We start from the raw sequence: 113,185 nt of genomic DNA, 5'->3' as shown, positions 1-113,185 counted from the left end.
AGCTCGCCGATCCCCTTCACCTGGAGCGGATTGGCCCAGTCGTCCCGCTCATCGAGGAGCGCGACCTCGACCTGGGGCACGTCCGCGTTCACCGGGATGTGGTACTCGGCGAAATCGTGGTTGACGACGTGCCCGTCCCGGCTGTCGTGGCAGAGCTCCTCGGTCAGCGCCATGCCGATGCCCCAGATCATGCCGCCGAGGCACTGCGAGCGCGCCGTCTTCACGTTGAGGATGCGGCCCGCGGAGAAGACGCCCAGCATTCGCCGCACGCGCGCCTCCCCGGTGACCGCGTTGACGCCGACCTCGGCGAAATAGGCGCCGAAGGTCGCCTGCCGGCGCGCGCGCTCGGCATCGCCGGGGCTCACATGGCCGGTCGCCTCGATCGCCGCGCCGGCGAGGATCTCGGCGAGCGGCACCTTGCGGTTCGCCACCACCGCGTGCGCGTCCATCAGCGTGAGGTCGCTCTCCGCGACGCCGATGCGCTTCGCGATCCGCTCCCGGATCGCCTCGCAGGCAAGGAAGACCGCCGTGCCGTTGGAGGCCGCGCCCCACGAGCCGCCCGAGCCCGCGCTCGGCGGGTAGGCGGTGTCGCCGAGCTTGGTCTCGACCCGCTCCGGCGGCAGGCCCAGCATCTCGGCCGCGACCTGGGTGAGGATCGCGTAGGTGCCGGTGCCGATGTCGGTCATGTCGGTCTCGACGGTCGCCCGGCCGTCGGCCGAGAGGCGAACGCGCGCCTCCGATTCCATCAGCATGTTGACCCGGACGGCCGAGGCCATCCCCATGCCGACGAGCCATTCACCGTCACGCACCGCGCCGGGTGCCGCCTGCCTCTGGTCCCAGCCGAACCGCTCAGCGCCGATCTGGAGCGCCTCCCCGAGAGGGTTCGAGGAGAAGGGCTTGCCCGATGTCGGGTCGCGCTCGGGAATGTTGCGAAGGCGCAGTTCCAGCGGGTCCATGCCGATCGCCTCGGCAAGCTCGTCCATCGCGTTTTCGAGGACGGTGACCCCCACCGACTCGCCCGGCGCACGCACCGAGCCCGCCAGCATCCGGTGGACGCGCGCCACGTCCTGCACCACCTCGCGATGCTCGCCCGCATAGAGGAAGGGCGTCGCCTGCGCGACGGGCTCGGCATAGTCCTCGCCCGGAAGGTTCGAGACCAGGAACTCGTGCCCGATCCCGATCAGCCGGCCGTCCTCGCCCGCCGCGAGGCGGACGCGCTGGCGCGTTTCGGACCGGCGGATCGTCGCCTCGAACACCTGCTGGCGCGACAGGACGACAGAGACCGGCCGGCCGAGCTCGCGCGCCGCGATCGCCGCCGATACCGCCTCGTGCGAGATGCCGAGCTTGGAGCCGAAGCCGCCGCCCACGAAGGGGGCGACGATGCGCACGTCGGCCGGATCGATGCCGAGCGCGTCGGCGAGCTCGTTCCGGTTATATTTCAGCATCTGGTAGGCGCCGTAGAGGGTCAGCGTCTCGTCCTGCCAGACCGCGATCGCCGCGTGCGGCTCCATCGCGGCGCTGTTGTGGCCGGGCGTGCGGTAGACGACGTCGACCGTGTGGGGCGCCGCGGCCATCGCCTGGCCGAGATCGCCCTTGCCGCGGCGGCGCGGCGCGTCGCGCGGCGTGCCCGGCGCCTCCGGGTCGACCGGCCCGCCCGACATGCGCTCGATGTCGAGCGCGAGGCGGATCGCCCCGTGGCGCGCGGCCTCGAAGGTCTCGCCGACGACGAGGGCGACCGGCTGGCCATAATATTGGATGTCGCTCGCCCCTTGCGCGGGCGCGGCGTCGGCGGTCCCCTGCGCCGGCACGCGCAGGAAGCGCGGCCCGGTGAAGATGCCGATCACCCCCTCCATCGCCTGCACCGGGGCGACGTCGAAGCCGCGCATCGTCCCCCACGTCACCGGCGCGCGCACGAGGACGCCGTGGGCGAGACCCTCGATCGGCCATTCGGCGGCGTAGGTCGCCTTGCCGCAGACCTTCAGCGGGCCGTCGGGGCGGTCGAGGGCCTTGCCGACGATCCCCTGGGCCATGTCGTCGAGACGGTGGCGCCCGTCGGGCGCGTCGAACTTCAGATGGATGTTCATCGGCCCGCGCCTCCGGTCGCTTCGGTGAGCACGGCGGCGAGCGTGCGCCGCGCGAGTGGGATCTTGAAATCGTTGCCGCCGACGCCGGCCGCCTCCGCGAGCAGCACGTCCGCCGCCTTCGCGAAGAGCGCGTCCGACGGCGCCTCGCCGACGAGGACGGCCTCGGCCGCCGGGTCGCGCCACGGCTTCGGGGCGAGGCCGCCAAAGGCGAGCGCGGCCTCCTTGATCACCCCGCCCTCGACGCGCACCACCGCCGCGACGGAGACGAGCGCGAACGCGTAGGACGCCCGGTCGCGGACCTTGCGATAGACCTGCCCGCCGCCGCGCGGGGCCGGCAGAAGGATCGCGGTGATCACGTCGCCGGGCTCGAGCACCGTCTCGATGTGGGGGGTGTCGCCCGGCAGGCGGTAGAAGGCGTCGAGCGGGATCTGGCGCATCCCGTCCCGCCCCGCGATCTCCACCGCCGCACCCAGCGCGAGGAGGGCGACCGCCATGTCGCTCGGGTGCGTCGCGATGCAGTGCGCGCTCGCGCCGAGGACCGCGTGCATCCGGTTCACGCCACCGAGCGCGCTGCACCCGGTCCCCGGCGCGCGCTTGTTGCAGGCCTGGGCGAGGTCGTAAAAATACGGGCAGCGCGTGCGCTGGAGGAGATTGCCGCCGGTTGTCGCCTTGTTGCGGAGCTGCCCGCTCGCGCCCGCGAGCAGCGCCTTCGCGAGTACCGGATAATCCTGCCGCACGCTCTCGTGCGCCGCGAGGTCGCTGTTGGTGACGAGCGCGCCGACGCGCAGCCCCGCCCCAGCCGCCTCGATCATCTTGAGGTCGAGCCGCGTGATGTCGACGAGGCGGTCGGGCGCCATCACCTCGAGCTTCATGAGGTCGAGGAGGTTCGTGCCGCCGGCGATGATCACCGCGCCGGCCGCCGCCGCAGCGTTCGCCTCGCCGACCGAGGGGGCGCGGATATAGTCGAACGGCTTCATGACGCGGCCTCGTCGGCCGAGAGGATCGCATCGACGATGTTCGGATAGGCGGCGCACCGGCACAGATTGCCGCTCATGCGCTCGGAGACCTCCTCCACCGTGAGCTTGGGCTTGGCCATCAGGTCGGCGCTGACATGGCTCGGCCACCCCGCCTTCACCTCCTCCAGCATCGCCGTCGCCGAGCAGATCTGGCCCGGCGTGCAGTAGCCGCACTGGAAGCCGTCATGGGCGACGAAGGCGTCCTGCAGAATCGTGAGGGCATCGGGCGCGCCGATCCCCTCGATCGTGGTGATCGCATCCCCGTCGTGCATGCAGGCGAGGGTGAGGCAGGAATTGATGCGCCGCCCGTTCACGAGGATCGTGCACGCCCCGCATTGGCCGTGGTCGCACCCCTTCTTCGTGCCGGTGAGGTGAAGGTGATGGCGCAGCGCGTCGAGGAGACTCGTGCGCACGTCCGCGTCGAGCGTGTGGTGCTCGCCGTTGATGGTCAGTTCGGTTTTCATCGCGTGTCCTTCGCGTTCCAGGGGCGGCCGATCGGAACGGCGTTGCGCGCGGGTCCTGGCGGGCCTGACGGGGCTCAGTGCATATTCGGCCACTGCACCGCCTCCCCCTCCGCGCTCCACATGAACGCCCCGCACTCGCGGTTCGTTCGCGGCCCGCAGATTTTCATTGTTCGCCTTCGCGGGGCGTGCCGAACGGCCCGCTTCCCTCCGCGCCGCGGTGTCGGTTAGGTGATGGGTGAATGGTGCGACGGGATCCCTGGTGACGATCGAGCAAACGGCGCTGCTGGCGCTCCTCGCGGGTCTGATGCTCGCCTTCGCGTTTGACCGCTGGCGCGTCGAGGTCGTCGCGGTCGCGGGCCTGTCGCTGGCCGTCCTCCTCGGCCTCATCCCGGCCGGCTCGGTCTTCTCCGGCTTCGCCGACCCCGCCGTCATCACGGTCGTCGAGCTTCTCGTGATCGCGCAGGCGCTCGGCCGCTCGCCGCTCGCCAACATCACCGCCCGCCGGATCGCCGCCTTCCAGGCGGGCGAGTCGGGGACGATCGCGCTCCTGTGCGCCGCCGCCGCCCTCGCCTCGGCCTTCATCAACAATGTCGGCGCGCTCGCCCTGATGCTGCCGGTGGTGGCGACGGTGTGCGATTCGCGCGGCATCCCGCCGCGACGGGTGCTGATGCCGGTGTCCTTCGCGACACTCCTCGGCGGGCTCTGCTCGCTGATCGGGACGCCGGCGAACCTCGTCGTGAGCCGCGCCCTCGCGGAGGCCGAGGGGACCGGGCTCGGCTTCTTCACCCTCGCGATCGTCGGCGTGCCGCTTTCGATCCTCGGCATCCTGTGGCTCGCGGGCGTCGGGCACCGCCTCCTCGCGCCGGTGGGGCGCCGCCCGCTCGAGGGCGAGGACTATCCGATCGACCGCTTCCTCACCGAGGTGCGCCTGCCGCCCTCCTCCGCGCTGATCGGGAAGGCGGTGACGGAAGTGGAGGGGGCGAACCGCCTCGCGATCCACGGTGTCTTCCGGGGCCCCGCCCGCCTCTTCGGCCGCAAGGAGCAGCAGATCCTCGCGGCGGGCGACATCCTCCTCATCTCAAGCCGCGTCGCCGAGATCCGCGCCTTCCTCACCCAGCACGCGCTGATGCCGGCCGTCGCGGACGCCGCCCAGCCGCTGCCCGCCGACCGGGTGTGGCGCGAGGTGGTGGTGATGCCGCAGAGCGCGATCATCGGCAGCGCGCTCGGCGCGATCGCGGCCTTCGCGGAGCGCGACGTGCAGGTGGTCGGCATCTCGCCCCAGCGGGACCGGATCGAGGGGCGGCTCGGCGACGTCGCGCCCGCGATCGGCGACATCCTCCTGATCCGCGGCCGGGCCGAGGACATCGCCGCCGCCATCGCCGACACCGACTGCGCCCCCCTCGCCGCGCGCCCCCTCCTCTTCGCCTCGGCCGAGACGCTGATGCCGCTCGGCGCGTTCGTCGGCGCGGTCGGGCTCGCGAGCAGCGGCGTCGCCCCGCCCGAGCTCGCATTCGGCCTCGCGATCGCCTTCCTCCTCGTCACCCGCGCGCTCGATCTCGGCGCAGCGCTGCGCGCGATCAACTGGCCCGTCATCGTGATGCTTGCGGCGATGCTGCCGATCGGGCAGGCGCTCCAGACGACGGGGACCGCCGACCTCCTCGCCCGCAACGCGCTCCTCGCGGTGGGGGATCAGCCGATGGTGATCGTGCTGGCCGCAACGCTCCTCGTCGCGATCGTGGTGACGCCCTTCCTCAACAACGTGACGACGGCGATCATCCTCGCCCCGATCGCGATCAGCGTCGGCGCGCAGGCGGGCGTGCCTTTGGACCTCATGCTCGTCGCGGTCGCCGTCGGCGCGTCGACCGACTTCATGACGCCCTTCGGGCACCACAACAACACGCTGGTGATGAGCCTCGGCGGCTACTCGTTCAGCGATTTCCCGAAGGTGGGGGCAGCGCTCACCTTGATCGTGCTGGTGGCCGCGCCGATCATCCTCGCCGCCATGGGCTGAGCCCGCTCGCACGGCTCGCGCCGGGCGGCGTCGGCAAGGGTGGTGACGTCGAGCACGCCGCGCGTCGCGTCGGCGACGCGCGCGAAGACGTGGCGGATCTCGCACTCGGCCTCGCTGCGGCAATCCTCGCAGCGGCGATAGGCCGTCTTCGACAGGCACGGGAGCGGCGCGATCGGCCCGTCGACGACGCGCAGGATCTGGCCGATCGTGATGTCCCCGGCGTCGCGCAGAAGCTGGTAGCCGCCGAACTTGCCGCGCCGGCTCGCGACGAAGCCGTGATGCTTCAGGTCGAGCAGGATCTGCTCCAGGAATTTGCGCGGGATCGACTGCGCCTCGGCAATGTCGCTGATCTGGATCGACTGGCCGCGCGGCGCCTGGGCGAGCGCCACGAGTGCTCTCAACGCATACTTCGCCTTATGAGAAATCATGTGGGGTCCGATCGGCCATGCCTCGCTGTCGATACCCCATCGGATTAATCATGTATAGATTGCCAACGTCGGAATCGCGCGGACCTCGCACACGGGGCGCGTCGGATGGGCGCGGACCTCTAATTCTATAATTCCTATTTACTTAGTATAGTATTGCGAGCAGAATGCGGATATTCGCGGTGTTGCGGTCGCGGCGCCGGATCGGCGCAACGACCGCCGCGTTGAATGATCCCTCGGCCGCCCCGATGCGCCAGGGCACGGCCAGTGGAGGATTGGGATGCACATTGCCATCGTCGGCGGCGGCTTCACCGGAACCGCGCTCGCCATCGAACTTCTGAGCCAGGCCGAGCCGGGTGTCGTGATCACCCTCGTCGAGCGGAGCGGCACGCCGGGCCGCGGCCTCGCCTATTCGACCGAGGAGCCCGCCCACCTCCTCAACGTCGCGGCGGGGCGGATGAGCGTGCGCGTCGGCCAGCCGCACCATCTCGTGGAGTGGCTCTTCCGCCGCCGCTTCCATATCGGGGCGACCTACGGGCCGGAGAGCTTTATCCCGCGCCAGATCTACGGCCAGTATCTCACCGAGTCGCTGCGCGCGGCAGAGGCGTCCTCGCTCGCCCGGCTCCATGTGCTGAAGGGCGAGGTCGCGTCGATCACGGCGACGAGCGGCGGCCACATGCTGCACCTCGCCGACGGCGGCAAGCTCACCGCCGACCGCGTCGCCCTCGCGACCGGCCACCCCCGCCCGGCGGCGCGCCCCTCAAGCTCCGTGCTCGACGGCTGGTCCCCCACGGCCACCGCGCGGGTCGAGCGGCGCGAGCGCATCCTCCTCATCGGGACGGGCCTCACCATGGTCGACCAGGTGCTGAGCCTCGACGCGGCGGGCCATGAGGGGCCGATCACCGCGATCTCCCGGCGCGGCCGGGTGAGCGAGCCGCACCGCATCCCCCGCACCGAGCCGAAGCCCATCGACGGCCTCGACCCGAGGGCGGGCCTCCGCGCCGTGACGCGCGAGGTCCGTGCCGCCATACGCGCGGCGCGCTGTGCGGGCGAGGACTGGCGGCCGGTCATCGACGGGCTGCGCCCGCACGTCCAGACGATCTGGGCAACGTTCGACGATGCCGAGCGCGCGCGGGCGCTGCGGCACTTGCGCCCCTACTGGGACACCCACCGCCACCGGATGGCCCCGACCGTCGCGCAGACCATCGTGACGCTGCGCGAGACGGGCCGCCTCACGATCCTCGCCGGCACCATCGAACAGGTCACGAAGTCGGCGGCGGACCTCACCGTCACCTACCGCCCGCGCGGGTCGGCGGAGCGGATCAGCGCGCCGTTCGACCGCGTGATCGGCTGCACCGGGAGCGAGGGCGACCTCCGGGTGAGCCCGATGCTCGCCGCACTGGAGGCGGCGGGGACGATCCGCCCGGCCCCGCTCGGCCTCGGCATCGACGTCGCGGCGGACATGACCTGCCTCGCGCAGGACGGTTCGCGCAGCGAGGGGCTCTTCGCGCTGGGGCCGCCGACGCGCGGCGCGCTCTGGGAGATCACCGCCGTCGGCGAGATCCGCGTCCAGTGCGAGAGCGTCGCCCGCACGATCCTCGCCCACCGCCGGCGCGAACCGGCCGTCATGATCGGCGCGCCGGCCCGGACAGAGGCGCGGATCTAGCGCGGTCTCAGCCGGGCACGCACACGCGCGGGGCACGGCTGCTCGCCCGCACGCAGAGTTCGTTGTCGATCACGATGCGCTTGGCGGGCGCCGCCGGCTCGGCGATGCGGCGCAGGAGGAGCGAGGCGGCGCCCTGGCCGAGAAGCTCGCGCGAGAAGCCCACCGTGGTGAGCTTCGGGTTCCACATCGTCGCCTCGGCGATATCGTCGAACCCGGTCACGGACACATCGGTCCCCGGCTCGATCCCGCGCCGGCGCAGGCCCAGCATCACCCCGAAGGCGATGACGTCGTTGAAGGCGCACACGGCGGAAATCTCGCGACCGCTATCGAGCAGGCGCTCGATCCCCTCCATCCCGAAGACGCGCGTCGCCGGCCCCCTCAGCATCAGGTCGGGGTCGGGCTCGATGCCCGCCTCGCGCAGCGCCTCCTCGAAGCCGGCGCGGCGGTCCCGCCCGGTCGCGATCCGCTCGTTGAGGCCGATCATCGCGATCTCGCGGTGGCCGAGCCCGACGAGATGGCTCGCGATGGTGCGCATCCCCTCCCGGTTCGCGCCGCCCACATAGTCGACCTCGACCTCCGGCACGTCGCGGGAGAAGAGGACGATCGGCAGCCCGCCATCGCGCACCGCCTGGATGTCCTGCGGGTCGGTGCCGGAGGCGGGGCACAGGATGATCCCGTCGACATTGTACTCGCGGAAGGTGTCGATGAACTCGCGCTGCCGCTCCGGCGATTCCTGCGTGTTGCCGAAGAGGACGACGCGCCCGCACGTCGTCATCTCGTCCTGGATGGCGGCGACGATCTCGGCGAAATACGGGTTGGTCACGTCATGGACGATAATGCCCACGGTGTGCGTGGAGGCCGTGCGCAGGCTCGCCGCGCCGCGATTGTAGACGTAGCCGAGCTTGCGCGCGGCCTCGATGATGCGCTGCCGCGTCACGACCGGGATCGACGGATGATGGCGCAGCGCGAGCGAGGCCGCGGCGCGCGACACGCCCGCCTCCTCCGCCACCTCCAGGAGCCGCACCCGCTGCCGGATGGGCTTTCCCTCAGGAATGTCCGCCATCGGTGCTAGGCTCCGGACCCAATCAGGACAGGGCCTGCGCGCCACCTCGGCTTGCCGTGGCAAGGCGCGTGGCCGCAGGAAACCTGGCCGGTTTTCAAGGCCGCGCAACGCTGCGACGGCAAGCCGAGGGGGCGCCCGAAGGGTTGGCCAGAACCGGTCGATCTGCGGGCGTAAGCCTCGTCGAATATGCTTGGCATGTCCTTCCTCGCCTTCCGCAGCGCATCTCGACCGGTTCTGACCAACGCAGGCCCTGTCCTGATTGGGTCCGGAGCCTGCCCCCGTTCGCTTCGCGCAATCATTTGCCCAACGCGCGCCGGGCGTCCACGGCCAACGTGGCGCCCACCGCCCCTCTACCCCGCGTCCGCGACGGCATCAGCGACCGCGCAGGCGGTGAGGAGCAGCGTGTCCCCATCCTGCACGATCTCGCCGCGCTGGTTCGACACCTCGAAGCGCAGCGTCACGATCCCGCGCTCCGGCCGCCGGGTCATCCGCTTCTCCTTCACGCTGACGCGCACCTGGATGCGGTCCCCGATGAGGATGGGGCCGCGGAAGGACCAGTTCCACCCCAGCGAGGCGATCCCCTTGAGGCGCACGGGCGAGCGGTTCTTCAGCCCGTCCGCCATCGAGAGGCCGAGAAGGCCGTGCGCGATGCGCCCCGGAAAGCCCTCCGACTGGGCGTATTCCTCATCCATGTGAACGTCGAAATGGTCGCCCGAGATGCCGGCGAAGGCGACCACGTGCGCCTCCGTCACCATGATGCCGCTCGTGTCGAAATAGTCGCCGATCGAGAGGTCCTCGTAGCCGTAGAGGCCTGGCTCAAGGCGTCGTGCCGTGTCCATGGTCAAAGTCTCGCAATGTGGAGGCCGCCATCGACGTGGATGGCCTCGCCGGTGGAAAAGGGCAGCGCGCCGGTGGCGAGCATCGTCGCCGCGCGCGCCACCTCCTCCGGCTGGCCCCAGCGATTTTGCGGCGTGAAGCCGGCCGCATAGAGCGCGTCGTAGCGGGCGGTCGCGACCCTCGTCATGTCGGTGCGGATGACGCCGGGGCGGATCTCGAAGGCGAGGATCCCCGCCTCCGCGAGACGCACCGCGAAGAGCTTCGTCATCATCGCGAGGCCGGTCTTGGCGATGCAATATTCTGCCCGGTCCGGCGACACCGCGAACGCGTTCGCGGACGAGACCGTCACGATCACGCGCGGCCGCTCGTCGGCGACCGCCAGCATCCGCCGCGCGAGCGCCTGGGTGAGGAAGAACGGCCCGCGCAGGTTGATGGTGATCAGCCGGTCGAAGCTCTCGGGCGTCACGTCCAGCATGTCGCCGCGCGTCTTCACCGAGACGCCCGCATTGTTGACGAGCGTCGTCGGGACCCCGAACGGCGCGCACACCGCGTCGAGGAAGGCTGCGTGCCCGTCGACATCGGCAATGTCCGCCGCCACCGCCTCGGCCCGCTGACCGCGCGCCGCGACCCCCTCGACCGTCTCGCCGAGCGTGTCGGCCGCGAGGTCGTTCACGACGACGTCGTAGCCGGCTTCCGCGAGCGCGAAAGCGGTCGCCTGGCCGATCCCACGCGCCGCCCCGGTGACGAGGGCGATGCCTCTCGAAGCGCCCATCCTCAGCGCTCCGCCAGCACGTTGCGCGCGATGATCATGCGCTGGATCTGGTTCGTCCCCTCATAGATCTGGGTGATCTTCGCATCGCGATAGAGGCGCTCCACCGGGGTGCCGCGGATGTAGCCGATCCCGCCATGGATCTGCACCGCGTTCTGGGTGTGGAGGACCGCCGCGTCCGAGGCGAAGCATTTCGCCATCGAGCACTCGGCCGTCGCCCGCTCGCCGCGGTCCATGCGCGCGGCCGCGTCCCGCACCATCAGCCGCGCGGCGTGCGCGTCCTTCGCCATGTCGGCGATCATCCATTGCACCGCCTGGAAGGCGGAGATCGGCTCGCCGAACTGGCGGCGCGTCTTGGCGTAGTCGACGCTCTCCTCGAGCGCCGCGGCGAGGATCCCGACCGCGAGGGAGCCGATCCCGATCCGGCCCTTGTCGAGGACGCTCATCATCATGTGGAAGCCGCGCCCCGCCTCGCCGAGCATCGCGTCCTCGCCGAGCATGATGCCGTCGAAGGTGAGGCCGCCGACCTGGCTCGCCCGCTGCCCCATCTTGTGTTCCTTCGGGCCGGCCGAATACCCCGCCATGTCAGCGTCGACCAGGAAGATGCTCATCCCGCGATGCCCGGCGGACGGATCGGTCCGCGCGAGCACCACGGCGAAATCCGCGACCGGGGCGTTGTGGATCCAGAGCTTCCCGCCATCGAGGCGCCAGCCGCCCGGAACGCGCGTCGCGGTCGTGCGCACGCCGGAGACGTCCGACCCCGCCTCCGACTCGGTGATCGCGTAGGCGCAGCGCCGCTCGAAGGCGAGGAGCGGGGTGAGATAGCGCTCCTGCTGCGCGGGCGTACCGTGCTTGGCGAGGAGCGTCGAGACGAGCTCCACGAGGCCGCACTGGTCGGCGACCGACGCGCTGCCGCGCGCGAGCTCCTCCATCACCAGCGCGTAGGTCATGCAGTCCGCGCCCGCGCCGCCGAGCTCCTCCGGCACGGTGATGCCGAAGAGGCCGAGCCGCGCCATCTCCGCGTAGAGGTCGGCCGGGAAGGCCTCCTCCTCGTCGAGAACGGCCGCGCGGGGGCGCACGACGTCCTGCGCGAACCCACGCACCATGCGCTCGATGATCGCGGACCGGGCGTCCTCGTCCGCGTCGTCCATCGCAGTCTCCATCGGCATTCTCCCCAAATCGTTTTTTGTCGCGGTGTCGATGGCGCCGCTTGCGCGCCCCGCGAGGCTGCACCATACTCACACTCAATTAGATCGATCTAGTACAAACGATCGACAAGACGAAGTCTGGGAGGACTCCCATGGGCAAGCCCGTCATGACGGCCGAGGCCGTCGCCGCTGCGATTCCGGATGGGGCGACCATCATGGTCACCGGTTCGGGCGGCGGGATGCTGGAAGCCGACGCCATTTTCGCCGCGATGGAGCGGCGTTTCCTCGAGACGGGTTCGCCACGCGATCTCACCCTCATCCACGCGCTCGGCTTCGGCGACCGCGCCCAACGGGGCACGAACCGCTTCAGCCACGAAGGCATGGTCCGCCGCGTCATCGGCGGCCACTGGACGTGGTCGCGGCCGATGCAGCTTCTCGCCGCGAACGACAAGATCGAGGCCTATTCGCTGCCGAGCGGGGTGATCAGCCTCCTGATGCGCGAGATTGGGGCCGGGCGGCCGGGGCTCATCACGAAGACCGGCCTCGGCACCTTCGTCGACCCGCTCCACGGCGGCGGCAAGGTGAACAAGGCCGCGAAGGAAGACCTCATCGAGCGGATCGTCATCGATGGCGAGACGTACCTGCGCTACAAGCCGATGAAGATCGACGTCGCCATCATGAAGGCGACCTCCGCCGACGCCTCCGGCAGCCTGACCACGCGCGAGGAGCCGGCCGACCTCGACATCTACAATGTCGCCCTCGCCGCCCATAATAGCGGCGGCACGGTCTACGCCCAGGTGCGCGAGGTGCTCCCCACCGGGACGCTGCGCCCGCGCGAGGTGACGGTGCCCGCCATCCTGGTGGACGCGCTCATCATCGAGCCGGAGCAGCAGCAGACCTATCTCGGCGGCTATCGCGACGATCTCGCGGGGCTCGCCCGCAGCGACATCGTGCCGGAGAAGATCGACGCGCGCGGCGGGCCGAAGCGCGTCATCGCGCTGCGCGCCTCCGAGGAGCTGACCTCCGGCGCCTGCCTCAATTTCGGCTTCGGCGCCTCGGCGGGCGTCGCCGAGATCATCTCCGAGCGCGGCGCCTATGGCGACTATTGGACGACGATCGAGCAGGGCATCCACGGCGGCGCCATGCTGACCGGCGACCTTTTCGGCATGGCCGTCAACGCCAACGCCATCATGAACGCCAGCGAGCAGTTCGACTTCTACCATGGCGGCGGGCTCGACGCGGCCTTCCTCGGCATGGCCGAGGTGGACCGGCTCGGCAACGTCAATGTCAGCCACATGGGCGGCTTCATCGTCGGCCCCGGCGGCTTCATCGACATCACCCACAACGCCAAGAAGGTCGTCTTCTGCGGCACGTTCGACACCAAGGGCTCGAAGATCGAGATCCTCGATGGCGGCATCCGCATCGTCCAGAACGGCGCCATCAAGAAGTTCGTCGACACGGTCGGCGCGATCACCTTCTCGGGCGAGGAGGCAGTGCGCCGCGGCCAGGAGGTCGTGTACGTCACCGAGCGCGCGGTCTTCCGCCTGACGCCGAACGGGCTCGCCCTCGTCGAGATCGCGGAGGGGGTCGACATCGAGGCCGACATCCTCGCCCGCATGGACTTCCGCCCGATCGTGGACAATCCGCGCCGGATGCCCGCCGCGCACTTCAAGTCCGAGACCGTCGCGGCATGAGCTATGTCGAGATCGACACCGACGGCGGTGTCACCCACATCCGCATGATCGGCGAGCCCGATCGCGGCAATCCCCTCTCCGAGGAGCTGACCGCCGCGCTCCTCTCGGCCATGGACGCGGCCGAGGCGGACGACGACGTGAAGGCGATGGTGCTGTCCGGCACCGAGCGCTTCTTCTCGGTCGGGGCGGACCTGCGCGACATCGACACGCGCGAGGGCATCGAGGCCGTGCTCGGCAACTGGCTCGAGGGCCACGACCGGCTGACGCGGCGCGCCAAGCCCGTCATCGCGGCGGTGCGCGGGCACGCGGTCGGCGGTGGCTTCGAGCTCGCGCTCGGCTGCGACCTGATCGTCGCCGCGGAGGACGCCCGCTTCTCCCTGCCCGAGACCGGGATCGGCGTGATCCCCGGCCAGCAGGGCACGCAGCGCATCATCACGCTTGCCGGCCGCGCGGTTGCGGCGGACCTCGCCCTCACCGGCCGCGTCCTCTCCGGCGTCGAGGCGCGCGATCTCGGCATCGCCGCCCGCGCCGTGCCGGCCGAAGCGGTGGTGCCGACCGCGCTCGAGATGGCCGCCACGATCGCGCAGAAGAGCGCGCCCTCGATCCGCTTCGCCCGCGAGATCCTGTGGAGCGCGGCCGAGGGCCACCTCGCCCAGACCTTCCGGACCGAGCGTCTCCTCGCCTCCTTCATCCTCGACACCGACGAGAAGAAGGCCCGCGTCGGCGCCTTCCTCGCCAAGCGTCGAAAATGAGCGGGACGCCCGACCCGAACGCCGGCCTCCCCCTCCCCCTCACCGGCACGACACGGGTCTACGCGATCATCGGCGACCCGATCGCGCAGGTGGGCTCGCCGCGCGTCTTCAACGCCCTCTTCCGCGAGAAGGGGATCGCGGCCGTGCTCATCCCGCTGCACGTGAAGCCGGCCGGCCTCTCCGCCTTCCTCTCGGCCGCGCGCGGGCTGGAGAATGTCGACGGAATCATAGTCACGATCCCGCACAAGATGGACGTCGTGCCCCTCATCGACGTGGTCGGGGATGCAGGCCGCCGGATCGGCGCGGTGAACGCGATCCGCCGCCTCCCGGACGGCACCCTCCACGGGGACAATTTCGACGGGGCGGGCTGCGTCATCGGCCTCGAGCGGGAGGGCCACGCGATCGCCGGGCGCTCCGCGATGATCCTCGGCGCCGGCGGGGCGGGGGCCGCGATCGCGCACGCCTTCGCCGATGCGGGGGTCGGCCCGATCACGCTCCACGACGTCTCGGCGCCCCGCGCCGCGGCGCTCGCCGAAACGCTCCGCCCCGTCCATCTGGACACGCGGATCGCCGACACGCCGCCCGACCCGGCCGCGTTCGACATCGTCGTCAACGCGACCCCGATCGGCTCGGCGCCGGGCGATCCCTACCCGCTGCCGCCCGACCGCCTCCGGCCCGGCACGCTCGTCGTCGACGTGCTCCTGAAGCCGGCGGTCTCGCCGCTGCTCGAGGCGGCCGCCGCCAGAGGTTGCGCCACGCAGCCCGGATATCGCATGCTCGAAGGCCAAGCCGAGGCCATCGCCCGCTATTTTGGAGTGATCGAATGACGCGCCATCGCATGGCCGTTGTGGGGACGGGCATGGCCTTCGCCCCGCACGCCGAAGCCCTCACCGATCTCGCCGACCGGGTCGAGATCGTCGGCGCCTACAACCGCTCCGAGGCGCGGCGCGCCGAGGCCGCGAAGCGCGGCTTCACCCCGAGCGACGATCTCGACGCCCTCGTCGCGGATCCGACGATCGAGGCCGCGATCGTCCTCACCCCGCCGGCCGCCCATGTCGACATCGCCTCCGCCTTCCTGAAGGCGGGCAAGCACGTCCTCCTCGAAAAGCCGCTCGCGATGACGACGGAGGGCGCGCGCACGCTCGTCTCCCTCGCGGCGGAGCGCGACCTGCGGCTCGGCATCGTCTTCCAGCACCGCTACCGGCCCGCGAGCATCGCGCTCGCCGACCTCGTCGCGAGCGGCAAGCTCGGCACTGTGTCGGCCGCGACCTGCACCATCCCCTGGTGGCGTCCCCAATCCTATTATGACGAGCCGGGGCGCGGGACGATGGCGCGCGATGGCGGCGGCGTCCTCATCACCCAGGCGATCCACACGCTCGACGTCTTCCGCGCCGCGGTCGGCGGCATCGCGTCCGTGTCCGCCGTCAGCGCGACAACGGCCATCCACACGATGGAGTGCGAGGATTTCGTCGGCGCGGCGCTGCGTCTTTCGAATGGCGGCGTCGGCACGCTGACCGCCACCACCGCCTGCTATCCGGGCCACGCCGAGACAATCACGGTGATGGGCGCGCGCGGCATCGCCCATCTGAGCGGGGCGCTCTTGACGGTCGACTGGATCGATGGGCGTCAGGAGACCTTCGGCGAGACCGCGGCGACGGGCGGCGGCGCCGACCCGATGGCCTTCTCCTCGGAGGCGCACCGCGCCGTCCACGCCGCCTTCCTGGACGCGATCGAGGCCGGGCGCGCCCCGCCGGTCGACGGCACCGACGGGCTGCGCACGCAGCTCTTCATCGACGCCCTTCTCGCCTCCGCGTCCTCGGGCGCCTGGGTCGACGTTCCCGACCGCTGACCCGCGGCCGCGCCTACACCCCGAGGGCGAGTTCGTGATTGCCCTCGGCGAGCAGCGTCCACAGGTGCGGCACGAACGAGCGCCAGACGTCGAGGCGGAAGAGATCGGCCGAATCGCGCCGCAGGATCACGCTGACCCCGGAAAAGACCGTGCGCACGCCATGGCCCGAGGCGAAGGCGTCGAGATCGATCGCGATGCCCATCGCGAGGAGATCGGCCGCGCCGGGCCCCGCGAGGGTGATCGTCATCTCCCGATCGCTGATGTCGACGAGGCTGTGCGGCACCGTCGCGGCGAGCGCGGCGAAGGCGGCAACGATGTCGCCCCGCGCCGCTTCATCGGCCCAGAGCACCCATTCGTCGGGTCCGACGCAGAGCCCCTCGCGGTCCGCGCCGCGCACCGCGTCGCCGATCCCCGCCGGCAGGGCGAGGCCGAACGCGCCCGCCGCCGCCTCGCGGTCGGCCTGGGCGACGCGCAGGCTGAACCGAGCGCCGGTGTCGGAGAGGGTGAGGGCCACCGGACCGGCGGCGTCTGCCAGGGAATCCATCATGGCGGGCCTCACATGTTGAGCCGCGCGCCGTCCGGATCATAGAAGATCGGCGCGGTCAGGCGGACGCTGAGTGTGCGGTCGGGCATCGGGATATAGAGCGTGTCGCCGATCCGCTCCCGCCCGCCGGCGACGAGGGCGAGCGCCATCGAGCGGCCGAGCGTCTCGCTCCAATAGGACGAGGTGACGTGGCCGATCATCGGCACCGGCGGCGCGGCGTCCGCCTCCACGAGCTGCGCGCCCTCTTCGAGCACGATCGAGGGATCCTCGGTGAGGACGCCGACGAGCTGCTTGCGGTCCGGCGACAGCATGTCCGGCCGGGCGAGAGAGCGCTTGCCGACGAAATCGGCCTTCGTCTTGCCGATCGCCCAGGAGAGGCCGGCATCGTCCGGCGTCACCGTGCCGTCGGTCTCCTGGCCGACGATGATGTAGCCCTTCTCGGCGCGCAGGACGTGCATCGTCTCGGTGCCGTAGGGCGTGATGTCGAAGCGCCGGCCCGCCGCCCAGACCGCCTCCCAGACGCCAAGCGCCGCGCGCGCCGGGACGTTGATCTCGAACCCCACTTCGCCGGTGAAGCTCATCCGGCAAAGGCGCGTCGGCACCCCGGCGACGCGGCACTCCACCACCGACATGTGCGGGAACGCCTCGGCCGAGATGTCCGCCTCTTTCACGAGGGGCGCGAGCACCGCGCGCGCGTCGGGCCCGTTCAGCGCGATCGTCGCCCATTCCTCCGTCGTCGAGGTGAGCCAGACCTTGAGGTCCGGCCACTCGGTCTGGAGATAGTCCTCCATCATGGCGAGGACGCGCGGCGCGCCGCCGGTGGTGGTCGTGACGTGGAAGCGGTCCTCGGCGAGGCGCGCGATCACGCCGTCGTCGCGGATGAAGCCGTCCTCCCCGAGAAGCACGCCATAGCGGCAGCGGCCGGGGGCGAGCTTCAGGAAGGGGTTGGTGTACATGCGGTGGATGAACTCGGCCGCGTCCGGGCCGACCACCTCGATCTTGCCGAGCGTCGAGGCGTCGAAGAGGCCGACGCTTTCGCGCGTCGCGCGGCACTCGCGGGCCACCGCCTCGCGCATGGTCTCGCCTTCGCGCGGGAAATAGCGCGCGCGGCGCCACAGCGAGACGGGCTCGAAGATCGCGCCCCGCGCCTCGGCCCATCCGTCGATCGGCGTCTTGCGCGTGACCTCGAAGGTCGCCCCGGCATGGTGGTTCGCGAAGGTGCCGAAGGTCGTCGGCGTGTAGGGCGGGCGGAAGGTGGTGAGGCCGACCGCGGGCGCGGCCTTGCCGAGCGCGTCGGCGGCGAGGAGCAGGGCGTTGATGTTGCTGGTCTTGCCCTGGTCGGTCGCCATCCCGGTCGTCGTGTAGCGCTTCACATGCTCGATCGAGCGCATGCCCTCGCGTACCGCGAGGCGGATGTCCTTCGCGGTGACGTCGTTCTGGTGGTCGATGAAGGCCTTGCCGCCCTTCTTCGCGGCCGGCAGCACGATGACGCTCTCGCCCGTCTCCGCGCGCTCGCCGGGCACGGCGGCGACGACCGCCTTTGCGAAGAAGCCGGCCGACGCCGCGGCCGCGGCCCCGGCGCGCGAGCCGTCCGCGAGCGCCGTCGCGACGCCCCATTGGCCGGCGCACGCCCCCGCGCTCGCGCAGGCCTCGGGCGAGGTCGCGGGCAGGAAGGTCGAGAGCCCGTCATCCCAGGCGAGCGAGCCCTTGGTGTGGGAGTGAAGGTGCAGCGTCGGCGTCCATCCGCCCGACATCAGCAGCGTGTCGCATTCGACGCGCCGCTTCGCCCCGACGGCCCCGTTCGCGACCAGCGCGACCTCGACCGCCGAGACCCGCAGCCGCCCCTTGGTCCCGAGCACGGTGTGGCCGGGCGCGACCTCGATCCCCCGGCGCGCCGCCTCGGCGGTGAGGGCGGGGTCGATCGCGGTCCGCACGTCGAAGATGCCGGCGATGTGCGCGCCCGCGTCGGCGAGTGCGAAGGCGGCGGCGTAGGCGCTGTCGTGTGTCGCGACCACCGCCGGCGCGTGGCCGACGAGGACGCCATAGCGGTGCAGCATCGTCGCCGCGGCGCTCGCGAGCATCACGCCCGGACGGTCGTTCCCGGCGAAGACGAGCGGCTTCTCGATCGCGCCCTGGGCGAGCACGACCTCCTTCGCTCGCACGCGCCACAGCCGCTCGCGCGGCGCCCCTGCGGGCGGCTCTGCGAGATGGTCGGTCAGCCGCTCGGCGAGGGCGACCATGTTCTGGTGGAAGTAGCCGATCGCCGTCGTGCGCGGCAGGAGGCGCACGTTCGGCATCGCGGCGAGCTCGCCGAGCGTCTCGGCAAGGAAGGCCCATCCGCCGCGCCCGTCGATCTCGATGTCCGGGGCGGAGAGGAGGTGGCCGCCCATCTCGGCATGCTCGTCGGCGAGGATCACCCGTGCGCCGCTGCGCCCGGCCGCGAGCGCGGCGGCGAGGCCCGCCGGGCCAGCCCCCACGACCAGCACGTCGGCATGGGCGTAGCGCGCGGTGTAGAGGTCCGGATCGTCCGCCTCGGGCGCGCGGCCGAGCCCCGCCGCGGCGCGGATCGCGGGCTCGTAGAGGCGGTGCCAGAAGCCGGCCGGCCACTTGAAGGTCTTGTAGTAGAAGCCCGCCGACAGGACGCCCGGCACGCGATCGTTGATCGCGCCGACATCGAAGCGCAGCGACGGCCAGCTATTCTGGCTCTCGACGACGAGCCCGTCGAAGAGCTCCTGCATCGTGGCGCGGGTGTTCGGCTCGAACCGGCCGGGTCCGCGCGTCACCCCGACGAGCGCGTTCGGCTCCTCCGACCCCGCCGCGAGGATGCCCCGCGGGCGGTGATATTTGAACGAGCGCCCCATGAGGTGGACGCCGTTCGCAAGGAGGGCCGAGGCGATGGTGTCGCCCTGAAGGCCGCTATAGGGCTTGCCGTCGAAGGTGAAGCCCACGCGCTTGCGCTGGTCGATCCGCCCGCGCCCCTTGGCGCGGAAGGCGCCGGCGACGGGGTCGGCCGCGCGCACCTCGAACGGCACGGCCACGGCGCCGGTACCGGTGTCGGTCGCCCCGCTCATCGCGCCGCCTCCTTCGCGAGCAGCGCCGCGAGGTCTGGACGCGGCTCGCCGGCCTTGTAGGTGGTGAGGAAGCGGTCGCTCACCGTGTCGCGCACGGCGTTGAAGAAGCGGGCGCAGCCGTGGATGTGCCGCCACCGCTCGAAGTGCGGTCCGCGCGCGTTGGTGCGGATATAGAGATAGTCGCGCCACGCCTCGTCGGACATCGCGGACGGGTCGGCGGGCCGCGCGATGTGCGCCTCGCCCGCATAGACGAACTCGATCTCGGGCAGCGTCTTGTCGCAATAGGGGCAGTGGATCAGGAGCATGGTGGCCTCCTTGCGTCCGGGCGCTAGTGCGCGACGGCGGCGGCCGCCGCCTCGTCGATCAGCCGGCCGGTGGTGAACCGCTCCAGCGTGAAGGGCGCGTTGATCGGGTGCGGCTCGTCCTTGGCGACGGTCCAGGCGAGGGTGTGCGCCGCGCCCGGCGTCGCCTTGAAGCCGCCCGTCCCCCAGCCGCAATTGACGTAGAGCCCCTTCACCGGCGTCTTGCCGAGGATCGCCGAGCGGTCCGGCGTCACGTCGACGATTCCGCCCCACATGCGCAGCATCCGCATCCGGCGGAACATCGGGAACATCTCGCAGATGGCGGCGAGGGTGTGCTCGATCACCGGCAGTCCGCCGCGCTGGGAGTAGCTCGTATACTGGTCGGTGCCCGCCCCGATCACGAGCTCGCCCTTGTCGGACTGGCTGATATAGGCGTGGACCGAGTTCGACATGACGACGCACGGGAAGCACGGCTTCACAGGCTCCGACACGAGCGCCTGGAGCGGATAGCTCTCGAGCGGGAGGCGGACGTCGGCCGTCCCCATCACCACCGAGGTGTGGCCGGCGGCGGAGACGGCGACCTTCTTCGCCTTGATGAAGCCCTTATCCGTCTCGACGCCGATGACGGCCCCGTCCGGCCCGCGGCGGATGGCCGTCACCGCGCAATTCTGGATGATGTCGACCCCGCGCGCCGAGGCCCCGCGCGCATAGCCCCAGGCGACCGCGTCGTGGCGGGCGGTGCCGGCGCGGCGCTGCAGCGCGCCGCCCACGACCGGGTAGCGCTTGCGCGGCGAGATATCGACCGGCGGGCAATAGGCCTTCACCTCCGCCGCGGTCAGCCACGCATTGTCGACGCCGTTCAGGCGGTTCGAGTGGATGTGCCGGCGGAAGCTCTGCACGTCGTGCTCGGTGTGGGCGAGCATCAGGACGCCGCGCCGCGAGTACATGACGTTGTAATTGAGGTCCTGGCTCAGCCCCTCCCAGAGATCGACGGCGTGGTCATATAGCCGCGCACTCTCGTCATAGAGGTAGTTCGAGCGGATGATGGTGGTGTTGCGCCCGGTGTTGCCGCCACCCAGCCACCCCTTGTCGATCACGGCCACGTTGGTGATGCCGTGCTCCTTGGCGAGATAGTAGGCCGCGCCGAGCCCATGACCGCCGGCGCCGACGATCACGACATCATATTCGCTCTTGGGGCTGGCCTCGGGCCACTGCGCGCGCCAGTTCTCATTTGCGGAGAAGGCGTTTGAAAGGAGCGAGAAGATGGAAAAATGCGTCACGGCGGACCTCCACTCGAACGCTTCACGCCAATGTCGCGCTCCTCGTCCTCTAACGTTGGAAGAATCGCGTCGCAACCACATGAAATTTGCGACATAGTCCGACCTCGGCCGGAGTTTCTCCATGGTGGGTTCCGATCCGAAACCGCGCCTGTCGATCGGCTTCATCCTCGCCGATCGCTTCACCCTGTCGGCCTTCGCCAACTTCGTTGACGTCCTGCGCCTCGCGGCGGACGAGGGCGACCGCTCGCGCCCGATCTTCTGCCGCTGGCACGTCCTCTCGGCAACGATGAACCCCGTGCGGTCGAGCTGCGGGCTCAGCGTCCAGCCGGACGCGCGGCTCGGCGACCCGTCGCGGTTCGACTATATCGTCGTCGTCGGCGGCCTCATCGGCGCGGTCGAGCCCGTGGGGCGCGAGGTGGTCGCCTTCCTCCAGGCGGCGGCCGCGGCGGACGTGCCGCTCGTCGGCATCTGCACCGGCGCCTTCATCCTCCACCATGCGGGGCTGATGAACGGCTATCGCTGCTGCGTCTCCTGGTTCCACCGCGAGGATTTCCTGGAGGAGTTCGAGGGGCTGGAGCCCGTCGCCGACCAGATCTTCGTCGTCGACCGCGACCGCCTCACCTGCTCTGGCGGCGTCAGCTCGGCCCATCTCGCGGCCTATCTCGTCGAGAAGCATGTCGGCCGCGTGGCGGCGAAGAAGAGCCTCAACATCATGATCATCGAGGAGGCGCTGGCGCCGGACAGGCCGCAGCCGGTGCCGCTCGACCTCACGACGCGCGACGAGCTGGTGCGCCGCGCCCTCGTCGTCATGCGCGAGACGATCGAGGCGCCGCTCACCGTGACGCGGCTCGCCCAGCGCCTCAACGTCAACCGCCGCACCCTGGAGCGCCGCTTCGCCGACGCGCTGAAGCTCTCCCCGCACGAGGCGGCGCGCGCCATCCGCCTCGCCAAGGTCAAGCAGCTCCTCCAGGATCCGGGCGAGAGCATCACCCGCATCGCTGCCGAGACGGGGTTCTGCGACGTCTCCCACCTCGTGCGCACCTTCCGCGCGGCCGAGGGGATGACCCCGCAGGCCTGGCGCCGCACCCACCGCCAGGGCGCGCCCGAGACGCGCTCAGCCGTCTGAGGCGAAGCAGCTCTCGATCCAGGCGACGAAGGCCTGCACGGCCGGCTCGCCGGTGCTGTTGTCGGGCACGACGACATGGTGCCCGTCGCCCGGATCGACTTTCACGTCGCCGAGCGGCACGAGGCGTCCGTCCGCGAGCGGGCGCTCCAGCAGGCGGTGCCAGCCGAGCGTCACCCCTTCGCCGTTGATCGCGGCGTAGACAGCGTCGCTATAGTGGTTGAAGCGCAGGCCGCTGCGGCGCGAGGGGCGCTTCAGCGAGGCCATCGCGAACCATTGGGGCCAGGTGAGCCAGGTCGGCTCGGCCGGGTCGATCTCGATCAGCGGCAATTCGCACAGGCGCGAGATGTCGAAGTCGGGCGGCAGGCTCGCCGCGAATTCCGGGCTGCACACCGGATAGGCCGTCTCCGGATGCGAGGCGAGGACAGTCCCGTCGCGGAAGGGCGGCTTGCCGAAGCGCAGGAGCACGTCGACCCCGCCATCGCGCAGGTCCACCGGCGCGTCCTGCGAGATCACCCGCAGCTCCAGCTCCGGATGCTCGGTGCGGAAGGAGGGCAGGCGCGGCAGGAGCCAGAAGTGGGAGAAGGCGAGCGTCGTCGACACGGTGAGCGCCTGGGCGGGCGTCGGGTTGCGGACGACCTCGATCGCGTCGGCGATCCGCTCGAAGGACTGGCCGACGGCCTCGGCGAGGACGCGCCCGGCGCGTGTCAGCTGCACCTTGCGGTGGGCGCGCACGAAGAGGGGCGTGTTGAGGTCGTCCTCCAGCGAGCGGATCTGGCGGCTGACCGCGGCCTGCGTCACGCCGAGCTCGTCCGCCGCCTTGGTGAAGCCGCCGAGCCGCGCCGCCGCTTCGAACACCGCTAGCGTCCCGAGCGAAGGCACGCTGCGCTTGAACGTCGCCATCCGCCCTGCACCTCCCTCCGCCGCCGTCTCGCCGGCGATACATAATCCTCTGTTATGCTGAACCCAACTTTCGCGTAGGGCAAGGCGGTGAAACGCGCCGAAACCCTCGCGGCCGAGCGCGGCGAAGGCCGGCCCTGGCAGGAAAGACTCGCGATCCGGCCCGAATATTTGATCGTTGCTTGGGCGCCTGCACACGCCGCAAGCAACGGCTTCGGCGGCAAATTGCCCAAGGCATAACCTCAATGCATCCGATGGAAGCGGGACTCTGCCTATGACGCGGGCGTATGCACCCCGATGCATGATCTGACATTATCCATTCCCGTCAGAATTTATGCTCTTGAGCGCAGGCTGGACTTCATTCAATTCTTCGGAGTATGCGCCGCGTGGCGCCCGTTGTGTCTCTGTTCGATGGCGGCCGGCTGATGCTCCACCAACTGCACGACCTCTCCGAGGACGGCGCGTCTCGCGCTGTCATCGCCTCCCTCATCGGCGCGCGGGAGCCTGGCCACATGCTGCCGGCCGGCCTCTACACCCGCGCCGACGTGTTCGAGGCCGACCTCGACATCATCTTCCATCAGCACTGGATGGCCGTCGCGGTCGAGGCGGATGTGCCCGAGGCGGGCGACGTCTACGCCGTCGATATCGGCCGCTCCTCGATCGTCATCGTGCGCGACGAGGAAGAGACCGTTCGCGCCTTCCACAATGTGTGCAGCCATCGCGGCTCGCGCCTCGTGCAAGCCGGGCGCTCCATCGTCGGCAAGCTCGTCTGCCCCTACCACCAGTGGGCCTACGAGCTGACGGGCGACCTCTTCAGCGCCCCCCACATGGGCCAGGACTTCAACAAGGGCCTGCACCACCTGAAGCCGGTGGCGCTGCGCAATGTCGGCGGCATCCTCTATGCGTGCCTCTCCGACACCCCGCCCGCCGACATCGACGAGCTCGACCGCGTGATGGCCCCCCGCCTCGCCGCCTACGACCTCGCCAACACCCGCATCGCCTACGAGACGGACATCGTCGAGAACGGCAACTGGAAGCTCGTGATCGAGAACAATCGCGAGTGCTACCATTGCGAGGCGAACCACCCCGAGCTCTGCGTCTCCTATTTCGCGACCGATTTCGGTTTCGACCCCGCCGACCTCTCCCCGTCCGAGAAGGCCGAGGCCGAGGCACTCGCGGACCGTTACGCCCGCCAGACCGCCGCCTGGGAAGAGGCGGGCCTGCCGTCGGCCGCCGTCGAGCACACGGTCGGCGTCGCGACCAACTTCCGCACCCAGCGCCTCATCATCGCCGGCGCCGGCGAGAGCCAGACGCCCGATGCGCGCGCCGCCTGCCAGATCCCGCTCGGCACTGTCGGCAAGGGCACGGGCGACACGCACCTTTGGGGCATCAACTCCTGGAACCACATGATGGGCGACCACGCGGTCGTCATCACGATGTTCCCGCTCGGACCGGACAAGACGCTCGTGCGCACCAAGTGGCTCGTCCACAAGGACGCGGTCGAGGGCGTCGACTACGACCTCGAGACCCTCACCTCCGTGTGGCTCGCCACCAACCAGCAGGACGCCGATCTCGTCGCCCTCGCCCAGCAGGGCGTGCAGAGCGCAGGCTTCCGCCCCGGCCCCTACTCGCGCTTCACCGAAAAGCAGCTCGACGACTTCATCACCTGGTACGTCGAGCGGATGAGCGCGCACGGCTACGGGCGCTGACGGTCCGATGAACCCTTTCGCGGCCCCCGCCCGCCGCGGCGCGTGGCGGCCCGACCGGTGGGGACGCCTCGTCTGCCGCGCCGCGTGGGACGAGACGCATGACGTGCGCTCCTTCCTGCTCCAGCCGGAGGACGGGTCGCGCATCACCCACGAGCCGGGCCAGTATCTCACCGTGCGCACCGAAGGCGCGGGCGTCGAGCGCAGCTACACCATCACCTCGTCCGCCGCGGGCGATCGCGCGATCATCATCACGGTGAAGCGCAAGCCCGGCGGCGTGATGTCGGGCCACCTCCACGACACGCTGCACCCCGGCGACGTGGTCGAGGGGTTCGGCCCCGCCGGCCGCTTCGGCCCCGCGACGGCGCCCGCCGAGTGCTATCTCCTCCTCTCGGCCGGCAGCGGCATCACGCCGATGATGGCGATCGTGCGCACGGCGGCCGATCTCGGCATCGACCTCGACGCCGTCTTCCTCCACGCCGCACGCACCGAGGAGGACCTCATCGGCGCGGCCGAGCTTGCCGCGCTCGCCCGCCGCCTGCCGCGCCTGCGCGTCCTCATGGTGCCGAGCCGCCCGGTGAACGGATGGGCCGGCGAGAAGGGCCGGCTCGATGCCGACGCCCTCGCCCGCCTCGTGCCCGACTGCGCCGACCGCACGGTCCTGTGCTGCGGGCCGGAGGGCTTCATGGCCGCGATGCGCGTCGCGACGGCCGCCCTCGGTGTCCCGTCGACGGGCTATTTCGAGGAATCGTTCGATTTCGGCGTGACGGAAGGCGAGATGGCGGGCGACTCCACCCTCCCCGCGCGCCGCATCACCTTCGCCCGCTCCGGCCGCAGCTTCGACTGCCCGCAGGGCACCACCATCCTCGCCGCCGCCAAGGCCGCCGGCATCGCGATGCCGTCCTCCTGCGCGCGCGGCGAGTGCGGCACCTGCAAGAGCCTCAAGGTGTCCGGCACGGTCACGATGAGCGCGACCACCGCCCTTCGCCAACGCGAGATCGATCGCGGTTTTATTCTACCCTGCTCGAGCCGCCCTGAAACGGACGTCGTGCTCGACCGCTAACACGCGAGGAATCGCCCGTGCAGCTCCGCAACGCCCCGCTCCGCGACGCGATCGAACGGCCCGCGGGCTCGACGTCGCAGACCATCCTGACCGGCCGCCAGGACCCGCTTCTCCAGCCCTACCAGTTCAAGCACCTGACGCTGAAGAACCGCCTGATCTCCACCGCGCACGAGCCGGCCTACACCGAGGGCGGCCTGACGAAGGACCGCTACCGCCTCTATCACGTGGAGAAGGCGAAGGGCGGCATCGGCCTCACCATGATCGGCGGCTCCACCGTCGTCGCGCCGGACAGCCCGCAATCCTTCGGCAACATCGAGCTGTTCCGCGACGAGTCCGTCTACTGGCTGAGCCGCCTCGCCGACGAGTGCCACGAACACGGCGCCGCGGTGATGATCCAGATCACCCATCTCGGCCGCCGCACCTACTGGTCGCGCGCCGAGTGGCTGCCCACCCTCGCCCCCTCCTCCATCCGCGAGTCGGCCCATCGCTGCTATCCGAAGGCGATGGAGGACTGGGACATCGACCGCGTGGTCGAGGCCTATGCGGACGGCGCGGAGAAGGTGAAGGCCGCCGGGCTCGACGGCATCGAGATCAACGCCTACGGCCACCTCGTCGACCAGTTCCTGTCGCCCGTCACCAACCACCGCGACGACGAGTATGGCGGCTCGCTCGACAACCGGATGCGCTTCGCCTGGCGCGTCTTCGACGCCGTGCGCGAGCGCGTCGGACCGGAGATGATCGTCGGCATCCGCCTCGTCTGCGACGAGGATCTCAAGAACGGCATCGACCGCGAGGAGGGGCTGGAGATCGCCCGCCGCTTCGCGACCTCCGGCAAGATCGACTTCGTCAACGTGATCCGCGGCCACATCGACAGCGAGGAAGGCCTCTCGCGGGTGATCCCCGGCATGGGCGCCCGCTCCGCCCCGCACCTCGACTTCGCCGGTGAGGTCCGCGCCGAGACGAGGATCACCACCATGCACGCCGCCCGCATCCAGGACGTCGCCACGGCGCGCCACGCGGTGGAGAGCGGCAAGCTCGATCTCGTCGGCATGACCCGCGCGCACATTGCCGATCCGCACATCGTGGCGAAGATCGTGGCGGGGACGGAAGAGACCATCCGGCCGTGCGTCGGCATGGGTTATTGTATCGATTCAATCTACAACGGCGAGGCCGCCTGCGTGCACAACGCGGCGACCGGGCGCGAAGCGTCCATGCCCCACATCATCGCGCGCAGCGAGGGGCCGTCGAAGCGCGTCGTCGTCGTCGGCGCGGGGCCCGCGGGGCTGGAGGCGGCGCGCGTCGCGGCCGAGCGCGGCCACCAGGTCGTCCTCTTCGAGGCGCAGGACGCGCCGGGCGGACAGGTCCGCCTCACCGCCTCGGTGAAGCGGCGGCGCGAGATCCTCGGCATCGTCGACTGGCGCGTTTCGACGTGCGAGCGCCTCGGCGTCGAGTTCCGCTACAACACCTATGCCGAGGCCGAGGACGTCCTCGCCGAGGAGCCGGACGTCGTTGTGATCGCGACCGGCGGCATGCCCGACGCCTCCTTCCTCGAGGCCGGCGACGGGCTCGCCACCTCGTCCTGGGACATCCTCTCGGGCGCGGTGAAGCCCGCGAAGTCCGTCATCCTCTTCGACGACAACGGCGCCCATCCGGGCCTCACCACGGCCGAATTCCTCGCCAAGGCCGGCGCGGAGGTGGAGATCATCACGCCCGAGCGGATCCTCGGGCCGGAGGTCGGCGGCACGTCCTTCCCGCCCTATTTCGCGATCTTTTCCGAGCACGACGTGAAGGTGACGCTGAACCTCAAGCTCGTCGCCCTCCACCGCGTCGGCAACCGCCTCTCCGCCCATTTCGAGGACGAGTACGGCAAGCGGACGATCGTGCGCGAGGCCGACCAGGTGGTGATCGAGAACGGCACCCAGCCGCTCGACGAGCTCTATTTCGCGCTGCGCGAGGCATCGCTCAATCGCGGCGAGATCGACCACCGCGCCCTCCTCGCAGGCCGTCCGCAGGAGGTGGTGCGCAACCCCGAGGGGCGCTACCGCCTGTGGCGCGTCGGCGACGCGGTGTCGAGCCGCAACATCCACGCCGCCGTCTACGATTCGCTGCGCCTCCTGAAGGATATCTGACGGCCGGCGCGAACCACGACCTCCGCGGACATCCGCGACACGCGGCAATTTACAATAGTCGTATTGTATGATGTTTTTCCTTCTGGCCGCCACGACACGGCGCGGCCAGGAGAGACACGTGACAACATCCCTTGCGCCGGGGACGGGTCCGCTCGTCGCGCCATGACAGCCCGCTCCGCCGCGCGCCGTCCGGCCACCGGCGCGGCCTCAGAATTTTGGCGCACGCATAATTTTATTGTTGCCTGCACACGCATCATTGTTGCGCGCGGTCGCGCCGCCGTGCTGTCGTTCCGCAGGATCCCGGCAAGGACCGCGCGCGGCGCCGGGCGGCACGCGATGCGTACGGCGGAGGCGACCTGAGAGGATGTTGCGCGCGGTCATCTCCCGGCGGGCGCCGAAGACGAGCCACTCCCACGTCGTCAACGGCATCGGCCGCGCGATCGTCGGCCGCATCTACGAGGTGGGCGCGACGCTGCCGGGCGACGCCGAGCTCGGCGAGCGCTTCCAGGTCTCCCGCACCGTCCTGCGCGAAGCGATGAAGACGCTGGCGGCGAAGGGCCTCGTCGTCCCGCGCGCACGGATCGGGACGCGCGTCACCAACCCGAAGGAGTGGAACTTCCTCGACGCCGACGTCCTCAAATGGCACCTCGAGACCGGCATCGACCCGCAATTCATGGCCCACATCTACGAGATGCGCCTGTCGTTCGAGCCGGCCGCCGCCCGCCTCGCCGCGCGGAACGCCGACGCCGACGACATCGAGACCCTCCTCACCCTCGCCGACCGCCTCGCCGAGCCGCACACCGACGAGAGCTTCGCCCTCGTCGATCTCGACTTCCACTTCGCCGTCCTCGACGCGACCAAGAACCCGCTTCTCTATTCGGCCGGCAACCTCATCGAGGCGGCCCTCACGCAGATCCTGCGCAACTCCTCCCCCGCCGGCGAACGCCCCTTCGCCCTCGCCGTCGCGAAGGCCCACCGCGCCATCGCGACGGCGATCGAGGCGCACGACGAGGCGGCCGCCGACGCGGCGATGCGGGCCGTGATCAACATGGGATGGGAGCGGATGCCGGAGCGGACCGGGCGGTCATGACGGCTCAACCGCGCGAGGGCCAGGCCCAGCGCGGCGGATCGATCCCCGCGATCTCGGTCTCGCCGAGCGACTTTTCGAGCCGATGGACGAGCGCGCCCTCCCCCGCCAGCGCCTCGACGAGCGGGGCGTTGTGCGTCACCACGATGACCTGCGTCTCGCGCGACACGGCCGCGACGAGCCGCCCGAGCGGGGCGACGAGGTCGGGGTGAAGGCTCGTCTCCGGCTCGTTGAGGACGAGGAGCGGCGGCGGGCGCGGGGTGAGGAGCGCCGCCACCAGGAGCAGGAAGCGCAGCGTCCCGTCCGAAAGCTCCGCGGTCTGGAGCGGGCGCAGGAGCCCCTCCTGCCGCATCGCGAGGCGGAAATAGCCGTCACTCTCCGCGATCTCGACGGCGCTCCCCGGAAAGGCCGCCGCGATCGCGGCGTCGAGCCCGTCCGCGTCGCCGATCTCGCGGATCGTCTGGATCGCGGCGGCGAAGTCGCGCCCGTCCTCCGCGAGGGCGACGGTGCGCGTCCCGATCTGCGGCTGGCGGGCTGGCGCGTCGCGATCGGTGCGCAGATGATCGTAGAAGCGCCAGGCCCGCATCCGCTCGCGCAGCGCCAGAAGCTCCGGCGTGCCGCCGGGCTCGGCCGCGTGCATCATCATCGTCTCGAACGGGGGAAGGCTCGTGATGATCGTCTCGCGCCCGCCCTCCGCCTTCAGAACGGTGACGCCGGCGCCCTTGCGCTCGGCGAGCGTGTTCGCCTTGCGCAGGACCGGCCCCGCCCAGACCGCCTCCACCTTCACCTCCGGATCGCGGGCGAAGGCCGAGCGTGTGATCACCGGCAGGCCGAGATCGATGGCGTACCCGAAATCCTCCGACGCGAAGCCGAGCTTCAGCGCGACGCGGTCGCGACGGACCGTGCCCTGGACCGGCGCCTCACGCGCCTTCACGGCGCGCGAAAACGCCTCCGGTCCCGCCCAGAGCGTGGACCCGAGGCCGCCTTCGGAGGCGAGGGACGCGACGGCCCGGCCCTGCGCCACATCGGCGAGCAGGCGGAGCGATCGATAGAGGCTGGATTTTCCGGAGCCGTTGGCGCCGGTGACGACGGTCAGCCGGTCGAGCGGCAGGACAACGTCGCGTAGCGAGCGGTAGCCGGCGACGGCAAGCGTCAGAAGCACGCGTGCCGCCGCTCGTGTCGAGCGTTTAGCGCGGGGCGCGCTTCGCGAGGATCCGCTGCAGGGTGCGGCGGTGCATGTTGAGGCGGCGCGCCGTCTCGGAGACGTTCCGGTCGCACATCTCGTAGACGCGCTGGATGTGCTCCCAGCGGACGCGATCGGCCGACATCGGGTTCTCCGGCGGGTCCGGACGCTCGGCACCCTCGCGGGTGAGGGCGGCGAACACGTCGTCCGCGTCGGCGGGCTTCGCGAGATAGTCCACCGCGCCGAGCTTCACGGCCGTCACGGCGGTCGCGATGTTGCCGTAGCCGGTGAGGATGACGGCGCGCGCGTCCGGCTTGCGGCGGCGAAGTCGTTCCACGACCTCGAGCCCGTTGCCGTCGCCGAGGCGCATGTCGACCACCGCGTAGTCCGGCGGATTGCGGTCCGCGATCAGGTTGGCGTCGTGGGCGCTCTCCGCGACATCCGTCACGAAGCCGCGCTTCTCCATCGCCCGCGCCAAACGCTGGCCGAACGCCGCGTCGTCATCGACGATCAGAAGCCGCCCGCCAGAGACGGTTTTTGTCGGCGTCGGTTGCACCAGCGCATCCATCAAGTGGTCCTCTCAACAAACTCAGTCAGACTTAAGTTAGGCACGCAGGATCGCTCGCGCTGATTTATTGCAGAAATTTAATGTTCGGTCGATCGCACCCCCGACAGGACGTCCCGCGACCAGGTGACGACGGCCGTCGCGCCCGGCCCCTTGCGGAACACGACCGACGCACCGGTCCGCTCCAGTAGCGTCTTCGCGATGAAGATGCCGAGGCCGAGCCCGCCGCCGCGCGCCGCCGCGTTCCGCCGGCTGATGAAGGGGTCGCCGAGCCGGTCGAGCACGTCGTCCGGAAAGCCCGGCCCGTCGTCCGAGATGGTGATGGAAAGGCGCTGCATGTCCCACTCGGCCCGCACGGTGACGCGGGTCAGCGCGAAATCGACCGCGTTCTCCACGAGATTGCCGAGCCCGTAATGGACCGCGGGGTTGCGATTCACGATCGGCTGGTCGTCCTCCGGCCCGGCCATCGTGATCTTGATCTCGATCCCGGTCCCGCGATGGGGCGCCACCACCTCCTCGATGAGGGCGTGGACGTTGAGGCGCGTCAGCGGGCTCTCATCGTCCTCGCCGAGCGTCTTCAGCTTGCTGAGGATCTCGCGGCAGCGCTCGGACTGGGAGCGCAGGAGGCGGATATCGTCCGCGATCGGCGAGGCGGGGTCCATCTCCCGCTCCAATTCGCGCGTCACCACCGAGATGGTCGCGAGCGGGGTGCCGAGCTCGTGCGCGGCGGCGGCAGCGAGCCCGTCGAGCGCCTGGAGGTTCTGCTCACGCGTCAGGATGATCTCGGTCGCGCTCAGCGCGTCGGCGAGCTGGCGCCGTTCTTCTGCGACACGAAAAGCATACGTGCCCATAAAAAGCAGGCTGCAGACAAGTGCTAACCATACACCACCCACGAAAAGGAAAGGTGGGGTAAAGCTTTCTCCGACATACCAGGGGAGCGGTAGGTGAAAGATGGCGAGCAACGTTGCTGACAGCAGCACGAGAGCGCCAAGGGTAATCGTCCGGCCGGCCGAAAGGGTGGTGGCCGATACCATCACGGGCGCGATGATCAGAAGTGCGAACGGGTTCGTGAGACCGCCCGTCAGCCAAAGCTGTGCCGCAAGCTGGAGAATGTCGAACCCCAGCACCCACGCCGTCCACTCCTCCGACATGCGGCGGTTGCCTGCGAACCGCAGCCGAAGGAACACGTTGGACCATGCGGAAAGCGCGACGAGGCCGAGGCAGGCACTCGTCGCCATGGTAAATTCCAGTCCAACGGAAACGAACAAAATTGCGGCAAGCTGGCCCAGAATTGCGAGCCAACGCAGCAAGAGCAACGTGCGGACCCGTACCACCCGTTCCTCGAACGCGGGAACCGCTGCATCGCTCATTCAGTTAACTAGACCCTTGCCGTCGAGAGATCATACCAGCTTGCCAACCGGGCCAAGCCGCGCGATATGCTGCAGTGCAGCAGGGCAGAGCAGCAACTCTCGGCGGCGCGTTCAACACCTACGAGGCTACCATGTACTACCAGTTTTATGAGTGGAACCACGCCTTCCTCAGCCCTGCACGAGCCATAAACGACGCGATCCGGCTCTACTACAAGAACCCTCTTAACCCGTTTGCCCATACCGAGATGGGTCGGCAAATCGTCGCTGCGGGCGACGTGTTCGAGCGGCTGACCCGCCGCTACGGGAAACCCGAGTTCGGTATCGAGACGGTCGAGGTCGACGGTGTCACGGTCGATGTCGAGGAGGAAGTGGTCTGGGAGCGCCCCTTCTGCCGCCTCCTCCACTTCAAGCGTGACCTGCCCGAGAGCGCCCCGAAGCAGTCCAATGTCGTCATCGTCGCGCCGATCTCCGGCCACTATGCGACCCTCCTGCGCGGCACGGTGCAGGCCCTCCTGCCGCACCACAACGTGTTCATCACGGACTGGGCCGACGCGCGGATGGTGCCGATCGCCTACGGCAGCTTCGACCTCGACGACTATATCGACTACCTGATCGACATCACGCAGTTCATGAACGGCGATCTTCATATGGTCGCGGTATGCCAGCCGGCCGTGCCCGTCTTCGCGGCGACCGCGCTGATGGAGGCCGGCGGCTCACCCGTGCTTCCGAAATCGATTACCTTGATGGGTGGCCCGATCGACACCCGCGAGAACCCGACCGAGGTGAACACCTACGCGGCCAAGCACGAGCTCGACTGGTTCCGCCGCAATGTCGTGATGCCCGTGCCGCTGCCCTATCCGGGCTTCATGCGCCAGGTCTATCCGGGCTTCCTGCAGCTCACCGGGTTCATGACCATGAACCTAGACCGGCACCTGTCCGCCCACTACGACTATTTCGACCACCTCGTGAAGGGCGACGGCGACAGCGCGGAGAAGCACCGCGAGTTCTATGACGAATATCTCTCCGTCATGGACCTCACCGCCGAGTTCTACCTGCAGACGGTCGACGTCGTGTTCCTGCGCCACGCCCTGCCGAAGGGCGAGATGAAGCATCGCGACTGGACGGTCGACCCCTCGCGCATCCGCCGCACGCCGATCTTCACCGTGGAAGGCGAGAAGGACGACATCTCCGGCATCGGCCAGACGAAGGCCGCCCACCGGCTGACCCCGCACCTGCCGCCCGAGAAGCACCAGCACTACATGCAGCTCGGCGTCGGCCATTATGGCGTCTTCAACGGCTCGCGCTTCCGCAACGAGATCGCGCCGCGCATCACCGACTTCGTGAACCGCTGGGACTATCGCGACACGCGCGGCGAGGTGGAAGAAGGACCGCTTCCGGCGAGCACCGCCTCGCAGGCCGCCGCAGCCGCCGCCGAGGCGATGCAGGCCGCCGCCGCGAGCGCGATGCGCGCCCTCCCGGCCGCGAGCCAGCCTCACGCGCCCGGCACCAACGGTTCCGTCCCCGCGGCCGCCAACTCCAGCGAGGCGTCCGAGACGACGGAGCGCAAGACGATCGGCATGATCGAGGAGGCGCTGGGCCCGGACGTGGACGACACGCCGCCCGTCCGCCCAACCGCCTCAACGACGCCCGACGCGCCGAGTTTGCCGCATGAGGCGTCCGACGCGGCCGCCGAGGCGGAGGCCGACCCGACCCCCGATCCGATCCACGCCCCGGCCCGCAAGCCGCGCACCCCGCGCCGCTCGCCCCGCACACCGAAGAGCCCGCCGAACACGACGCGCCACTGATCCGACCGGACGAGCGAAGCGACCAAGGCCGCCCCCGAGGCGGCCTTTTTCGTTTGCCGGTCCCGACGCGCCGCTGCGTCAAGACGTCATTCGCCGGCAAAACCGCCCGCCAGGGTCGGTTTCTGGCGCTGAACCGGGTCCGAATAGAATTAATTCATTTCTGAAGAGATCCTTTTCCTGATCTCGGCCGTTACCCCCTGCAGCCCGCTCCGGACATCCAAGAAAGCGGGCCACCCAGCGCCCAATATCGTGCGTCAACCCAACGAATTGGCTGCGCTTTGTCTGAAGTAGGAAACCCATGGCCAACTTAACCTTCAACAACCGATATGACGCCGACTCGACCGCTGTCGTGGCGGAGGCGGACGCCGATGTCGGGTTCCGCCTGCGCGGCGATGCGGGCGACAATGTCCTTCGCGGCGGCGTCGGCGACGACTCGCTGATCGGCGTTCAGGGCGACGACCGCCTCGTCGGCGCGGGCGGCGACGATGCCCTCATCGGCGGACAGGGCGACGACACGATGGCCGGCGGCCCCGGCGACGATTTCATGAAGGGCGGCAACGGCAAGGACCGCCTCTTCGGCGGCGCGGATGACGACAAGCTCGTCGGCCAGAACGGCAAGGATTTCCTGAACGGTGGCGCCGGTGACGACGTGGTCGTCGGCGGCAACGGCAAGGACAGCCTCTTTGGCGGCAACGGCGACGACCGCCTCATCGGCGGCAACGGGCCGGACATGCTCTTCGGCCAAGCCGGCGATGACACAATGATCGGCGGCAACGGCCCCGACCAGTACGTGTTCGGCCTCAATGACGGCGACGACCTCATCCGCGGCTTCGAGGTGGGCGTCGACACGCTCGACCTGCGCGGCCTCGACCTCCAGGCCGTCGACATCGAGATCACCGCCGCCGGCGGTGGCGCGATCGTCTCCTACGGCGATCTCGACGACGGCTCCATCAAGCTCGTCGGCGTCGCGGCGGTCTCGATCTCGGTCGACGACTTCCTGATCTGACGACACACGACGCGCCGCGACGGGGCCTCCCCGCCGCGGCGAGCGCATCGGACCGAAGCTGCCTCTCCGGAGGCAGCTTTTTTTCGTTCCCGCCCCCGAGAAATGCCCCGCTCTGACGCGCAGATCGCCAGCATCCACGGGAACGATCACCGATTTCCTGGCCATCAGACATAGTTAGACATCGTTTTTATTTTCAAAAAACTAAATCTTTTTCCGAACCCGACTCGTTACCTCCCTGCGAACCCGCAAACCAAAAGACAATTGCGGGTCAAAAACAGCGCGCATCGCTCGAAATATTCGCGATGAATCTGACGCGCTACATTCAAAGCAGGAAACAAATGGCTCACTTATTCTTCGACAATCTGTCGGAAAACATTGAAAATGCCGAAGACGTCTACGTGACGGACCTGACCGGCCTGAACCAGTCCGGCGCCACCGGCACCGCCTATCTGCTGCGTAACGGCGACTCCCTCACGGTCGCGGTCGCCGCGCAGGGGATGACGCCCAACGAGGCGCACTTCCAGCACATCCACGGCACCTTCGGCGGTGACGGCAGCCCCTCCGACGCCATGACGCCGACGCTGGCGCAGGACACCGACGGGGACGGATATGTCGAGGTCTCCGAAGGCGCCGCGACCTATGGCGACATCCTGATCCCCCTCGTGGACGAGGCCGGTGACGCCCCCGTCGCCGACGCCAACGGCAACGTCTATTTCGTCCGCACCTTCGACCTCACCGACCCGACGATCTACAACGGCAGCTACGATGCCGACGACGTGATGCCGTTCGACCTGCGTGAGATCGTGCTCCACGGCGTCGACGTGCCGGACGGCGCGGGCGCAGGCACGGGCAACGAGGTCGATGGCGGCGTCAACGGCTACACGCCGCTCCTGCCGGCCGCCGCGGGCGAGATCATGGAATCCGATGCCGACATGGCGCTCGCCGCCGTCGAGGCGGATGAGTCCGCGTTCGGCTTCCGCATGCGCGGCGATGCCGGCGACAATGTCCTGCGTGGCGGGGCCGGTGACGACACGCTGGCCGGTGCGCAGGGTGACGACCGCGTCGTCGGTGCCGGCGGCGACGATGTCGTCGTGGGCGGCAGCGGTGACGACATCCTGTCCGGTGCGCCCGGCGATGATCTCGTGAAGGGCGGCAACGGCATGGACACCATGTTCGGCGGCACCGGAGAAGACCGGATGACCGGCCAGAACGGCAACGACCGCATGAATGGCGGCGGCGACGACGACCGCATGTCCGGCGGCAACGGCATGGACACCATGGCCGGCATGAACGGCGACGACCGGCTGTTCGGCGGCAACGGCAAGGACGCCCTGTTCGGCGGCGCGGGCGACGACGTCCTCGTCGGCGGCAACGGCCCGGACCGGCTCGTCGGCCAGGCCGGCGACGATGTCATGATCGGCGGTCGCGGCCCCGACCACTACGTCTTCGGCCTCAATGACGGCAACGACCTCGTCCGCGGCTTCGAGGTCGGCGTCGACACGCTCGACCTGCGCGCCCTCGACCTTCAGCCGGGCGATGTCGAGATCTCGGCGGCCGGCGGCGGCGCGATCGTCTCCTATGGCGATCTCGACGACGGCTCGATCAAGCTCGTCGGCGTTGCCGCGGCATCGGTCTCGGTCGACGATTTCCTCGTCTAAGCGCCGAATTCATCGGCAAAACGCGGCCGGGGTACGCCCCGGCCGTTCTACCGCGCGAAACTTCCGTGCTTGCGCAATGCCCCGCCGTGGCGCATCTCCACTATTCTCAACACGTGAACTATCGAGAGTAGTGCAAATTTGACTGTCCTGCGGCCGAGAGGCGCCAAGAGGTGACGGACGCGAAGGATGGCCCGCGCGCCCGCAAGCGCGGCTCCGTCACGTTGAAGGACGTCGCCCGCGAGGCCGGCGTCGGGATCATGACGGTCTCGCGCGCGATCAACTCGCCGGACGCGGTCTCCGAGCGGCTGCGCCAGCGCGTCGACGACGCGGTCACCGCCCTCGGCTACGTGCCGAACCGCTGGGCGGGCTCCCTCGCCTCCTCCCGCTCCCGCCTCGTGACGGTGATCGTCCCGTCCCTCTCCAGCGGCGTCTTCAGCGAGATCGTGAGCGCGGCCGACGCCGTCCTCACCCCGCACGGCTACCAGGTCATGGTCTCCAACACCTCCTTCTCCCTCGACGACGAGGAGGCGGTTTGCCGCAAGGTGCTCGGCTGGCGGCCGGAGGGGGTCATCATCTCCGGCATCGACCACAACCCCGCGACGCGCGAAATGCTCCTCCAGGCCGAGATCCCCGTGGTCGAGGCGCTCGAGCTCGGCGACGACCCGATCGACATCAATATCGGCATCTCCCACATCGATGTCGGCCGCACGGCGGCGCGCCACCTCGTGGAGCGCGGCCGGCGCCGCATCGCCTTCATCGGCGCGGAGATGGCGCTCGACTTCCGCGCCCAGCGCCGCCGCGCGGGCTTCCGCGAGGTGCTCGCGCAGAGCGGGCTCGACCTCGTCTACGATGTCGACCATCCGGGCCGCGTCGGCTATTCGACTGGCGCGCGGGCGATGGAGCGGATGCTCGCCTCCGCCGTCCAGATCGACGCCGTCTTCTGCGTGAACGACGAGCTCGCGGTGGGCGCGGTCGGCGCGGCGCTGCGCGGCGGGCGCCAGGTGCCGGGCGACCTCGCCATCATCGGCTTCAACGACCTCGATCTCAGCGCCGAGATCTTCCCCTCCCTCACCACGATCCGGCTTCCGCGCAAGGAAGTCGGCCGTCTCGCAGCCGAGGCTGTGCTCGCCGGGCACGGGTCCGACTCCGCGCGCAAGCGCGTGGATGTCGGCTTCGAGCTCGTGGTGAGAGAGTCGACATGACGCGGATATAGGCAGCCACCCGACCGCGTCGACCGCCCGATTGCACCGAGGCAGTTCTCCGACAATTCATTTGTTAAGCGCATGAATTTAATAGGAGAAGTATGTCGCATGGAAAATGGTAGCGCTACCAAATAAACCGTGCTACCCGTCGCAAGGCTGCCTCGCACCAACCGATGCGGTCCAAGATTGCGGCGCAAATCGCCGAAGGAGGGAACAGCAGATGCACCATTCACCCCGTACACTTCTGGCCGGCCTTCTCGCGCTCGGCCTCGCGACCGGAACGGCCGCCGCGGCCGAGCTTCGCTTCGCCCACACCAACTCGCCGCAGAGCTACGGCCACATGGCGGCCGAGAAGTTCGCCGAGATCGTGGCGGAGAAGTCCGGCGGCGACCTCACGATCGCGCTCTACCCGGCCGGCCAGCTCGGCGGCGGCGGCGACCTCATCAAGGGCAACCGCCTCGGCACCATCGACATCACGATGAACGGCAATCCCTGGTACACGGGCTTCAACCCGGTCCAGAACGTCCTCGACCTCCCCTTCATCTTCGACGACCACGAGCACGTCTATCGCGCCCTCGACGGCGAGGTCGGCGAGAAGATCGGCGCGACCCTCGAAGAGCACGGCCTGAAGCTCCTCGCCTTCTGGGAGATCGGTTTCCGCAACGTGATCAACTCGGTCCGCCCGATCAACGAGCCGGCCGACCTCGCGGGCCTCAAGATCCGCACCACCGGCAACAAGGCCCACATCCAGGCCTTCCAGCTCCTCGGCGCGAACCCGCAGCCGATGGCGTTCGGCGAGGTCTATCTCGCGCTCCAGACCAAGGTCATTGACGGGACCGAGCACCCGGTGAACGAGGTCTACGAGATGAAATTCCAAGAGGTCACCAACAACCTCTCACTGACCCAGCACGCCTACACGGCGATGGTCGTCACCATGAATCTCGGCCGCTGGAAGTCGCTCAGCGAAGAAGAGCAGGCGATCGTCATGGACGCCGCGAAGGAGGCGACCGCCTACCAGCGCGCCCTCCTCGCCGAGGAGAACGTGAAGCGCCTTCAGCTTCTGAAGGATGCCGGCATGGCCGTCGTCGAGAACCCGGACCGCGAAGCCTTCCGCGCCGTCGTCTTCGACGACGTGAAGGCCGCCTACGAGGACGAGTTCGGCGACGAGCTGACAACCGCGATCGAAGCCGCGCGCCAGTAGACGGGCCGGGAGGGCGCCCAACCCTCCCCGACGCCCGCGCTCGCCGGGGGCCGTGCGCCCCCGCGCCGGACGGTCCGAACCAAGGAGAACCCCTTGAGCGACCCAACCGATTCAACCATCCGGCCCCATCGCCCCTTGTGGCGACGCGGTCCGGCGATGCTGATCGATGTCATTCTCGGCGTTCTCCTCCTCCTCATCGTCGTCATCACGCTGGTCGCGACCGGCAATCGCTATCTCCTCGGCGGCGCGCTGCCCTGGGCCGAAGACGTCAACATGCTGCTGTGGGTCTGGATGATCCAGATCTCGGCGCTGCGCGCGGTCCACATCCGCGTCGACGTCTTCGTCAAGATGTTTCCTCCCCGACTGAGGGCGGCCTGGTCGGTCCTGCTTTCGCTGATCTGCCTCGCCGTCCTCTATTTTCTCACCAAGTCCGCGATCGGGATGGTCTCGTTCACCGCGAGCGACTTCTACATCTCCATCCCCGGCCTCTCCGAGAAGTGGATCTACATGCCGGTGGTGATCGTGGGGCCGCTCTGGGCCTTGCGCATCGTGCTCGACACGATCGACGGCCTTCGTGAAGACGGGGCCCCCGCGTGAATATCGTTCTCCTCATCGGAGGAATGCTCCTCCTCACCTTCCTCGGCCTGCCGCTGGTCTTCTCCATGCTGGCCGCCTCGATGGTCACCATCGCCGTCTATCGCGGCTTCTGGCCCGACGAGATCCTCTCCCAATATTTCGTCTCCGGCGTTCAGAACTTCCCGCTGCTCGCCCTCGCCTTCTTCTTCCTCGTCGGCGAGTGGATGAACTCGGGCGGCATCACCAAGCGCATCGTCGACTTCGCCGACTCGCTCGTCGGCCACATTCGCGGCGGCCTCGCCCAGGCGAACATCGTCTCCTCGATGATGTTCTCCGGCATCTCCGGCTCCGCCCTCGCCGACACGGCCGCGCTCGGCTCGGTCCTCATCCCGTCGATGAAGCGCGCCGGATATGGCGCCGCCTTCTCCGCCGCCGTCACCCAGACCTCCGCCGTGATCGGGCCGATCATCCCGCCCTCGATCCCCATGATCATCTTCGCCTTCCTCGCCGAGGTCTCGGTCGGGCAGATGTTCATCGCCGGCATCGTGCCGGGCCTCATCATCGGCCTCGGCCTCATGGCGGTCGCCTATGTCATCGCCCGCCGACGCGGCTATCCGGTCAACGACCGGCCCTCGATCGGCCACATCGCGCGCTCGTTCCGCCGCGCGGCGATCGCCCTCCTCGCCCCGGTCATCATCATCGGCGGCGTCCTCGGCGGGGTCTTCACCGCGACGGAGGCGGGCGCCGTCGCCGCGCTCTACGCCTTCATCGTCGGGCGCTTCGTCCTCGGCGAGCTCACCTGGCGCGAGACCTGGCTCGGCGTCGTGCGTGCCGCGGTCGGCACCGGGCAGGTGCTCATCATCCTCGGTGCGGCCTCGCTCTTCGCCTTCCTGATCGCGGACTTCCGCGTCAGCGAGTCGCTCGCCAAGCTGATCTTCGCGGTCTCCGAGAACCCGCTGGTCTTCCTGCTCCTCATCAACATCGCGCTGCTGATCATCGGCCTCTTCCTCGACAACATTCCGGCCATGGTGATCATGGTGCCGATCTTCTTCCCGATCGCGGTGGAGATGGGCATCGACCCGATCCACTTCGGCATCGTGTTCGTGATGAACACGCTGATCGGCCTCTGCACCCCGCCGATCGGCATCCTGATCTACATGTCCGCTAACATCGCAGGCGTCGCGCCGGAGAAGGTGATCAAGGAGAGCCTTCCCTTCATCGCCGTGCTGATCGGCGCCGTCCTCCTCGTCACCTATGTCCCGGCCTTGGCGCTCACCCTGCCGGACCTCGTTTTCCCGGAAAGAGGGTTGACCCCATGACACGCCGCCTCATCGACCTCTCGACGCCCATCCGCACGGACCATTTCCGCTGGGGCGTCACGCGCAAGCAGGTGCGCAGCCACGGCAACGGCTCCTACCTGCAGGTGACGTGGCTCGGCTGGCCGATCCACGGCTTCACCCACATGGACACGCCCCGCCACTTCGACGCCAACGGCAAGACGACGGACGACGTCTCGATCGACACCACCTGGGGCCCGGCGGTCGTGGTGGACCTCTCCGCGATCAAGCCGGACGAGCCCGTCACGGCCGACATGCTGGAGAAGACCGGCGCCGACATCCGCCCCGGCGACATCATCCTCCTGAAGTCCGCCTGGGACACGAAGGCCTCGCTCGACACGCCCGAATTCTGGTCGACCGCGCCCTACATGACGACCGAGGCGTGCCGCTGGCTCTTCGCCAAGTCGCCGAAGGGCGTCGCCTACGACTTCCCGCAGGACCACTGCATCCGCGACATGGTGAGCGGCGATCGCGAGCCGGCCTTCGAGGAGAATGTCACGCACATCGAGCTCCTCCTGAAGGGCGTCACGATGTTCGAGTATCTGTGCAACATGTCCGAGATCACGAAGGAGCGGGTCGAGTTCTTCGGCCTGCCGCTGAAGATCCCCGACAGCGACGGCGCCCCGATCCGCGCGGTCGCAGTCGAAGACATCTGAGCCGACCGATGGATATCAACCATCTCATCAACAGCGCCGGGTCGGACAAGCCGACCCGCGCCGCGCTGATCGGCGTCGGCCAGTTCGGCCGCACGCTCCTGATGCAGTCGCGCCGGATCCCCCTCCTCGACCTCAGCGTCCTGTGCGACATCGACCTCGAGCGCACCCGCAAGGTCTGCCTCTCGGCCGGGATCGACGCGGCCGACATCGTCGCGGTCGACAGCCTCGCCGCCGGCAAGAGCGCGCTCGAGGCGGGCAAGACCGTCATCACCGACAACGCCGAGATCGCGATCAAGCTGCCCATCGACGTCCTCGTCGAGGCGACCGGCAACGGCGCGGTCGGCGCGGTGAACGTCGCCCTCGCGATCGACGAGGGGCGCCACATCACCCTCGTGAACAAGGAGACCGACAGCGTCGTCGGCCCCCTCCTCGGCCATCGCGCGCGGCAGGCGGGGCTCGTCCTCAGCCAGGTCGACGGCGACCAGCCGAGCCTCCTTCTCGGCCTCGTCTCCCGCGCCCGCGCGCTCGGCTTCGACATCGCCTGCGCCGGCAAGGCGAGCGAGCACGATTTCGTCTGGAACCCGGAGACCGGCATGGTCCGCGGCGAGGGCGGGCTCGATATCGCCGTCCCCGCCCCGGCCGAGATCTGGGACGGCGGCGGCCGGCCGATCCCCGAGATGATCGCCTGGCGCTCGGCCGTGCTCGCCAAGATCCCCCAGCGCACCCCGCCCGACTATTGCGAGATGTGCCTCGTCTCCAACGCCAGCGGCTTCGTCCCGGACCGGCCGCGCATGCACGCCGCCGTGGCGCGCATGGTGGAGCTGCCGGACATCTATCGCGCGGCCGAATATGGCGGCGTGTTCGGCAGGGACGGGCACATCGACATCTTCAACTGCCTGCGCCGCGAGGACGAGATCAGCGCGGCGGGCGGCGTCTTCGCCGTCCTCACCGCGCCGGATAACGAGACGGGCGAGCTCTTCCGCGCGAAGGGCATCCCGGTGAGCCGCGACGCCAGGCACGTCCTCGTCTACAACCCGACCCACCTCCTCGGCGCCGAGGCCCCGCTCTCGATGCTCGTCCCGCACCGGCTCGGCCTCTCGACCGGATCGAAGACGACGGCCCCGGTGTCGGACGTCACGATGCGCGCCGCGCGCGACTTCAAGGCCGGCGAGACCCTCACCCAGTTCGGCACGCACCACCGGATCGACGGGATCGAGCCCGAGCTGTCGCCGAACGCCGTCCTCGCCGACGACGCGCCGATCCCCTACTTCATGGCCGTCGACCAGGTTCTTGCCCGCGACGTCGCGGCCGGCGCCGCCCTCACCGTCGGTGACATCGTGAAGCCCGAGGGCTCGGCCCTCTGGGCGATGCGCGCCGAGCAGGACGGCCTGAAGGACACGATCGGCCGCTGAGCGCCCGGTTCGGCAGGGCCGCCTTTCGGCGACGCCCGGCTCTCCTGTCGCCGCGTCGCCGACCCCGCAAGGCCGGCCCGCCATGAGTGACCGCGACGGATCCCGTCGCGGTCATTTTTCTTTGCAAGCACAGCACCCGTGCTATGCGACGTCCACCCGGCCCGTTCGTGAGGCGGGGCGAGGAGACGTCATGAAGGTCCTGCTGACCCACACGCCCACGATGCGCGCGAGCTATTATGGCGAGGGCCCCCTCGCCGCGCTCCACGAGATCGCCGAGGTCCGCCTCCACGAGAGCGAGGCCGTGCTGGAAGGCGAAGCCTTCGTGCGCGCCGCCGAGGGTTGCGACATCGTCCTCACCGACCGACTGACCACCGGTCCCGCCGCCTTCTTCGACGCCGCGCCCGACCCCGTCGCGTTCCTGCGCTGCGCGGTCGACGTGCGGAACATCGACATCGACGCGGCGAGCCGCGCGGGCATCCTCGTCACCCGCGCAACGCCGGGCTTCGTCACCTCGGTCGCCGAGCTCACGGTCGGCTTCATGCTCGACCTCGCCCGCGGCGCGCCCGATTATGTCGCCGCCTACCGCGCGGGCAGCGAGCCGGCCGGGCGCATGGGCCGCCAGCTCGAGGGCTCCACGCTCGGCATCATCGGCTATGGCGTGATCGGCGAGCGCCTCGCCGCGCTCGGCCTCGCCTTCGGCATGACGATCCTCGTCACCGACCCCTACAAGACGATCGACGCGCCCGGCCTCACCCAGGTGTCCTTCGAGACGCTCCTCGCAGACTCCGATTTCGTCGTCTGCCTCGCCGTCGCGACCGAGGAGACGGAGAACCTCATGAACGCCGCCGCCTTCGCGCGGATGCGCCCGTCCGCCTTCTTCATCAACGTGTCGCGCGGCAATCTCGTCGACGAGGCGGCGCTCGCGGCCGCGCTCGACCGCCGCGCCATCGCGGGTGCGGCTCTCGATGTCGGCCGCGCGCCCGACCAGAAGCCGAGCCTCGCCCTCGCCGCGCGCCCCGACGTGATGGCCGCGCCGCACGTCGGCGGCCTCACACCCTCCGCGATCGCCCACCAGGCCTACGACACGGTCGAACAGGTCCGCGCCCTCGTCGAGGGCCGCCTGCCGGACGGGGCGCTCAACACCGCCGCCGCGACCCGCCTCGCCCGGATCGGCATCAAGACCTGACCGGGCGGCCGGCGTGAAATGCGCGGCGTCCCGTCCTTTCCGGCGCCGCGCTTCTTTCCAATCCGGCCGGAACCGCGCTAGCAGTGGGCAAAGCCCCGGTGACAGGGGCACACACCGGGAGGAACCATGGCGCCGACCCACGCCACGACCCCGCGCCTCAGGGCGCCCGCCAACACGTGCGACACGCACATCCACGTCTACGACCCGGCCTACCCCCTCGCGCCAACCGCGCTCGGCCCCGCGCCCGAGGCGACCCACGCCGAGTATCGCGCGCTGCAGGAGCGGCTCGGCCTGACGCGGACCGTGATCGTCCAGCCGAGCGCCTACGGCACCGACAATCGCTGCACCATCGACGGCATCCGCGCACTCGGCCTGGAAACGACGCGCGGCATCGCGGTGGTCGACGACAAGGTCGAGCTCGCCGAGCTGAAGGCGCTGTCGGCGGAAGGCATGTGCGGCGCGCGCTTCCACATGATGCCGGGCGGCGCCATCCCGTGGGAGATGCTCGACACCATCGCCGCCCGCGTCCAGGACGTGGGCTGGCACGTCCAGCTCCAGCTCGACGGGCGTCTCCTGCCGGAGAAGGACGCGCAGATCCGGTCCTGGCCCGGCACCATCGTCATCGACCATGTGGGCAAGTTCCTGGAGCCGGTCGCGCCCGACCATCCGGCTTTCCAGTGCCTTCTCGGCCTCGTCGACACGGGCCGCGTCTGGGTGAAGCTCTCCGCGCCCTATGAGGTATCGAAGACCGGCGCGCCCTATGGCGATGTCGGCGCGCTCGCGAAGGCGCTCGTGAAGGCCGCGCCGGAGCGGATGCTGTGGGCCTCCAACTGGCCGCACCCTTCGGTCAAGATCGCGCCGGACGATGCCGACCTTCTCGACCTCCTCCTCGACTGGGCGCCCGACGAGGCGACGCGCAACCGCATCCTCGTCGACAACCCCGCGACGCTCTACGGGTTCTAAATCCGGCGGATCCGCCGCCCGCTTCAGCGGAAGTGGCGGCGGATCACCTTGCCGGTCGTCGTCAGCGGCACGTCGTCCACGAACTCCACGATGCGCGGATATTCGTGGGCGGACAGCCGCTCGCGCACGAAATTCTGGATGTCCTTCTTGAGATCGTCGTCCCCGGTCGCGCCGGGGCGCAGCTTCACGAATGCGGCGACCGCCTGGCCGCGCACGGGATCGGGCTTGCCCACCACCGCGGCGATCTGAATGTCGGGATGGCCGGCGAGACAGTCCTCGATCTCGCCCGGTCCGATCCGGTGGCCGGCCGAGCTGATCACGTCATCGTCTCGCCCGACGAAGGTGAAGCCGTCCGGCCCCGCGATCGCCTGGTCCCCCGTCATCAGCCACGGCCCGCGAAACTTCTCCCGCGTCGCCGCCTCGTTCTGCCAGTAGCCGAGGAACATCACCGGGTCGGGCGCCGCGATCGCGATCGTCCCCTGCACGCCGTCGGCGACCGGGTTGCCGTCATCGTCCACCACGGCGACGCGATGGCCGGGCACCGCGCGCCCGATCACCCCCGGCGCGGCGACGCCCCAGGCCGTGCAGCTCGACAGGACGAGATTGCACTCGGTCTGCCCGTAGAACTCGTTGATCGTGAGGCCGAGATGCTCGCGCGCCCAGTGGAAGGTCGCCGCGCCGAGCTGCTCGCCGCCCGACCCGACCGAGCGCAGCCGCACCGTGGGGCGTGTGTCGCGCATCATGCGCAGCGCCGTCGGCGGGATGAAGGCGTTGCGCACGCCCGCCCGCGCCATCCAGTCGAGCACCTCCTCCGGGTCGAACCGCTCGCTGCGCTGCGCCACCACCGCGACGCCCATGAAGAGGCCGGGCAGGAGGACATTGAGGAGCCCGCCCGCCCACGCCCAATCAGCCGGCGTCCACAGCCGGTCCCCCGCATGGGGCATCAGGTCGTGGTGCATCTGCACGCCGGGGACATGGCCGAGGAGGACGCGGTGCCCGTGGAGCGCCCCCTTCGGATGCCCCGTCGTGCCGGAGGTGAAGATCATCATGGCGGGATCGTCGAGCCCGGTCGAAACGCCCTCGAACCGGTCGCTCGCCTTCTCGCGTAGCGGCGCGAGGTCCACCGCGCCCGGCACCGCCCCGTCGACCGTCAGCACCGTCGCCTCCAGCGCCGGCAGCCGCTCCGCCCCCGCGACGGTGGTCGCGATCAGCCGCGCGCCCGCCTGCTCCACCCGGTAGAGGATCGCCTCCGGCCCGAACACCGCCGCGAGCGGCACCGCCACCGCACCCATCCGGTAGATCGCGAGATGGGTGACGATCGTCTCCATCCGCTGGCCGAGATGGACCGCGACGCGGTCCCCCCGGCGCACGCCGAGATGGGTGAGCACGTTCGCCATCCGGTTGGCCTCGGCCGCGAGGCGACCGTAGCTGACCGCGACCGGCGCCCCCGCGGCGTCGGCGACGAACAGCGCCGGGCGGTCCGGCTCGCGCGCAGCCCAGGTGAAGCAGCACGCGTCAGCGATGTTGAATTCGGTCGGCTGGGGCCAGCGGAAACCGGCCATCGCCGCGTCATAGGTGGGAAACGCGGCCAGTTCGATCACGGGCGGCCCTTTCTGGGCGTTGTTGGCGACGAGGGTCACGGGTCGCGAGACTAGCGCGCCGCCACCGCCGCGTCAGCCCTTCCGACGCGGCCCGCCCGCCCCCTTCAGGAGGCGAGCTTCTCCTCGCCCTCCACCGCGTGCGCGGGCGCAGCGGCTGGCGTGCCGGGCGTGTTCGCGGCCTTCGGCGGCGTCAGCACCGAGGACATTTCGCGCGTGGAGACGACGCCCATGAGCTGCCCGTCCCCGTCGACCACCGGGAGCGGATAGTCGGTCTCGAGCGCGGCCGGCAGCGCGGTCTCGAGCGCGTCGTCGGCGGCGAGCGTCGGCCCGGTCTCGGCGACGTCATAGAGCGTCTGGCTGTTCGCCCCCGCCCCGGCGACCGCTTCCTCGAGCCGCTCCGCCGTCGCGACGCCGCGATAGCGGTCGCCCTCCACGACGTAGCCATAGCGCTCGCCGAGGCGGCGCATCTCGTCGAGCGCACGCTGCATGTTCTCGCCGGTGAGGCGCGCGCGCGGCGGCTGCATCACCACGTCGACGGTGAGGACGCGCGCCCGGTTCACGTCGCGCACGAACTCGGCGACATAATCGTCGGCCGGGTTCAGCAGGATCTCGTGCGGCCGGCCCACCTGCGACAGGCGTCCGTCCTTCAGGATCGCGATGTGGTCGCCGATCCGGAGCGCCTCGTCCAGATCGTGGGTGATGAAGACGATGGTCTTGCCGAGCTTCGCCTGCAATTCGATCAGCTGGTCCTGCATCTGGCTGCGGATCAGCGGGTCGAGCGCGGAGAAGGCCTCGTCCATGAGGAGGATCTCGGCGTCGGTCGCGAGCGCGCGGGCGAGGCCGACGCGCTGCTGCATCCCGCCCGAGAGTTGGGTCGGGTACTGGTTCTCGTAGCCGGCGAGCCCCACCACCTCGATCCACTCCATCGCCTTGGCCTCGCGCTCGGACCGCTTCATGCCGCGGATCGCGAGCCCGTAGCCCACATTCTCGAGCACGGTGCGATGCGGCATCAGCCCGAAGCGCTGGAACACCATGCTCATCGTGGTGCGACGGAACTTCTCCAGATCACGGATCGACATCTGGAGGACGTCGGTGCCGTTGACGAGGATGCGCCCGTCGGTCGGGTCGATGAGGCGGTTGAAGTGGCGGATCAGGGTGGACTTGCCGGACCCCGAGAGGCCCATCACCACGAAGATCTCACCCTTCTCGATGGAGAGGGACACGTCGGCGAGGCCGAGCGTGTGCCCGGTCTCGGCCAGAAGCTCCTCCTTCGACAGGCCCGCCCGGTAGCGCGTGAGCGCGGACTTGGCGTCGGGCCCGAAGATCTTCGTGACGTTCTCGACTTCGATGAGTGCCATGTCGGGTCCTAGTGCGCCACGCGCCGGTGAGCCTGGGCGCGCGCCCCCGCAGACTGGGAGATACGGTCAAAGATAATGGCGAGAATGACGATGGCGATGCCGCCGATCAGGCCCTGCCCCGCGTCGTTGCGCTGGAGGCCGAGAAGCACCGTCTCGCCGACGCCGCGCGCGCCGATCATCGAGGCGATCACCACCATCGCCAACGCCATCATCATGGTCTGGTTGATGCCCTGCATGATGGACGGCAGGGCGAGCGGGATCTGCACGCCGCGCAGCATCTGCCAGCGCGTCGCGCCGAACGCGCGGCTCGCCTCCACGACCTCCGAGTCCACATGGCGGATGCCGAGATCGGTGAGGCGGATGAGCGGCGGCGTCGCGTAGATGACGGTCGCGAGGACGGCGGGGATCTTGCCGAGGCCGAACAGCATCACGGCGGGGATGAGATAGACGAAGCTCGGGATCGTCTGCATCAGGTCGAGGATCGGGTTGATGATCGCGCGCGCCCTGTCGGAGCGGGCGGTCAGGACGCCGATCGGAATGCCGATCACCACCGAGATCGCGACGGCGACGATCATGATCGCGATCGTCTGCATCGCCTGCGTCCAGAGGCCCAGCGTGCCGACGAACCAGAGCGCGATGACCATCGCGACGGACAGGCGGATGCTGCGCGAGGCGGCGTAGGCGATCAGCCCGACGACGGCGAGCACCACGAGGACCGGTGAATCGCGCAGGAGCCGCTCGAGCCAGACGAGCGCCTGGAGGAGGAAGTTGGAGAACGCCTCGAAGCCGTCCCCATATTGGACGACGAGGAAGCGCACGAATTCGTTGGTTCCGTTGCGGATCCAATCGCCGACGCGTTCGCCGAGAAACAGATAGTCGTTCATGCCTGGCTCCGTTGGGTGGCCCGCACCGGGTCCGCGAGGGCGCGAGGCCCCCGCGGACAGGTGTCACTCAGCTCGACGGCAGAGCGTTCTCAACACGCTCGGCAACGTCCGACGGCACCCATTCGGTCCAGACATCCTTGTTGTTGGCAAGCCACCATTCGGCGGCCTCGTCGGCCGATGCGCTCTCGTCCTGCATGTAGGCGAGGGCCTTCGAGGTGGTCGCCGCGTCGAACGAGTACTTGCCGAGGAATTCGACGATGGTCGGCGCCGCTTCCTGGAAGTCGGTGTTGACGGCGATGCTGACCTCGGTGAGCGGATAGGCGGTCGCCGGGGTCTCGGCGGTCACGCTCTCGGCGTCCATGTCGGCCAGCGCCTGCCAGGTCTCGGCGTTGTATTCCGGCTCTTCGAGCTGGACGACCTGATCGCCGATCTTGCCCATCACCCAGGTCGGGCCCCAGTAGTAGAAGACGATCGGGCGCTCGCGCAGGATCGCCGACTCGATGGCGCCGGAGAGCGCGCCGCCGGTGCCGGGGCGGAAGTTGGTGTAGGTGTCGAGCAGGCCATAGGCTTGGAGCTTCTTGGTGTTCATCACCTCGCAGCCCCAGCCGAGGATGCAGTTGTAGAAGCGGCCCTTGCCCGGCTCTTCCGGGTCCTCGAACAGCTCGGCATATTTCGGCAGGTCGGAGACGGACTTGAGGTCCGGCGCCGGGGCGTCCGGCCCTTCGACGAGATATTTCGGGACGAACCAGGCCTGCGTCGCGTCCGGGTAGCTGATGCCGACGGCGGCGACGTCACCGTCATTGACGGCGGTCTCCCAGGCGTCGCGGACATTGTCGATCCACATTTCCATGGTGATGTCGATGTCGCCGCGGACCATGCCGTTCAGCAGCGGGATCGTGGAGCCGGGGATCTGGTCGGTCTCGCAGCCATAGCCGTTTTCGAGGATGTAGCCGGCGACGGCGCTGTGGAAGGCGTTGGAGTCCCAGTCGAGGCCCGCGAAGACGACGGGGCGGCTCATGCCGTCGCAATCGGCCGCGGCCATCGCGGCATCGGACGCGACGATCGCCGGCGCGGCCAGCAAGCCGACCGCGAGCAAAGTCTTTTTCAAAATTCTTCTCCTTGTCAGGTCCGTGATTTTGGAGGCACCAGCACGACGGACGCGCCGATACGCCAAACGGCCGAGGGACAAATGCCGCCTCGGCGCACGTCTCGCGGCGGTGCCACGGACAAAGGCTCAGCGCTGCGATCGGACAAGGGATGCCGCGATCGACAGAGCTATCGGAAGCCGGGAGTATAGAGCACGCGCGCCGCGTGTAAAGGCAGCTTTGGAGAACACGCAGCGCGCGAGAGGCCTCCGGCGCCGCCTCCACCGGGATCAACCGAACGATCTACCGGGAGGGACGGCGTCGGATCACACGGCCCGACGCCAAATAATCAATACTGTTATTTCTTAAGCGGCAAATTTATACAGATCGCCGTTCAAGGTTTTTTGACATCTATTCTGCGACGGCCTCGGAAACCCGTGCCGCGACGTCTTCCGGCACCCAGGATTTCCACACGTCTTCGTGCTCACGCAGGAAGACTTCGGCCGCCTCGGGGCCCTCGGCGTCGTTGTCCTGCATGTAGGCGAGGGCCTGGCTCGTGTCGTCGCTGCTCATGCCGTAGTTCATGAAGAACTCACGCAGTACCGGCGCGCTGGCGGTGAACTTGGTGTTCGCCCCGATCACCACCTTCGTCTTCGGGTAGGCGGTCGCCGCGGTCGGCTCGTCAGACGCCATCATGGCGTCCCAGGTCTCCTGGTTGAACGGCGGCTCCTCGAGCTGCACGAAGTCGTACTTGCCCATCAGCCAGGTCGGCGACCAGAAGTAAAAGAGGACCGGCCGCTCGCGCAGGTACGCCGATTCCACCGCCGCCTCGAGCGCCGCGCCCGCGCCCGGCCGCACGTTCGAGTAGGCATCGGTAAGGCCGTAGGCGATCAGCTTCTTCGAGTTCACGATCTCGCACTGCCAGCCGATCACGCAGTTGAGGAAGCGCCCCTTGTCGGGCTCCTCCGGGTCCTTGAACAGCTCCTTGTAGTCGGCGAGCTGCTCGACCGACTTGAGGTCCGGCGCCGCCGCGTCCGCGCCTTCGACGAGGTAGCGCGGGACGTACCAGCCCTCGGTCGCGTCCGGGAAGGTCGTGCCGAGCCGCTCGACCTTGCCCTCGGCCTCGGCATCGAGGAAGGCCTGCGCGGTGTTCGCGGTCCAGACCTCCATGATGACGTCGACATCGCCGCGCGACATGCCCTGGTTCAGCACCAGCGTGGTGCCGGGGATGACGTCGGTCGTGCAGCCATAGCCTTTTTCGAGGATGAGGCGGGCGAGCGCGGTGTGGAAGGCGGCCGAGCCGTAGTCGAGGCCGCCGAACATCACCGGCCGGTCGAGGTCGCAGGTGGTCTCGGCCCTCGCCGGGCTCGGGATCTGCGCCAAGGCGGTCGCGGCGCAGAACAAGCCGAGCGCGACAGCGGTGCGACGAGTTTTCATCGGGTCCATGTCCGTCTGGAACGTCGTTTAGGCCAAACCTAGAACACCGCCCCCGGAACTGTACACCGCCGCTGAAAGAAACGCGGGCGCGCGGCCCGCGCGCCGGTCAGCGCTGATACTGGTCGCCGTACGCCTTGAAATCGAGGCGGTAGGTCTCGCGGATCTTCGCGATCGAGCGCTCGTTGATGAAGGCCCGGCTCGACGGGAAGAGCCAGTCCGCATAGACGCCGCGGGTGATGCGGGCCGTCTCCGGCGTCTCGCCCAGCGCCGCGGTGCGCGCCGGGTCCGAGCCGTGATGGTGGCTCGACCCTTCGATCGCTTCGAGATCGATCGGCTTCACGCCCGGCTCGCCGCTCACCTCCTTCACCCAGTCGGTGAAGCTCTCGATCGGGATGTGGCGCTGCACGAACGCCTCCTCGCCGTTGATATATTGCGGCGAGAGGTGCTGGTTGATGCTCTGCGGCAGACGCGTCTCGAACTCGTTCACCATGTCGAGATGCTCGAGGAAGTTGATCCCCTCCGCCGGGTCGAGACCGCGCGAGGCGAGCCACTCGTCCACGAGCGCCCAATGGTCCTGCACCCAGTGGCGGCGATGCTTGATGATGGCGCCCTTCTCGGCGAGCACGAGGAACGCGCTCGGCGCACGCACCATCGGATCGCGCACCACCTTCACGACCTTGTGTGAGCCTGACTTCAGCGCGGCCAGAAGCTCACGCTGATAGCCTTCGCGGCGCTTGAAGACGCGGGACTCGTAGTCGTGGATCCAGGGGCTGTGGGCGAACGCCTCGTCGAGGATGCCGAGCTGGGCGAAGAACCACTTCACCACCGTCGTACAGCCCGATTTCTGGCTCCAGAGGATGATATAGGGAAAGCTCGGATCGTAGAGCGGGATGCGGAAACGCACGCAATCCGGCCGAGGCGCAGTCAGATTTTTCAGGATCACGGGGCTCCCCTCGAAACTGAGCCGGAAAATGCGTCCACACGGCCCGGAAGTCCATGCCCAACGGCCAACTTCCTGGCGCCCGAGGCGCAAAACGGACTTTGCATGCGAAGGTGGCGCACCATCTAAGCCCGCACGGTGCTAGAAAGAGACATGACCTTGCCGTGGCGCGCACGCTCAATTCGTGGCACGCCGATCCGGCAACCCGCGCACCGGCGCGGAACGCGGCACCACAGAGGAGCGAAATCACCGCTGGTATGTTGACGTCGACCCTAGCGACCCTTGCCCTGTTGGACACCGTGGCCTTCCTGCCGCTCGCGCTCGCGGCCGCGCTCTATTCGCTGTGGCGTCGACGCCGCCCGATCACGCGCACCCGCGTGATGGACGTTGCGCTGTCGGCGGGTCTCCTCGTGATGATGGGGGTGCGCTACGCGTTCCTCGCGGTGATGACGGCGGCGATGCCGGCGGCCGTCCTCGGCGCGTGGGCGACGCCCGCGGCGGCCGGAATCGCGGCGGCGCTCTACGCGCTCCTCGCGCTGATCGGGTTCGTCGCCTATCGGGGGAGTGTCGCCTGGCGGGTCGGCGGGGCGGTGGTCTTCTCGGCGGCGGCGCTGGTGGAGCTGATCGTCAACACCGTGGTGAGCCATGCCGGCGCGCTGCGCACCATGGACACGCTCCTGTCCGTCGCGATCGCGGCGGCGCTCATGATCCTCGCCGCCTTCCATTGGACCCATCGCACCGCGACGCCCAATCCGCTCGGCAGCAGCGACGGCCGGCCCTACGATTATTGACGGGCCGCCGCGCGGTCTGGCCGGCCCAGCGCCTCCGTTGGGAGGCGCCGGCCCGTTTCGTCCTCAGTGCACGCTCACCGTGACGAGGTTGTTCTCCATCGCATTGGCGAGCACGGCCTGCGGCGTGTCGGCGAGCACGATTGGCGTGCCGTTGGCCGACAACAGCGCCCAAAGCCTCAGCCCCGGTGCGATCTCGGGGGCATTCGGAAAGAGCGCGGACACCTCCTCCGAGCGGAAGGAGCGCACATAGGCCACATGTCCAGAGCCGAGTTCGGCAAGCATCTCGGGGCTGATCGCCATCTCGACTGCGGAATTGCGTTCGTTCTCAGTCATCTTACGAACTCCTCGACTGCGACGCCGGTTTGGCGCCGATCTCGATGGTGCGAACCGTCCGCTCCGGCTCCGGACGCGCGAGGTCGATGGACAGGAGCCCATCGGCCAGCGCCGCACTCAGAATTTCGATCCCCTCAGCGAGCACGAAGGCGCGCTGGAACTGCCGGGCTGCGATGCCACGGTGGAGGAAATGCCGCCCCTGGTCCACATCCGTCGGCTGTGCGCCGCGGATCACGAGCTGATTGTCCTCCACGGTCACCGAGAGCTGCTCTTTGGAAAAGCCCGCGACGGCGAGCGTGATGCGCAGCCGGTCCCCGATTTCTGTGCTGATGCGTTCGATGTTGTAGGGCGGGTAGCCATCGCTCCCGCTTTTCGTCACGCGATCGAGGACGCGTTCGATCTCTTCAAAGCCCAGAAGAAGCGGGCTCGAGAGAGGGGTCATCCGAGTCATGTTTCAGTCCTTGCGACAAGCGACCGTCGAGAGGGCCCATCGGGCACCCTCTCGGACCCAATATTTGGGGGTTCGTGCCGCAAACGCAAGCAGCCGGGGGATCTGCCCCCTATCGCGGCGCTCGCTTCGCAAGGTCCGGGCGTCGCTCGGCGGTGATTCGCTCGCGCTCGCCGCGCCGCCATGACGCGACCTTGGCGTGGTCGCCGCTCGTCAGCACAGCGGGGATCGTCCGCCCCTCCCATTCGGCCGGGCGGGTGTATTGCGGATGCTCCAGGAGGCCGTCCGCGAAGCTCTCCTCCTCGCCGGAGGCGGCGTTGCCCATCACGCCCGGCAGGAGGCGCACCACCGCGTCGAGCACGGTGAGGGCCGCGATCTCGCCGCCGGACAGGATGAAATCGCCGATCGAGACCTCGGTGAGGCCGCGCGCCTCTATGACGCGCTCGTCCACCCCCTCGAACCGGCCGCACACGATGGTGACCGCCCCCGCTTCGAGGAGGGCGCGGGCATCGGCCTGGGTGAAGGGTTTGCCGCGCGGGCTCATCAGGAGGCGCGGGCCCGCGCCGCCCGCACCGTCGATCGCGCGGGCGAGCACGTCCGCGCGCATCACCATGCCCGGACCGCCACCGGCCGGGGTGTCGTCGACCGAGCGGTGCTTGTCGGTCGCGAAATCGCGGATGTCGACACAGTCGAGCCGCCACCGCCCCTCGCGCAGCGCCCGCCCCGAGAGGGCGAGGCCGAGCGGGCCGGGAAACATCTCCGGATAGAGGGTGAGGACCGTCGCGCGAAAGCCGGCCACGTCTTCGCTCACGGGCGCGGCTCGTCGGGATCCGCTTCGCCGGCTTCTTCGGCTTCTTCGGCCTCTTCGGGCTCGTCCGGCTCGCCGTCCGCATCATCGTCGAGCAGCCCCTCGGGCGGGTCGACGACGATATAGCCCTCCGCGATCCGCACCTCCGGCACGATCTCGCGGGTGAAGGGCAGCATCAGGTTGATGTCGCCGTCGATCTCGATCACGTCGCCGGCGCCGTGGTCGGCGACGCCGCGGATGGTCCCGAGCGGCGTCCCGTCGACGTGCCGCGCCTCGAGGCCGATCAGGTCGACATAGTAGAACTCGTCCTCATCGGGCCGCGGCAGGCGGCTGCGCGGCACCATGAGGGTCGTGCCGCGCAGGGTCTCGGCCGCATTGCGGTCGGCGACCCCCTCGATCTCGGCGACGATCGACTTGCCGATCGGCTTCACCGAGGTGAGCTTGAAGCGGCGGCCCGCCTCGTCCTCGTAGGGGTTGTAGCGGCGCAGGGCCAACGGATCCTCCGCGAAGACCGTCAGCTTGACGGCCCCGCGGACGCCGTGCGGCGCGCCGATCGTCGCGATGACGAGCAGGCGGTCGTCGGTCATGGGCCGCTCCAAATCCTCGCGGATGCGCAAAGGGCGCCGGGGCCGGGCTTACGCCTCGGCACCCTCGCTCTCGGCGGCAGCGGCCGCGGCGGCGGCGCGGCTCGCGGCGCGCTCCTGGGCCTTCTTGCCGGGCTCACCCTTGTTCGGGTTGGAGCGGGCCGGACGGCTGGCGATGCCGGCAGCATCGAGGAAGCGCAGCACGCGGTCGGTCGGCTTCGCGCCCTGGGCGATCCAGTGGCGGATGCGCTCCTCGACGAGCGTCACGCGCTCCGGGTCGTCCTTCTGGAGCATCGGGTTGTAGGTGCCGACCTTCTCGATGAAGCGGCCATCGCGCGGGGAGCGGATGTCGGCGACGACGATGCGGTAATAGGGACGCTTCTTGGTGCCGCCACGGGCGAGACGAATACGGGTAGACACTCTGTTTCTCCTTCGGAAATCGGGGCCGTTTCGGGCTTTCGGGTGAGTCGTTGGCGCGTCAGTGCGCCATCGGCGGTTGGGTCTCTGCGGGTTGCAGGCCGATCATCGCGCCGAGACGCGTCTCGTCGGGCATCGCGTGGCGCCAGACCGACGCGATGGTGCCCGACAGATCGATCGACCCCTCGCGCACGGCGCCGAGACGGCGCGCCACGGCGAGCGAAGCGGTGTTTTCATCTTCGATGAAGCTGACGAGCCGGGTGCGCCCCTGCTCGCACGCGACGTCGCGCACGGCGGCGACGGCCTCGGCCGCGATGCCCCGTCCGCGCGAGTCGGCGGTGATGGAATAGGCGAGCTCCGCCTCGGGCCAGCCGACCGGATGGAAGAGGCCGATGCAGCCGACGAGCCGCCCCTCCTCCTCCACCGCATAGAAGCCGTAGCCGCGCAGGATCCACTGGCCGGCGAGCCCGAACAGGATGCGCGAGGCCTCCGGGATCGTGCGCACGCCGCCGAGGAAGCGCATCGTCTCAGCGTCGCCGACATGGGCGATGAACCGCTCCAGGTGGTCGGGTCGCCACTGCGTCAGCGTCAGGCGCCGCGTGCGGATGGTGAGCGGCATCGCGCTCGTCTCGAGCAGGATCTCGCGCTCGTCGTCAGGATCGTCCGGCACGGGGTGCCCGGCACACGGGTAGCGCAGCACGTCCGCCGTGACCTCGCCGAATGTCGTGCGCGTGTCGACCGTCGCGCCCGCCGCCATCGCGAGTTGGCGCGAGGGGGCATTGTCCGGGTGGACATAGCTGACGAGGGTCGGCGCGCCGCAGGCCTCGGCGACGGCGCGGATCGCGCGCACCGCCTCGGCGCCATAGCCGCGCCCACGCGCGTCCGGCAGGAGGCCGTAGACGATCTCGATCTCCGGCTTGTCGACCGGGAACCACGGCCCGGCATAGCCGAGCAGGCGTCCCTCGCGGTCGCTGATGCCGTAGACGCCGAAGCCGTGCACCCACCAATGGCCCACGAACCGGGAGAGCATCTCGTAGGTGCCGGTAAGGTCGCGCACGCCGCCGATGAAGCGGGTCGAATCCGGGTCGGCCCACAGCGTGGCGAGCGCCGAGATGTGATGCAGCCGCATCGGGGCGAGGACGAGCCGCTCGGTCTCGATCACGCGCGGCATCACGAAGCCGCCGAGCACGGCTTCCGACCGCGCACGCGCCGCGCGATGCTCGGGTGCGATCGCCTCGATGATCACCGGCGCTTGCCCTTCTGCCGCTTGCCCTTGCCGTGGCCGCCGAGGCCGGGCATGCCGCCGAGACCCGGAAGGCCGCCACCCGGCAGTCCGCCGAGGCCCGGCATCCCGCCGCCGAGGCCGGGCATCCCGCCCAGACCAGGCATGCCGCCGCCGGGCGCCGCCGGCATCTGCTTGGCGAGCTTCTCGAGTTCGGCCGGGTCCATGTTCTCGAGACCGGCCGGCATCTTGGGCATGCCGCCGCCACCGCCGAGCATGGCGCCGAGGCCGCCCATGAGGCCGCCCTTCTTCTTGCCCATCATCTTCATCATGTCCGCCATCTGGCGGTGCATCTTGAGGAGCTTGTTCACCTCCTCGACGCGCGTGCCCGAGCCCGACGCGATGCGCTTCTTGCGGCTCGCCTTCAGGATGTCGGGCTTCTTGCGCTCGCCCTTCGTCATCGAGTTGATGATCGCGACCTGGCGCTTGATGATCCGGTCGTCGAGACCGGCATCGGCCATCTGCTTCTTCATCTTGCCGACGCCGGGCATCAGCCCCATCAGGCCGCCGAGCCCGCCCATCTTCTCCATCTGGCCGAGCTGGTCCTTCAGGTCGTCGAGGTCGAACCCGCCCTTGGCCATCTTGAGGGCCATGGCCTGGGCCTTCTCGGCGTCGACATGCTCGGCCGCCTTCTCCACCAGCGAGACGATGTCGCCCATGCCGAGGATGCGGTCGGCGATGCGCTGCGGGTGGAATTCCTCCAGCGCGTCCGCCTTTTCGCCGACGCCGATGAGCTTGATCGGCTTGCCGGTCGTGGCGCGCATGGCGAGCGCCGCGCCGCCGCGCCCGTCACCGTCGACGCGGGTGAGGACGATGCCGGTGATGCCGACGCGCTCGTCGAACGACTTCGCGACGTTGACGGCGTCCTGGCCGGTCAGCGAGTCGGCGACGAGCAGGATCTCGTGCGGGCGCGTCGCCTTCTTGATGTCGGCCATCTCGAGCATCAGCGGCTCGTCGATGTGGAGGCGGCCGGCGGTGTCGAGGATCACCACGTCGAAGCCGCCGAGGCGCGCGGCCGTCATCGCCCGCTCGGCGATCTGGGTCGGCGTCTGGTTCGGGATGATCTTCAGCGTCTCGATGTCGTTCTCTTCGCCGAGGACGCGCAGCTGCTCCTGCGCGGCCGGGCGGCGCACGTCGAGCGAAGCCATCAGCACGCGCTTCTTGTCGCGCAGCTGGAGGCGGCGGCCGATCTTGGCGGAGGTGGTCGTCTTACCGGAGCCCTGGAGGCCGACCATCATGATGGCGAGCGGAGGGGCGGCGTGCAGGTCGATCGGCTCGGCCGTCTCGCCCAGCGTCGCGACAAGCTCGTCATGGACGATCTTGACGACCATCTGGCCCGGCGTCACCGACTTCACGACGAGCGCGCCGACGGCCTTCTCGCGCACGCGCTCGATGAAGTCGCGGGCGACCGGCAGCGCCACGTCCGCCTCGAGCAGCGCGCGGCGCACCTCGCGCAGCGCCATGTCGACATCGGCCTCCGACAGCGCGCCACGCCGCGTCAGCTTGTCGAAGATGCCGGAAAGGCGCTCTGAAAGACTGTCGAACATGGGTTCACCCGGGGCTCAGAAATCGAGGCAACGCAAAACGCGCCCGTGGGCGCAACGCGCTGACGGACGTGGGGGCGCGGCCTGTACCGCGCGAGGGGGTAAGTACGCGCCCGGACCCCCGCCGTCAAGGATCGCCGCGCGGCGGGCGTCGCGCGGTCGCGGAAACCGATCCCCGGCCCTCGTGCGTTGTCTCCCACACGCGAGACCATCGCACACGAAGGAGAAGCATGATGGCCCATCCCGACAAAAAGCGCGCGCCCCTTTCCGAGGCCGACCTCGCGAACGACATCATGGGGCGGAACGCGCTCCAGGGTGACGACCAGGCGAACGTGCGCAACGAGCGGCAGGCCGTCCCCGGCGCCAAGACGGAGGCCGATTCCGGCCCGGTCGAAAGCGCGCGATTGACCGACAAGGACGCGCGCGCCAAAGCCGAGCTCGGCAAGGGCAATCGTCACGCGTCCGAGGGGCGCGAAGGGGAGTCCAACTGATGAGCGTCAGCGACCAGGACGGCGGCGAGCCCGTCGACCTCAACATCGATCCCGAGCTCGTGCGCCTCATCGTGGCGAAGTCGAGCGCCGTCGTCTTCGAGATGCCGGACGCGGAGGACGACGAGCCCGAACTCGAGACCGAGCTCGACGCCGGCACCAGCTACGAGAGCGCCGACGTCGCCCTCGCCTCGGAGGACGAGGACGCCGACGGCACCCGCGAGGAGGTCAAGGCCATGATCGACACGCTGAATGTCGACGAGCAGGCCGAGCTGATCGCGCTCACCTGGATCGGCCGGGGCGACTACGAGCCGTCCGACATCAAGACCGCGATTCGCGACGCGAAGGCCCAGCATCGCGGCCCCGCCAGCAACACCCTCTTCGAGATCGACATCTTCCCGAGCTACCTCGAGACCGGCCTCGATTCCTTCGAGGAATGGCGAAACACGTTCGGCGACTGACCCGCCGTCCACCGGGCGGGGCCTCATCGCATATTTACAGTTGAGGCCCCCTCGGCTATCGAACCAAGCTCGGTCTTTCGCAGTTTTCACGCCTAGCTGGGAACGGTTATCACGTGACGACAGAACCTGCCGCCACAGCCTCCCCGCGCGTGGAGGTCGCAAGCCCCCGTCCGCCCGAACACCGCCCGCCGCTCGCCCCCGCCGCCGAGGCGGCCCGCGCCGCCGCGCGCGAGAAGCGCCGGGCCGAGGTTCAGGCGCGCCAAGAGGCCGCACGCGCCAAGCAGCGCGAGAGCCGCGCCAAGAGCGGCGCGGCCGAGGATGCCGACACCCGCACCCGCGAGGAGCGGGGCCTGCGCGACCTCCTCGTCTTCCCGAAGACGCGCAAGCTCATCGTCTACTGGACGCCGCTCGTCCTCCTGATGACCGCGATCGCCATCATCGAGGCGCCGTCCTGGTGGACGATCCTCGGCGGCATCATGACCGGCGTGCTCCTCTACAGCCTGATCGAATATCTGATGCACCGCTTCCTGTATCACTGGGAGCCGGAAAGCCGCTTTCTGCGCATCATCACGGCCGACATGGGCCGCCAGCACATGGGCCACCACCGCAATCCCGGAAAGTATGGCGGCGGCATCAACGGCAACCAGCTCCCGATCATCATCTTCGCGAGCCTCGTCGCCATCGTCGTGCTCCTGACGCCCTTCCCGACCTCGTTCGGGCTGATGGTCGTCGCGGCCGGCGCGGTGAACTACGTGATCCAGGAATTCGCCCATTTCGGCACGCACCATCTGCCGATGCGCAGCGGCTATTTCGCCGCCCTGAAGCGCCACCACATGGTCCACCATTTCCGCGACGATTCGAGCAATTTCGGCCTCTTCTGGACCTTCTGGGACATCCTCCTCGGCACCGACTACGAGACCAACGCGCGCCGGCGCAAAGCCACCGAGAAGCCCGCCTCCTCCTGAGCCCGTCTGCGCGGCCCGCCGCGCGCCAAAGAAGGTGTCTCGCGCCCCTCTTTGTGGTCTATGGTTGAACCCAGAACAAAAAACGGTCTGGGGAGAGTCCATGGCGAGCCGCGCGCACCCGCCCGAGCAGGCGGAAGGAAACACCTTCCCGAAGCTCCTTCTCGACAATGCCCGGCGCCGGCCCGAACGGCCGGCCATGCGCCTCAAGGATCTCGGCATCTGGCGCACCTGGACATGGGGCGAGATGAAGGACGAGGTGATGCGCTTCGCCCTCGGGCTGGAAGCGCTCGGCGTGAAGGAGGGCGACACCGTCGCCATCATCGGCGGCAACCGCCCGCGCCTCTACTGGACCTTCCTCGCCGCACAGTCGCTGCGCGCGATCCCCGTCCCAGTCTACGCCGACGCCATCGCCGAGGAGCTCGCCTTCGTCCTCGACCATGCCGACGTGTCCTTCGCGGTCTGCCAGGACCAGGAGCAGGTCGACAAGTGCCTCAGCGAGCAGGAACGGCTGCCGAAGCTGCGTACCCTCGTCTATGACGAGCCGCGGGGCCTGCGCGACTACGACCCCACCCACCTCCACTCCTTCGACGCCGTGCAGGCGCTCGGCGACGACAAGATCGCCGCGGACACCGGCACGCCCGCCCGCTGGGAGACGCTCATCGCCGCCGCCACAGGGGAGGAGGCGTCGACGATCCTCTACACCTCCGGCACCACCGGCCAGTCGAAGGGCGTCGTCCTGAAGGCCGCGCGCGCGGTGCAGGCGGCGCGCGACACGGCTGGCTTCGACCATCTCAACGAGCGGGACGAGGTGCTCGCCTATCTCCCGCTCGCCTGGGTCGGCGACCACTATCTCAACTATGCGCAGGGCCTCGTCGCGGGCTTCTGCATGGCCTGCCCGGAGAGCCCGGAGACCGTGCAGCAGGACCTCAGAGAGATCGGGCCGACCTTCTATTTCGCCCCGCCGCGCGTGTTCGAGAGCCTCCTCACCCGCGTCCTCATCCGCATGGAGGACGCGAGCGCCTTGAAGCGCGGCATGTTCCGCCACTTCATGGGCGTCGCGAAGCGGCACGGCGAGGCGATCCTCGCGGGCAGGAGGGTGCCGCTCACGGGCCGCATCGCCTACGCGATCGGGGAGCGCCTCGTCTACGGGCCGCTCAAGAACGTGCTCGGCTTCAGCCGCATCCGCGTCGCCTACACGGCGGGCGAGGCGATCGGGCCGGACCTCTTCTCCTTCTTCCGCTCGCTCGGCATCAACCTGAAGCAGCTCTACGGCCAGACCGAGGCCTTCCTCTACATCACCGCCCAGGCGGACGGGACGGTGCGGGCCGACACGGTCGGCGGCGCGCTCCCCGGCGTGACGCTGAAGCTCGCCGAGAATGGCGAGGTGCTGTTCAAGTCGCCCGGCATGTTCGTCGAGTATTTCAAGGCGGCGGACAAGACGGCCGAGACGCTGACGGAGGACGGCTTCATCAGGACCGGCGACGCCGGCATCTTCGAGCCGGACGGGCAGCTCAAGATCATCGACCGCGCGAAGGACGTCGGGCGGTTGAAGAACGGCGCCCTCTTCGCGCCCAAATATCTGGAAAACAAGCTGAAATTCTTCCCCGAGATCCGCGAGGCCGTGACCTACGGGGACGGGCGGGAGTTCGTCACCGCGATGCTGAACATCGACCTGATCGCGGTCGGCAACTGGGCCGAGCGCAACAATATCGGCTACGCCTCCTACCAGGAGCTCGCCCAGCATCCGCGCGTCGCCGAGATCATGCGCGCCCACGTCGCCGCCACGAACGCCGCCCTTGCCGAGGACGCGCAGATGTCCGGGATGCAGATCCGCCGCTTCCTCGTCCTCCACAAGGAGCTCGACGCCGACGATGGCGAGCTGACGCGCACGCAGAAGGTCCGCCGCTCCTTCGTCGCCGACCGCTACGCGCCGCTGATCGAGGCGCTCTATGGCGGCCAGCACGAGTGCTTCATCTCCACCGAGGTGACGTTCGAGGACGGCCGCAAGGGTCTCATCCAGGCGACCGTCGCGATCCACGACGCCGTCGTCGCCCCGTCCCAGCCCGCGCGAAAGGCCGCCTGAGGCCCGCCGCCGGGCGCCGGGCGCGGGGCCGATCACCGCCCCGCGCGGTCGGCCCGTCCATTGCATCGTCACCAGGGCGCGCTAGCTGTGTGTCTTCATGCACGGCCCGACCGGCCGGGCGTGGACACAGCCGTGCCGTTGTTCCGATCGTGCGTTCGCCGGGGGCCCCCTCGCGGCGCGCGCGCCATCGGCGCAAACCATTCGCCAACGAGATGCGCCACCGATCGCAAGCGAGCCCACGATGACCGACCTCTTCGCCTTCTTCGCCGACCCGACGACCTACGCCGCGCTGATCACCCTCATCGCGATGGAGATCATCCTCGGCATCGACAATCTCGTCTTCATCTCGATCATCACCAACAAGCTGCCCGAGGCGCAGCGGGGGCGGGCGCGGCGCATCGGCATCGGTCTCGCGCTGGTGCTTCGCCTCCTCCTCCTGTCGCTCGTCTTCGTGATCGTCCACCTCACGCAGCCGGTCTTCGAGCTCTTCGGCCACGCCTTCTCCTGGCGCGACCTCGTCCTCATCGGCGGCGGCCTCTTCCTCGTCTGGAAGGCGACGACCGAGATCCACCACTCGGTCGACCCCGAGGACCCGAAGGACGCCATGATGGGCCGGGCGGTGACGGCGACCATGGGCGCGGTCATCGTCCAGATCCTGCTCCTCGACCTCGTCTTCTCGCTGGATTCCATCATCACCGCCGTCGGCATGACGGAGGAGATCGGCATCATGGTGGTCGCCGTGGTCGTCGCGGTCGGCACCATGCTCGCCGCCGCCGGTCCCCTCTCGCGCTTCCTGGAGCGCAACCCCACCGTGGTGATGCTCGCCCTCGGCTTCCTCATGATGATCGGCATGACGCTGATCGCGGACGGCTTCGGCTTCCACGTCCCGAAGGGCTACATCTACGCCGCGATGGCCTTCTCGACCCTCGTCGAGGTCCTCAACATCTTCGCCCGCCGCAAGCGCCGGATCGACGCCGCATCCGGGCTCGGCACCTCCACCGCCGGCCACGGGTCCGGCCACTGAGGCCGGCGGCCGCGCCGCGAAATCGGGCTCGACTTAAAGGCGACTGTTCGCTTTGATATGCGGCACAAAACGAGGCGGCCGGCCCAACGGTCCGCCCCGGTGCCGCCCCGGCGACTGCGCGGCAGGGAGAGGCCATGCAGAACGCCACCGCCGCCATCGCCGACGCCGAGCCGGCGCCCGCCCCCGCCGGCGGCGAGATCCTGCTCGACGTCGCCGACGTCACCCTGTCCTTCGGCGGCGTGCATGCGATCCGTGGCGTCTCGTTCAACATCAGGAAGGGGGAGATCCGCGCCATCATCGGCCCCAATGGCGCGGGGAAGACGTCGATGCTCAACGTCATCAACGGCTTCTACCACCCGCAGACCGGCACCATCACCTACAAGGGCAGGCCGCGCCGGCGCATGCGCCCCTACGACGCCGCGGCGACCGGCATCGCCCGCACCTTCCAGAACGTCGCCCTCTTCAAGGGGATGACCACGCTCGACAACATCATGTCGGGCCGCACCCTCAAGATGCACCGCGGCTTCTTCTGGCAGCTCATCCGCTTCGGACCGGCGCTGGATGAGGAGGTCGCCCACCGCCGCCGCGTGGAAGACATCATCGACTTTCTCGAGATCGAATCGATCCGCAAGACGCCGGTCGGCCGCCTCCCCTACGGCCTCCAGAAGCGGGTCGAGCTCGGCCGCGCCCTCGCCATGGAGCCCGACCTTCTCCTCCTCGACGAGCCGATGGCCGGCATGAATCTGGAGGAGAAGGAGGACATGTGCCGCTTCATCCTCGATGTGCGCGAGGAGTTCGGCACCACCATCGCCCTCATTGAGCACGACATGGGCGTCGTGATGGACATCTCCGACCGCGTCGTTGTCCTCGACTATGGCGAGAAGATCGCCGACGGCACGCCCGACGAGGTGCGCACCAATCAGGACGTCATCGACGCCTATCTCGGCCTTGCCCACTGAGCGCCCGCCCCGCCGGCGCGGCGTCCGCCTGGAGGTGACGCGATGAGCTTCCCCGTCACCGCGGCGACCGCCGTCGCCCTCGCCCTCCTCCTCGTGGTGCTGTCGCTGCGCGTCGTCGGCCGCCGCCGGCGCAGCCTCATCGTGCTCGGCGACGGCAACGACCCGGACCTGCAACGCTCGATCCGCGCCCAGGCGAACTTCGCCGAATATGCCCCGCTCTTCCTCATCCTCCTGGCTCTCGCGGAGGCGAACGCGACGCCGCCCCTCCTCCTCTCCATCACCGCGGCCCTCTTCGTCCTCGGCCGCATCCTCCATTTCCATGCGCTGACCAAGGCGGAAGTCGCCTCCACCGCGCGCTCCCGCTTCCGCTGGCGCGAGGCGGCGATGATCCTCACCTTCGCCACATTCGGTTGTCTCGCCGCCACGCTGCTGGTCGAACTGATCGTCTCGGGGCCACTTTCCTGACCGCGGCGCTTTTCCGGCGCGCGCCCCCGCGCTAACTCAGACGGGTGATCAGCCGAACCGGCGGAAAGGACGACGTCCCATGGCATCGATCCAGCATCACGTCTGGCCGGGCTGCTCCACGGTCAGCGCCTTCATCGTGTCGGCGAAGGCGCGCGAGGCGCTCGAATTCGCCAAGGCCGCGTTCGGCGCCGAGTCGCTGGACGAGCCGCTCCTGCGCGCCGACGGCAGCCTCGCCCACGCCGCCATCAAGATCGGCGACAGCACGATCATGCTGGGCGACCCGCGCGACCCGCAGAAGGAACACCCCGCCTTCCTCCACATCTACGTGCCCGATTGCGACGCGACCTACGAGAAGGCGGTCGCCGCCGGCGCGCAGGGCCTCGTCCCGCCGAGCGACCATTTCTACGGCGACCGCGGCGGCGGCGTGGTCGATCCGGCCGGCAACACCTGGTGGATCGCGACCCACGTGCGCACCCTCTCGCGCGCCGAGATCCGCCGCCTCGCCGAGGAGGAAGAGGCCCGCACCTGAGGCCTCGCCTTCGGCGCGAGCCCCGGCCACACCGCGCGCATCACGCGAAAAAGAGCTTGCGGCCGCCGCCCGCTCCCGCAAGGGTAGTCGCGAGGAGACGACCCTGAGCGAGGCACCGTGGAGACGCTTTACGCAGTCCTGATCGACCCGTTCGTGCAGATGGCGGCCACGCCGGACTTCTTCATCCAGGTGCTCTGGGAAGGGTTCGTCGCGGGTGTCCTCTACGCGCTGATCGCGCTCGGTTTCGTGCTGATCTTCAAGGCCTCCGGGGTCTTCAACTTCGCGCAGGGGATCATGGTGGTGTTCGCCGCCCTCTCCCTCGTCGGCCTTGTGGAGCTCGGCGTGCCGGCGCCGATCGCCTTCCTCCTGTGCCTCGGCATCATGTTCGTGCTGGCGGTTGGGGTGGAGCGGCTCGTGCTGCGCCCGCTCGTCAACCAGCCCGACATCATCCTCTTCATGGCCACGATCGGCCTCACCTTCTTCCTCATCGGGCTCGGCGAGATCATCTTCGGCGGCGAGCCGAAGACGATGGTGACGGAGGCCCTCTTCCTGCCCACCGGCTCGTCGGTGTGGGAGCCGGAAGGGCTCGGGCCCGACGGATCGCCCGGCCTCATCCTCTTCCAGCATCTCGACATCGCCGCCGCCGCAATCGCGCTCGCCCTCGTCGCCGGGCTCGGCTTCTTCTTCTCCAAGACGCGGATCGGGCGCGGCCTGCGCGCCGTCGCCGACGACCACCAGGCTGCCCTCTCGGTCGGCATCTCGCTCAACCAGATCTGGGTGATCGTGTGGTTCGCGGCGGGCGTCGTCGCGCTCTTCACCGGCATCATGTGGGGCGCGCGGTCGGACGTCTCCTTCGCGCTCGAGATCATCGCCTTCAAGGCGCTGCCCGTCCTCATCCTCGGCGGCCTCACCTCGATCCCCGGCGCCATCGTCGGCGGCCTCATCATCGGCATCGGCGAGAAGCTCGGCGAGATCTATTGGGGCCCGCTCGTCGGCGGCGGGATCGAGAGCTGGTTCGCCTACATGATCGCCCTCGCCTTCCTGCTCGTGCGCCCGCAAGGGCTCTTCGGCGAGCGGATCATCGAGCGCATCTGAACCCTTCCCCTTTTCTTCAGCGACCCGGAACCATGCCGCACAAGAGCCGCCTTGCCTGCCTCGTCATCGACTGCAAGACCGAAGACCTGACCGACGCCCTCGCCTTCTGGACGGGCGCGCTCGGGCTGAAGGGCACGATCGACGAAGACGGGAAATACGCCGTCATCAAGTCACCGGCGGGCGAGCCGCGCATCCTCCTACAGGCCGTCGACCATGAGAGCCGCGTGCACCTCGACATCGAGACCGACGATCTTGAGGCTGAGGCGCAGCGCCTCGAAGCGCTCGGCGCGCGGCGCGTCTCGGCCATCAAGCGGTGGATCGTGATGGAGGCGCCGACCGGGCACCGCTTCTGCGTCGTCCCGCCGCAGCGCGCCGATTTCGCCGAGGCCGCGCCCGAGGTCTCCTGACCTCCGCCGCCCCGCGTCGAGACCCCTTCCTGGCGCGCATCTGATCGGCGCGCGCATCCCCTTGCCGTTATGCTCGGGCCCGTGTACCGCCATGGTTGTGTCCGCATTCCAGTCGAACAGAATGACCAGCGTGCGCGAGGGCGTGTTGCTGAGCCTGCCCATGCTGCCGGCTCTGCTCCCGCTGTCGATGCTCTTCGGCGCCCTTGCGGTCGGCAACGGGCTGACGGCGCTCGACGCCACGGTCATGAGCGCGTTCCTGTTCGCGGGCGCCAGCCAGTTCGTGGCGATCGACCTCTACAACCACAGCGTCCCCGCGTGGTCGATCCTCCTGTCCGTGCTCGCCCTCAACTTCCGGCACGTCCTCTATTCGGCCGCGCTCACCCACGTGTTCCGGCCGGTGCGCCTGCGGATCAAGATCCCGGCCTTCTTCCTGCTCGCGGACCCGATGTTCGCGATCACGGACCAGCGCGCGGGTGAGGGGAAGCCCTTCTCGGCCCCGCTCTATTTCGGCCTCGCGGTCACGCTCTACAGCTTCTGGGTGCTCGGCACCGTCCTCGGCGCGCTCTTCGGCAAGCTGATCTCGAACCCGCAGGCGCTCGCGCTCGACATGCTGATGCCGATCTACTTCCTCACGCTGGTGATGAGCTTCCGCCACCGGCCCAATTGGGGGATCACGGTGGTCGTCAGCGCGGTGCTGTCGATCCTCACCTACTACGCCCCGGCGGTCGGCCTCACCTGGCTCGGCCCGCCCTGGCACATTACCGTCGGCGGCCTCGGCGGCATCCTGACCGCGGTTCTCCTCGCGCCGACGAAGCCCGGCATGCCGAAGCAGTCCGCGCCCGAGCCGGCGCTCGCGCCGCACCAGATGAACCCGGTGGGAGGCTCGTGATGACGGAGGACTTCCTGCTCGTCATCCTGTTCTGCGGGCTTCTGACCTTCGCGACGCGCGCGGGCGGCTATTTCGCCCTGTCGCGCTTGTCGCACGTGCCGCCGCGCCTCACCGCCGCGCTCGACGCGGTGCCGGCGGCGGTCATGACCACCCTCTTCGCCCCCGCCGCCTTTTCCGGCGACTGGCGCGAGGCGGTCACCCTCGCGATCGCGATCCTGATCAGCTTCCGCGTCGGGCCGACGATCACCGTCGTCGCCTGCGCCGCGATCCTGATCGCGCTCCGCGCCCTCGGCTGAGGACGGCCGCGCCGGCCGCCCTCCCCGTACACGCGCCTCAGACGAGGACGACGTCCTCGATCACGACATCGCCCGACGACACGCCCGCGAGCACGATCGTGCTGGAGCCGTAGGAGAGGCTCACATCCCCGTCGACAGTCGTGGAGACGGTGACGTCGTCGAGGCTCCCGAGGCCCGAGATCTTGATGGTGTCGCCCGCGCCGAAATCGGTGATAGTGGAATCGCCTGACGACCCGTCGAACAGGAAGCGGTCACGCCCCGCCCCGCCGGTCAGCTCGTCCGTACCGCTGCCGCCGGAGATGCGGTCGTTCCCGTCCCCGCCGAAGATCTGATCATCGCCATTGTTGCCGAAGAGGAGGTCGTTGCCGCCCTCGCCCTCGATGACGTCGTTGCCGTTGCCGCCCTTGATCGTGTCGTTCCCGTCGGCACCGGTGATGGTGTCGTTCCCGGCCTGGCCGAGGATGCTCTCATCACCCGAATAGCCGCCGATCATGTCGGACCCGCGCGTGCCGCGAATGTCGAGCGTGTAGGCGTCGGTGAGCGCGTCCTCGAGCCCGGCAACCGCGCCCGCCGTGTCACCGCCGACGACCTGGCTGACGAACGGGCCGAAATCGACCGGAATCCCGTCGCTGTCCGTCGCGACGAAGGCGAGCGCCCCGTCCACATAGACGCGCGCGCCGGTATAGACCGTGTCCGACGTCGGCACGCCGAGGAAGAGGTCGCCGTCCCCGTCGAACTGGAGCGTGTAGGCGGTGTCGCCGGTGGTCGATTTCGCGCCGGCCGTCACCCCGTCGCCGACCTCGCGGGCGAAGAGGCTCACGCCAAGCGACAGCGTGTCGATCATGTCTTGCAGATCGACACTCTGGCGCAGCTGGATTTGCAGAGTTTCTTTGGTCATTTGCCGTCCCCGATAGTATTTTTGAATTTATTCGTAGAAGCGAGCCTCGAACGGCCCGGCACCAAAATGTGCCCTTCGTTGATAGGAATTCCTTTCAAATGCGCACAGATCTCCCATCCACGCCGCAACGACGCGGGTAGAATATTTCCAAAAATTCTAAATCGACGTCACATTATTCAAGTCTCGATTCTACGACCGTCGAACATTTTCTAGAGAAACGATTCGATATCAAGAGAAATTTAATAAACACATCATGGCAATCTCTTCGACAACCCAAATCGCCCATATTCCGCCGCTATAATGCCACTCGCTCGACGCGCAAGTGATCGAGGCAACGCTTTCAAGCCTTCATGAAATCGACGTCCCCCGTCGCGCCGCAATCCATCCGCAGCCGCCAGCCACGAACGCCACGCCGAATTCCAATCCAGCCGACCGGGCAACTCGTGGATTCACTCCGACGCTTGGTACCCGCGCGGTTGAGTTTGCGGCTGGCTGGTGTCCCGGAAGCAGCCTTTCAAGTGTCACGTCGAACCGGTACCATGTGCCACCAGAGATCGAGCACTATTGATGCCAACCGCGCGGGTTTCAAAAATAATATACGGCCGATCCATCGAACATTGGCAACCATATTACCCAATGTTGGCGGGTTGCGCGCCGGAAAGGGAAGGGGTGCCGGCGACAGTCTCACGAACTGTTTTTAGAAACTAAGAAACACCCTGATCGAAGACAATAACGAGGCGTACCTGGCTTCATTACGCTGGATAAAGGGAGTAACAAGCATGCGACGACAAATAATGGCCCTGGCCGCCGCAGCCGCGATCGGCAGTATTGCGACGGCTGTTCCGGCCTCAGCCCAAGACACCGTCAAGCCCAATATCCTGGTAATCTGGGGCGACGATATCGGAACGTGGAACATCAGCCACAAGAATATGGGCATGATGGGCTATCAGACGCCCAATATCGACAGCATAGCGCGCGACGGCATCCATTTCACCGACTACTACGCCCAGCAGAGCTGCACGGCGGGGCGCGCGGCGTTTCTGGGCGGCAATGTGCCGGTGCGCACGGGCATGACCAAGGTCGGCCTACCGGGTGCCGAGCAGGGCTGGCAGGAGACCGACGCCACTATTGCCGCGGTCCTAAAGGGCGAGGGATATGCCACCGGCCAGTTCGGCAAGAACCACCAGGGCGACCGCGACGAGCACCTGCCGACCAATCACGGCTTCGACGAATTCCTAGGCAATCTCTACCACCTCAATGCCGAAGAAGAGCCGGAGAACCGCGACTATCCCGGCGATATGGTGCTGCAAAACGGCAAGACCTTCCTCGAGCAGTTCGGTCCCCGTGGCGTGATCCACTCATGGGCCAATCCCGATGGGACGCAGCGCATCGAGGATACCGGTGCGCTGACGAAGAAGCGCATGGAAACGATTGATGACGAGACGGTTGCGGCGGCCATCGACTTCATCAAGCGCAAGACGGAAGAGGGCGTGCCCTGGTTCACTTGGTGGAACGGCACGCGCATGCATTTCCGCACCCATGTGAAGGAGGAGCATACCGGGATCTCCGGACCCTCGGGCGATGAGTACCACGACGGCATGGTCGAGCACGACATGCATGTCGGCCAATTGCTGGATCTGATTGACGAACTCGGCATTGCCGACAACACGATCATTTTCTATTCGACCGACAACGGCCCGCACTACAATACTTGGCCCGATGCCGGCACAACGCCGTTTCGCTCGGAAAAGAACTCAAACTGGGAAGGCGCCTATCGCGTGCCGGCCTATATCAAGTGGCCCGGCCATTTTCCGGAAGGCAAGATCCTCAACGGTATCGTCGCCCATGAAGACTGGCTGCCGACCTTCGCCGCGGCGGCCGGCAATCCCGACGTCAAGCAGCAGTTGCATGACGGCAAGGAGCTGATCGGGCGCACCTATCGCAACTATATCGACGGCTACAACCAGATGGATTACTTAACCGGTGACGCAGCCGAATCGCCGCGCCACGAATTCTGGTATGTGAACGACGACGGACAGATCGTCGCCGCCCGCTACGACGACTGGAAGGTGGTTTTCTTGGAAAACCGCGGTCAGGCCTTCGGCGTTTGGCGAGAGCCCTTTACCGAACTGCGCACGCCCTTGCTGTTCAATCTGCGGCGCGACCCGTTCGAGAAGGCGCAGCAAAATGCCAACACTTACGACGACTGGTTCCTTGACCGTGTTTACGTAATGGTCCCGATCCAGCAACTGGCGGCGCAGTTCCTGATGACCATGCAGGAGTTCCCGCCAAGCCAGACGCCGGGTGCCTTCAATCTTAGTGGCATAGAGAAGAAATTGTCCGAGGGAATGGGCAAGTAGACCGCCACGCTCCGGGCCGGATGAACTCCGGCCCGGGAAGTTCTTGGATTGGCTCCAATGCCTGGTACCCGCGTGCGCGGGCGGCAATGATGGCGTCGTATCGGCGCGCCAGACGAAGGGTCGGGGCGCTTTGTTGTGCTCGGCGAGGAAGCGGTTGATGGCAGCCTGAAGGTCGGCGATCGAGCGGAAGACGCCGTGCCGGAGGCGCCGGCGGGTTAGCTTGGCGAAGAAGCCCTAGACTGCATTGAGCCAGGAGGACGAGGTCGCAATGGTCGCCTCGAGCCGGTGGCCGCGTCTTGTCCCTCAAGAGGCCATCGACGCCGGCCTTTGCGGCCGATGACGATGCCGTGGAGGACGTTGAGCGCGGCGAATAGAGTGGTCGTGCCACCCTTCCGTCGCGAAGGGATCCCGATCAGGACTCTTCCGTCTCGGTCAATTCGCTAGGTTCGAGGCAATCGCGCGCGGCCGCGTCCGGCCCGCCCGCGCGATTTCGGCGCCGCACCGCGCATCAAGTCTTGACGCGGGGCGAAACTGCGGGCCGGATTGCCGAAAAAGGACAAGTCGTTCGGGAATGCTTCGCGCTGCCGGCCGACACCGAAGGGAGAGGCGCCGCGTGTTCTACCGTGAAGCCGGTCAGTTCAAGACGACCTACGTGGCCGACCAGGCCGCCTTCCCGATCCGCGAAGATCGCCTCGGCATCCTCGCGCTCGGCGTGATCGGCGCGGTGATCATCCCGCTCCTCGCGTCGGACTTCTTCCTCAACGCGGTGATGATCCCCTTCCTCATCTTCACCCTGGCGACGATCGGGCTCAACGTGCTGACCGGCTATTGCGGCCAGCTCTCGCTCGGCACCGGGGCGTTCATGGGGGTCGGCGCCTACAGCTGCTACAAGCTCACATCGATCTTCCCGGACGTGAACATCGTCGTCTGGATCCTCGCCTCGGGCTTCTTCGCGGCGGCGATCGGGGTGCTGTTCGGCCTGCCCTCGCTGCGCATCAAGGGCTTCTATCTCGCGGTGGCGACGCTCGCGGCCCAGTTCTTCCTCGAATGGTGCTTCATCCGCATCCCCTGGCTCTACAACTACAACGCCTCGGGCGCGATCGAGGTGCCGACGCGCACCGGCTTCGGCTTCGCCCTCACCGGGCCGACCGCCACCCCGCTGACGCGCTATTTCGTGGTGCTCGCGATCGTGGCGCTGCTGACCTTCCTCGTCGGCAACCTCATCCGCGGCCGCATCGGGCGGACCTGGATGATGATCCGCGACATGGACATCGCGGCCGAGCTGATCGGCGTGCGCCCGCTCGCGGCAAAGCTCTCCGCCTTCGCCGTCTCCTCCTTCGTGTGCGGCGTCGCGGGGGCGATGTTCGTGTTCTTCTGGCTGGGCGCGGCGGAGCCGTCGAGCTTCAACATCCGCCTCTCCTTCCAGATCCTCTTCATGGTGATCCTCGGCGGACTCGGCTCGATGGCAGGCTCCTATATGGGCGCCGCCTTCATTTTCATCCTGCCCATCATCATCCGAATGCTACCGGCCGCGCTGGGTCTCGACCTCGCCGCCGCAACGGTGGAGCAGCTCAATTTCCTCATCGTCGGCGCGCTCATCATCGGGATCCTCATCATCGAACCGCACGGTCTCGCGCGGCTCTGGTCGGTCGCCCGGCAGAAATTGCGAGTGTGGCCGTTCCCCTACTGATTTCATGCAGCCTCAGCGCGAAAGCCGTTCCCCTCTCAACGCAGTTGCCTTAACCTCACGGCCGACGGGCGGAATAAGCCCGCACCAATAAAATCATAGGGAGCCGAATCGACCATGAAGCACAGGTCTGTCTTCGCGCTAGCTGCGGCCCTCGCCGTCGCGGTTCCAGCCGCCCCGTCCTATGCGGCGGACGAGCTCTTCCTGCCCCTCCTCACCTACCGCACCGGGCCCTTCGCCGGCTCCGGCATCCCGATCGCCAACGGCATGCGCGACTATCTGGAGATGCTGAACCAGCGCGATGGCGGCATCGGCGGGGTGAAGATCCGCATCGAGGAGTGCGAGACCGGGTACAACACGCAGAAGGGCGTCGAATGCTACGACCTTCTGAAGCCCGGCGGCCCGCTCATCATCAACCCGTGGTCGACCGGCATCACGCTGCAGCTCATCCCGCGCGCGTCGGTGGATCAGACGCCCATCCTGTCCATGGCCTACGGCCTCTCCGCCGCCGCGGACGGAACGGTCTTCCCCTGGGTCTTCAACCCGCCCGCCTCCTATTGGGACGCCGCGTCCGCCATCATCAAATATATCGGCGAGCAGGAAGGCGGCCTCGACAAGCTGAAGGGCAAGAAGATCGGCTACATCTTCCTCGACGCAGGGTACGGCCGCGAGCCGATCCCGCTGCTCGAAGACTTCGCCAAGGAATATGGCTTCACGCTGTCGATGTATCCGGTCCCCGCGGACACGATGCAGAACCAGTCCTCGCAATGGCTGAACGTGCGGCGCGACCGGCCGGACTACATGATCATGTGGGGCTGGGGCGCGATGAACGCGACCGCGGTGCGCGAGGCCGCCAAGGTCCGCTACCCGATGGACAAGTTCATCTCCGTCTGGTGGCCGGGCGAGGATGACGTGCGCCCCGCCGGCGACGGCGCCAAGGGCTTCAAGATGCTGAACTTCCACGCCGTCGGCCCGGACTTCCCGGCCCTCCAGGACATCAAGACGATGGTGTTCGACAAGGGTCTCAGCCAGGCGTCCTCGGCCGACAAGATCGGCGAGAATCTCTATAATCGCGGCGTGGTGAACTCGCTCATCATGGCCGAGGCCGTGCGCACCGCGCAGGAGATCGCCGGCCACCCGAACGTCACCCCGGCCGAAGTGCGCGCCGGGCTCGAGGCGCTCAACATCAGCGCCGAGCGGCTGAAGGAGATCGGGCTCGAAGGCTTCATGGAGCCGATGGTGCTCTCCTGCGAGGATCATGCCGGCCAGTCCGACGTGTACATCCAGCAGTGGGACGGCCAGTCCTGGCAGAAGATCTCCGACTATTTCCCGCCTATGGTCGAGAAGGTCCGCCCGATGCTGGAGCAGGCCGCGCAGGATTATGTGAAGGCCAACCAGCCCTGGCCGGAGCGCACGGAGCCCTGCGCGAAGGCGAGCTGACCGGCCGCATCGCCCATCGCGGCGCGCCCCCGGCCGGTCCGGGGCCGCGCCGCCCCCACCGGATCGACGCCCCGACGGATCGATACGCATGACACAGACATCGAGCGACGGCACCAAAGGGACGACGACACCCGCCGAAGGCGCCGCCGCGACCCCGATCCTCGACGTCTCGAACATCGAGGTGATCTACGATCACGTGATCCTCGTCCTGAAGGGCGTGTCGCTGACGGTGCCGCGCGGCGGCATCGTCGCCATCCTCGGCGCCAACGGGGCGGGGAAGACCACCACGCTGAAGGCGATCTCGAACCTTCTGCGCGCCGAACGCGGCGACGTGACGAAGGGCAAGATCATGTTCAACGGGGAGGAGGTGCAGGCGCTGAGCCCCAACGAACTCGTCACCCGCGGCTGCATCCAGGTGATGGAGGGCCGCCACTGTTTCGGCCACCTGTCGATCGAGGAGAATCTCCTGACCGGCGCCTACACGCGCAAGGACGGGTGGTCCGCCATCAAGGCCGATCTCGAGAAGGTCTACGCCTATTTCCCGCGCCTGCGCGAGCGGCGGTCGAGCCAGGCCGGCTACACCTCGGGTGGCGAGCAGCAGATGTGCGCCATCGGCCGCGCGCTGATGAGCCGGCCGACGATGATCCTCCTCGACGAGCCGTCGATGGGCCTCGCCCCCCAGCTCGTGGAGCAGATCTTCGAGATCGTGCGGGAGATCAACGCCAAGGAGGGCGTGTCCTTCCTCCTCGCCGAGCAGAACACCAACATCGCGCTGCGCTACGCGACCTACGGCTACATCCTGGAATCGGGCCGCGTTGTGATGGACGGCGACGCCGCGCAGCTGCGCGAGAACGAGGACGTGAAGGAGTTCTATCTCGGCGTCGCCGGGGAAGGCCGCAAATCCTTCCGCAACGTCAAGCACTATAAGCGGCGCAAGCGCTGGCTGAACTGAGGCGCGCCGCCGGCGGACCGGCGGCGCACGCCTTTACTCGACCGGCGGGATCGTCCGCAGCCAGGCGACGATAGCCGCGACGTCCTCGGGCTTCATGTTGGCGTAGAAGGGGAAGCCCATCGGCGGGAAGAGATGCCGCCCGTCGGGACGCACGCCGGTGGTGATCGCGGTCGCGATCTCCGCATCGCTCCACGCGCCGATGCCCTTCTCCGGATGCGGGGTGATGTTCGCCGCGACCGACACGCCCCAGGGGCCGGGGAATTCCATGCCGCCCTTGCCGAGCGCGTTCACCGGATCCGGGTGCCCGTCGACCCAGCCCGTGTGGCACTCCATGCAGTGCGCGATGGTGGCGAGATAGAAGCCTTCCTTCACCGGATCGCCGGCGCGGGCCTCTTCGGGGATCGGCGCCTCGGCGCCGGGGATCGGGTGGGCCTCGATCGCGACCTTGTAAAAGGGCGTCGGCACCTCGTTCTCGACCGCGGGAACGGTGCGCAGATAGGCGACGACAGCGTCGAGATCGCGCTCGGAGAGCACCTGGTAGAACGCGGTCGGCATGATCGGGGCGAGCTTGATGCCGTTCGGCCGGACGCCCTTGATGAGGGCGTTCTTGATATCCTCGTCCGACCAGGTGCCGATGCCGGTCTTCTCGTCCTGGGTGATGTTCGCGGCCGTCACGTCGAAGAACGGCGTGTCGAAGCGCAGGCCGCCCCCGAGCGCCTTGTCCATGACGGGCCCGTTCGGCCCCATCGGCGTGTGGCAGTTGCCGCAGGCCATCACGGTGTTGACGAGATAGTCGCCGCGGGAGACCAGGCTGTCGTCCGCGATGGCGGCTGTCGAAAGGACGGACAGCGCCGCAACCAACAAACGCTTCATAGGCCAAATCCTGTTGAGGGGGGTCTGACCGACGGCGCGGCCACCCACGCGACGACTTGTCGCGCAAGTTAATTAGAAAAGTTTGCATCAGCCACAACAGGCCGCGAAAAATTTTCTTCGTGTCCACGCCCCCTTGCCTGCCCGGCCCTTCCTCGCAAAGCTCGCGGGAAAAGAGCCGGCGGGAGGGGAACCGATGCGCGACCACTATGATGCGGCCGAGACGCGGCCCACCGCCGCGCGCGAGGCGGATCTCTTCGCCCGCCTGCCGGCCGCGCTCGCCGCCGCGCGCGACGCCGCCCCCGCCTGGGCGCGACGCCTCGAGGGGATCGCGCCCGAGACGATCACCTCCCGCGCCGCCCTCGCGACTCTCCCCGTCACCCGCAAGAGCGACTTCATGGCGGACGGCGTCGCCTATCGCGACTTCATCACCGTCCCGCACGACGCGCTCGCCCGCGTCTTCGTCTCCCCCGGCCCCGTCTTCGTGCCGCAGGGGCGCGAGGCGGACCCGTGGAACGCCGCGCGCGCCCTCTACGCCGCGGGCGTGCGGCCGGGCGCGCTCGCCGTGAACACGTTCGGCTACCACCTGACGCCCGGCGCCTTCATCCTGGAGTCGGGCCTTGCCGCGCTCGGCTGCCCCGTCTTCGCCGCCGGCCCCGGTAATCCGGCCGAGGCGCTGCCGCTCCTCGCCGCGCTCCGCCCGTCCGTCTATTGCGGCGTGCCGGATTATCTCAACATCCTCCTCGACAAGGCCGAGGAGACGGGCGCCGACCTCTCCGCCCTCACCCACGCCCTCGTCTCGGGCGCGGCCCTCCCGCCCGCGCTCCGCGAACGGATCGAGACGCGCGGCGTCCACGTCGCCCAGTGCTACGCGACGGCCGATCTCGGCGTGATCGCCTATGAGAGCCCGGCGCGCGAGGGCCTCATCCTCAGCGAGGACCTCATCCTCGAGATCGTCCGGCCCGGCACCGGCGACCCCGTCGGCGAGGGCGAGGTCGGCGAGATCGTGGTGACGCGCTTCTCGCCCACCTATCCGCTCTTCCGCTTCGCGACCGGCGACCTCTCCGCCATCCTGCCGGGCGAGAGCCCGTGCGGGCGCACCAACCAGCGCATCAAGGGATGGATGGGCCGGGCCGACCAGCGCACGAAGGTGAAGGGCATGTTCGTCGACCCCGCCCAGATCGCCGAGATCCGCAAGCGTCATCCCGAGATCGCGCGCGCCCGCCTCGTCGTCACCCGCGAGAACCATGTCGACGTCATGACGCTCCGCGTCGAAGGCCCGGCGCACGGCGCGGCGATCGCGGAGACGCTGAAGGCCGTCACCAACCTGTCGGGCACGGTCGAGCCCGTCGCGGCCGGCTCCCTGCCGAACGACGGCAAGATCATCGCCGACGAGCGGCCGATCGAGGGGTAGCGCCGAAAAAGCCCTAGACGCTTGGCCCGGCTGCCCCATTTCGGAATGTGGATGGCCCGCAAAGACAGGTCTGCCTCCCACCGCCGACAAAAGGCGGAACGGCACTCTCGACAAAGCGGGTTGGAGTCACTATTCAAGCGGCCTGGCATTTCAGATGCGAATTCGACGCAACGCGCTGCGGCGGCAGCGTGACGGGATCCGACGACATGAACATTATCGACGAGCTCAACCGCGAGCAGATGGCCGCGATCGAAGAGAAGCGCACCCTGCCCGCTTTCCAGCCCGGCGACACGGTGCGCGTCAATGTGCGCGTGACCGAAGGCACCCGGACTCGCGTGCAGGCCTATGAAGGCGTCTGCATTGCGCGCTCCGGTGCGGGCCTCAATGAGAACTTCACCGTGCGCAAGCTCTCCTATGGCGAGGGCGTGGAGCGCGTCTTCCCGATCTTCTCGCCCATGCTCGAGTCGGTCGAAGTCGTGCGCCGCGGCAAGGTTCGCCGCGCGAAGCTCTACTACCTGCGTGGCCGCACCGGTAAGGCTGCCCGCATCACCGAGCGCAAAGAAAAGCGCGTCGCGGCCGAGGCCTAATCATCCTCGTCGTCGACTGATGAGCCGCCGCCTTCCCCACCGATCCCGCGGTGTGGCGGCGGCCCGGTCGAGCGAAACCCGTCCCGTCATCACCATCGGCCGCCCGGCCGAGCGGCCGATTTTTGACGCCCGATGACCCGCGGACTGATCGCCTCGATCCTCTTTCTCGCGACCCTCGGCCTCTTCGCCATCTTCGGCATCGTGGCGTGGCAGGCGCTGACCTCGCTCCCCGCGCGCGACGAGATCGCCCAGGCCTCCTCCAACGCGCAGGCCGTCGCCGAGCGCGCCCGCACCAGCGTGCGCGAGCGCCGCACCGCTGCCGCGACCGTCCCCGCCGCCACCACCGAAGGCGCGCCGGGGGACGATGTGCGCTATCTCAATCAGGACGGCATCGTCAGCCTTCAGCCCGATGGGCCGCTGACGCGCGCGGAATCGACGGTCGTCATCCCGCCCCCGCCGGGCCCCGAGCCCACCCTCTACCGCCTCGTGGTGATCGAGAGCGCGGGCACCATCAACGCCCGCAGCCACATGATGCGCCTTGCCTATGTGGACGCGCCGGGGGCCGAGGAGATCTGCACCACCTCCGCCGGGCGCGAATGGCCGTGCGGGCGTCGTGCGCGCACCGCGCTGCGCCGCCTGGTGCGACGCCGGGCGGTCGAATGCCTGGATCTCGAAAAGGCGCCGGTGAACGCCGATGGCACGCCGGCCGCGCGCGGGTCCACCCCGCGCCTCGCGACCTGCACGGTCGCCGACACCGACCTCTCCCGCTGGCTCCTGGAGCAGGGTTGGGCGACGCCCGCCACGAACGCGCCCGAGGCGTTCGCGAACCTCGCCGCCGACGCGAAGGCCGCCGGCCGCGGCCTCTACGACCCGGACGCGCGCTGAACCGTCAGAGCGCGACCGGCGTCGGGTCGCGCAGATAGCCGTCCGCGGTGATCGCGCCCGTCCAGTCGAGCGCGTAGGGGCCGGACATCACGATCCGCCCGCCGCTGACGTCGATGGAAAGCGTCCCGCCCGGCAGCGTCACGTCGACGACGGCCTCAAGGAGGCCGAGCCGGTGCCCCACCGCCGCGATGGCGCAAGCCGCCGTGCCGCAGGCGAGCGTCGGCCCGACGCCACGCTCCCACACCCGCGCCCGCACCGCCGACGCACTGTCGATCGTCACGAACGAGATGTTTGCCCGGCGCGGGAAGGTCGGATGCGTCTCGAAACGCGGCCCAACCTCCGTCAGCGGCACGAGGCCGGTGTCCGGCACGAAGAAGACGGCGTGCGGGTTGCCGACATTCACGCAAGCGGCGCTGCCGTAGAGGGCAAGCTCCGGTTCGATGAAGACGACGCGCAGCGGGTCGCCCTCTCCGTCGGCGAGGGGGATCGATGCCGCTTCGAAGCGCGGCACGCCCATGTCCACCGCGATCTTGCCGCCATCGACGCGCCAGGCCCGCAGCGCACCGCCCGCGCTCGCGATCTCGACCTCGGGCGCGCCCTTCTCGTCGAGGAGCAGCGCGGCGACGCAGCGCGTCGCGTTCCCGCACGCCTCCACCTCGCCCCCGTCGGCGTTGATGATGCGCATCGTCGCCGCCGCACTCTCGGCCGGCTCGATGATGATGAACTGGTCGAAGCCCGGCCCGGACTGGCGGTCCGCGAGGGCGCGGATCCGCTCCGGCTCCAGCGCGAACGGCCGGTGCCGCGCGTCGACGACGACGAAATCATTGCCGAGGCCGTTCATCTTGCGGAATGGGATCATCGTCGTGTCGGTCTCGCGTTGTCGCCCACCACATACGGTCCGATCGGCACCATCGCCCGCCGCCAGACCGCTCCGGGGAAGGCGATGCACCCCTCCGTCGGCGTAAGCGCGGCGCGTGACACATGGATGAAGATCGCAGATCCGCCCCCGATCAGGCGCGGCGTCTGGTTCTGGTCCGTCACCAAGATATAGTCATAGAGGCCGTCCGCGCGAAGCAGCACCTCGTGCGAGGGCCGATAGGGCAGCCGGCAGGCGCGATTATAGTTCGCGAAGTCGCGCCGGTCATCGCCCCACCCGTCCCCGGCGCGGATCCGGCGCGTCGGCAGCGGCGCGGCGCCCCCGTGGCGCGCGAGGAGCGCGACCGGCGCCATCCGCCCGAGCGGCGTCGCCCCGTCCCCCTCCCGCTTCAGGATGCCGATCCCGCTGCGCCCGATCGCGACGCGATAGGTGCGCCCGGCGCAGTTGACGATCCCCTCTGAGGGGTGGCCCGGCCGCGCGCGCACGACCGAAACCGCCCGCGGCCAGCCGCCTTTGCGCGCCCCGCCACGGCCCCGCCGGCCGCCGGTCACGTGAAAGGGACCGTTCAATCGCGCCCTTTCCAACAGAATTTTTGATCGTCGCACGCGCGGAAAGCTCGTTTGAGGCGCATTGAGTCCCCACACTAGGCTGACAGGGTTCAATCGGCCAAGGGAGGCGGCGTTGACGAAACGGACCATCCTGATCATCGACGACGACGAGGATTTGCGCGAAGGGCTCAGCGAACAGATCGGATTGTACGACGAATTCAGCCCGCTCGCCGTCGACACCGCCGCCAAGGGCGTCGCCGCAGCCAAGAACAACGACGTCGCCCTTGCGATCGTGGATGTCGGCCTGCCCGACCTCGACGGGCGCGAGGCGGTCCGCCTGATGCGCTCGGCCGGCTTCAAGGCACCGGTGATCATGCTGACCGGCCACTCGACCGACGCCGACGCCATCGTGGGCCTCGAGGCCGGGGCGAACGACTATGTGACGAAGCCGTTCCGCTTCGCCGTGCTCCTCGCCCGCATTCGCGCGCACCTGCGCCAATTCGACCAGAGCGAGGACGCGACCTTCGCGATCGGCCACTATACCTTCAAGCCGGCCGCCAAGATCCTGCTCGAACCCGACGGCCGCCGCGTGCGCCTGACGGAGAAGGAAACGGCGATCCTCAAATATCTCTACCGTGCCGGCGAAAAGCCGATCACGCGGGACGTTCTCTTGCACGAAGTATGGGGCTACAACTCCGGCGTCACGACCCATACGCTGGAAACCCATATTTACCGGCTGCGCCAAAAGATGGAAAAGAACCCGGCGTCCGCCGAGCTCCTCGTCACCGAGGGCGGCGGCTACAAGCTGATGCCAAGGACTGCGTCGATTTAAGTGAGCCTAGCCCGTCACATGGCGGTTATGCGCAATGCCCCCTTCCTGCGCGTCCTCAGTGAGGACGCGCTGAAGCTGCTTGCGTTCGCCAGCGAACCCGTCGACCTTCGGCCGCGCCAGAGCCTCTTCGAGGCGGGCGACCCTGCCGAGGGTGCTGTGCTCGTGCTCGGCGGGCAGCTGCGCCTCTTCGGCAGCGCCAAGGGCGCGCCGCCGCGGGTCGCGGGCGTCGGCCAGCTCGTCGACGAGATCGCCCTCATCATCCCCACCCAGCGCTCCGCGAGCGCCGTCGCGCAGACGACGTGCGAGCTCCTTCTCCTGCCGCGCGGTCAGATGCTGAAGATCCTGGAAGAGTACCCGGACGCGGCGCAGAAGCTCCAGGGCGTGCTCGCGCGCCGGGCGACCGCCTTCATGGAAGACGTCGCCGCGATCTCGAAGCGCCTGAACGACCCCTCCGCCTCCTAGGCTCCCTCAGTAACCCGCCACCGCGGTCCGCATCACCGTCTCCTCCTGGCGGATGCGGATGACGAGCGGGATGAGGAAGAGCGGCAGCCCGACGAAGAGCGTCGTCGTCGCGTGGAGCGCGAGCGCGAAGCCGACGAGCTCGGGCAACATGTTCAGCATGTAGTTGGGGTGACGGACCCAGCGGAAGAGGCCGCGCTTCACCAGCGGGTGGTCGGGCGCGATCATGATCTTCACCGTCCAGATCCGCCCCATCTCGCGCACGACGAGGAGGAGGACCACGGCGCCGAAGACATAGAGGGCGAGGCCGTAGAGGCTCATCGCATCCGGCGTCGGCGTGTTGAGCACCAGCCCCTCGAAGATCGCGGCGAGGTAGAAGGCGATCATCGCGAGCGCGAGGGCGATGCTGTTGCGCGCCCCATATTCCACGGCCCCCGCCGCCTTCAGCGCCCGCTCGTGGCGCATGGAGACGACCAGCATCGCGACGCGGAAGAGAATCGCCGCCGCGACGAACAGCCAATAATACAAGACCATGGGGACTCCCGCTTCCGGCCCGAAACAGACGCGCCGCCCGATAAACCGGCGGCGCCGGCCGAACTTGGGAACGGCCACGCGGCGATTCCATAACTTGAAACGAACGGAAATGAACCCAGGCGCGCAGTGCCCGATATCGAGCAATTGTATGGCGCGCCCGCTTCGACGCGCTTGCGCGCGCCAATCGCGTCACGGAACTGTCAGAAAAGCAAAGTCCAGCATCGCCTTGCGCTCACCCGCGCGCAGCAATCGAACCGGCAAGGCGACAGCTCTCGACCGGGGCGTCCGAATATAGGCCCCGATGGGTCGACCGCGGGGCCCATCTCCGCTATGAGGCAGCGGTGCTAGACCGTTGGCCGTTTCGAGTCGGTTTGAATTCGATGCCCTTCGTCTACGCCAAGCAACGATCGTGGGCACCTCGACCGGTTGAGAACTCGTCTAAAGCGAGACGCAGTGAGGTTACAGTTGGGTAATCATCAAGATTTACTTGTCCCAAGATCGCGGCAAACGAGTATGCTGCTCACGTATGTGCCTGAATCAAACTCAAGTTGCTTAGCCGACCGATGACGTCGAACATTCTCGCAAAAGCGATCGCCACGACCCGGCGCACGTTCATTTCCGTCGCCATATTCAGCTGTGTGGTCAACATCCTGATGCTGACCGGCCCGCTGTTCATGCTCCAGATCTACGATCGCGTGCTGACCAGCCGGAGCATTCCGACGCTGATCGCCCTCGTGATCCTGGTCATCGGCCTCTATGGCTTCATGGGCATCATCGACCTGGTGCGCTACCGCGTTCTCACGCGCATCGGCCACCGCTTCGACGAAGACATCGGACGCGAGGCCTTCCTCGCCCAGGTCAGCGCCCCGGTCCGCCTCGGCCCGCTCGCGGCGAAGTCGGAGCCGACGCGCGACGTCGACCAGCTGCGCCAGTTCTTCTCCTCGCCCGGCATCACCGCGCTGTTCGACATGCCGTGGATGCCGATCTATCTCGCGATCGTCTACGCGCTCCACCCCTGGCTCGGCCATCTCGCCGTGATTGGCGCGGTCGTCCTCTTCGCCATCGCGATCGCGACCGACCGGGCCTCCCGCCCGCAGGTCAAGCGCAGCGCCGAACTCGGCATGCAGCGCAACTCCATCGTCAATGCCGGCCGCCGGAACGCCGAAGTGCTCTACGGCATGGGCATGATGGGCGCGATCGGCCAGTCCTGGGACCGCGTCAACGACAACTTCCTCGCGAGCAACGCCGCCGCTGCGGACACGATCGGCCTGTCCTCGGTCATGTCCAAGGTCTTCCGCCTGTTCCTGCAGTCGGCCGTCCTCGCCCTCGGCGCCTATCTCGCGATCGAGCAGATCATCACGCCCGGCGTGATGATCGCCGCTTCCATCATCATGGCGCGCGCGCTGCAGCCGGTGGAAATGGCCGTGCAGAACTGGCGCACCATGCTGTCGGCCCAGCAATCCTACCGCCGCCTCAAGCAGCTCTTCGAGCGGCCGGAGCCGCCGGAGGCGATCGAGCTGCCGACGCCGCACCGCGACCTCGTGGTCGACTCGATCAGCGTCATCCCGCCGGGATCGCGCGTGCCGACCCTGCTCGACGTCCGCTTCGGCGCGAAGGCCGGCACCGCGCTCGGCATCATCGGCCAGTCGGGCTCGGGCAAGTCCACCCTGGCGCGCGCCCTCGTCGGCGTCTGGCAGCCGGCGCGCGGCACCGTCAATCTCGACGGCGCGCCTCTCTCCCAGTGGAAGCAGGACCAGCTCGGCCGCCATCTCGGCTACCTGCCGCAGGACGTCGAGCTGTTCGAGGGCACGATCGCGCAGAACATCGCCCGTTTCCGCGAGGACGCGACGGACGAGAAGATCGTCGCCGCCGCCAAGATCGCCGGCTGCCACGAGCTCATCCTCACCTTCAAGGACGGCTACACCACCGCCGTCGGCGACCAGGGTGCGACCCTGTCGGCCGGCCAGCGCCAGCGCGTCGCGCTCGCCCGCGCCCTCTATGACGACCCGTTCCTCATCGTCCTCGACGAGCCGAACTCCAACCTCGACGGCTATGGCGACAGCGCGCTCAACCGCGCGATCACGCTGACCAAGCAGCGCGGGGCGATCGTCGTCGTCGTCGCCCACCGGCCGTCCGCACTCTCCGCGACCGACAAGCTCGCCCTCGTCGAAAACGGCCGCCTTGCCGATTTCGGCGATCGTGACGAAGTGTTGAAGAAGGTCATGCGGCGCGAGAAGGTAGACAATATCCGCCCGACCCCACAGATTCAGGGTGCCCAGAGCGACGGCGGCTCGGGTGACGGGAACGTGTCGTCCCAACAGAATGCCTCCAGTTAGTCAGGGAGTGGTGTCCGTATGAAGCTCCTCACCTCCAAAACGCCGCAGCGGCGGTTCACGACCTCCATCCGCAAATATATCGTGGTGGGGACGATCGCCTGCGGCTTGCTGGTGTTCGGCTTCGGCGGCTGGGCGGCGACGGCGAAGCTCTCGTCCGCCGTCATCGCCGCGGGCAGCGTCGTGGTCGCCTCCAACCTCAAGCAGGTCCAGCACCCCGACGGCGGCATCGTCGGCGAGATCATGGTGAAGGACGGCGACGTCGTGAAGGCGGGCCAGCTCCTCATCCGTCTCGACGAGACGCTGGTCGCCGCGAACCGCGCCCTCGTGGACGGTCAGATCATCGCGATGGAAGCCCGCCTCGCCCGCCTCCATGCCGAGCGGGACGAGCAGGAGCATATCGAACAGCCCGAAGAGCTCCTCTCCCGCAAGGACAACACGCTCGTCCGCCAGGCGATCGAGGCGCAGCAGAAGATGTTCACCGCCCGCAAGGTGACCATCAAGGGCCAGATCGACCGCCTCCAGGAACGCGTGAAGCAGCTCAACCAGCAGATCGACGGCCTCATCGCGCAGCGCAAGGCGAAGGAAGGCGAGATCGAGCTCATCGACGACGAGCTCGACGTCCTCCAGGGCCTCTTCGATCGCGGCCGCACCACGCGCGACAAGATCGTGAACCTGAAGCGCAACCGTCTCCGCCTCGAGGGCGAGGCGGGCGAGCTCGAGTCGCAGATCGCCGTCGCCCGCGGCCGCATCAACGAGACCGAGCTGGAGATCATCCAGACCAAGACCGACATGATGGAGAAGACCTTCTCCGAGATCACGGAGATCGAGCCCGAACTCGCCAACCTCAAGGAAAAGCGCGTCGCGGCCGACTTCCAGCTCCAGCGGATGGACATCCTCTCCCCGTCCGACGGCAAGATCTTCGAGCTCGCGGTCCACACGGTCGGCGGCGTCATCCAGCCAGCGCAGACGATCATGCAGATCGTGCCCGATTCCGACATCCTGGTGGTCGAGGCCCGCGTTTCGCCGGTCGACGTCGACGAGGTGAATATCGGCCAGGAGGCGCGCATCGTCCTCTCCGCCTTCGACCACCGCACGACCCCGCAGCTCAACGGCCACGTGACCTTCGTGTCCGCCGAGGCGGCCCGCGACGAGACCACCGGCCAGACCTATTATGTGCTGCGCGTCGGCCTCGACGATCACGAGCTCGACCGCCTGTCCGACGATCTGGAGCTGATCCCCGGCATGCCCGCCGAGCTCTATGTCTCGACCGGCGGCAACACCGTGGTCGGCTACCTGATGCACCCCCTCACCGAGCAGATCCGCCGCGCCTGGCGCGAGAAGTGATCCCCGGCTGACCCCGCAACAAAAAAGGCGCCCTCGCGGCGCCTTTTTCTTTGGGCGGGCGCCCGACCCGAAGTCCGGCGCGCCCTGCTTCATCCCGCGATGCCTGACGGACCGGCGGCCCTACCGCCGCTTCGCCTCCGCCGGCGTCTCCACCGTCCCGGCGACGCGGGCGCGCATCTCCTCCTCGGTGTCGTCCGCTTCCTCGATCTCCCCGTCGATCGGCTGGTCGAGATAGGGGCGCGGCGTCACATCGCGCCACTTGCGGTGCCCCTCGACGAGCCCTTCGAGGCGCTGCAATTCCAGCCGCTCGCGGTCCCACTTGCGCACCAGGATCTCCGTCTCCTTCGCCGCGTCCGCCTCCATGCCGAGCGTCACGAGCGCGTCGCGCCCGAAGCGAAGCGCGCCGTCGAACGTCTCGCGCCGCTCATAGTCGACCTGCTTGGCCGCCAGCGTCAGCGCGTGACGCCGGTCGTAGGCGCGGGCGAAGAGCTTGGCGTGCGGGAACTGCTCGCTGACGAGCTCCACGATCGCCGTCGCCGCCTCGGGCGGGGCGGTGCACACCGCGATCATACGGCACCGGTCGGCATGGGCCGCGCGCAGCACGTCGAGCCGCCGCCCGTCGCCATAATAGACGCGACTGCCGAAGCGCCGCGCCTCGGCGACGCGGTTCACGTCATTGTCGAGGATGACGAGCTGATGCCCGGCCGCGAGCAGCATCTGCGAGACGATCTGCCCGAACCGGCCGAACCCGACGATCAGCACCTCGCCCTTGGCGTCGGAGAAATCCTCCGTCGGCTCTGCCACTGTCCGCTTGCGGTTGAGGAGAGGCCCGACGAAGCGCACGAGGAGCGGCGTCGACACCATCGACAGGGACACGACGGCGATGAGGAAGCTCGCCGATTGCTGCGTCATGACTCCCTGCGCGGCGGCGGTCGTGTAGAGCACGAAGCCGAACTCGCCGCCCTGCGACAGGAGGAGGCCCGCCTTCATGCCGGTGACGTGGTCACCGCCGAAAATGCGGACAAGCGCGTAGACGACGATCCACTTCGCCGCGAGCAGGAAAGCCACCGCCGCGAGGATCAGCGCCAGATTCTTCGAGACCAGCGCGAGGTCGATCATCATCCCGACCGAGACGAAGAAGAGGCCGAGGAGCAGCCCGCGGAAGGGCTCGATGTCCGCCTCCAGCTCGCGCCGGTAGTTGCTCTCGGCCAGCAGCACGCCGGCGAGGAAGGCCCCCATCGCCATCGACAGCCCGACCGACAGCATCGCCGTCCCCGCCGCGAGCACGACGAGGAGCGCGCCCGCCGTCATGATCTCGGTCCCGCCGAAACGCGCGAGGCGGCGGAAGAAGGGCGTCAGCAGATAGTGGCCGGCGACCACGATCACCGCGATCGCGGCCAGCGCGATGGCGATGCTCTTCACCACCTCGCCGCCGCTGATCTCGCCGCCCGGCGAGACGAGGCGCACGATCACGAGGAGCGGCACGATCGCGATGTCCTGCATGAGGAGGATCGCGAACGTCTTCTGACCATAGGGCAGGCGCATCGCGCCGCGCTCCTCGATGATCTGCATGACGATCGCGGTGGAGGAGAGGGCGAGGCCGAGGCCCGCGACGAGCGCCACCTGCCAGCGGTCGCCCATGAAGAGGAGCGGGAACGGCATGATCACCGCCGCGCACACCGCGACCTGCAGCGCGCCGAGGCCGAAAATGTCCCGCCGCATCTGCCACAGCCGGCGCGGCTCCAGCTCCAGCCCGATCAGGAACATCAGGAACACGATGCCGAGCTCGGCGAACGGCATGATCTCTTCCGGATCCTCGATCACCCCGAAGGTCGAGGGGCCGAGGAGGAAGCCGGCGAAGAGATAGCCGAGCACCGGCCCGAGCCCCAGCCGCTTGAAGCCGGGGACGAAGACCACCGCCGCCGCGAGGATCGCGATGATGATGAAGAACCAGGAACCCTGATTGTCGTGCATGGCGCGTCCCTTTGCTCAGCCGGTCGTCCCGGTCGCCCCTGTCGTCCCAGCCGCCCGCGGTCTCACGCGATTTCCGCCGCGAGGTCGATCGTGTCGCGCACGCCGATATCCTCCAGATGCGTGTCGAGCCAGGTCCGTGCCGCATCCCGGCCGATCGCACAGACATGCCTCAGGAAGCGCCACTCCCCGTTCATCTTGGAGGAGGCGGAGAGCGGGTTCAGCGCCGGGCTCGAAATCCGGTGCATCCGCACCCGCATATATTCGTTCGCGTCGAGCTTCCCCTCGTCGATGAGGCGGGTGACGAAGCGCACCGCCCGCAGCTCCTTGAGGAGCGAGGAGTTGAAGGTGATCTCGTTCACCCGGTTCACGATCTCACGCGCCGAGACCGGCGTCTCGTGCCGCTCGATCGGGTTGATCTGCACGAGGATGCAGTCGCTGGTGTCGGTCTCGTAGAAAAGCGGGAAGAGCGGCGGGTTGCCCATGAAGCCCCCGTCCCAATAGGGCACCCCGTCGATGAAGACGGGGCCGAAGACCTGCGGGATGCATGCCGACGCGAGGAGCGCGTCGACGGTGACCTCAGCGCCGGAGAAGACGCGCACCTTGCCCGTCCACACGTTGGTCGCGGCGACGAAGAGTTTCATGTTGCCGCACGCCGCGATCAGGTCTGTGTCGACGTGCTTCTGCACGATCGGCTTCAGCGGGTTGATGTCGAGCGGGTTGGTGTAGGCGGGCGAGATCAGCCGCGAGGCGATGTCGTAGGCGAGATAGACGGGCGAGGAATCGAGGCTCCAGTTGCCGAAGGCGCGGTCGAGGAGCGTGCGCTGGAAGGGGCTGTAGCGCGCCGCCTCGGAGACGTCCTTCCAGAAGGCCTCCAGCGCCGCGGCCGCCGCCGCCTCGCCCCCGCGCATATAGCCGGTGAGGAGCACCGCCGCGTTCATCGCCCCGGCGGACGTGCCCGCCACGCCGTGGATCTCGACCGCGTCGCTCGCGAGGATCTCGGCGAGGACGCCCCAGGTGAACGCGCCGTGCGCGCCGCCGCCCTGCAATGCGAGATTGATGCGCTTGCGGTTGGTCGCTGCGTCTGCCATCGGCTGTCCCCGGTTCGCTCGTCGTCCGTGCGGCGCTTCAGCGCGCCGCAGCCAAGACCCGTATACGCAAGGTTCCGGCCATTTCGAGGCCGGCGCACGCCGGACGGCGGATCAGCAGGTCGCGCCCGACCGGCAGCCGAGCGCGTCCTCGGTGAGGCGCCGCGCGAGGCCGAGACTGTCGTTGATGCGGAAGCCGACCACAACCGGGAGATGGTCGGACGGGGTCGCCGCCGCGACCGCCCGCGACACGATGTCGACCCCCGGCGAGACGAGCACATTGTCGATCGGCAGCCCCGCCCAGCGCGGCACCACGTCGATCAGCCGCCCGTGCATCCAGGTCGCGCCGATCCCCGTCACCGGCGCGGTGCCGGACAGCGCGGCGTAGCGCTGCACGGAGGCGCTCCACGGGGTGGCGTTGAAGTCGCCCCCCACGACCACCGGGAGGTCCAAATCGCCGAGCGTCCCTTCGAGCTCCTCGAGCATCGACCATTGTCCCTTCGGCCACGGCCAGCCGAGATGCTGGGCGACGAGGGTGACGGGCGTGCCGTCGAGTTCCACCGGCGCGCTCAGGAAGCCGAGCTTGCGGATGCACGCGCCGGCCCCGTCCACGAACGGGTGGCGCGACAGGATCATCTGGCCGGGATAGCCGCCATCATACTTGCAGACGCGCTGGTGCGGATAGGTCGCGTCGAGCGCCGCGAAGCGCGCCACGCCCTCCCCCGTCACCTCCTCCAGCGTCACGAAGTCGGGGTCGATCTCGCGGATCCGGGCGACCGCCTCGTCGAGATTGGCGCGGTAGTAGACGTTCATCTGGAGGAGCGTGTAGGTCGCCCCGCCCTGCGAGGCGTGCGCCCCGCCCGTGCCGACCACGTAGGGATAGACCGTCCACCCGGCGGCGAGCGCGAAGAGGATCGCGACCGCGCCCCCGATCCGCCAGCCCCGCACCGCGACCGCGATGGCGAGAAGGCCCGTGACGAGCGCGACCGCCGCGAGATGGGCGCGGAAATGGGCGAGGCTGTCGAAGAAGGGGTGGACGTTGCCGAGGAAGCCCGCGGCAAGCGGAATGGTCACCGCGATGGCGGCGAGGCTGAGGAGAACTCCGAACGCGGTGCGCAAGCCTGATGACACCCCTTGCTCATGCAAACTGAAGCGGCGCGCGTTGTGCCGCGCGCTCAAGCTTTGGGCGCCGCGCCTTGCCTCACCCTCGCGGGGCGGGCGGCGCGCGCCGGCCGGGACCCGCGCCGCCGGTCGGGCGGGCGCGGGCCGGGGCCTCTTTACTCTGCGGTCCAGCCGCCGTCGACCGGCAGCATCGCGCCGGTGATCGAGGCCGCCGCGTCCTGGCACAGGAAGAGGGCGAGCGCGGCCACCTGCTCGACGGTCACGAACTGCTTCGTCGGCTGCGCGGCGAGGATGACGTTCTCCTTCACCTCTTCCTCGGTCATGCCGCGGGCGCGCGCCGTGTCCGGGATCTGCTTCTCGACGAGCGGCGTCCAGACATAGCCGGGGCAGATCGAGTTGACGGTGATGTTGTCCTTCGCGACCTCGAGGGCGACGGTTTTCGTCAGGCCCGCGATGCCGTGCTTGGCCGCCACGTAGGCCGCCTTGTCCGGCGAGGCGACGAGGGCGTGGGCCGACGCCGTGTTGATGATGCGCCCCCACCCGGCTTTGCGCATCAGCGGCACGGCGTGCTTGATCGTGTGGAAGGCGGAGGACAGGTTGATCGCGATGATCGCGTCCCACTTCTCGTCCGGGAAGTCGGCGATCGGCGAGACGTGCTGGATGCCGGCATTGTTGATGAGAATGTCGCAGCCACCGAACTCGCTCGCGCACAGCGCGATCATATCGGCAATCTCGGACGGCTTCGTCATGTCCGCGGCGGAGTAGATCGCCTTGATGCCGTTCGCCTCGAGGCCCAGGCGCTCCTTCTCGATGGCGGCCGCGTCGCCGAAGCCGTTGATGACGACATTAACGCCCTCAGCCGCGAGCACCTTCGCGTAGCCGAGGCCGATGCCGGAAGTGGAGCCGGTGATGACGGCAGACTTACCCTTGAGCATTTGTGCGATCCCCTTTCGCGTCCGCGGCAACGTTTACCCCTCTTTCCGCACCGCACAAGGGTAGGCTGCATTGTCCGGAAGGATAGGCGCCGCTATAGGGTGGCGGGACCGTCTTGCCGTAACGGATTGTTCGAGGACGACATGAACCCCGCATCGCGCATCATCGAGAGCGGACCGCTCCCGCGGCGCCGGTCGATCCCGGTCGACGTCGGCGGCGTGACCGTTGGCGGCGCCGCGCCGATCGTCGTGCAGTCGATGACCAACACCGACACCGCCGACATCGCCGCCACCGTCGCGCAGGTCGCCGCCCTCGCCGAGGCCGGCTCCGAGCTCGTGCGCATCACCGTCGACCGCGCCGAGTCCGCCGCCGCCGTGCCGAAGATCCGCGACGCGCTCGCCGCGCGCGGCGTCCACGTCCCCCTCGTCGGGGACTTCCATTATATCGGCCACAAACTGCTCGCCGATCATCCGGCCTGCGCCGAGGCGCTCGCCAAATACCGGATCAACCCCGGCAATGTCGGCTTCAAGGCCAAGCGCGACACGCAGTTCGCCTCGATCATCGAGATGGCGGCGCGACACGACAAGCCGGTCCGCATCGGCGTCAACTGGGGCTCGCTCGACCAGGATCTGCTCACGAGCCTGATGGACGAGAACTCCCGGTCCGATACCCCGATCAGCGCCGCCGCGGTGCTGCGCGAGGCGATGGTCGTCTCCGGCATCTCCTCGGCCGACCGCGCGGTGGAGCTCGGCCTTCCCGCGAACCGCATCCTCATCTCGGCCAAGGTGTCCGACGTGCAGGAGCTGATCGCCGTCTATCGCGATCTCGCCGCGCGCTGCGACTATGCCCTCCATCTCGGCCTCACCGAGGCGGGCATGGGCTCGAAGGGCATCGTCGCTTCGTCCGCCGCCCTCGGCATCCTCCTCCAGGAGGGGATCGGCGACACCATCCGCATCTCGCTGACGCCCGAGCCCGGCGGCGACCGCACGCTCGAGGTGAAGGTCGCGCAGGAGCTTCTCCAGACGATGGGCTTCCGCGCGTTCCTGCCCGTCGTCTCCGCCTGTCCCGGCTGCGGCCGCACGACCTCGACCGTGTTCCAGGAGCTCGCGCAGGACATCCAGTCCTATATCGGCGAGCGGATGCCCCAGTGGAAACAGGCCTATCCGGGCGTCGAATCCATGAAGGTCGCGGTGATGGGCTGCATCGTGAATGGCCCCGGCGAGAGCAAGCACGCCGACATCGGCATCTCCCTCCCCGGCACCGGCGAGACGCCGGCCGCCCCCGTCTTCATCGACGGAGAGAAGAGCGTCACCCTGCGCGGCGCCGGCATCGCGGCCGAGTTCAAGACCATCGTCGAGGACTATGTCGTGAAGCGCTACGGCACCCGCCACGCGGCCGAATAGGCCCTTTTGCATCCGGGACTCGTGTTATGGTCGCCGCCGAGGCGACAACATCGCGAGCCCCCATGTCACGGATCACACGCTCCATCGCCGCGGCGGCGGCCGCCACCCTTCTCCTCGCCGCCGCGCCGCTTCGCGCCCAGGACCTCGACCCCGAGTGCGCATCGCTCGTCGGCACCTATCTCAACACCCGCGCGCCGAACCCCACCTCCGACAATCCGCGCGTCGGCCGCATCCTCCTCGACCTCACCGAGGCGGGCGCGGCGACGATGACCGATTCGGCCCAGGGCGGCGGCTCGGAGAAATACCAGCCCTTCAGCGACGCGCGCGGCGGCTGGATGTGCACGATGGACGTCGACGGCCCGCCCACCTTCACCGCCGTCCTCATCGACTTCACCTTCCCGACCGAGGCGATGCCCGAGCAGCGCATCGCCCGCGTCGACATCGTCGGACACTATGACGAGGCGGCGAACACGCTGACCGGGGAGACGAAGGTCTCCTTCTATCCGATGGACGGCGACCCGCTCGATGCCGAGGCCGGCACCGACGGCACCGAATATTCCTTCACCGGCGAAAAGATCGTCCCGCTCCCGCACTGACGCCGCAGCCACTGGCGCACCCGGCCGCAAGCCCTATCTCTTCTCAACCGTGAAGGGAGCGAGACAGGGGAACGGCCGGATGGCACCCATGCTGACGATCGAAGACGCGCGCCAAGCGCTCGCGGAACTGCCGCACTGGACGCTCGATGCCAGCGGCAAGTCGATCGCGCGCGACCTCCGTTTCGCCGACTTCAACGCCGCTTTCGGCTTCATGACGCGCGTCGCGCTCATCGCGGAGAAGATGGATCACCATCCCGAATGGTCGAACGTCTACAACCGCGTGTCGGTGCGTCTCACGACCCACGATGCCGGCGGCCTCACACAGAAGGACATCGCACTGGCTCGCGCCGTGGATGCTGTGGCGACATGATCAAGATGGCTTTGGATGGAGAGGTTCTGGGACCCGAGGCTGAGACCGTCGATCCCGACGACGAAGCCAAGGTTCGTCGTAAATTCTGGCCGACGCTAAAGAAGGCCGCGCGGCACATTCCGTTCACTCAGGATGTCGTCGCCGCCTATTATTGCGCGATCGATCCTGCCGTGCCGCTACGCGTGCGCGGGACGCTGCTCGGCGCGCTGCTCTACTTCGTGACCCCGCTCGACGCGGTGCCGGACTTTATCCTGGGCCTCGGCTTCACCGACGATGCGACCGTGCTTCTCGGCGCGATAACCCTCGTCGCCGCGCACATCACCACGGAACATCGCCAGCGCGCCGAAAAGGCGCTCGCCGACTGACGCGGCGAGCGCCTCGCATCGTTTGTCAGGTTGCATCAGGCGATGCTCACCAAGTCTGATTGAGACGCTCGATCGGAGCGTCCCAAGGCGCACGGGCCGACTCGCGCGCCGCTTCGGCACGGGCGACGCCGATATCCTCGAGAAGCCGGTCGTCCAACCGGTCGAGCGCGCGCCGCTCGCTCCAGATATCCAGCCACAACCGGACAAGGGCGGCGACCTTCCGCCATCCCCAACTGACGGGCGACGTCGCCCGAGAGAGCACATGTTCCATGATCCGCCTCCACGGTCTTGCATCAGGCGATTGATGTGTGACCATTGGAGGGATAAGTGAAACGAAACGTTCTTATCGTCTTCATCACGGAGATTGATCGTGGCCCGCTCGCTTGACCTCTCGGCCCTGCGCAGCTTCGTGGCAATTGTGGACGCCGGCGGCGTGACGCGCGCCGCTGTCCGGCTGAATCTGACCCAATCCGCGGTGTCCATGCAGCTCAAGCGCCTCGAGGAGGGGCTTGGCCAGCCGTTGCTCGAACGTTCTCGCAAGGGCATGACGCCGACCGCCAATGGCGAGCTGCTGCTCTCCTATGCACGGCGGATGCTTGACCTCAACGACGAGGTGTGGGCGCGCCTCACCGATCACGGGTATGAGGGCGAACTCATCCTCGGCGCGCCGCACGACGTCGTCTACCCGCACGTGCCGGAGGTGCTGCGCCATTTCGCGCGCGCCTATCCGCGTGTGCAAGTGTCCCTCCAGTCGTCCTACACGCACCAGCTCAAGGACGCGCTGGCGCGGGGCGAGGTGGACGTCATCCTCACGACCGAATCGCATCCCGACCGCGACGCGGAGGTGCTGCAGATCAGCCCGCTCATCTGGGTCGGCGCGCCCGGCGGCAACGCCTGGCGGCAGCGCCCGCTGCCGCTCGCCTTCGAGGGGCGCTGCATCTTCCGCTCCGCCGTGCAGCGGGCGCTGGACGATGCGGGGATCCCGTGGGTGATGGCGGTCGATTCGGTCTCGATCCGCACTGTCGAGGCGAGCGTCGCGGCCGATTTCGCCGTCCACGCCGGAATCGAGTACACGCTTCCCCCGCAACTTGAGGCGATCGAGCACGGCGGCACATTGCCCACCTTGCCCGCGACGCAGATTGCGCTGTACGTCAATCGGGGCCCGAAGGCGGATCTCGCCGAAAAGCTCGCGGCGGTCGTGCGCGAAAAGTGGGCCGCGGCCAACACAGGCCCGGAATTGCGCCAGATCGCCGCCGAATAGAAGCCAGCTCCAGCCAAGCTCGAGGCCCTACGAAAGGAAAGCTTCGCGTCAGATCCACGCCGCTGCGCCGCGATCATCCCCGCCGAGGGTCGCGACCGCAGCCCCACATCGGGCAAAACCGAGGCCGGCAAAAGGGTCGCGCCTCATTCACCCCTCCTTCAAGTCGTCCGGGTTAAAGTCGCTTTGTGATACCCCGGACACGGTCAAGAACTTTTGGTTCATGGCCGTTCGTTAAGGGGGACAGGACTTGACCCTGGTGCGCGACACCTGAAATGGAAGGCGCGTGCCTCGACGGACTTAGGACGAGAACAGACATGCGGTCACTCGCAGCCCTCATTCTTATCACCGTACTGCCCTTCTCTGCCGCCGCGCAGAGTGCGCCGACCCTGATCCAGCAGTTTGGCGACTGGGAAGCCTACCGTTTCGAATCGAATGGACAGACGTCCTGCTACATTCTTTCGAAGCCGAAGACGCTCAACCCCTCGAACCGAAACCACGGCGACGTGTTCTTCTTCCTGACCTCGCGTCCGGCGGAAAACGTCACCAACGAGGTGAGCATCCTCGTCGGCTACCCCTTCGCCCCCGATTCGACCGTGATCGTCGACATCGACGGGCAGGAGTTCAGCCTCTTCACGAAGGATGACGGGGCCTGGGTGGAATCGACCGCCGAGGAGCAGCAGCTCGTCGCCGCGATGCGGGCCGGGCGGGCGATGTCCGTTCGCGGCAAGTCCGCGCGCGGAACCGACACGAGCTACTCCTTCTCCCTCTCCGGCGTCACCGCGGGCTCGAACCGCATTTCCAACGGCTGCAACTGACCATGGCCAATCTCGCCCTTTTGCGACGGCGCTCCGCTGCTGCGGTCACGCCGGAGGTGCGTCTCGCACCTGACAGAGCGGAGGGCGAGCCGCAGCTCATCGGCGCATCGCGCGAGGAGCTGGCCACCCACCTCGCCGCCATCGGCGTGCCCGAGGCGCAGATCAAGATGCGCGTCGCCCAGCTCTGGCACTGGCTCTACACCCGTGGTGCCGACGATTTCGCCGCGATGACCAACATCGCCGCGCCCGTGCGCACCGCCCTCGGCGAGCGCATCGCCATCGGCTCGGCCGAGATGGTCGACGAGCAGATTTCCACCGACGGCACCCGCAAGTGGCTCCTGCGCTTCCCCGCGCGCGGCCCCGGCGCCCCGGTCGAGGTCGAAACCGTCTACATCCCCGAGGCCAATCGCGGCACACTCTGCGTCTCGAGCCAGGTCGGCTGCACCCTCAACTGCACCTTCTGCCACACCGGCACCCAGCGCCTGGTGCGCAACCTGACCGCCCACGAGATCGTGGAGCAGGTCGTCTTCGCGCGCCGCCGCCTCAACGATTTCTCCGCCGACGGGCGGGCCGAGGGCGGCCCCATGACCGGGCGCATGATCTCGAACATCGTCCTCATGGGCATGGGCGAGCCGCTCTACAATTTCGACAACGTGAAGGCCGCGATGGCCGTCGCCTCGGACGGGGACGGCCTGTCCCTCTCCAAGCGCCGCATCACGCTGTCGACCTCCGGCGTCGTGCCTATGATCGAGCGGGTGGGGCGCGAGATGGGCGTCATGCTCGCCATCTCGCTGCACGCCGTGCGCGACGACATCCGCGACGTTCTCGTCCCGCTCAACAAGAAATACCCGATCGAGGCGCTGATCGAAGCGTGCCGGACCTATCCGGGCCTCTCCAATGCGCGGCGCATCACGTTCGAGTACGTGATGCTGAAGGGCGTCAATGACAGCCTCACCGACGCGCGCGCCCTCGTCGATCTGATCCGCGGGATTCCCGCAAAGATCAACCTCATCCCGTTCAATGCCTGGCCGGGCTCCCCATATGAATGCTCGGACTGGGAGACGATCGAGGCATTTGCCGACATTGTGAACCGTGCCGGCTACGCTTCGCCGGTGCGCACTCCTCGAGGTCAGGATATCCTCGCGGCCTGTGGCCAGCTCCGTTCCGAGAGCAAGAAGCTCTCGGCCCGCGAGCGCCGCGCCGCGACCGAACCGGCATGAGGTGGTCATGTACGCGATCTGGGCGCTAACGGCACAGTCGATCATGGTGTTGATCGCCTACGGCACGGCCTGTCTCGCCGCGGCGACCTTCGCGACGGCCGCGATCACCAAGGTGACGCTGACCGAGCTGCAGACGAGCTGGGAAGCCCTGATCCAGACGACCGTCCTCATCGTGTCGATGACGTTCAGCCTCAGCGTGTCGGCCTTCCTGCCGGCCGCGATCGGCGTCGCGCTGACCGAGGGGCTGAAGCTGCGCGGGCTCGTCTCCTATCTGGTGATCGGCAGCGCCATCGGCCTGACGCACGCCCTCCCCATCCGCGAGGCGATCTACGGGATGCCGCTCCCCCCGATCCTCAACGAGGTGGTGGTGCTGTGCGTCGCGTGCGGCGCCGTCGGCGGGCTTGTCTACTGGGCGATCGCGGGCCGCACGGCCGGCCGCTGGCTCGACCTGCCCTGGTTCGCCGAATTCCCGCGCTGACCGGCGCGCCCGCCACCCGCGATGGCGCGTCTTCCCTGGCACGCCGTGCTGCCGGCGCTCGACCCCGGCGGCGCGCTCGCCCCCTTTGACCCGCGCATCGCCGGAACGCCGCCGCTCGGGCTGGACCGCCCGGACAGCGACATCGACATCCTCTGCCACGCCCCGGACATGGCGGCCTTCCTCGCCGCTCTGACGCCTCTCCTCGCGGGCCAAGCGGACGTGCGTCTCTGGCAATGGCGCGACGCGCCTCGCCCGCTCGTCGCGCGCTTCATGGCGTTCGGCTGGGAGGTGGAGATCTTCGCGTCGGCGGAGCCGGTCGCGCACCAGAACGGCTGGCATCATTTCGAGATCGAGCGCCGGCTTCTCGCCCTCGGCGGCCCGGCGCTGCGCGCACGGATCATGACGCTGCGCGAGCGGGGCCTGAAGACCGAGCCCGCCTTCGCCGCCGCCCTCGGCCTAAAGGGCGACCCCTACGCGGCGCTCCTCGCCCTCGCGGCGCTAGACGAGCCGGGCCTCGCGGCCCTCATCGCCGCAAACGTCGCCGCGACAGGATAGGTCACGCAAGGCCGGCCGTTGATGGCCGGTCTTCCGGTCAGGCGGAAAGCTTCAGCGCCGGGGCCGTCTCGGGGGCCAGCGCCTCGACGCGCTTGTCGGCCGCGCCCGTCCACGTGTCGAGGAAACGCTCCAGCCACGCCTTCACCGGCGGGTCGTAGATCGCGCGGCCGCGAAAATGGTCCTTCCGCTGGCGCGCGCCGGGCAGCTTCATCCGCTCGCTCGCCCGCGTCGTCCAGCGATACATCATCGCGAGCGTCAGCTCCGGGTGGAACTGCACCCCGTAGGCGCACGGGCCGACGCGGAAAGCCTGCTCCTCATAGTGGTGGCCGGTGACGAGAAGCTCCGTCCCCTTCGGCGTGCGGAACCCCTCGCGGTGCCACTGGTAGACCTTCTTCGGCCAGTCCATCAGCGCCGCGCCCGCTTCGGTCGGCGTCACGTCGTAATAGCCGATCTCGACCTGTCCGTCCGGGTGCGGCCCCACCGTGCCGCCGATCGCCTTGGCGAGCATCTGCGCGCCGAGGCAGATCCCGAAGAAGGGCGCCTCCTCCTTCAGCGGCACGTCGATGAAGTCGATCTCCCGCTTCACGAACGCGTCCGTGTCGTTCGCGCTCATCGGACCGCCGAACATCATCACGCCGGCATGGTCGGCCATGGTGGTCGGCAGCTTGTCACCGAGCGCGGGGCGCCGCACGTCGAGCCTGTAGCCACGCTCGACCAGCATGTGGCCGAGGCGGCCCGGCGTCGAATGCGCCTGATGCAGGATGATGAGGATTGGCCGTTCGCGCGTCACCGCACCGTCGACCGGCTGAGGAGGTGCTGCAAAATTGCTCATGGACAAAAAACGTATCAGAGTCCCCGGCGGCAGGCTATCGATTCGCGTCGCGGCGCGCCTCGATATTCTTGCGGATCGTCACACGGTCGCGTGCGGTGACCCCGATCAGCTCGGCGACGCGCCAGACGATATTGTCCTCGAACTCGGACACCTCCCCGTCGGCGTAGACCATCTCCCACATCAATTCGACGACCTCGCGCCGCCCGTCCTCGTCGAGCTCGCGCTTCAGCACCGAGGTGAAGGCGTAAAGGTCGACCGCCTCGTCATCGCGCTGCGTCGCCTCCTCGACCAGCGACTCGGTCTCCTCCGGCGACAGGCTGTAGTGCGCGCTCAGCACCTCGCGCAGGCGGCGCTTCTCGTCGCCCGTCACCACCCCGTCGATGGCGACGATGTGCACGAGGATCGCAGCGACCGAGAGGCGCGGGTCGGCGACCGAGAATTTCTCCTCCCCCTCCCCCGCGTGAGACAGCTTGGTAATCCAGTCGCTGATCGCCTGCAGCACGTCGTGCTCCCTTCCCGATTCCCCAAATTCGCCCCGCACCGCACCACACGATGCGATCACCACGCCGCAGCGAAAGGTGATCCCGCTTGATTTGCGCCGGACCCGCCCCTTCGCAACATTCGGCACACCGGCGCGGCGCATTTTCGCCCCGTCGCGTACCAACAAGGATTTGGCACATGAAACGCCGAACCACCGCGATGGTTGCCGCCATCCTCGCCATCGCCACGACGACCGGCCCTTCGGCCGACGCCGGAGAGCAGTATGTCGATGCCACGAAATTTGCCAACTCTGGCTACGATGTCGTCGCATATTTCGACATGCAGCAGGCCCCGGTCGGCGCGCCGCAGCCGCCGGCCGTCCCCGGCTCGAAGGCGTTCACCGCGACCTATAATGGCGCGACCTTCGCCTTCGCCAACGCGGAGCATCTCGCCCGCTTCGAGGCCGACCCCGCCCGCTACGCCCCGCAATATGACGGCCACTGCGCCTATGGCGTCTCGAAGGGCGGGAAGGTGCCGGGCAATCCGAACCTGTGGCGGATCGTCGACGGTAAACTCTATCTCAACATCACTCCCAATGTCGTGATGTTCTGGGAGGAGGACATTTCCGGCAACCTCACGAAGTCGGAGACGAACTGGCCGGGGATCGAGCCGACCCCCGCCTCGGTGGCGCCCGTCCCAAAGCTCGACACCGCGCTCGCCCCCTCCGGCTGAGCGCGGCGCCGCCCTCCCTCAGGCCATCGCGTCGAACGGGCGATAGCCGGCGGCGCTGAGGAGGTCGCGCAGCGCCCCGAGCCGCGCCCCGCTGCGCGACAGGAGCGTCGCGCGGTCTTCCGCGCCCGTCACAGGGTCCTGCGCGACGATGCCGACCGCCTGCCAGTCCGGCACCGCCCGCTTCCAGCGCGCGGCGATGTCGGGCCCGTAGAGGCGATAGTGGCCGTGCTTGTCCGCCCGCGGCGCACCGTACTCGACGGTCTCCTCCACGCGCAGGAGGTCCGGCACCGACAGGAATACCACCCCGTCCGGCCCGCTCACCCGCGCCAGCTCGCCGAGCGCGCGGTGATCGTCCGCCACATGCTCCAGCACGTGGTTGGCGATCACGAGGTCATAGGATGCGTCGTCGCGGTCGATATCGGCCATGTCGAGATGGTTCGACCCGCCATAGGACGAGACCTCGAACGCGGCGAACCCGTCCCGCACCACGGACGGGTCGTCACTGAATTGCAGCACGCGCGCCCCCGCAAAGCCTGGAACCAGCGCCTCGAACAGGCAGCGAAAGGCCCGGTGCCGCTCCAACGCGCCGCATTCCGCGCAGCGCGGGGGGCCGCCATTGGGCGACATCCGCCCCTTCGGACCCGCGACGAAACGACGACCACCACAAATGGGGCAGACGCCGGGATCTTTTGACTGCATAAAGGCGCATTCCTATCTTTTCAGCACGCAATCTTTTCGGGGCACGGATCGTGGAACTCACCGGTGAGAAGATCATCAAGGCTCCACAGGCGCGCGTTTACGACGCCCTGCACGATCCCGTCGTCCTGCGCCAGTCGATTCCGGGCTGCCATTCCCTCTCCAAGGTCGACGACGACACCTACGAGCTGACGGCCGGGCTGAAGGTCGGCCCGCTCAAGATCGCCCCGCTCGTGAGCGTCGAGGTCTACAACGAGGACCGGCCCGCCGGCTATTCCGTCCGCGGCGAGGCGAACGCCAACGAGAACGGCTCGGCCCGCGGCAACGCGCACGTCGCCCTCGCGGCGATCGACGCGGCCACCACCAACCTCGCCTACCACGTGACGATCTCGCTGAAGGGTCAGCTCGCGACGCTGGAGCGCTCCGTCCTCGACGGCACCGCCCGGACCCTCGTCGCCGAGTTCTTCTCCCGCCTCCAGCACCAGATCGAGCGGGACGTGGAGGTCGTCGCGGCCCCCAAGCTCGCGCACGAGCCGCCGGAGCAGCCTGCCGCGATGCTGGAGACGGTGGAGGACGCCGCAGGCATCTCCGCGCCCCCGCCGCGCGAGCCGATCGACATCCCGCCCGCCGATTTCGACGAGCCGGGCGAGACGCTCGCCCCGCCCCGCCCCGCGACGCAGCACGCGACGACGGACGCGACGGGCGCCCTCGTCCTCGACGAGCCCTATGACGACCCCTACGCCGCCTACGGAACGGCCTCGTCCGCCCCGCCGGCCGCGAGCGCCTACAACAGCGCCTTCAGCCAGTCGCGGCGCGAATACGCGCCGCCCGACGCGCAGCTCAGCGGCGGCGCGAATTTGTGGCGCTGGTTCCTGGTCATCATCGGCATCGCCTTCATCGCGATGCTGCTGAACGGGAATTTTTAAGGCCGCGGAAGGCCGCGATCACCCGAGGGTCAGGGAGATCGACCCGGCGCGCGGAGCGCCGGATCGCGCGGTCCTTATTGCGAGGCGACGCTGCGCGCGCTCCGCTCGAACGTGATCTGCGACGTCGTGATGTCGTCGCCCGTCTCCATCCGGTCCACGGTCGTGATCGTGAACGTCCCCTCGCCGGATGTGTCGATCGTCATCGTGGCGACGTCGTCGCCATTGACCTCCTTGGGGAAGGTCATCGTCAGGACGTAGGTGTTCGGCCCGTTCTGGCCGCCTTCGAGCTGCGCGACACCGACATGGGAGCCGAGATAGGTTCCCGAATAGGTGTCGCCCTGTCGCACCAGGTTCGCCCCGATGGCGCGCTTCATGATCATCATCGCCCGGCATTCGCCTTCGAAGCCGATGCGGTCGCCCGTATCTTCGCCGGCGATCTTGCAGCGAACGTTCATGGGCTTGGACTTCTCGTCCTTCTGGACGAAGCCCTTGCCTTCCCATTCGCCGCTCAGGCTGGCGGTCTGTTGTTCGTCTTGCGCGAAGACCGGCCCTGTCAACACGGCCGACACGAGACACGCCAAAGCCACAGATTTCAACATTCTACACCTCTGTTGCGCGGGCATTCTCGGGACACGCGGAAACAACCGTCGCGTGTGCACCAAAGAAAAACCCTATCACAGACAGGCCCCTGGCGCGAACCCCGCCAACGTGAAGACCTTGTAAGGCGGCCGGAGGACTGTTACTGCCCACGCCGCAGCGTTCCTCGACGGAACTGAAAGCGATCGCGGTGAGGCCGACCCAATTCGGGGGCCGAGACTCCGCGGCTGCCGGATGGCGGGGCAGGTCCCCGCGCCTCTTGGTGCGCGCGTTTCGAACCGGAGGCCCCGATGTCCATCGCCCATCGCAGACCCGTTCGCCGCGCGAGGACAGCGTGAGCGAGCGCATCGGCGTCATGATCTGCGGCCACGGCTCGCGTTCACAGAGCGCGGTGGACGAGTTCGCCACCCTCGCCGAGGCGCTCCGCCCCCGCTTCCCCGACTGGCCCGTCGAATACGGCTATCTGGAGTTCGCGAACCCCGTGATCCGCGACGGGCTCGACGCGCTGCGCGCCGACGGCGTCGACCGGATCCTCGCCGTGCCGGGGATGCTGTTCGCCGCGAGCCACGCCAAGAACGACATCCCGAGCGTCCTCAACACCTATGCCGCCAAGCACGGGATCCGGGTCGACTATGGCCGCGATCTCGGCGTCGACGCGCGGATGCTGCGCGCCGCGGGCGACCGCGTGCAGGCCGCGATCGACGCCCTCAACGCACGCCACGGCCCGGCCCCCAACGCCGACATCTGCCTCGTCGTCATCGGCCGCGGCGCGTCGGACCCCGACGCCAACGCCAACGTCGCCAAGGTCGCGCGGCTCCTGTGGGAAGGCTTCGGCTTCGGCTGGTGCGAGACGGGCTATTCCGGCGTCACCTTCCCGCTCGTGGAGCCCTGCCTCGACCGCGTCACGCGCCTCGGCTTCCGCCGCGTCATCGTGTTCCCCTACTTCCTCTTCTCCGGCATCCTCATCGACCGGATCTACGGGTTCACCGACGCGACCGCCGCCCGCCACCCCGAGATCGCCTTCGAGAAGGCTGCCTATCTCGGCGACCATCCGTCCGTGATCGACACCTTCGTCGAGCGCGTGACCGAGATCCTCGACGGCGAGAACGTCATGAATTGCGGCATGTGCAAGTACCGCACCCAGGTCCTCGGCTTCGAGGACGAGGTCGGCGCGGCCCAGGAGAGCCACCACCATCACGTGGAGGGCATGGGCGCCTCCGCCCCCGGCGCCACCGTCGCCACCTGCAAGCTGTGCGACACCTTCTGCACCGGCGCCTGCCGCGTCATCCCTGCCCCCGAACCCGCCGCCCACACCCACGGCCACGGCCACAGCCACGATGGCCACCACCATCACGACCACGATCATCACGGGCACGGGCACACGCACGACCATACCCATGCGCACGGCCACTCCCACGACCATGGGCATTCGCACGACCACAACCACGCCCACGCGCACAGTCACGGCCACAGCCACGCGCATGGGCACGATCATGCCCACGCGCACGGCCACTCCCATGACCACGGGCATTCACACGACCACAGCCACACGCACGAGCACGCCCACGGGCACAGTCACGGCCACGCGCATGGGCACGACCATGACCACCACCATCACCCCTACCCGCACGAGCGCCACCCGCTCGGGCCGATGAGCGTCATGCGCTCCGGCGGCATCCACTATGAGCGCGACCCGGAGGCGATCACCCGCCAGTCCTTCGCCATCATCCGCGCGGAGGCCGATCTCGACCGCTTCGGCGTGGGCGCGCCCATCGCCGAGCGCATCGCCCACGCCGCCGGCGACACCACGATCCTGCCGAACCTCGTCCTCAAGGGCGATCTCGCCGCCGTCACCCGCGCCGCGCTCGCCGCCGGCGCGCCGGTGATCGTCGATTCGGAGATGACGCGGCACGCGATCTCCGCCCGCTTCGTGCCGCCCGCGCAGGTGATCTGCCACCTGAACGATGCCGAGACCGAGGCCGAGGCGAAGGCCGCCGCCACCACGCGCTCCGCCATCGCGATCCGCCGCGCCGCGGGCGAGATCGACGGCGCGATCGTCGTGATCGGCAACGCCCCCACCGCACTCTTCGAGCTTCTCGCCATGGTGAAGGACGGCGCGCGCCCCGCGGCGATCTTCGCCTTCCCCGTCGGCTTCGTCGGCGCGGTGGAATCGAAGGCCGCCCTCGTCGCCTTCGACCCGCCCCTCCCCTACGCGACGCTCACCGGCCGCCGCGGCGGCAGCGCCATGGCGGGCGGCGCCGTCAACGCCGCCGCGCGCGCCCGATGAGCGCACGCCCCGCCCGTCGATGACCGTCTGGCTGACCCTCGTCGGCGCGCTGCCGAACGGCGCCCTCGCCCCCAACACCCCGCCCGCCGCCCTCGCGGCGGAGGCGGTGTTCGGCGCCGCGCGCCTCCTCGAGGCAGCCGGAATCCCCGCCGCCGCGCGCCGGCCCTGGCCGCGGCCCTTCACCGACGGCATCGCCGCGATCCTCGCCCGCCGCGGCACGCCGACGACGGTGCTCGCCTCCGGTGATCCGCTCCATTACGGCGTCGGCGCGACGCTCCTGCGCCATCTCCCGGCCGAGGAGATCGCCATCTATCCGGCCCCGTCCGCCTTCTCCCTCGCCGCCGCCGCGCTCGGCTGGCCGCTGGAGAGCGTGACGACCCTCTCACTCCACGCCGCCCCCGCGCGCGAAATCCTCGACCACGCCGCCCCCGGCCGCCGCCTCCTCGCCCTCACCCGCGACGGCGAGGCCCCGGCCGAGATCGCCGCACTCCTCACCGGCGCGGGCTATGGCGACAGCCCCGTCACGATCCTCGAAAATCTCGGCACGCCCGACGCCGCGCACCGCACCCGGCCCGCGCGCGAGACCGCCGGCGCGGCCGCGCCCCTCAACGTCCTCGCCGTCGAGTGCCGACGCCCCGGCCCGGTCGCGGTCGACGATCTCGTCCACGATGGTTGCGTCACGCGCGACGAGATCCGCCTTCTCTCCATCGCCGCCCTCGCCCCGCCCGGCCATTTGTGGGACGTCGGCGCGGGGAGCGGCGCGGTCGCGATCGACTGGTGCCGCATGGGCGGGACCGCGACCCTCTTCGAGCGCGTCGCCTCCCGCGCCGAGGCGATCCGCGCGAACCTCGCCGCCACCGCGACCCGCGCCGCCCTCCTCGAAGGCCCCGCCCTCGACCGCCTCGCCGACGCCGCGCCGCCGACGCGCATCTTCCTCGGCGGCGGCGTCGCGGACGAGGCGCTCTTCGAGGCGCTCTGGGCGCACCTTCCCGCCGGCGGCATCCTCGTCTCCAACGCGGTGACGCTCGGCGGCGAGGCGGCCACCATCGCGCGGCAGGCCCGCCTCGGCGGCAACCTCACCCGCATCGCCCTCTCCCACGCCGAACCCGTCGGCCGCCTCCTCGCGATGCGGCCCGCGATGCCCGTCCTCCAATGGCGCGCCGTCAAAGCGTGACGCGCCGCCAGACTGCGCCGAAAGTGCGACCATGACCCTCTTTATCGTCGGCGTCGGACCGGGCGACCCGGAACTCCTGACGCTGAAGGCCGCCCGCACCATCGAGGCCGCCGACATCGTCGCCTATCCGACCACCTCCTCCGGCAGCTTCGCCGCGCGCATCGCCGCCGCGCACACCGCGAACGCGACCCATTTCCCCTTCACCGTGCCGATGACGAATGATGGCGCGGCCGAGGCCGCCTACGACGACGCCGCTGAAACGATCGCGGCCCACCTCGCAGAGGGCCGCCGCGTCGCGCTCCTTTGCGAGGGCGACCCGATGCTCTATGGCAGCGCCGCCTCGCTAATGGCGCGCCTCGCGGACCGCTTCCCGTTCGAGATCGTCCCCGGCGTCACCGCCGCCTCCGCCTGCGCGGCGGTCTCCCGCACGAGCCTCGTGCGCGGCAACGAGCCCCTCACCATCCTCCCCGCCACCACCGACACCGAGACGCTCCGCACCGCGCTGCGCGCGCCGGGCGCGCTGATCCTCTACAAGGTCGGCCGCCACTTCGATTCCGTTGCCGCCCTCGTGCGCGCCGCCGGGCGAACCGGCACCTTCGTCGCCCGCGCGACGCTGCCCGAAGAGATCGTCACCCCTCTCGCGGAAGCGGCGCCCGGCCCGAAACCCTATTTCTCGACCATCGTCCTCCCCGCGCCCGACCCGGCGGCGCCCGCCCCCGCCCGCCGCGCAGAAGAGACGGCCATCGTCGTCCTCGGCCCCTCCGCCCTTCCCGTCGCGCGCCGCGCGAAGGCCGCGCTGCAGGCCGCCGGCCACGCCGCCACGATCCACGGCCTTGCCGACCGCGTTCCGGCCGACGCGGTGGACCAGTCCTTCACCGGTACCGCCCACACCCTCGCGCGCGTCTTCGAGGCCGGGACCGCCATCGTCGGCCTCTTCTCCACCGGCATCCTGATGCGCACGCTCGGCCCCCTCCTCGCGAACAAGCCCGCCGAGCCGCCCGTCATCGCCCTCGCGGAAGACGGGAGCGCCATCGTCCCCCTTCTCGGCGCCCATCGCGGCGGCGGCGCGCTCGCGGCGATCCTCGGCGAGGCCTTCGCCGTCGCGCCGGCCACCACCACGCAGAGCGATCGCCGCCTCGGCGTCGCGCTCGACGATCCGCCCGCCGGCTGGCGCGTCGCCGACCCCGCCCCGTTCAAAGCCCTCGCCGCCGCCCTTGCAGCCGGCGAAGGCGCCGCGCCCGACGCGGCCCTCACCTTCCTGCCCGCCCTTCCGGCGGGCGAGCGCCCGATCCGCGCCACCACCCGACGCCTCGACGACAATGCGAGCGTCCCCACCTACATCGCTCGCCGCCTCGTGATCGGGATGGGCGCGGAGCGCGGCGCCTCGGCCGAAGCCGCGATCGCCCTCGCCGAGACGGCCCTTGCCGAAGCCGGGCTCGACCCCCGCGCCGTCGCCCTCGTCACGAGCCTCGACAAGAAAGCCGACGAGGCCGCCCTCCACGCCGTCGCCGCCCATTGCGACGCGCCCTTCCGCGTCTTCGACGCCGCGACCCTCGCCGCGGAGGAGCCCCGCCTCACGACGCGCTCCGAGATCGTGCGCGCCGCGGTCGGCGTCGCGGGCGTCGCCGAGGCCGCCGCCCTCGCCGCGGCCGGACCCGACGGCAACCTCATCGTCCCGAAGCGGAAGCAGGACGGCCTCACCCTCGCCATCGCCGAGGCCCCCGCCCCGATCACCGCCCTTCCGGGCCGCGCGCGCGGCCATCTCGCGATCGTCGGCATCGGCCCCGGCACGGCGCGCTGGCGCACCGCCGAGTGCGTCGCGACGCTCGCCGCCGCGGACGCCTTCGTCGGCTACTCACTCTATCTCGACCTCGTGGAGGATCTGCGCGCGTCCCAGACCCGGCACGACTTCCCCCTCGGTGACGAGACGGCCCGCGTCCGCTTCGCGCTGGAGGAGGCCGGCAAGGGCCGCACCGTCGCCCTCGTCTCGTCGGGAGACCCCGGCATCTACGCGATGGCGACCCTCGCGATGGAGCTTCTCGACAGCGGCGACCTCAGCGACGCCGCCCGCCGCGTCGCGGTCAGCGTCGCGCCCGGCATCTCCGCCGCGCAGGCCGCGGCCGCCCGCGTCGGCGCCCCGCTCGGCCATGATTTCGCGTTCATCTCGCTGTCGGACCTCCTCACCCCGTGGGCCGCGATCCGCAAGCGCCTCGAGGCGGCGGTCGCGGGGGACTTCGTCGTCGCCCTCTACAACCCGCGCTCGATGCGCCGCACGACCCAGCTCGGCGAGGCGATCGCGATCCTGAAGACCGCCCGCCCCGACGACACCCCGGTCGTCGTCGCTGGAAGCCTCGGCCGCCCCGCCGAGGCGATCCACCACACCACGCTCGGCGCCCTCGATCCGGCGTCGGTCGACATGCTCGCGACCGTCGTCATCGGGGCCTCCACCACGCGCGCCTTCACCCGCGGGGACGGCCGCACCCACGTCTACACACCCCGCGGATACGAGGTCGCACCATGATCCACTTCATCGGCGCCGGCCCCGGCGCGCCCGACCTCATCACGGTGCGCGGGCTGAACCTCATCCGGGCCTGCCCGGTCTGCCTCTATGCCGGCTCGCTCGTGCCCGAAGCCGTCGTCGCCGAGGCGCCGGAGGGCGCGCGCGTCATCGACACCGCCTCGATGAACCTCGACGAGATCATGGCCGAGATGGAAGCCGCCCACGCCCGCGGCGAGGACGTCGCGCGCGTCCACTCGGGCGACCCCTCCCTCTATGGCGCGATCGGCGAGCAGATCCGCCGCCTCGACGCGGCCGGCATCCCGTTCGACATCACGCCCGGCGTCCCGGCCTTCGCCGCCGCGGCGGCGACGCTCCAGACCGAGCTCACCCTCCCCGACGTCTCGCAGACCGTGATCCTCACGCGCACGGCGATGAAATCGTCGAAGATGCCGAACCAGGAGGACCTGTCGACGCTCGGCGCATCGGGCGCGACGCTCGCTATCCATCTCTCGGTGCGCAATCTGCGCCATGTGGTGGAAACGCTGACCCCGCATTACGGGGCGGACTGCCCGGTCGCCGTCGTCGTGCGCGCCTCATGGCCGGACGAAGAGGTCATTCTCGGCACGCTGGAGACGATCGCCGCGTCGGTTCGCGCCGCCAAGATCACGCGCACCGCGCTGATCCTCGTCGGCCGCGTCCTCTCGCCGGAAGGCTTTTCGGATTCGGCGCTCTACGACCCGAAGCACCGCCACCTCTTCCGCAACCAGAAGACCGGCGCTCAGAGGTGACGGCGGAGCTTTCGCATCATCTGATCGACGGTCGCGGCGTTGACCCAGGGCTGCCCGCGCGGCCGCTTGACCATGTAGACGAGCATCTTGCGTTCCCGCGCCACGACGAGCTTGGCCGCCGTCGCCTCGCCGCCCGAATTCTTCGTTACCATTGCGTCGAACTGGTAGCGCGCGAAGAGTTCCCGCTCGTCCTCGATGTCGAACGGGCCGCGATCCTTGACGAGGGTAATGTCGTGCCGCGTGCCGAGATCGGGCGTATCGATCACCCGCGCGACGATTTCGAGGTCGCGGCGCGGCAGGAAGGGCGCGATCCCGCGCGAGCCGACCGTCAGGAAGACGCGCGCGCCCTTGTCGATCTTCTCGGCCGCCTCCTCCAGCGAGCGCACGTCGATCCAGCGGTCGCCGGTCGCCCGGCGCCACGGCCGCCGCTCCAGCCGGTAGTAGCGCGCCCCGGCCGTCTTCGCGGCCCGCTTCGCCGCCGGGCTGATCTCGCTCGCGAACGGGTGCGTCGCGTCGACGACGATCGTGAAGGCACCGCCTTCGATGAAGGACGCGAGCCCTTCCTCGCCGCCGAAGCCGCCCCGGCGCACCGCGCCCGGATACTCCTCGGCGAGATCGCTCGCGAAGGAGGTGGTGACGTCGGCGCCCTTGTCGACGAGCCGCTCGGCGAGCTCGCGCGCCTCCTCGGTCCCGCCGAGTATGAGGATCCTAGACATGCGCCACGATCCTTCCTTCACGGTTGACGATCATGATGGAGACCTCGACGGGCGCGCCCTTCAATTGCCGCGCGGCTTCGTCCCGCGCCCGCATCGCGACGATCCTCGGAAGATCGAACCCGGCGTCCTCGGCGGCCGCGAAGGCCGCCATCGCCGTCGGCGCGGTGGCGATCGATCCGCACAGCGCATCGTCCGCACCGCCCGCGCGCGCCCATTCCCCCATCAGCACGCAATCCACCTGGGACCGCGCCGAATGGAGGTCGAGGGCACCCGCCGCGAGCTTGGACAATTTCCCCGCACCGCCCGCGATCGTGAGGTGAGGGACGGGATGATCGCGCAAATATTTCAACACCCCGCCTGCAAAGTCTCCCATGTCGAGCATGGCATGGTCGGGCAGCGCAAGGGCCCGTTGCGCCGCGCGCTCGGAGGTCGCCCCGGTCGACGCGGCAACCCTGTCGAGCCCTGCCGCCCTCGCAACATCAATGCCGCGATGGATCGAGTGGATCCATGCCGCGCACGAAAAGGGTCGCACGATCCCCGTCGTGCCGAGAATGGAGAGGCCGCCCACGATGCCGAGGCGCGGGTTCCACGTCTTCTGCGCGAGCGCCTCGCCGCCCTCGACGCCGACCGTGATGAGCGCGTCCGGCGCGACGCCGAGCCCCGCCGAGACCTCCTCGATCGCGGTGCGCATCATCTGGCGCGGCACGGGATTGATCGCGGGCTCGCCGACCCCGATCGGCAGGCCCGGCCGCGTCACAATGCCGACCCCCTCGCCGGCAGCGAAGCGCACGCCGCCTTCGCTCCGCCGCACCGTCGCGCTCACGAGCGCGCCGTGCGTCACGTCCGGGTCGTCGCCCGCGTCCTTCACGATCGCCGCCATCGCCGCGTCATCGCCGCGCCACTCGCGCGCGAGCGCGAAGGCGACGCGCTGACCGCGCGGCAGAACGATCTCGACCGGGTCCGGGAAATGGCCCGTCAACAGCGCCGTCCAGGCGGCCTTCGCGGCGGCGGTCGCGCAGGCGCCCGTCGTCCATCCGGTCCGCAGCGGCCGGTTGCCCTCTCCCCGTCCGATCTCCTCCGAGGTGGTCAATGACCCCCCTTCGCGACCCCGAGCCGCGTTCCTTCGCCGACCTCGACGCGGCCCCCTTCCCGGTCTTCGCGCCGGGGAGCGTGTGGCTCGTCGGGGCGGGACCCGGCGCGCCGGGCCTCCTCACCCTGATGGCCTACCACGCGCTGACCCATGCCGACCTCATCGTCCACGATTCCCTCGTCGGCGAGGCGATCCTCGGCTTCGCCCGTCCCGGCGCGCGGCTTCTCCATGCCGGCAAGCGCGGCGGCAAGCCGTCCGCCAGCCAGGCCGACATCACCGAGACGCTGATCGAAGCGGCGCGCGCGGGCGACCGCGTCCTGCGCCTCAAGGGGGGAGACCCGTTCATGTTCGGCCGTGGCGGGGAGGAATGCCAGGCGCTCGCGGCTGCTGAAATTCCGTTTCGCATCGTGCCCGGCATTTCGGCAGGCCTCGGCGGGCTCGCCTATGCGGGCCTCCCGGCGACCCATCGTGACATCAACCAATCCGTCACCTTCCTCACCGGCCACGACCTCAAGGGCGAGCTGCCGACGGCGATCGACTGGCCGCTTCTCGCCAAGGCCTCGCCGGTGCTCGTCATGTATATGGCGGCCAAGCACCTGACCGCCATCGCCGCCCGCCTCCTCGAAGCCGGCCGTCCACCGGACGAGCCCGTCGCCCTCATCGCCAACGCGACGTTGCCGGACCAGTCCCTCGTCCGACTCACCCTCGCCGAGGCGGCGACGCCACGCCCGCTCCCCACCCCCGCGATCGTCGTCGTGGGCGCGGCGGTCACACTCGCGGACACGATATCGTGGTTCGACGCGGCGGAAAGCCGCGGCATGATGGGCTGAGTCCATCCACGCTCGACGGAATTTCAGCTTCACGCAAGGAAGTTGGCGCACACTTCGATCATTGGATGGCAACGCGACGCGCCCGAAGGTGGCAGCGGCCCGGCGCCACACCTCCCAACCGGAAGTTAGCCGGTTTCGGGATGTGGCACGCCCCCTGCAGGTTGTCCCCTGGCACTGAGCTGCCCGCCTCTCAACAGCGTCGTATTCGAAGGAGGCCCCGATCGATGCTCCGCATTCTATTCGCTACGCTCTCCCTAATTGCTGCCGCTACGACCTCCGCGCGTGCCGTGGAAATCGCCCCCGTGGTCGATGTCGAGCTGATTCTCGCCGTCGACGTGTCCTGGTCCATGGACCTCGACGAACAACGCCTGCAACGCCAGGGCTACGTGGACGCGATCCGAGATCCGCTCGTCCTTGGCGCCATTCAGAAAGGGGATTGGGGCCGAATCGCCCTGACCTATGTCGAATGGGCCGGCGTCGGTCTCGAACGCACCCTCGTCCCCTGGACCATCATCGATGGTCCGCAAGCCGCCGAAGCCTTCGCCACCGCCCTGGAAAGCGCGCCGATCGGCCGGATGCGCCGCACCTCCATCAGCTCCATCCTGACCCACGCCGCGACCCTGTTCGACAACAACATCGACGGGATGCGCCGCGTGATCGACGTGTCGGGGGACGGGCCCAACAACATGGGCATCCTCGTCACCGCCGCCCGCGATCAGGTCCTCTCCCAGGGGATCACGATCAACGGGCTGCCCATCATGATCAAGCAGAACGCCTCGGGCGGCTACTTCCAACTTGACCAGCTCGACCTCTATTATGAGGACTGCGTGATCGGCGGCTTCAACGCCTTCATGATCACGGTGAACGACAAGACCCGTCTGCAGGAGGCGATCCGTCGCAAGATCGTTCTGGAGATCGCGAACGCCCAACCGCGCGTGATGCGCGCCCAATATCGCGCGCCGGGAAGCCCGCCGCGTGTGGACTGTGCTGTGGGAGAGAAACAATGGCGCCGGTGGCGCCGGATCGATCAGTGGTAATCGGCAGGCTGCAAACGCGCCACC

107 protein-coding genes and 2 pseudogenes (1 of these 109 cut by a window edge) are annotated in these 113,185 nt (G+C 68.9%); 63 read left to right on the top strand and 46 right to left on the bottom strand.

Translation table 11 applies throughout. The features are described 5' to 3' along the window. The 3 genes in view from DBV35_RS21615 to DBV35_RS31165 are tightly spaced (each overlapping or abutting the next) and all read right to left on the bottom strand, a layout consistent with a single transcriptional unit that may run on beyond the window. A protein-coding gene (locus tag DBV35_RS21615) for a xanthine dehydrogenase family protein molybdopterin-binding subunit (RefSeq protein WP_108662442.1) crosses the window boundary here: on the bottom strand, positions 1-2,084 show its 5' portion. The gene continues 112 nt to the left of window position 1, outside the view; only the first 2,084 of its 2,196 coding nucleotides appear in the window; it begins with the start codon at positions 2,082-2,084; its stop codon lies off the left edge, out of view. Continuing rightward, positions 2,081-3,061, bottom strand: coding sequence for an FAD binding domain-containing protein (locus tag DBV35_RS21610; RefSeq protein ID WP_108662441.1), 981 nt, complete (start codon positions 3,059-3,061; stop codon positions 2,081-2,083). The genes DBV35_RS21615 and DBV35_RS21610 overlap by 4 nt, the downstream gene beginning before the upstream one ends. Then, positions 3,058-3,564 (bottom strand): 2Fe-2S iron-sulfur cluster-binding protein, encoded by a 507-nt coding sequence (locus DBV35_RS31165; RefSeq protein ID WP_108662440.1) that lies wholly within the window; start codon positions 3,562-3,564, stop codon positions 3,058-3,060. The genes DBV35_RS21610 and DBV35_RS31165 overlap by 4 nt, the downstream gene beginning before the upstream one ends. A 259-nt stretch (positions 3,565-3,823) precedes the next feature. On the opposite strand from DBV35_RS31165, the gene DBV35_RS21600 reads away from it, so the two are divergent. Next, positions 3,824-5,575 carry an SLC13 family permease gene (locus tag DBV35_RS21600; protein WP_108662439.1) on the top strand — a complete coding sequence of 584 codons (1,752 nt, stop codon included), beginning with the start codon at positions 3,824-3,826 and terminating at the stop codon, positions 5,573-5,575. A gap of 20 nt (positions 5,576-5,595) precedes the next feature. On the opposite strand, the pseudogene DBV35_RS21595 reads toward DBV35_RS21600, so the two are convergent. Beyond that, positions 5,596-6,003 (bottom strand): annotated as a pseudogene (locus DBV35_RS21595) (RrF2 family transcriptional regulator); the annotation flags it as partial. Positions 6,004-6,280: 277 nt separating this feature from the next. Here DBV35_RS21595 and DBV35_RS21590 point away from each other — a divergent pair. Beyond that, entirely contained in the window at positions 6,281-7,666 is a 1,386-nt protein-coding gene (locus DBV35_RS21590; protein ID WP_108662437.1) for an FAD/NAD(P)-binding protein, read from the top strand. 7 nt (positions 7,667-7,673) lie between these two features. Here the strand turns inward: DBV35_RS21590 and DBV35_RS21585 are convergent, their stop codons facing one another. The 4 genes from DBV35_RS21585 to DBV35_RS21570 all read right to left on the bottom strand — a co-directional run bounded on the left by DBV35_RS21585 (position 7,674) and on the right by DBV35_RS21570 (position 11,498). Continuing rightward, a complete protein-coding gene (locus DBV35_RS21585) occupies positions 7,674-8,729 on the bottom strand; it encodes a LacI family DNA-binding transcriptional regulator (RefSeq protein ID WP_108662436.1) in 1,056 nt (351 codons plus the stop codon). 350 nt (positions 8,730-9,079) lie between these two features. Continuing rightward, positions 9,080-9,568: a MaoC family dehydratase gene (locus DBV35_RS21580; protein WP_108662435.1), complete on the bottom strand. Its 489-nt coding sequence runs from the start codon at positions 9,566-9,568 to the stop codon at positions 9,080-9,082. Positions 9,569-9,570: 2 nt separating this feature from the next. Beyond that, positions 9,571-10,338: a 3-ketoacyl-ACP reductase gene (locus DBV35_RS21575; RefSeq protein ID WP_108662434.1), complete on the bottom strand. Its 768-nt coding sequence runs from the start codon at positions 10,336-10,338 to the stop codon at positions 9,571-9,573. 2 nt (positions 10,339-10,340) lie between these two features. Next, on the bottom strand, positions 10,341-11,498 hold the full coding sequence (locus tag DBV35_RS21570) for an acyl-CoA dehydrogenase family protein (protein ID WP_245944023.1): 1,158 nt from the start codon (positions 11,496-11,498) through the stop codon (positions 10,341-10,343). A gap of 137 nt (positions 11,499-11,635) precedes the next feature. On the opposite strand from DBV35_RS21570, the gene DBV35_RS21565 reads away from it, so the two are divergent. The 4 genes from DBV35_RS21565 to DBV35_RS21550 are packed head-to-tail and all read left to right on the top strand — an operon-like array spanning position 11,636 to position 15,778. Beyond that, positions 11,636-13,177, top strand: a complete 1,542-nt coding sequence (locus DBV35_RS21565) for an acyl CoA:acetate/3-ketoacid CoA transferase (RefSeq protein ID WP_108662433.1) — start codon at positions 11,636-11,638, stop codon at positions 13,175-13,177. Next, positions 13,174-13,929 (top strand): enoyl-CoA hydratase/isomerase family protein, encoded by a 756-nt coding sequence (locus tag DBV35_RS21560; protein WP_108662432.1) that lies wholly within the window; start codon positions 13,174-13,176, stop codon positions 13,927-13,929. Before DBV35_RS21565 ends, DBV35_RS21560 begins: the two co-directional genes overlap by 4 nt. Continuing rightward, the gene (locus DBV35_RS21555; RefSeq protein ID WP_108662431.1) at positions 13,926-14,756 is read left to right on the top strand and encodes a shikimate dehydrogenase family protein; all 831 of its coding nucleotides are present in this window, start codon (positions 13,926-13,928) and stop codon (positions 14,754-14,756) included. The genes DBV35_RS21560 and DBV35_RS21555 overlap by 4 nt, the downstream gene beginning before the upstream one ends. After that, the gene (locus DBV35_RS21550; protein WP_108662430.1) at positions 14,753-15,778 is read left to right on the top strand and encodes a Gfo/Idh/MocA family protein; all 1,026 of its coding nucleotides are present in this window, start codon (positions 14,753-14,755) and stop codon (positions 15,776-15,778) included. The genes DBV35_RS21555 and DBV35_RS21550 overlap by 4 nt, the downstream gene beginning before the upstream one ends. Positions 15,779-15,791: 13 nt before the next feature. On the opposite strand, the gene DBV35_RS21545 is transcribed toward DBV35_RS21550, so the two are convergent. The 4 genes from DBV35_RS21545 to DBV35_RS21530 are packed head-to-tail and all read right to left on the bottom strand — an operon-like array spanning position 15,792 to position 20,975. Next, positions 15,792-16,325 (bottom strand): sarcosine oxidase subunit gamma, encoded by a 534-nt coding sequence (locus tag DBV35_RS21545; protein WP_211100020.1) that lies wholly within the window; start codon positions 16,323-16,325, stop codon positions 15,792-15,794. A gap of 8 nt (positions 16,326-16,333) precedes the next feature. Beyond that, entirely contained in the window at positions 16,334-19,393 is a 3,060-nt protein-coding gene (locus DBV35_RS21540) for a sarcosine oxidase subunit alpha family protein (RefSeq protein ID WP_108662429.1), read from the bottom strand. Next, positions 19,390-19,698, bottom strand: coding sequence for a sarcosine oxidase subunit delta (locus DBV35_RS21535; RefSeq protein WP_108662428.1), 309 nt, complete (start codon positions 19,696-19,698; stop codon positions 19,390-19,392). Before DBV35_RS21535 ends, DBV35_RS21540 begins: the two co-directional genes overlap by 4 nt. Positions 19,699-19,721: 23 nt before the next feature. Then, on the bottom strand, positions 19,722-20,975 hold the full coding sequence (locus tag DBV35_RS21530) for a sarcosine oxidase subunit beta family protein (protein WP_108662427.1): 1,254 nt from the start codon (positions 20,973-20,975) through the stop codon (positions 19,722-19,724). Between the two features lie 121 nt (positions 20,976-21,096). Between DBV35_RS21530 and DBV35_RS21525 the strand changes: the two genes are divergently transcribed. Next, the gene (locus DBV35_RS21525) at positions 21,097-22,101 is read left to right on the top strand and encodes a GlxA family transcriptional regulator (RefSeq protein ID WP_108662426.1); all 1,005 of its coding nucleotides are present in this window, start codon (positions 21,097-21,099) and stop codon (positions 22,099-22,101) included. Here the strand turns inward: DBV35_RS21525 and DBV35_RS21520 are convergent. Then, on the bottom strand, positions 22,090-23,001 hold the full coding sequence (locus tag DBV35_RS21520; protein ID WP_108662425.1) for a LysR substrate-binding domain-containing protein: 912 nt from the start codon (positions 22,999-23,001) through the stop codon (positions 22,090-22,092). The two genes, DBV35_RS21525 and DBV35_RS21520, sit on opposite strands and share 12 nt — an antisense overlap. A 422-nt stretch (positions 23,002-23,423) precedes the next feature. On the opposite strand from DBV35_RS21520, the gene DBV35_RS21515 reads away from it, so the two are divergent. The 4 genes from DBV35_RS21515 (at position 23,424) to DBV35_RS21500 (ending at position 28,986) form a co-directional block, all read left to right on the top strand. Beyond that, on the top strand, positions 23,424-24,707 hold the full coding sequence (locus DBV35_RS21515; protein WP_108662791.1) for an aromatic ring-hydroxylating oxygenase subunit alpha: 1,284 nt from the start codon (positions 23,424-23,426) through the stop codon (positions 24,705-24,707). 7 nt (positions 24,708-24,714) lie between these two features. Beyond that, complete coding sequence (locus DBV35_RS21510; protein ID WP_108662424.1) at positions 24,715-25,767, top strand: flavin reductase family protein; 1,053 nt, start codon at positions 24,715-24,717, stop codon at positions 25,765-25,767. An 86-nt stretch (positions 25,768-25,853) separates the two neighbouring features. Further along, positions 25,854-27,896 (top strand): NADH:flavin oxidoreductase, encoded by a 2,043-nt coding sequence (locus DBV35_RS21505; protein ID WP_108662790.1) that lies wholly within the window; start codon positions 25,854-25,856, stop codon positions 27,894-27,896. 364 nt (positions 27,897-28,260) lie between these two features. Then, on the top strand, positions 28,261-28,986 hold the full coding sequence (locus DBV35_RS21500) for a FadR/GntR family transcriptional regulator (RefSeq protein WP_108662423.1): 726 nt from the start codon (positions 28,261-28,263) through the stop codon (positions 28,984-28,986). A gap of 4 nt (positions 28,987-28,990) precedes the next feature. Here DBV35_RS21500 and DBV35_RS21495 read toward each other — a convergent pair whose 3' ends face one another. From DBV35_RS21495 to DBV35_RS21485, 3 genes are all read right to left on the bottom strand, one after another. Next, a complete protein-coding gene (locus DBV35_RS21495) occupies positions 28,991-30,145 on the bottom strand; it encodes an AAA family ATPase (protein ID WP_108662422.1) in 1,155 nt (384 codons plus the stop codon). A 25-nt stretch (positions 30,146-30,170) separates the two neighbouring features. Then, positions 30,171-30,734 carry an ActR/PrrA/RegA family redox response regulator transcription factor gene (locus DBV35_RS21490; protein ID WP_108662421.1) on the bottom strand — a complete coding sequence of 188 codons (564 nt, stop codon included), beginning with the start codon at positions 30,732-30,734 and terminating at the stop codon, positions 30,171-30,173. 77 nt (positions 30,735-30,811) lie between these two features. After that, positions 30,812-32,101, bottom strand: coding sequence for an ActS/PrrB/RegB family redox-sensitive histidine kinase (locus DBV35_RS21485; RefSeq protein ID WP_108662420.1), 1,290 nt, complete (start codon positions 32,099-32,101; stop codon positions 30,812-30,814). Between the two features lie 131 nt (positions 32,102-32,232). On the opposite strand from DBV35_RS21485, the gene DBV35_RS21480 reads away from it, so the two are divergent. From DBV35_RS21480 to DBV35_RS21430, 11 genes are all read left to right on the top strand, one after another. Continuing rightward, positions 32,233-33,906 (top strand): polyhydroxyalkanoate depolymerase, encoded by a 1,674-nt coding sequence (locus DBV35_RS21480; RefSeq protein WP_108662419.1) that lies wholly within the window; start codon positions 32,233-32,235, stop codon positions 33,904-33,906. A 298-nt stretch (positions 33,907-34,204) separates the two neighbouring features. Beyond that, positions 34,205-34,912: a calcium-binding protein gene (locus tag DBV35_RS21475; protein ID WP_108662418.1), complete on the top strand. Its 708-nt coding sequence runs from the start codon at positions 34,205-34,207 to the stop codon at positions 34,910-34,912. 338 nt (positions 34,913-35,250) lie between these two features. After that, positions 35,251-36,570 (top strand): calcium-binding protein, encoded by a 1,320-nt coding sequence (locus DBV35_RS21470; RefSeq protein ID WP_108662417.1) that lies wholly within the window; start codon positions 35,251-35,253, stop codon positions 36,568-36,570. A 170-nt stretch (positions 36,571-36,740) separates the two neighbouring features. After that, on the top strand, positions 36,741-37,772 hold the full coding sequence (locus DBV35_RS21465; RefSeq protein ID WP_108662416.1) for a LacI family DNA-binding transcriptional regulator: 1,032 nt from the start codon (positions 36,741-36,743) through the stop codon (positions 37,770-37,772). A gap of 220 nt (positions 37,773-37,992) precedes the next feature. Beyond that, complete coding sequence (locus tag DBV35_RS21460; RefSeq protein ID WP_157961897.1) at positions 37,993-38,973, top strand: TRAP transporter substrate-binding protein; 981 nt, start codon at positions 37,993-37,995, stop codon at positions 38,971-38,973. Between the two features lie 156 nt (positions 38,974-39,129). After that, entirely contained in the window at positions 39,130-39,570 is a 441-nt protein-coding gene (locus DBV35_RS21455) for a TRAP transporter small permease (protein WP_108662414.1), read from the top strand. Then, the gene (locus DBV35_RS21450; RefSeq protein ID WP_108662413.1) at positions 39,567-40,868 is read left to right on the top strand and encodes a TRAP transporter large permease; all 1,302 of its coding nucleotides are present in this window, start codon (positions 39,567-39,569) and stop codon (positions 40,866-40,868) included. The genes DBV35_RS21455 and DBV35_RS21450 overlap by 4 nt, the downstream gene beginning before the upstream one ends. Next, on the top strand, positions 40,865-41,542 hold the full coding sequence (locus tag DBV35_RS21445) for a cyclase family protein (RefSeq protein ID WP_108662412.1): 678 nt from the start codon (positions 40,865-40,867) through the stop codon (positions 41,540-41,542). Before DBV35_RS21450 ends, DBV35_RS21445 begins: the two co-directional genes overlap by 4 nt. A gap of 8 nt (positions 41,543-41,550) precedes the next feature. Next, a complete protein-coding gene (locus DBV35_RS21440) occupies positions 41,551-42,954 on the top strand; it encodes a hypothetical protein (protein WP_108662411.1) in 1,404 nt (467 codons plus the stop codon). 190 nt (positions 42,955-43,144) lie between these two features. Continuing rightward, complete coding sequence (locus DBV35_RS21435) at positions 43,145-44,140, top strand: NAD(P)-dependent oxidoreductase (protein ID WP_108662410.1); 996 nt, start codon at positions 43,145-43,147, stop codon at positions 44,138-44,140. Between the two features lie 126 nt (positions 44,141-44,266). Continuing rightward, positions 44,267-45,103 (top strand): amidohydrolase family protein, encoded by an 837-nt coding sequence (locus tag DBV35_RS21430; RefSeq protein ID WP_108662409.1) that lies wholly within the window; start codon positions 44,267-44,269, stop codon positions 45,101-45,103. 23 nt (positions 45,104-45,126) lie between these two features. Here the strand turns inward: DBV35_RS21430 and DBV35_RS21425 are convergent, their stop codons facing one another. The 6 genes from DBV35_RS21425 to DBV35_RS21400 all read right to left on the bottom strand — a co-directional run bounded on the left by DBV35_RS21425 (position 45,127) and on the right by DBV35_RS21400 (position 52,372). Further along, the gene (locus DBV35_RS21425; RefSeq protein ID WP_108662789.1) at positions 45,127-46,665 is read right to left on the bottom strand and encodes an AMP-binding protein; all 1,539 of its coding nucleotides are present in this window, start codon (positions 46,663-46,665) and stop codon (positions 45,127-45,129) included. 143 nt (positions 46,666-46,808) lie between these two features. Beyond that, positions 46,809-48,062, bottom strand: a complete 1,254-nt coding sequence (locus tag DBV35_RS21420; RefSeq protein WP_108662408.1) for a quaternary amine ABC transporter ATP-binding protein — start codon at positions 48,060-48,062, stop codon at positions 46,809-46,811. Between the two features lie 8 nt (positions 48,063-48,070). Continuing rightward, positions 48,071-48,946 (bottom strand): ABC transporter permease, encoded by an 876-nt coding sequence (locus DBV35_RS21415; protein ID WP_108662407.1) that lies wholly within the window; start codon positions 48,944-48,946, stop codon positions 48,071-48,073. A gap of 67 nt (positions 48,947-49,013) precedes the next feature. After that, positions 49,014-50,054 carry an ABC transporter substrate-binding protein gene (locus tag DBV35_RS21410; RefSeq protein ID WP_245944021.1) on the bottom strand — a complete coding sequence of 347 codons (1,041 nt, stop codon included), beginning with the start codon at positions 50,052-50,054 and terminating at the stop codon, positions 49,014-49,016. Between the two features lie 388 nt (positions 50,055-50,442). Continuing rightward, on the bottom strand, positions 50,443-51,468 hold the full coding sequence (locus tag DBV35_RS21405; RefSeq protein WP_108662787.1) for an ABC transporter substrate-binding protein: 1,026 nt from the start codon (positions 51,466-51,468) through the stop codon (positions 50,443-50,445). Between the two features lie 106 nt (positions 51,469-51,574). Next, positions 51,575-52,372 carry a sulfotransferase family 2 domain-containing protein gene (locus tag DBV35_RS21400; protein ID WP_157961896.1) on the bottom strand — a complete coding sequence of 266 codons (798 nt, stop codon included), beginning with the start codon at positions 52,370-52,372 and terminating at the stop codon, positions 51,575-51,577. Between the two features lie 326 nt (positions 52,373-52,698). Here DBV35_RS21400 and DBV35_RS21395 point away from each other — a divergent pair, with 326 nt between their 5' ends. Next, entirely contained in the window at positions 52,699-53,199 is a 501-nt protein-coding gene (locus tag DBV35_RS21395) for a hypothetical protein (RefSeq protein ID WP_108662405.1), read from the top strand. 63 nt (positions 53,200-53,262) lie between these two features. Here DBV35_RS21395 and DBV35_RS21390 read toward each other — a convergent pair whose 3' ends face one another. The 7 genes from DBV35_RS21390 to ffh all read right to left on the bottom strand — a co-directional run bounded on the left by DBV35_RS21390 (position 53,263) and on the right by ffh (position 58,618). Continuing rightward, the gene (locus DBV35_RS21390; RefSeq protein WP_108662404.1) at positions 53,263-53,532 is read right to left on the bottom strand and encodes a BQ00720 family protein; all 270 of its coding nucleotides are present in this window, start codon (positions 53,530-53,532) and stop codon (positions 53,263-53,265) included. Between the two features lies 1 nt (position 53,533). Beyond that, positions 53,534-53,983, bottom strand: a complete 450-nt coding sequence (locus DBV35_RS21385) for an Hsp20 family protein (RefSeq protein ID WP_108662403.1) — start codon at positions 53,981-53,983, stop codon at positions 53,534-53,536. A 109-nt stretch (positions 53,984-54,092) separates the two neighbouring features. Next, positions 54,093-54,791: a tRNA (guanosine(37)-N1)-methyltransferase TrmD gene (trmD, locus tag DBV35_RS21380; protein WP_281262239.1), complete on the bottom strand. Its 699-nt coding sequence runs from the start codon at positions 54,789-54,791 to the stop codon at positions 54,093-54,095. After that, on the bottom strand, positions 54,788-55,375 hold the full coding sequence (rimM, locus tag DBV35_RS21375) for a ribosome maturation factor RimM (RefSeq protein WP_108662402.1): 588 nt from the start codon (positions 55,373-55,375) through the stop codon (positions 54,788-54,790). The genes trmD and rimM overlap by 4 nt, the downstream gene beginning before the upstream one ends. Before the next feature lie 48 nt (positions 55,376-55,423). After that, a complete protein-coding gene (gene rpsP, locus DBV35_RS21370) occupies positions 55,424-55,792 on the bottom strand; it encodes a 30S ribosomal protein S16 (RefSeq protein ID WP_108662401.1) in 369 nt (122 codons plus the stop codon). A 58-nt stretch (positions 55,793-55,850) separates the two neighbouring features. Then, entirely contained in the window at positions 55,851-57,035 is a 1,185-nt protein-coding gene (locus tag DBV35_RS21365) for a GNAT family N-acetyltransferase (protein ID WP_108662400.1), read from the bottom strand. Next, complete coding sequence (gene ffh, locus DBV35_RS21360; RefSeq protein ID WP_108662399.1) at positions 57,032-58,618, bottom strand: signal recognition particle protein; 1,587 nt, start codon at positions 58,616-58,618, stop codon at positions 57,032-57,034. The genes DBV35_RS21365 and ffh overlap by 4 nt, the downstream gene beginning before the upstream one ends. A gap of 230 nt (positions 58,619-58,848) precedes the next feature. Here ffh and DBV35_RS21355 point away from each other — a divergent pair, with 230 nt between their 5' ends. The 12 genes from DBV35_RS21355 to DBV35_RS21300 all read left to right on the top strand — a co-directional run bounded on the left by DBV35_RS21355 (position 58,849) and on the right by DBV35_RS21300 (position 68,276). Beyond that, complete coding sequence (locus tag DBV35_RS21355; RefSeq protein WP_157961895.1) at positions 58,849-59,106, top strand: hypothetical protein; 258 nt, start codon at positions 58,849-58,851, stop codon at positions 59,104-59,106. Continuing rightward, positions 59,106-59,564, top strand: coding sequence for a DUF3775 domain-containing protein (locus DBV35_RS21350; protein WP_108662397.1), 459 nt, complete (start codon positions 59,106-59,108; stop codon positions 59,562-59,564). The genes DBV35_RS21355 and DBV35_RS21350 overlap by 1 nt, the downstream gene beginning before the upstream one ends. Before the next feature lie 113 nt (positions 59,565-59,677). Next, the gene (locus tag DBV35_RS21345) at positions 59,678-60,529 is read left to right on the top strand and encodes a sterol desaturase family protein (RefSeq protein WP_157961894.1); all 852 of its coding nucleotides are present in this window, start codon (positions 59,678-59,680) and stop codon (positions 60,527-60,529) included. Positions 60,530-60,629: 100 nt separating this feature from the next. Further along, the gene (locus DBV35_RS21340; RefSeq protein ID WP_108662395.1) at positions 60,630-62,612 is read left to right on the top strand and encodes an AMP-dependent synthetase/ligase; all 1,983 of its coding nucleotides are present in this window, start codon (positions 60,630-60,632) and stop codon (positions 62,610-62,612) included. A 241-nt stretch (positions 62,613-62,853) separates the two neighbouring features. Further along, entirely contained in the window at positions 62,854-63,636 is a 783-nt protein-coding gene (locus DBV35_RS21335) for a TerC family protein (protein WP_108662394.1), read from the top strand. A gap of 134 nt (positions 63,637-63,770) precedes the next feature. After that, a complete protein-coding gene (locus tag DBV35_RS21330; protein WP_108662393.1) occupies positions 63,771-64,595 on the top strand; it encodes an ABC transporter ATP-binding protein in 825 nt (274 codons plus the stop codon). Positions 64,596-64,637: 42 nt separating this feature from the next. Continuing rightward, positions 64,638-65,060 carry an MAPEG family protein gene (locus DBV35_RS21325; protein ID WP_108662392.1) on the top strand — a complete coding sequence of 141 codons (423 nt, stop codon included), beginning with the start codon at positions 64,638-64,640 and terminating at the stop codon, positions 65,058-65,060. A 79-nt stretch (positions 65,061-65,139) separates the two neighbouring features. Continuing rightward, positions 65,140-65,589, top strand: a complete 450-nt coding sequence (locus DBV35_RS21320; protein ID WP_108662391.1) for a VOC family protein — start codon at positions 65,140-65,142, stop codon at positions 65,587-65,589. A gap of 159 nt (positions 65,590-65,748) precedes the next feature. Continuing rightward, the gene (locus DBV35_RS21315; protein ID WP_108662785.1) at positions 65,749-66,684 is read left to right on the top strand and encodes a branched-chain amino acid ABC transporter permease; all 936 of its coding nucleotides are present in this window, start codon (positions 65,749-65,751) and stop codon (positions 66,682-66,684) included. Positions 66,685-66,716: 32 nt separating this feature from the next. Next, positions 66,717-67,091 (top strand): VOC family protein, encoded by a 375-nt coding sequence (locus DBV35_RS21310; RefSeq protein ID WP_108662390.1) that lies wholly within the window; start codon positions 66,717-66,719, stop codon positions 67,089-67,091. Between the two features lie 145 nt (positions 67,092-67,236). Further along, positions 67,237-67,980, top strand: coding sequence for an AzlC family ABC transporter permease (locus DBV35_RS21305; protein WP_205648787.1), 744 nt, complete (start codon positions 67,237-67,239; stop codon positions 67,978-67,980). After that, complete coding sequence (locus DBV35_RS21300; protein WP_108662388.1) at positions 67,980-68,276, top strand: AzlD family protein; 297 nt, start codon at positions 67,980-67,982, stop codon at positions 68,274-68,276. Before DBV35_RS21305 ends, DBV35_RS21300 begins: the two co-directional genes overlap by 1 nt. Positions 68,277-68,313: 37 nt before the next feature. Here the strand turns inward: DBV35_RS21300 and DBV35_RS21295 are convergent, their stop codons facing one another. Next, complete coding sequence (locus tag DBV35_RS21295) at positions 68,314-69,174, bottom strand: calcium-binding protein (RefSeq protein WP_157961892.1); 861 nt, start codon at positions 69,172-69,174, stop codon at positions 68,314-68,316. Positions 69,175-69,968: 794 nt separating this feature from the next. Between DBV35_RS21295 and DBV35_RS21290 the strand changes: the two genes are divergently transcribed. After that, complete coding sequence (locus DBV35_RS21290) at positions 69,969-71,534, top strand: arylsulfatase (protein ID WP_108662386.1); 1,566 nt, start codon at positions 69,969-69,971, stop codon at positions 71,532-71,534. A gap of 46 nt (positions 71,535-71,580) precedes the next feature. Here DBV35_RS21290 and DBV35_RS31160 read toward each other — a convergent pair. Next, positions 71,581-71,798: pseudogene (locus DBV35_RS31160) on the bottom strand (IS630 family transposase); the annotation flags it as partial. Between the two features lie 349 nt (positions 71,799-72,147). Here DBV35_RS31160 and DBV35_RS21280 point away from each other — a divergent pair. From DBV35_RS21280 to DBV35_RS21270, 3 genes are all read left to right on the top strand, one after another. Continuing rightward, positions 72,148-73,224, top strand: coding sequence for a branched-chain amino acid ABC transporter permease (locus DBV35_RS21280; RefSeq protein ID WP_108662385.1), 1,077 nt, complete (start codon positions 72,148-72,150; stop codon positions 73,222-73,224). A gap of 114 nt (positions 73,225-73,338) precedes the next feature. Next, a complete protein-coding gene (locus DBV35_RS21275; protein WP_108662384.1) occupies positions 73,339-74,661 on the top strand; it encodes an ABC transporter substrate-binding protein in 1,323 nt (440 codons plus the stop codon). An 88-nt stretch (positions 74,662-74,749) separates the two neighbouring features. Then, positions 74,750-75,613: an ABC transporter ATP-binding protein gene (locus DBV35_RS21270; protein ID WP_108662383.1), complete on the top strand. Its 864-nt coding sequence runs from the start codon at positions 74,750-74,752 to the stop codon at positions 75,611-75,613. Positions 75,614-75,646: 33 nt separating this feature from the next. Here the strand turns inward: DBV35_RS21270 and DBV35_RS21265 are convergent, their stop codons facing one another. After that, positions 75,647-76,486: a c-type cytochrome gene (locus DBV35_RS21265; protein ID WP_108662382.1), complete on the bottom strand. Its 840-nt coding sequence runs from the start codon at positions 76,484-76,486 to the stop codon at positions 75,647-75,649. 193 nt (positions 76,487-76,679) lie between these two features. Between DBV35_RS21265 and DBV35_RS21260 the strand changes: the two genes are divergently transcribed. From DBV35_RS21260 to DBV35_RS21250, 3 genes are all read left to right on the top strand, one after another. After that, a complete protein-coding gene (locus DBV35_RS21260; protein WP_108662381.1) occupies positions 76,680-77,897 on the top strand; it encodes a phenylacetate--CoA ligase family protein in 1,218 nt (405 codons plus the stop codon). Positions 77,898-78,103: 206 nt separating this feature from the next. Beyond that, positions 78,104-78,484 carry a 50S ribosomal protein L19 gene (rplS, locus tag DBV35_RS21255; protein ID WP_108662380.1) on the top strand — a complete coding sequence of 127 codons (381 nt, stop codon included), beginning with the start codon at positions 78,104-78,106 and terminating at the stop codon, positions 78,482-78,484. 132 nt (positions 78,485-78,616) lie between these two features. Beyond that, on the top strand, positions 78,617-79,369 hold the full coding sequence (locus DBV35_RS21250) for a hypothetical protein (protein ID WP_108662379.1): 753 nt from the start codon (positions 78,617-78,619) through the stop codon (positions 79,367-79,369). A gap of 4 nt (positions 79,370-79,373) precedes the next feature. Here DBV35_RS21250 and dapF read toward each other — a convergent pair whose 3' ends face one another. After that, on the bottom strand, positions 79,374-80,228 hold the full coding sequence (gene dapF, locus DBV35_RS21245) for a diaminopimelate epimerase (RefSeq protein ID WP_108662378.1): 855 nt from the start codon (positions 80,226-80,228) through the stop codon (positions 79,374-79,376). After that, the gene (locus DBV35_RS21240; protein WP_157961891.1) at positions 80,225-80,815 is read right to left on the bottom strand and encodes a L,D-transpeptidase family protein; all 591 of its coding nucleotides are present in this window, start codon (positions 80,813-80,815) and stop codon (positions 80,225-80,227) included. The genes dapF and DBV35_RS21240 overlap by 4 nt, the downstream gene beginning before the upstream one ends. Positions 80,816-80,927: 112 nt before the next feature. On the opposite strand from DBV35_RS21240, the gene DBV35_RS21235 reads away from it, so the two are divergent. Together DBV35_RS21235 and DBV35_RS21230 are read left to right on the top strand one after the other, a co-directional pair. Further along, complete coding sequence (locus tag DBV35_RS21235; RefSeq protein WP_108662376.1) at positions 80,928-81,626, top strand: response regulator transcription factor; 699 nt, start codon at positions 80,928-80,930, stop codon at positions 81,624-81,626. A gap of 18 nt (positions 81,627-81,644) precedes the next feature. Beyond that, the gene (locus DBV35_RS21230; RefSeq protein WP_108662375.1) at positions 81,645-82,088 is read left to right on the top strand and encodes a Crp/Fnr family transcriptional regulator; all 444 of its coding nucleotides are present in this window, start codon (positions 81,645-81,647) and stop codon (positions 82,086-82,088) included. Between the two features lie 6 nt (positions 82,089-82,094). Here the strand turns inward: DBV35_RS21230 and DBV35_RS21225 are convergent, their stop codons facing one another. Then, the gene (locus DBV35_RS21225) at positions 82,095-82,619 is read right to left on the bottom strand and encodes an isoprenylcysteine carboxyl methyltransferase family protein (RefSeq protein WP_108662374.1); all 525 of its coding nucleotides are present in this window, start codon (positions 82,617-82,619) and stop codon (positions 82,095-82,097) included. A gap of 563 nt (positions 82,620-83,182) precedes the next feature. Between DBV35_RS21225 and DBV35_RS21220 the strand changes: the two genes are divergently transcribed. After that, positions 83,183-84,955, top strand: a complete 1,773-nt coding sequence (locus DBV35_RS21220; RefSeq protein WP_108662373.1) for a type I secretion system permease/ATPase — start codon at positions 83,183-83,185, stop codon at positions 84,953-84,955. An 18-nt stretch (positions 84,956-84,973) separates the two neighbouring features. After that, positions 84,974-86,299: an HlyD family type I secretion periplasmic adaptor subunit gene (locus DBV35_RS21215; protein ID WP_108662372.1), complete on the top strand. Its 1,326-nt coding sequence runs from the start codon at positions 84,974-84,976 to the stop codon at positions 86,297-86,299. A 120-nt stretch (positions 86,300-86,419) separates the two neighbouring features. Here DBV35_RS21215 and DBV35_RS21210 read toward each other — a convergent pair whose 3' ends face one another. The 4 genes from DBV35_RS21210 to DBV35_RS21195 all read right to left on the bottom strand — a co-directional run bounded on the left by DBV35_RS21210 (position 86,420) and on the right by DBV35_RS21195 (position 91,415). Beyond that, positions 86,420-88,273 carry a monovalent cation:proton antiporter-2 (CPA2) family protein gene (locus DBV35_RS21210; protein ID WP_108662371.1) on the bottom strand — a complete coding sequence of 618 codons (1,854 nt, stop codon included), beginning with the start codon at positions 88,271-88,273 and terminating at the stop codon, positions 86,420-86,422. A 62-nt stretch (positions 88,274-88,335) separates the two neighbouring features. Further along, positions 88,336-89,361, bottom strand: coding sequence for a patatin-like phospholipase family protein (locus DBV35_RS21205; protein ID WP_108662370.1), 1,026 nt, complete (start codon positions 89,359-89,361; stop codon positions 88,336-88,338). A gap of 111 nt (positions 89,362-89,472) precedes the next feature. Beyond that, a complete protein-coding gene (locus DBV35_RS21200; RefSeq protein WP_157961889.1) occupies positions 89,473-90,489 on the bottom strand; it encodes an endonuclease/exonuclease/phosphatase family protein in 1,017 nt (338 codons plus the stop codon). Between the two features lie 146 nt (positions 90,490-90,635). Further along, entirely contained in the window at positions 90,636-91,415 is a 780-nt protein-coding gene (locus DBV35_RS21195) for a 3-hydroxybutyrate dehydrogenase (protein WP_108662368.1), read from the bottom strand. 141 nt (positions 91,416-91,556) lie between these two features. Between DBV35_RS21195 and ispG the strand changes: the two genes are divergently transcribed. The 4 genes from ispG (at position 91,557) to DBV35_RS21175 (ending at position 94,147) form a co-directional block, all read left to right on the top strand. Further along, positions 91,557-92,816, top strand: a complete 1,260-nt coding sequence (gene ispG / locus DBV35_RS21190) for a flavodoxin-dependent (E)-4-hydroxy-3-methylbut-2-enyl-diphosphate synthase (RefSeq protein ID WP_108662784.1) — start codon at positions 91,557-91,559, stop codon at positions 92,814-92,816. A gap of 62 nt (positions 92,817-92,878) precedes the next feature. Continuing rightward, positions 92,879-93,412: a hypothetical protein gene (locus DBV35_RS21185; protein WP_108662367.1), complete on the top strand. Its 534-nt coding sequence runs from the start codon at positions 92,879-92,881 to the stop codon at positions 93,410-93,412. A gap of 79 nt (positions 93,413-93,491) precedes the next feature. Beyond that, complete coding sequence (locus tag DBV35_RS21180) at positions 93,492-93,782, top strand: 4a-hydroxytetrahydrobiopterin dehydratase (RefSeq protein ID WP_108662366.1); 291 nt, start codon at positions 93,492-93,494, stop codon at positions 93,780-93,782. 5 nt (positions 93,783-93,787) lie between these two features. After that, positions 93,788-94,147, top strand: coding sequence for a YkvA family protein (locus DBV35_RS21175; protein WP_205648824.1), 360 nt, complete (start codon positions 93,788-93,790; stop codon positions 94,145-94,147). A gap of 46 nt (positions 94,148-94,193) precedes the next feature. On the opposite strand, the gene DBV35_RS21170 is transcribed toward DBV35_RS21175, so the two are convergent. After that, on the bottom strand, positions 94,194-94,418 hold the full coding sequence (locus tag DBV35_RS21170) for a YjiS-like domain-containing protein (RefSeq protein ID WP_108662364.1): 225 nt from the start codon (positions 94,416-94,418) through the stop codon (positions 94,194-94,196). A gap of 99 nt (positions 94,419-94,517) precedes the next feature. Here DBV35_RS21170 and DBV35_RS21165 point away from each other — a divergent pair, with 99 nt between their 5' ends. The 5 genes from DBV35_RS21165 (at position 94,518) to DBV35_RS21145 (ending at position 98,476) form a co-directional block, all read left to right on the top strand. Then, entirely contained in the window at positions 94,518-95,408 is an 891-nt protein-coding gene (locus DBV35_RS21165; protein WP_108662783.1) for a LysR family transcriptional regulator, read from the top strand. A gap of 314 nt (positions 95,409-95,722) precedes the next feature. Then, entirely contained in the window at positions 95,723-96,223 is a 501-nt protein-coding gene (locus tag DBV35_RS21160) for an invasion associated locus B family protein (RefSeq protein WP_108662363.1), read from the top strand. A gap of 2 nt (positions 96,224-96,225) precedes the next feature. Then, positions 96,226-97,443 carry a dual-specificity RNA methyltransferase RlmN gene (gene rlmN / locus DBV35_RS21155; protein ID WP_108662362.1) on the top strand — a complete coding sequence of 406 codons (1,218 nt, stop codon included), beginning with the start codon at positions 96,226-96,228 and terminating at the stop codon, positions 97,441-97,443. Between the two features lie 7 nt (positions 97,444-97,450). Further along, positions 97,451-97,921, top strand: a complete 471-nt coding sequence (locus DBV35_RS21150; RefSeq protein WP_157961888.1) for a hypothetical protein — start codon at positions 97,451-97,453, stop codon at positions 97,919-97,921. Between the two features lie 21 nt (positions 97,922-97,942). After that, on the top strand, positions 97,943-98,476 hold the full coding sequence (locus DBV35_RS21145) for a DUF4269 domain-containing protein (RefSeq protein WP_108662360.1): 534 nt from the start codon (positions 97,943-97,945) through the stop codon (positions 98,474-98,476). A 37-nt stretch (positions 98,477-98,513) separates the two neighbouring features. Here DBV35_RS21145 and DBV35_RS21140 read toward each other — a convergent pair whose 3' ends face one another. Next, positions 98,514-99,308 (bottom strand): glutamine amidotransferase, encoded by a 795-nt coding sequence (locus DBV35_RS21140; RefSeq protein ID WP_108662782.1) that lies wholly within the window; start codon positions 99,306-99,308, stop codon positions 98,514-98,516. A gap of 34 nt (positions 99,309-99,342) precedes the next feature. Next, a complete protein-coding gene (locus DBV35_RS21135; protein WP_108662359.1) occupies positions 99,343-99,810 on the bottom strand; it encodes a tellurite resistance TerB family protein in 468 nt (155 codons plus the stop codon). Positions 99,811-99,986: 176 nt separating this feature from the next. Here DBV35_RS21135 and DBV35_RS21130 point away from each other — a divergent pair, with 176 nt between their 5' ends. After that, entirely contained in the window at positions 99,987-100,520 is a 534-nt protein-coding gene (locus DBV35_RS21130) for a YHS domain-containing (seleno)protein (RefSeq protein WP_245944019.1), read from the top strand. 18 nt (positions 100,521-100,538) lie between these two features. Here the strand turns inward: DBV35_RS21130 and DBV35_RS21125 are convergent, their stop codons facing one another. After that, a complete protein-coding gene (locus DBV35_RS21125) occupies positions 100,539-101,036 on the bottom strand; it encodes a class I SAM-dependent methyltransferase (protein WP_157961887.1) in 498 nt (165 codons plus the stop codon). 233 nt (positions 101,037-101,269) lie between these two features. Here DBV35_RS21125 and DBV35_RS21120 point away from each other — a divergent pair, with 233 nt between their 5' ends. Continuing rightward, the gene (locus DBV35_RS21120) at positions 101,270-102,142 is read left to right on the top strand and encodes an SRPBCC family protein (RefSeq protein ID WP_157961886.1); all 873 of its coding nucleotides are present in this window, start codon (positions 101,270-101,272) and stop codon (positions 102,140-102,142) included. A gap of 74 nt (positions 102,143-102,216) precedes the next feature. On the opposite strand, the gene DBV35_RS21115 is transcribed toward DBV35_RS21120, so the two are convergent. Then, positions 102,217-102,702 carry a hypothetical protein gene (locus DBV35_RS21115; protein ID WP_157961885.1) on the bottom strand — a complete coding sequence of 162 codons (486 nt, stop codon included), beginning with the start codon at positions 102,700-102,702 and terminating at the stop codon, positions 102,217-102,219. Between the two features lie 371 nt (positions 102,703-103,073). Here DBV35_RS21115 and DBV35_RS31475 point away from each other — a divergent pair, with 371 nt between their 5' ends. Genes DBV35_RS31475 through cobM form a run of 4 tightly spaced genes read left to right on the top strand, consistent with a single transcriptional unit; the run spans position 103,074 to position 109,488 of the window. Continuing rightward, a complete protein-coding gene (locus DBV35_RS31475) occupies positions 103,074-105,026 on the top strand; it encodes a precorrin-8X methylmutase (RefSeq protein WP_108662354.1) in 1,953 nt (650 codons plus the stop codon). Between the two features lie 19 nt (positions 105,027-105,045). Then, positions 105,046-106,200: a precorrin-6y C5,15-methyltransferase (decarboxylating) subunit CbiE gene (cbiE, locus tag DBV35_RS21105; RefSeq protein WP_108662353.1), complete on the top strand. Its 1,155-nt coding sequence runs from the start codon at positions 105,046-105,048 to the stop codon at positions 106,198-106,200. A gap of 31 nt (positions 106,201-106,231) precedes the next feature. Continuing rightward, complete coding sequence (cobJ, locus tag DBV35_RS21100) at positions 106,232-108,721, top strand: precorrin-3B C(17)-methyltransferase (protein ID WP_342752395.1); 2,490 nt, start codon at positions 106,232-106,234, stop codon at positions 108,719-108,721. Beyond that, on the top strand, positions 108,718-109,488 hold the full coding sequence (cobM, locus tag DBV35_RS21095; RefSeq protein ID WP_108662352.1) for a precorrin-4 C(11)-methyltransferase: 771 nt from the start codon (positions 108,718-108,720) through the stop codon (positions 109,486-109,488). The genes cobJ and cobM overlap by 4 nt, the downstream gene beginning before the upstream one ends. On the opposite strand, the gene DBV35_RS21090 is transcribed toward cobM, so the two are convergent. Further along, on the bottom strand, positions 109,479-110,204 hold the full coding sequence (locus tag DBV35_RS21090; protein WP_108662351.1) for a cobalt-precorrin-6A reductase: 726 nt from the start codon (positions 110,202-110,204) through the stop codon (positions 109,479-109,481). The two genes, cobM and DBV35_RS21090, sit on opposite strands and share 10 nt — an antisense overlap. Continuing rightward, positions 110,197-111,294 (bottom strand): cobalt-precorrin-5B (C(1))-methyltransferase, encoded by a 1,098-nt coding sequence (locus DBV35_RS21085; RefSeq protein ID WP_108662350.1) that lies wholly within the window; start codon positions 111,292-111,294, stop codon positions 110,197-110,199. Before DBV35_RS21085 ends, DBV35_RS21090 begins: the two co-directional genes overlap by 8 nt. On the opposite strand from DBV35_RS21085, the gene cobA reads away from it, so the two are divergent. Both cobA and DBV35_RS21075 read left to right on the top strand, forming a co-directional pair. After that, positions 111,294-112,124, top strand: coding sequence for a uroporphyrinogen-III C-methyltransferase (gene cobA / locus DBV35_RS21080; RefSeq protein ID WP_108662349.1), 831 nt, complete (start codon positions 111,294-111,296; stop codon positions 112,122-112,124). The genes DBV35_RS21085 and cobA overlap by 1 nt on opposite strands. A 224-nt stretch (positions 112,125-112,348) precedes the next feature. Next, positions 112,349-113,161 (top strand): DUF1194 domain-containing protein, encoded by an 813-nt coding sequence (locus DBV35_RS21075; protein ID WP_108662348.1) that lies wholly within the window; start codon positions 112,349-112,351, stop codon positions 113,159-113,161. Positions 113,162-113,185: the final 24 nt, after the last annotated feature.

Source organism: Acuticoccus kandeliae (genome assembly GCF_003073115.1).
Note: the sequence above shows the minus strand (reverse complement) of the source record. Positions and strands in the feature narration are given on the sequence as shown.

Excerpts from the sequence above, each read along its gene's own strand:
- DBV35_RS21610 (WP_108662441.1), bottom strand. The coding sequence starts at position 3,061 with ATGAAGCCGTTCGACTATATCCGCGCCCCCTCGGTCGGCGAGGCGAAC.
- DBV35_RS31165 (WP_108662440.1), bottom strand. The coding sequence starts at position 3,564 with ATGAAAACCGAACTGACCATCAACGGCGAGCACCACACGCTCGACGCG.
- DBV35_RS21590 (WP_108662437.1), top strand. The coding sequence starts at position 6,281 with ATGCACATTGCCATCGTCGGCGGCGGCTTCACCGGAACCGCGCTCGCC.
- DBV35_RS21585 (WP_108662436.1), bottom strand. The coding sequence starts at position 8,729 with ATGGCGGACATTCCTGAGGGAAAGCCCATCCGGCAGCGGGTGCGGCTC.
- DBV35_RS21580 (WP_108662435.1), bottom strand. The coding sequence starts at position 9,568 with ATGGACACGGCACGACGCCTTGAGCCAGGCCTCTACGGCTACGAGGAC.
- DBV35_RS21575 (WP_108662434.1), bottom strand. The coding sequence starts at position 10,338 with ATGGGCGCTTCGAGAGGCATCGCCCTCGTCACCGGGGCGGCGCGTGGG.
- DBV35_RS21570 (WP_245944023.1), bottom strand. The coding sequence starts at position 11,498 with ATGGAGACTGCGATGGACGACGCGGACGAGGACGCCCGGTCCGCGATC.
- DBV35_RS21565 (WP_108662433.1), top strand. The coding sequence starts at position 11,636 with ATGGGCAAGCCCGTCATGACGGCCGAGGCCGTCGCCGCTGCGATTCCG.
- DBV35_RS21560 (WP_108662432.1), top strand. The coding sequence starts at position 13,174 with ATGAGCTATGTCGAGATCGACACCGACGGCGGTGTCACCCACATCCGC.
- DBV35_RS21555 (WP_108662431.1), top strand. The coding sequence starts at position 13,926 with ATGAGCGGGACGCCCGACCCGAACGCCGGCCTCCCCCTCCCCCTCACC.
- DBV35_RS21550 (WP_108662430.1), top strand. The coding sequence starts at position 14,753 with ATGACGCGCCATCGCATGGCCGTTGTGGGGACGGGCATGGCCTTCGCC.
- DBV35_RS21545 (WP_211100020.1), bottom strand. The coding sequence starts at position 16,325 with ATGATGGATTCCCTGGCAGACGCCGCCGGTCCGGTGGCCCTCACCCTC.
- DBV35_RS21540 (WP_108662429.1), bottom strand. The coding sequence starts at position 19,393 with ATGAGCGGGGCGACCGACACCGGTACCGGCGCCGTGGCCGTGCCGTTC.
- DBV35_RS21535 (WP_108662428.1), bottom strand. The coding sequence starts at position 19,698 with ATGCTCCTGATCCACTGCCCCTATTGCGACAAGACGCTGCCCGAGATC.
- DBV35_RS21525 (WP_108662426.1), top strand. The coding sequence starts at position 21,097 with ATGGTGGGTTCCGATCCGAAACCGCGCCTGTCGATCGGCTTCATCCTC.
- DBV35_RS21520 (WP_108662425.1), bottom strand. The coding sequence starts at position 23,001 with ATGGCGACGTTCAAGCGCAGCGTGCCTTCGCTCGGGACGCTAGCGGTG.
- DBV35_RS21515 (WP_108662791.1), top strand. The coding sequence starts at position 23,424 with ATGCTCCACCAACTGCACGACCTCTCCGAGGACGGCGCGTCTCGCGCT.
- DBV35_RS21510 (WP_108662424.1), top strand. The coding sequence starts at position 24,715 with ATGAACCCTTTCGCGGCCCCCGCCCGCCGCGGCGCGTGGCGGCCCGAC.
- DBV35_RS21500 (WP_108662423.1), top strand. The coding sequence starts at position 28,261 with ATGTTGCGCGCGGTCATCTCCCGGCGGGCGCCGAAGACGAGCCACTCC.
- DBV35_RS21490 (WP_108662421.1), bottom strand. The coding sequence starts at position 30,734 with ATGGATGCGCTGGTGCAACCGACGCCGACAAAAACCGTCTCTGGCGGG.
- DBV35_RS21485 (WP_108662420.1), bottom strand. The coding sequence starts at position 32,101 with ATGAGCGATGCAGCGGTTCCCGCGTTCGAGGAACGGGTGGTACGGGTC.
- DBV35_RS21480 (WP_108662419.1), top strand. The coding sequence starts at position 32,233 with ATGTACTACCAGTTTTATGAGTGGAACCACGCCTTCCTCAGCCCTGCA.
- DBV35_RS21475 (WP_108662418.1), top strand. The coding sequence starts at position 34,205 with ATGGCCAACTTAACCTTCAACAACCGATATGACGCCGACTCGACCGCT.
- DBV35_RS21470 (WP_108662417.1), top strand. The coding sequence starts at position 35,251 with ATGGCTCACTTATTCTTCGACAATCTGTCGGAAAACATTGAAAATGCC.
- DBV35_RS21460 (WP_157961897.1), top strand. The coding sequence starts at position 37,993 with ATGCACCATTCACCCCGTACACTTCTGGCCGGCCTTCTCGCGCTCGGC.
- DBV35_RS21455 (WP_108662414.1), top strand. The coding sequence starts at position 39,130 with ATGCTGATCGATGTCATTCTCGGCGTTCTCCTCCTCCTCATCGTCGTC.
- DBV35_RS21445 (WP_108662412.1), top strand. The coding sequence starts at position 40,865 with ATGACACGCCGCCTCATCGACCTCTCGACGCCCATCCGCACGGACCAT.
- DBV35_RS21440 (WP_108662411.1), top strand. The coding sequence starts at position 41,551 with ATGGATATCAACCATCTCATCAACAGCGCCGGGTCGGACAAGCCGACC.
- DBV35_RS21435 (WP_108662410.1), top strand. The coding sequence starts at position 43,145 with ATGAAGGTCCTGCTGACCCACACGCCCACGATGCGCGCGAGCTATTAT.
- DBV35_RS21430 (WP_108662409.1), top strand. The coding sequence starts at position 44,267 with ATGGCGCCGACCCACGCCACGACCCCGCGCCTCAGGGCGCCCGCCAAC.
- DBV35_RS21425 (WP_108662789.1), bottom strand. The coding sequence starts at position 46,665 with ATGGCCGGTTTCCGCTGGCCCCAGCCGACCGAATTCAACATCGCTGAC.
- DBV35_RS21420 (WP_108662408.1), bottom strand. The coding sequence starts at position 48,062 with ATGGCACTCATCGAAGTCGAGAACGTCACGAAGATCTTCGGGCCCGAC.
- DBV35_RS21415 (WP_108662407.1), bottom strand. The coding sequence starts at position 48,946 with ATGAACGACTATCTGTTTCTCGGCGAACGCGTCGGCGATTGGATCCGC.
- DBV35_RS21405 (WP_108662787.1), bottom strand. The coding sequence starts at position 51,468 with ATGAAAACTCGTCGCACCGCTGTCGCGCTCGGCTTGTTCTGCGCCGCG.
- DBV35_RS21390 (WP_108662404.1), bottom strand. The coding sequence starts at position 53,532 with ATGACTGAGAACGAACGCAATTCCGCAGTCGAGATGGCGATCAGCCCC.
- DBV35_RS21385 (WP_108662403.1), bottom strand. The coding sequence starts at position 53,983 with ATGACTCGGATGACCCCTCTCTCGAGCCCGCTTCTTCTGGGCTTTGAA.
- rimM (WP_108662402.1), bottom strand. The coding sequence starts at position 55,375 with ATGACCGACGACCGCCTGCTCGTCATCGCGACGATCGGCGCGCCGCAC.
- ffh (WP_108662399.1), bottom strand. The coding sequence starts at position 58,618 with ATGTTCGACAGTCTTTCAGAGCGCCTTTCCGGCATCTTCGACAAGCTG.
- DBV35_RS21355 (WP_157961895.1), top strand. The coding sequence starts at position 58,849 with ATGGCCCATCCCGACAAAAAGCGCGCGCCCCTTTCCGAGGCCGACCTC.
- DBV35_RS21350 (WP_108662397.1), top strand. The coding sequence starts at position 59,106 with ATGAGCGTCAGCGACCAGGACGGCGGCGAGCCCGTCGACCTCAACATC.
- DBV35_RS21340 (WP_108662395.1), top strand. The coding sequence starts at position 60,630 with ATGGCGAGCCGCGCGCACCCGCCCGAGCAGGCGGAAGGAAACACCTTC.
- DBV35_RS21335 (WP_108662394.1), top strand. The coding sequence starts at position 62,854 with ATGACCGACCTCTTCGCCTTCTTCGCCGACCCGACGACCTACGCCGCG.
- DBV35_RS21330 (WP_108662393.1), top strand. The coding sequence starts at position 63,771 with ATGCAGAACGCCACCGCCGCCATCGCCGACGCCGAGCCGGCGCCCGCC.
- DBV35_RS21325 (WP_108662392.1), top strand. The coding sequence starts at position 64,638 with ATGAGCTTCCCCGTCACCGCGGCGACCGCCGTCGCCCTCGCCCTCCTC.
- DBV35_RS21320 (WP_108662391.1), top strand. The coding sequence starts at position 65,140 with ATGGCATCGATCCAGCATCACGTCTGGCCGGGCTGCTCCACGGTCAGC.
- DBV35_RS21315 (WP_108662785.1), top strand. The coding sequence starts at position 65,749 with ATGGCGGCCACGCCGGACTTCTTCATCCAGGTGCTCTGGGAAGGGTTC.
- DBV35_RS21310 (WP_108662390.1), top strand. The coding sequence starts at position 66,717 with ATGCCGCACAAGAGCCGCCTTGCCTGCCTCGTCATCGACTGCAAGACC.
- DBV35_RS21300 (WP_108662388.1), top strand. The coding sequence starts at position 67,980 with ATGACGGAGGACTTCCTGCTCGTCATCCTGTTCTGCGGGCTTCTGACC.
- DBV35_RS21295 (WP_157961892.1), bottom strand. The coding sequence starts at position 69,174 with ATGACCAAAGAAACTCTGCAAATCCAGCTGCGCCAGAGTGTCGATCTG.
- DBV35_RS21290 (WP_108662386.1), top strand. The coding sequence starts at position 69,969 with ATGGCCCTGGCCGCCGCAGCCGCGATCGGCAGTATTGCGACGGCTGTT.
- DBV35_RS21275 (WP_108662384.1), top strand. The coding sequence starts at position 73,339 with ATGAAGCACAGGTCTGTCTTCGCGCTAGCTGCGGCCCTCGCCGTCGCG.
- DBV35_RS21270 (WP_108662383.1), top strand. The coding sequence starts at position 74,750 with ATGACACAGACATCGAGCGACGGCACCAAAGGGACGACGACACCCGCC.
- DBV35_RS21265 (WP_108662382.1), bottom strand. The coding sequence starts at position 76,486 with ATGAAGCGTTTGTTGGTTGCGGCGCTGTCCGTCCTTTCGACAGCCGCC.
- DBV35_RS21260 (WP_108662381.1), top strand. The coding sequence starts at position 76,680 with ATGCGCGACCACTATGATGCGGCCGAGACGCGGCCCACCGCCGCGCGC.
- rplS (WP_108662380.1), top strand. The coding sequence starts at position 78,104 with ATGAACATTATCGACGAGCTCAACCGCGAGCAGATGGCCGCGATCGAA.
- DBV35_RS21250 (WP_108662379.1), top strand. The coding sequence starts at position 78,617 with ATGACCCGCGGACTGATCGCCTCGATCCTCTTTCTCGCGACCCTCGGC.
- dapF (WP_108662378.1), bottom strand. The coding sequence starts at position 80,228 with ATGATCCCATTCCGCAAGATGAACGGCCTCGGCAATGATTTCGTCGTC.
- DBV35_RS21230 (WP_108662375.1), top strand. The coding sequence starts at position 81,645 with ATGGCGGTTATGCGCAATGCCCCCTTCCTGCGCGTCCTCAGTGAGGAC.
- DBV35_RS21225 (WP_108662374.1), bottom strand. The coding sequence starts at position 82,619 with ATGGTCTTGTATTATTGGCTGTTCGTCGCGGCGGCGATTCTCTTCCGC.
- DBV35_RS21220 (WP_108662373.1), top strand. The coding sequence starts at position 83,183 with ATGACGTCGAACATTCTCGCAAAAGCGATCGCCACGACCCGGCGCACG.
- DBV35_RS21215 (WP_108662372.1), top strand. The coding sequence starts at position 84,974 with ATGAAGCTCCTCACCTCCAAAACGCCGCAGCGGCGGTTCACGACCTCC.
- DBV35_RS21210 (WP_108662371.1), bottom strand. The coding sequence starts at position 88,273 with ATGCACGACAATCAGGGTTCCTGGTTCTTCATCATCATCGCGATCCTC.
- DBV35_RS21205 (WP_108662370.1), bottom strand. The coding sequence starts at position 89,361 with ATGGCAGACGCAGCGACCAACCGCAAGCGCATCAATCTCGCATTGCAG.
- DBV35_RS21195 (WP_108662368.1), bottom strand. The coding sequence starts at position 91,415 with ATGCTCAAGGGTAAGTCTGCCGTCATCACCGGCTCCACTTCCGGCATC.
- ispG (WP_108662784.1), top strand. The coding sequence starts at position 91,557 with ATGAACCCCGCATCGCGCATCATCGAGAGCGGACCGCTCCCGCGGCGC.
- DBV35_RS21185 (WP_108662367.1), top strand. The coding sequence starts at position 92,879 with ATGTCACGGATCACACGCTCCATCGCCGCGGCGGCGGCCGCCACCCTT.
- DBV35_RS21180 (WP_108662366.1), top strand. The coding sequence starts at position 93,492 with ATGGCACCCATGCTGACGATCGAAGACGCGCGCCAAGCGCTCGCGGAA.
- DBV35_RS21175 (WP_205648824.1), top strand. The coding sequence starts at position 93,788 with ATGGCTTTGGATGGAGAGGTTCTGGGACCCGAGGCTGAGACCGTCGAT.
- DBV35_RS21170 (WP_108662364.1), bottom strand. The coding sequence starts at position 94,418 with ATGGAACATGTGCTCTCTCGGGCGACGTCGCCCGTCAGTTGGGGATGG.
- DBV35_RS21160 (WP_108662363.1), top strand. The coding sequence starts at position 95,723 with ATGCGGTCACTCGCAGCCCTCATTCTTATCACCGTACTGCCCTTCTCT.
- rlmN (WP_108662362.1), top strand. The coding sequence starts at position 96,226 with ATGGCCAATCTCGCCCTTTTGCGACGGCGCTCCGCTGCTGCGGTCACG.
- DBV35_RS21150 (WP_157961888.1), top strand. The coding sequence starts at position 97,451 with ATGTACGCGATCTGGGCGCTAACGGCACAGTCGATCATGGTGTTGATC.
- DBV35_RS21145 (WP_108662360.1), top strand. The coding sequence starts at position 97,943 with ATGGCGCGTCTTCCCTGGCACGCCGTGCTGCCGGCGCTCGACCCCGGC.
- DBV35_RS21140 (WP_108662782.1), bottom strand. The coding sequence starts at position 99,308 with ATGAGCAATTTTGCAGCACCTCCTCAGCCGGTCGACGGTGCGGTGACG.
- DBV35_RS21130 (WP_245944019.1), top strand. The coding sequence starts at position 99,987 with ATGAAACGCCGAACCACCGCGATGGTTGCCGCCATCCTCGCCATCGCC.
- cbiE (WP_108662353.1), top strand. The coding sequence starts at position 105,046 with ATGACCGTCTGGCTGACCCTCGTCGGCGCGCTGCCGAACGGCGCCCTC.
- cobJ (WP_342752395.1), top strand. The coding sequence starts at position 106,232 with ATGACCCTCTTTATCGTCGGCGTCGGACCGGGCGACCCGGAACTCCTG.
- cobM (WP_108662352.1), top strand. The coding sequence starts at position 108,718 with ATGATCCACTTCATCGGCGCCGGCCCCGGCGCGCCCGACCTCATCACG.
- DBV35_RS21090 (WP_108662351.1), bottom strand. The coding sequence starts at position 110,204 with ATGTCTAGGATCCTCATACTCGGCGGGACCGAGGAGGCGCGCGAGCTC.
- cobA (WP_108662349.1), top strand. The coding sequence starts at position 111,294 with ATGACCCCCCTTCGCGACCCCGAGCCGCGTTCCTTCGCCGACCTCGAC.
- DBV35_RS21075 (WP_108662348.1), top strand. The coding sequence starts at position 112,349 with ATGCTCCGCATTCTATTCGCTACGCTCTCCCTAATTGCTGCCGCTACG.